Source organism: Massilia sp. KIM, from assembly GCF_002007115.1.
Lineage (GTDB): Bacteria > Pseudomonadota > Gammaproteobacteria > Burkholderiales > Burkholderiaceae_D > Telluria.
The window spans coordinates 1,019,126-1,131,874 of sequence record NZ_MVAD01000002.1 but is presented as its reverse complement, the minus strand read 5'-3'; the positions used below and the strand labels follow the sequence as shown (position 1 = coordinate 1,131,874).

Genomic DNA, 112,749 nt, shown 5'->3' with positions numbered 1-112,749 from the left:
GGCCAGTTCCGGCAGGGCCGGGGCGCGCGATACCGCCAACAGGGCGGCCGCGACCAGCTCGCCCTCGCCGTCCTCGAAGGCATCGGCCAGATGATCGGCGATCGCGTCCAGCGTGTCGAGCTGCGCGGGGTCGAAGGAAGGTGAAGTCATAGGAAGATGCGCGAAGCTCAGTGCTTCGCCTTGTCCTTCGGCGGCGGCGGAGGCGGCGGCTCGGTCATCGAGACCGCGGGCTGCTCGTCCTTGCGCAGCACCTGCACGAAGATTTCGTTCTGCTTGATCATGCCCAGCTCGTAGCGCGCGCGCTCCTCCACCGCGCCCGTCCCGTCGCGCAGGTCGCGCACCTCGGATTCGAGCTTAGCGTTGCGCGCCTTGAGCTGTTCGGTCTTCAGGCGCACGGCCTCGACCTGCCCCTTCATGTCGGCCACGGACAGCCAGCCGCCCTTGCCGAGCCAGAGCGGGTACTGGATCAGCAGGAGCAGAGCGGCAAGGGCAATCGTAATCAGGCGCATGAAGAAGAAGCGGTATCACCGCCGGCCGCGCGAACGCGGCCGGCGCGGGTCTTACTTGAGGTTGTAGAAGGCGTCGCGGCCCGGGTAGGTGGCGACGTCGCCCAGGTCTTCCTCGATGCGCAGCAGCTGGTTGTACTTGGCCATGCGGTCCGAACGCGACATCGAGCCGGTCTTGATCTGCAGGGCGTTCAGGCCCACGGCGATGTCGGCGATGGTCGAGTCCTCGGTCTCGCCCGAACGGTGCGAGATCACGGCGGTGTAGCCGGCGCGCTTGGCCATCTCGATGGCGGCGAAGGTCTCGGTCAGGGTGCCGATCTGGTTGATCTTGATGAGGATCGAGTTGGCCACGCCCTTCTGGATGCCCTCTTTCAGGATCTTGGTGTTGGTGACGAACAGGTCGTCGCCCACCAGCTGCACGCGCTTGCCCAGGGCCTGGGTCAGGGTCGCCCAGCCGTCCCAGTCGCCTTCGGCCATCGCGTCCTCGATCGAGATGATCGGGTACTTGTCGCACCAGGTGGCCAGCATGTTGGTGAAGTCGGCCGCGCTCAGCGACAGGCCCTCGCCTTCCAGCACGTACTTGCCGTCCTTGTAGAACTCGCTCGCGGCGCAGTCCAGGCCGATCGCGATCTGGCTGCCGGCCTGGTAGCCCGCCTGCTCGATCGCCTGCATGATCAGCTTGATCGCTTCCTCATGGTTGGCCACCGACGGGGCGAAGCCGCCTTCGTCGCCGACGGCGGTGTTCAGGCCCTTGCTGTGCAGGATCTTCTTCAGGGTGTGGAACACCTCGGCGCCGTAGCGCAGCGCTTCCTTGAAGGACGGCGCGCCGACCGGGATGATCATGAATTCCTGGATGTCCAGGTTGTTGTCGGCGTGGGCGCCGCCGTTGATGACGTTCATCATCGGCACCGGCATCTGCATCGCGCCCGAACCGCCGAAGTAGCGGTACAGCGGCAGGCCGGCTTCCTCGGCGGCTGCCTTGGCCACGGCCATCGACACCGCCAGCATGGCGTTGGCGCCCAGGCGGCTCTTGTTCTCGGTGCCGTCGAGATCGATCAGGGTGCGGTCCAGGAAGGCCTGCTCGTTGGCGTCCAGGCCCATGATCGCTTCGGAGATCTCGGTGTTGATATTCTCGCAGGCGCGCAGCACGCCCTTGCCGAAGTAACGGCGCGGATCGCCGTCACGCAGTTCGATCGCCTCGCGCGAACCGGTCGAGGCGCCCGACGGCACCGCGGCGCGGCCCATCACGCCCGATTCCAGCAGCACATCGCATTCCACGGTCGGGTTGCCGCGCGAGTCGATGATTTCGCGGCCGATGATATCAACAATAGCACTCATGTATTCAGTCTCCGATAGGGTAGATAAAACGTGAAAAGGGCGCCCAGCCGCGGGGCGCCCTTGATCATGCTGTTACTTGAAGTCCGCTTCGAGGAAACCGGACTTCTTGACGATGCGGTCGAGTTCGACGAGCGTGGTGAGCAGGTCTTTCATGCGTCCGAGCGGCACCGCGTTGGGGCCGTCCGACAGCGCATTGGCCGGATCAGGGTGGGTCTCCATGAACAGGCCCGACACGCCCGCCGCAACGGCGGCGCGCGCCAGCACCGGCACGTGCTCGCGCTGGCCGCCGGAGGAGGTGCCCTGGCCGCCCGGCAGCTGCACCGAGTGGGTGGCGTCGAACACCACGGGGCAGTTCGATTCGCGCATGATGGCCAGGGAGCGCATGTCCGAGACCAGGTTGTTGTAGCCGAACGAGACGCCGCGCTCGCAGGCCATGAAGTTGTCTTCCGGCAGACCGGCTTCGCGCGCCGCATTGCGCGCCTTGTCGATCACGTTCTTCATGTCGCCAGGCGCCAGGAACTGGCCCTTCTTGATGTTGACCGGCTTGCCCGAACGCGCGCAGGCGTTGATGAAGTCGGTCTGGCGGCACAGGAAGGCCGGGGTCTGCAGCACGTCGACCACGCTGGCCACGACCGGGATCATCTCTTCGTCATGCACGTCGGTGAGGACCGGCACGCCGATCTCCTTGCGCACGTCGGCCAGGATCTCCAGGCCCTTCTCCATGCCCGGGCCGCGGAAGGACTTGCCCGAGGAGCGGTTGGCCTTGTCGAAGGACGACTTGTAGATGAAGGGGATGCCCAGCGCGCTGGTGATTTCCTTCAGGGTGCCGGCGGTGTCGAGCGCCATCTGGCGCGATTCGATCACGCAGGTGCCCGCGATCAGGAAGATCGGGTGCTCGAGGCCGACGTCGAAACCGGCGAGTTTCATGCTGCATCTCCTTGCAGGGCGGGCGCTTGCGCGTTCGCCGCCACATTGGTGTTGGCCGCCTGGTGCTTGAGGGCGGCCTGGATGAACGAGGTGAACAGCGGATGGCCGCTGCGCGGGGTCGACTTGAACTCGGGGTGGAACTGCACGCCCACGTACCACGGGTGCACCTCGCGGGGCAGCTCCATGATCTCGAGCAGGTCTTCGTTCGGGGTGCGCGCCGCGACCACCAGGCCGGCCGCTTCGATCTTCGGCAGGTAGTAGTTGTTGCCTTCGTAGCGGTGACGGTGGCGCTCGGTCACGACGTTGCCGTAGATGTCGGCGGCCAGGGTGCCCGGGTTCACCGCGCAGGTCTGGGCGCCCAGGCGCATGGTGCCGCCCAGGTCGGAGTTGACGTCGCGCTTCTCGACCTTGCCGTCGTGGTTCTGCCACTCCGTGATCAGGGCCACCACCGGCTGATCGGTCTCGGGATCGAACTCGGTCGAGTTGGCGTTCGGCAGGCCGGCCACGTGGCGCGCGAATTCGATCAGCGCGACCTGCATGCCCAGGCAGATGCCGAGGTAGGGAATCCGGTTCTCGCGGGCGTAGCGCGCCGCCATGATCTTGCCTTCCACGCCGCGCTTGCCGAAGCCGCCCGGCACCAGGATGGCGTCGTACTTGGCCAGGTGGTCGCAGCCGCGGCTCTCGATCTCTTCCGAGTCGAGGTATTCGATGTTGACCCGGCTTTCGGTGTGGATGCCGGCGTGGCGCAGCGCCTCGGTCAGGGACTTGTAGGATTCGATCAGGTCGACGTACTTGCCCACCATGCCGATGGTCACTTCGTGCTTCGGGTTTTCCAGGGTGTGGATCAGCTTGGTCCACACCGACAGGTCGGCCTTCGGCGCCTCGATGCCGAGCGCCTCGCAGATGATGTCGTCCAGGCCCTGGTCGTGCAGCACCTGGGGCACCTTGTAGATGGTGTCCACGTCCCACACCGAGATCACGGCCTGCTCTTCCACGTTGGCGAACAGCGAGATCTTGGCGCGCTCGTCGTCCGGGATGCGGCGGTCGGCGCGGCACAGCAGGGCGTTCGGCGAAATGCCGATCTCGCGCAGCTTCTGCACGCTGTGCTGGGTCGGCTTGGTCTTGAGTTCGCCGGCCGAGGCGATGTAGGGCACCAGGGTCAGGTGCACGAAAGCGGCCGACTTGCGGCCCACGCGCAGCGACAGCTGGCGCGCGGCTTCCAGGAACGGCAGCGATTCGATGTCGCCCACGGTGCCGCCGATCTCGACCAGCGCCACGTCCACGCCTTCGGCGCCGCGGCGGATGTAGTCCTGGATCTCGTTGGTGATGTGCGGAATCACCTGCACGGTCTTGCCCAGGTACTCGCCGCGGCGTTCCTTGCGGATCACCGATTCGTAGATCTGGCCGGTGGTGAAGTTGTTCACCTTCTTCATCCGGGTGCTGATGAAGCGCTCGTAGTGGCCGAGGTCGAGGTCGGTCTCGGCGCCGTCATCGGTGACGAACACTTCGCCGTGCTGGGTCGGGCTCATGGTGCCCGGGTCGACGTTGATGTACGGGTCCAGCTTCAGGAGGGTAACCTTGAGGCCGCGGGACTCGAGAATCGCGGCGAGGGAGGCGGCCGCGATCCCCTTGCCGAGGGAAGACACGACGCCGCCAGTGACGAATACAAATTTGGTCATTGTGCAGAAAGTGCCGAACGGCACGTGCGGGAAATAGAAATTATACCTTAAACGCGCAAAGTCTTCGACGAAGTCTTCTTGTCAACCACGCCAGGCTCCGCCCGGGGTCCGGCGCGCGAGCAAGGCCGGGGCCTGTCAAACCGAGTAGTAGTAATGACAATGTTGTATCCGAAATGCGACGCGCGAGACAAAATAATACGTGACTCTATGGTTGCCGTTCGGCAATAATTGTGACTTTCCGACTCGGCTCGACCGCAACCACGGCTCCGCGAGGCCTGCTGGCCCGCATCCCTCCGCCGCTCCGGTCAGTCTCTCCCACCATGATCACATTTAACAAATTGAACATCGGCACGCGCCTCGCCGCGGGCTTCGCCCTGACCCTCCTGATGACCGTCCTGATCGCGGCCGCCGGCGTCTGGCGCCTGAATCAGGTGGCCGCCGAAACCCGCGAGATCATGGCCGAGCCGATCGCCAAGGAGCGCATGATCGCCGAGTGGTACACCCAGATCTTCGCCGCCGTGCGCCGCACCGCCGCCATCGTCAAGAGCAGCGACCCCTCGCTGACCACCTACTTCAAGGAAGACTCGGCCGCGACCTCCAAGCTGTCGACCGAACTGGTCAAGCGTATCGAGCCGATGATCAAGGGCGAGGACGAGACCGCCCTGTTCAAGGCCGTGATCGAGCACCGCAAGACCTACAGCACGGCGCGCGACAACGCCGTCAAGGCCAAGGCCGAGGGCAACGTCGAGCTGGCCGACCAGATCCTGGAGCAGTCCTTCACTCCCGCCGCCAAGGCCTACCAGGAACAGGTGCGCAAGCTGCTCGAGCTGCAGCACCAGCGCATTGCCGCCAGCGCCGCCACGATCGACGCCAATGCGCGCAGCGGCGAGACCATGATCATCGCCCTGGCCGCCGCCGCCCTGGCCCTGGGCGCCGTCTTCTCCTGGCTGCTGACCCGCAGCATCACCGGTCCGCTGCGCGAAGCGGTGAAAGCGGCCGAGACCGTCGCCGCAGGCGACCTGACCGTGAGCCTCGACACCTCGCGCCAGGACGAGACCGGCGCCCTGCTGCGCGCCCTGCGCCACATGAACGACAGCCTGGCGCGCATCGTCAGCGAAGTGCGCACCGGCACCGAGCAGATCAGCACCGCCTCGGGCGAGATCGCTTCCGGCAGCTTCGACCTGTCGGCCCGCACAGAGCAGCAGGCCGCCTCGCTGGAGGAGACCGCCGCCTCGATGGAAGAACTGACCGGCACCGTGCGCCAGAACGCCGACAACGCCCGCCAGGCCAACCAGCTGGCCATCGCCGCCTCGACCGTGGCGACCGACGCCGGCAGCGCCGCCGAGCAGCTGATCGCCACCATGGGTTCGATCAATGAATCCTCGCGCAAGATCGTGGACATCATCGGCGTCATCGACAGCATCGCCTTCCAGACCAATATCCTGGCGCTGAACGCGGCCGTCGAAGCGGCGCGCGCGGGCGAACAGGGCCGCGGTTTCGCCGTGGTCGCGTCCGAAGTGCGCAACCTGGCCCAGCGTTCGGCCTCGGCCGCCAAGGAAATCAAGCAGCTGATCGGCGACTCGGTCGAGAAGGTCGACGCCGGCGCCAAGCTGGTCGACCGCACCGGCGCCACCATGCAGGAAGTGGTGACCTCGATCCGCCGCGTGACCGACATCATGGGCGAGATCAGCTCGGCCAGCCAGGAGCAGATCCAGGGCATCGACCAGGTCAACCGCGCGATGTCCGAGATGGACCAGGCGACCCAGCAGAACGCCGCCCTGGTCGAGGAAGCGACCGCCGCCACCAGCGCGCTTCAGGAACAGGCGGTGCGCCTGGCCAAGGTGGTGGACGTGTTCAAGCTCGATCCCTCGCAGCGCGCGGCGGCCCCGGCGGCGACGCGTCCCGCCGCCACCCTGCCGGCGCTGCGCGCCAGCGCGCCCCTGAAGCGCCCGGCGCCGCTCAAGGCCGCGCCGAAGGCCGCCGCCAAGGCGACGGCCACGGTGGATGGGGACTGGGAACAGTTCTGATCCTGACGGGGCTGTCGGTTGTAGCGGTCCCGCGAGCGTTTTAACTTGGGTCCCGGCCTTCGCCGGGACGACCTTGTTTGACCATAGCTAATCGCTCAATCCACGACTTCGGCCACGTCCCTCAGCCCGTCGTCCCGGCGAAGGCCGGGACCCAAGTTCGCAGCACCGCCGCTACCCCCGGGCTTCCCCCGCAGCAGTCCCCCACCGCAGCACCCCACCTCCCCTCTGTTTCAATTTCATGTTTGACACGCCGCCCCCTCCAACGGCATACTGTCGGGGCATGTTAGCGCTATCAACATAACAATAGAACGAGCGCGACACTGGCCTGCCCGACAGCGCCGGACAACGATAAACGGAGACGACAATGCTTACACGTGGGGACGCAGTTCCAACCAGCCCGCCGGCGCCTGCCGCCGCCGCCCCCGATACCTCTGCGAAGGACGCCAACGCCCGCCTCGGCTGGCGCGAAAAGCTCAGCTACGGCATCGCCGACATGGGCTTCAACTTCTTCTGGACCAACGTCGCCACCTTCCTGCTGATCTTCTACACCGACACCTTCGGCATCTCGGCCGCCGCCGCCGCGACCCTGATGTCGGTGATCAAGATCGTCAACGCCTTCACCGACCCCATGATCGGCGCCGCAGCCGACCGCACCTCGACCCGTTTCGGCAAGTTCCGTCCCTACCTGGTCTGGATGTCGATCCCGCTCGGCGCCGCCGCCGTGCTGACCTACACCACCCCCGACCTCGAGGGCGACGCCAAGCTGGCCTGGGCCTACGGCACCTACCTGATGATGATGGTCTGCTACACCTGCGTGAACATCCCCTACAACGCACTGTCGGGCGTGATGTCGGCCGACCCGCAGGAGCGCTCCACCATCAATGGCCTGCGCTTCATCTTCGCCTTCGCCGGCAGCACCCTGGTCACCGCCGCCACCCCGTCGATGGTCAGCTATTTCGGCGGCGGCGACGACCAGCGCGGCTGGCAGCTGACCATGGCCGCCTGGAGCGTGGCCGCGGCCCTGCTGTTCGTGGTCACTTTTGTCAACACCCGCGAGCGCATCGCCCCGCCGCCCGGCCAGAAGTCGGACGTCGGCCGCGACATCCGCGATTTGCTCGGCAACCGCCCCTGGATGGTGCTGTTCGTGCTGGCCCTGGTCATCATGGTCACCATCACCCTGCGCACCACCACCGCCGCCTACTACTTCAAGTACGTGGTGAACCGCCCGGAACTGATGGCCAGCTTCGTGCCGACCTATATGGTGGCCGCCGCCATCGGCGCCGCCTGCACCCCGCTCATGACCCGCTTCGTCGACAAGAAGACCCTGATGATCATCCTGATGAGCATCACCGCCGTGCTGTCCTCGGCCTTCTTCTTCATCCCGCCCGAGCGCATCGACCTGATGTTCGTGCTGCAGGCCGGCCTGGGCCTGGCCCTCGGCCCCAAGTCGCCGCTGGCCTTCTCGATGTACGCCGACACCGCCGACTACAACGAGTGGCGCAACGGCCGCCGCGCCACCGCCATGACCTTCGCCGCCGCCACCTTCTCGCAGAAGCTCGGCACTGCGGTGGCCGTGGCAGTGATCGGCTCGGTGTTCACCTCGCTCGGCTACGTGCCCAACGCCACCCAGAGCCTGGGCTCGCAGGCCGGCATCGTGTGGCTGATGTCCTTCGTGCCGGCCGCTTTCGCCCTGCTGGCCGTGCTCACCATGTGCTTCTATAACCTTGACCGCAAGCAGCTGGCCCGCATCCAGGAAGACCTGGCGGCGCGCAAGGCCGGCGCATGAACTTCCTGGAGACCCGCATGCTTTACCCCACCGACGACGGTGCCCGTTACGAACTGACCAGCCCCACCGCCATGCCCAAGGCCGGCGGCTTCCTGTGGAACCGCCGGATGATGATCCAGGTCACCTGCCGCGGTTATGCGACCGCCCAGTTCATGCAGCCCGAGCCGGCCAAGTATTCCTATGCGCCGAACCTGGAAGCCAAGACCTTCATGCAGCCGGAGCAGGCCTATTACGCCCACCATCCGGGCCGCTTCTTCTACGTCAAGGACGAGGAGACCGGCGAGGTGTTCTCGGCCCCCTACGAACCGGTGCGCGCCGGCGTCGACCGATTCGCCTTCTCGGCCGGCCGCAGCGACCTGCGCTGGACCGTGGAAAAGCTCGGCATCCGCGTCGAGCTCACCCTCGGCCTGCCGGTCGAGGACGTGGCCGAGCTGTGGACCCTGAAGGTGAGCAACCTGTCGGGCCGCCCGCGCCGCCTCAGCGTCTACCCCTACTTCACGATCGGCTACATGTCGTGGATGAACCAGTCGGGCGAGTACCGCCCCGACCTGGGAGGCATCGTCGCCTCCTGCGTCACGCCCTACCAGAAGCTGCAGGACTACTTCAAGAACCGCCTGTTCAAGGACAAGACCTATTTCCTGTGCGAGAACGCGCCCGACGCCTGGGAAGCCAACCAGCTGGCCTTCGAAGGCGAAGGCGGCCTGCACGCGCCGGCCGGCCTGGAAGGCGAGCGCCTGGCGGGCGGCGACGCCCGCTACGAGACCCCGGTGGCCGCCGTCCAGTACCGCCTGGCGCTCGACGCCGACGGCAGCAGCCAGCAGCGCTTCCTGTTCGGCCCCGCCTACGACGACGCCGAGATCGCCGCCATGCGCGCACGCTACCTGAGCGCCGAGGGCTTCGAGCGCGCCGCGCGCGACTACGACGCCTACATCGCCAAGGGCAGCGGCTGCGTGCGCATCGAGACCCCCGACAAGGAACTCGACAACTTCGTCAACAACTGGCTGGCGCGCCAGGTGTACTACCACGGCGACGTCAACCGCCTGTCGACCGATCCGCAGACCCGCAACTACCTGCAGGACAACATGGGCATGGCCTTCGTCAAGCCCGAGGTGGCGCGCGCCGCCTTCCTGCACGCGCTGTCGCAGCAGGAGGCCAGCGGCGCCATGCCCGACGGGATCCTGCTGTTCGAAGGCGCGGAGCTCAAGTACATCAACCAGATCCCGCACACCGACCACTGCGTCTGGCTGCCGGTCTGCCTGCTGGCCTACCTCGACGAGACCGCCGACTACGCAGTCCTCGACGAGCCGGTCAAGGGCCACGATGGCGCGGTCAAGAGCGCCTTCGAGCGCATCTCGATGGCCATGGACTGGCTGCTGCACAAGCGCGACCACCGCGGCCTGAGCTACATCGAGCAGGGCGACTGGTGCGATCCGATGAACATGGTGGGCTACAAGGGCCGCGGCGTGTCCGGCTGGCTGACCGTGGCCGCCGCCTACGCCCTGAACATCTGGGCCGATATCTGCGCCCAGCGCGGCGCCACTACCCTGACCGAGCACTTCCGCGCCGGCGCGGCCCACATGAACGCCTCGGCCAACACCCACCTGTGGGATGGCGCCTGGTTCGCGCGCGGCATCACCGACGACGACGTGAAGTTCGGCGTGGCGGCGGATAGCGAGGGCCGCATCTACCTGAACCCGCAGAGCTGGGCGATCCTGAGCGGCGCGGCCAGCGAGGAGCAGCGCAAGCTGATGCTGGCCCAGGTCGACACCCAGCTCGACACGCCCTACGGCGTGCAGATGTTCGCCCCGCCCTACAGCAAGATGCGCGAGGACGTCGGCCGCGTGACCCAGAAGCATCCGGGGTCGGCCGAGAACGGCGCGGTCTACAACCACGCCTCGGTGTTCTACATCTACAGCCTGTACACGGTGGGCGAAACCGAGCGCGCCTTCGACGCCCTGCGCAAGATGATCCCGGGTCCGGACCTGGAGGACTACCTGCAGCGCGGCCAGATGCCGGTCTATATCCCGAACTACTACCGCGGCGCCTACAAGGAATACCCGCGCACGGCGGGCCGTTCGAGCCAGCTGTTCAACACCGGCACCATCTCCTGGGTCTATCGCTGCGTGATCGAAGGCCTGTGCGGCCTGAAGGGCGACGCCAAGGGCCTGGGCATCGCGCCGCAGCTGCCGCGCGCCTGGCCGGGCATGAAGATCACCCGCCAGTTCCGCGGCGCGACCTTCCAGGTCGAGGTGACGCGCGGCGCGGTGGACAAGGTGCAGGTGCGCTGCGACGGCGTCGAGCTGCCGCAGGCGCGCATCGAGAACATAGAGGCCGGCCGCAGCTACAGCGTGCAGGTGACGGTGCCCTGAGCCCGCGGGGCTTGCGTTGCGGCGCTAGCGCGACATGGCGGAAGGCGATTGCCGTCGGCGCCTCGACCGCGCCCGCGCGCCGGCGCCACGGGTCGCCGCAAGCACGGCGTATACTTGTTTCCGGGCTGCCTGCTGACATATCCATGACGGCGGGGCGATTGTTCGCCCCGGCTGTAACCGGACCGCGCGCCTGAGCGAACTAGCATGCGTAGGCGGCGGCGCCGCCCTCTCTTGAAGAGGCAGGAACAATGAAAACTCATGATCTGGCTGCGATGCTGGCGCATGGCGTCGAAGCCTCCGATCCGCGCACCGTTGAAAAGCGATTCGCACTGGCCATGGCGCTCGGCCTGGCCGGCGCCGCCGCCCTCATGCTGCCCCTGCTGGGCGTCCGGAGCGACCTGGCGCAAGCGCTCGGCAGCGGCGGATTCTGGCTCAAACTGGTCTTTCCCGCGGCGCTCCTGTGCGCCGCCCTCTCGGTCGGCGCCCGGCTCGCGCGGCCCGGCCGCAATGGAGGGCGGGGCTGGTGGTTGGCGGTGGCGGCCCTGGCTGCGCTCTGGGCCGGCGGCGCCCTCGTCCTGGCCCATGCCGCGCCCGCAGCGCGCGTCCAACTCCTGCTCGGCAATTCGTGGCAGACGTGCACCTTGCTGGTGGCCCTGCTCTCGCTGCCCGCCTTCTGCGCGGCCTCTTGGGCGCTGCGCGGACTGGCGCCGACCCGGCCGCGCGAAGCCGGCGCGGCGGCCGGCCTGTTCGCCGGCGCCCAGGGCCTGCTGGTCTATTGCCTGCATTGCCCGGAGACGGCCGTGTCCTTCTGGGCCGTCTGGTACGTGCTCGGGCTGGCGGTGCCCACGGGACTGGGTGCGGCGCTCGGCAAGGCTATCCTGCGCTGGTGACGGCCCGGCAGCGATGCGCACCCGCGAACCTTGGTTGTTGATCGAGCAACAGATGCAGGCCTGGCTGCTCGCCGGCCTCGACGGCGACGCACGCGCCTACCGCCTGTTCCTGGACGAATTGGCCAAGCGCCTGCGCGCATTCCTGCGCAAGCGCCTCTACGACGGCCAGGACCACGTCGAAGACCTGGTTCAGGAAACCATGTTGGCGGTCCACAACGCGCGCGCCACCTATCGCCGCGACCAGCCGGTGACGGCCTGGGTCCATGCGATCGCGCGCTACAAGCTGATGGACTACCTGCGTGCCCGCATGCGTCAGGACGTGTTCAACGATCCGCTTGACGATGCGGCAAGCTTGTTCCAGGACTCGTGCGAGCAGGCCGTCGATGCGCGCCGCGACATCGCGGTCCTGCTCGGCCGGCTTCCCGAACGGCAGCGCGTGCCGATCGAACTGGTCAAGCTGCAGGAATTGTCGGTGGCGGAGGCGGCCCTCCACAGCGGCATGTCCGAATCGGCGATCAAGGTCGGGATTCACCGCGGCCTGAAGGCGCTGGCGGCCTATCTACGTTCTTGTCCCTGAGCGCGCCGGCCGGCGCCGGGATGAACGACCTGTTCGTCAAATTCCCGGCCCGCTCCGGCAATGCCGAGATCGGCGCGAGAGCATCGAGCCTGCCGACGATGATTCCGACGCATGGCCTAGGTAGCGGACCCGGCAGCGCCCCTGTTCTTTCCGAGGCCGCCGCCGGGTCGAATGGCAGGACCGGCAGGCCCTGCCCGGACCATTATTGCTTCATGGCCTCCTTGCCCATGCCATTCTTGGCCATGCCGTCCTTGGCCATGCCGTCCTTGGCCATGCCTTCCTTGGCCATGCCGTCCCTGGCCATGCCTCCCTTGGCCATGCCGTCCTTGGACATGGCGTCCTTCTTCATGGCGTCCTTTTTCATGTGGTCCTTACTCATGGCGTCCTTGCTCATCGCATCCTTTTTCATGGCGTCGTGTTTCATGCCATCCTGCGCGTGAGCGGCGCCGGCGAATGCGAGTGCGAGAATCAGGGCAGTGATTGTTTTCATGGTGATTTCCTTGGTGGGTTGATGGAACTGCGTGGTACTGCGGGCGCCTGGCGCCTAACTACCGCCAAACCAGTTATAGCCTTGGTTTTCCCAATAGCCGCCTGGATAGGTGTTGGTCACGAAGATGGCCTGGATATGCTTCGGATTCTTGTATCCGAGCTTGGTCGGAATGCGCAGCTTCATCGGATAACCGTAGCGCGGCGGCAAGACCTCGCCGTCGTAGCTCAGGGCCATCAGGGTCTGCGGGTGCAGGGCGGTCGCCATGTCGATGCTGGTGAAATAGTCGTCGGCACAGTGGAAGCCCACGTACCTGGCGCCCAGGTCGGCCCCGACCAGGCGCAGGAAATGCGAGAAAGGCACGCCGCCCCACTTGCCGATCGCGCTCCAGCCCTCGACGCAGATGTGACGCGTAACCTGATCCTGTTGCGGCAGGGCGCGCAGCTGCGCCAGCGTCCAGGGACGGCGGTCGCCCACCAGCCCGGCCAGCTCGAGGCGCCAGGACCCGCCGTCGACCACGCGCACCTCGTCCTCGCCGTAGTAGGCGTTGAATGGAAATGGCCGGGTGATCATGCTCTCCGGGTAGATCGGCGCCAGCCTGGCAGGGTCGAACAGCGCCGCCTGGACGCGGTCGTTAAAGCGCGAGACCAGTTGCAACGCGCGCTCGATGCTCTCCTCGGTGTCCGGTGTGCACCCGGTGAGCAAGGCCAGGCCGCCCAGGCTCAAACTGCGTTGCAGGAAGACGCGGCGGCCGGCATCGGGTACGCGGCGTATCGCGTCGGACAGCATCGTTCCGGCCTGGGCGGGCACGACGATCTTACGGGGTTTGATCGGGTTCATGGCATCCTCGTCGACGAATATCAGCGGCCCCTGAGCATGGACAGCAGGGTGCGCGGCACCAGCGCAACCATCAGCAGGTGCAGCACGATGAAGCCGCACAGCGCCGCCATGGCGACGAAGTGCACGCGGCGCGCGCCCTCGTAGCCGCCAAGCAGTTCGCGCAGCAGGGGAAACTGGACCGACTTCCACAGCACCAGCCCGGACAGCACGAGGACGATGCAGTCCGCCATCACAAACAGGTAGGCGAGGCGCTGCACGCTGTTGTAGCGCGCAGGGTCGGCATGGGAAAGGCGGCCGCGCAAGGCGGCGCCGAGATCGCGCAGCAGCTCGCGCGGCCGCACCGGCAGGAAGCGACGCGCCAGGCGGCCCGTCACCAGGTTCAGCACGAGGTAAATGGCGCCGTTGACAAGCAGCAGCCACATGGCGGCGAAGTGCCAGGCGATGGCGCCGCCCAGCCAGCCTCCGAGCGTGATCGAGGGCGGGATCGCGAAGCCGAAGAACTGGGTGGCGTTGTAGATCCGCCAGCCGCTGGCGATCAGGAGCACGACGGCCAGCGCATTGAGCCAGTGCGTGACCCGAAGCCAGAGAGGGTGGATGGTGCCGGGGCGGCTCATTGGCGCCTCCCGGCCTGCGCGCCGGCGCAGGAACTGGTGTCGAGCGCCTGCAAGATGCGGGCGTCGGCGTCCTGGACGAAGGCGAGCGCGCGCAGGCGGTCGGGACGCCATTGCGCGGGCAGCGCGAGCTCGTGCGTCAAGCGCGCGGTCGCGCTGTGCAGCGCGATCGGCCCCAGCCACAGGCGCGCGGTGTCGTCATGCCGCAGGGTGACCCCGGCGTTCTCGCCGCGCGCCACCCGGGATGCGAGACCGCTCTCGGTCAGCGCGACGAACAGGGCTTCGCCGCCGCGCGGGGCCGCCACCCGCGCGCTGACTTCGAGGCGCAGATGCGGGAGGCCGGCCCGCGTCGGAGCGCTGACATGCAGATCGATCGCCGCCAGCGCCGGCCGGGCGTTCACGCGCTGGATCGTTTGCACCAGGCCGGCGCGCCAGTCGCGGAGCTCGCGGCCATCGACGAAGAACTGCGGCGTGTACGCCACCTTCCAGCGGCCCTGGGCGAGCAGCGCTCGCTGCCGCTCGTCGAAACGCGCCTGTGCGAATGGGTCGCGCCAACCGATCGCGTCCCAGTAGGTAACGTGCAGGCCGACCGGGACCACCCGCGCATCGGCGGGAAGCTGCTGGCGCAAGTCGCGCAGCTGCCGGTCCGCCGGCGGACAGCTGGAGCAGCCTTCGCTGGTGTAGAGCTCGACCAGGGCGGCGGTCGCGGGGCCGCTGGCGACCTCACAGTCCAGTTCGGAGGCGGCGGCCGCACCGCCAGCGGCAGCCAGCAGCGCAGGGATCAGGCGCGCGGAAAATGGAAGTCGAAGTGTCATCGGAAGCTGTGCATGCGTGGATCACAGCTTCCTATTCGTTCCCGGGGCCGCTCCGGTTACAGCGGCCGGCTGTCAGTCGCCTGGGCCCTCGCCCGGCATGGTATCGGCCATCAGGCGCAGCTCGTCGGGCGTGAGTTCCTCGGGCTTCTTGTCGGCAAGGCCATCGACCTCGCCAGGCTTGCGCGCGGGCGCTTGCTGCTGGCTGCGGGCCTGCTCGCCCTGTTGCTGCTGCCCCTGCTGCGGTGCTTGCTGCTGAGCTTGCTGCTGGCTCTGCTGCTGGTTCTGCTGCTGGTTCTGCTGCTGATTCTGCTGCTGGTTTTGCTGCTCGTTTTGCTGATCGGTTGCCATGCTATGCTCCTTTGCCGCCATGCGAATTGGAGCATCCAGTGTGGCACAGGGGCTGGAGCGGCGGCGCTGCGCTTGCCTTACACGACCTCGTTCCAGGTCGCTTTGCTGGAATACGGCCGGGTGTATTCGCAGAACATCCCGATGTACTCGGCCACCTGTTTTCCGCCATCCTTGAGCTGATAGCGGAACTGCTTGCAGGGTGTCTCGCCGATGGGCTGTGCGCCCAGTGCGGTGATCGACACGTGGTATTTGTTGCCCTTCCATCCGACGCTCTCGCCCTGCTTGAGGCTGACCAGCAGCTTGGGGAATTCGGTCGCGTAATCGCCCTTCTTGATCAGCGAACGGCCGCCCCAGGCATCCGGGTAATAGCCGCCTTCGCAGTCATTGCAGCGCACCTCGCTGGCCTTGCGGAAGGCATGCTTGGCTTCCTGCGCCGCCTTGAACTCGAAATGGGTGAAGCCACCAACCGGGCAATGGGCATTTTCCGGCCACAGGATGGCGTGCTCGAAGGAATCAGGCTTGGGGCCCAGCACCAGGCTGGCGCCGCGCATGCGCAGGCAACCCGGCGGCACCGCAAGCTTGGCGGCCGCCGCTGGCGCCGATACGGCAGCCGGCGCCGCGGCAGTATCGGCGCCAGCCGGCTGGGCCGCGTCGGAAGCCGTGGCCTCGGCGCCGCCCTTGAAAGCCTTGTCGACCGTCGCCGTCACCGCGCGGTTCACGTTGCCGGCCACGGCGCTTCGCGCCGCCTCCACCGCCGAGTTCTTGAGGAAGTCGCCGAAGGACTGGGCCTGGCTGTCGAGCGACAGGCAGCCGCCGGTCAGCATGAGAAGAAGGAGCTTGATAAATTTCATGGGTCGGTCCTGAGGCAGCGGCGCGATGGCGGCTGCCGGCAACAAAGAGATGGAGAAGGCGCACAGTCTAGTGCCTGCATCGCGCGCCGTCCCCCATCCTCGATGGGGGGAATTGACCGCCCGCTTTGTGAGTTTGTGCGAGTATTCGCCGCTGGCGATATGCTAGGCTCGGCACAACATTGAACTGGAAGAGACCGATGAAATCCAAGCTGGAACGGAAGTGGTGGTTCGCCATGCCGGTGTTTGTGCTGAGCATCGTCTGCACGATCTGGCTCCTGCGCGGGGCCGGCATCGGAGAACCCGAGGGCGCACCCCAATGGCTGGTCTATTTCCTGTGCCTGTTCGGCTTCCAGCAGGTCTTTACCTTCGTCGGCTGGTTCGGCCTGGTCTTGCTGGCGCCCCGTTCGCGGGCGCTGGACTGAGGCCGATCCGGGCATCCTCGCAAGCGGAGCAGGCACGATGAAGCAGCTCGCCGCCATGCTGTCCACCCTGCTCCTCGCCGGCGCTGCGTCGGCCTGCCCGCTGACCGAGGCGCTCAGCAAGCGCTACGGCATCAGCGCGCTCGGTTTCACCACCGCGATCCCCGCCGCCGAGGAACCGGTTCCCGCAGATGGTCGGCACTTTGTCCGGATACGGCTCAAACCTGCCCCCTGGATCAGCGACGCCTTCCAGCACACGGTGCTTGCCGATCCGGTCTCGAGAAAAGCTTGGATCCTGCGCACCGGCGGCCTGGCCGGCGTGCGCGAATGGTATGGCCCGGTCGAGGTGGACAATCCGTCCCTCGAGAACTGCCGCGCCGATGCCGACGCAGCCCCAGCCCCGCGCGAGGCATAAGGCGCATATCGACGCCCGGGGAGCCGAATGGAAAAAATTGCCTTCGCACTCGACATCGACGGGGACTGGCCGCCTGTCGCGACCGAACACGTCTGGTGCGAAAAAACGGGATCCGTGTACGAGCTGCACAACGCGCCCTTTTTCATCCAGTGCCTGGCGCTCGGCGATAAATTTACTGCGGAACCCGATCCGGTCAACGGATGCATCTTCGACTTCGTCGTCGTCGAGCCTTCGGGCCATTCGCTGGCCTGGATCATCGAGCGAGCCGGCCTGAAATTCGATGACCATGCCCATGAGCTGTCCAGCCTGGGACTGCGTGTGGAGGGTTTCCCCAGGTTCGACCTGTTTGCCGTCGACGTTCCGGCCTCAGTGGACAGCGACGCGGTGAACGCCCTGATGGACCGGCTCGAATCCCTGGGCTTTGCGTTGGCATTCCCTGTCTGGCGTCATTAGTCCCGGTCGAACCGTCCCCGTCATGCCCGAACCGGCAAGCGGGACGAATGAGGACGCCATCACGACGTCCAGTCGAGACAAGGGCCCGTCCAGTCCAGCGACGGGCCCCACGGCATGCGCCGGGCGGCGCATGCCTCCTGCGATCACGCGATCAGTTGTTGCAACCCATCTGCGCGATGCGGTCGTAGGCCGCGCGTGCGCGCACCAGGCCGTAGCCGAACTTGACGTCGCGACCCGGGTCACCCAGGTCTTCCGCCGACTTGGCCAGCGTGCTGCGGATCTGCGCCGCGCTGCACTTCGGGAAGTAGCTCCACACCAGGGCTGCCACCGCCGACACGTGCGGGGTGGCCATCGAGGTGCCGTCGAAGTAGGCGTAGTTGCCGACCTTGACCGACACCGTGGCCGACTGGCCCAGCTGGGCCAGCATGGCCTGGCCTTCGGCCTGCGAGGCCGCCACCGACGGGATGTTGGTGACGGTGGTGCCCAGGGTCGGGTTCAGGCTGCCCGGAACGTTGTTGTACAGGACCGCGCCCACGCCGCCCGAGGCTTCGCAGTTGGCGACCTTGGTGCCGAAGGGCAGCCCGGCGCCGCGCTGGATCAGGCAGACCTTGCCGGCCATGGCCGGGTTCACCGCGCCGCCGAAACCGAAGTCGGCCAGCGGCGCCGTCACGGTCCCGTGCGGCGAGCCGGTCACCGAACCCACCTCGTAGTTCGAAGCGCCCACGCTCAGCGAGGACACCAGCGCCGTGCCCATCGGCACGGTCGAGAGCACCCGCACGCCCGGTCCGGACAGCTCGACCTTCGGGTTGTAGTTGGAGAAGCTCGCCCAGTTCTTGCTGCTGTCGAGCGCGCCCACCGAGACCACGCTGTCGTAGCCCGCCGGCCAGCGCGGCGCGGTGGTGCCGGCGTTGCTGGAGGCGGCAAAGGACAGGATGCCCTTGGCGGCCAGCGCGTCGAACACCGCCTGCTCGGTGGCGCTCGGCTCCGGACCGCTCAGCGACATGCTGATGATGTTGGCGCCGGCGTCGGCGCAGCGGTTGGCGGCGTCGGCCAGTTCGGACGAGTAGGCCCAGCCGTCGGCGCCGAAGACCTTGACGATGTGCAGCTTGAGCTGGCGCACCGGGATCACGCCGACCACGCCCACGCCGTTGTTGTTGAGCGCGGCGATGGTGCCGGCCACGTGGGTGCCGTGGCCGTTCTCGTCGGTATGCCACCAGCCGGTGCCCGGGTCGTATTCGCCGGTGACCACGCCGTTGTCGTTCAGGTCCTCGTGATTGCGGTCGTAGCCCGAGTCGATGATGCAGATCTTGCGGTTGCCGGCCTTGGAGCCGCCGTTGGGCAGCTGGTCGGCCTGGGTCATGGTGATGCCGTAGGGGATGGTCTGGCCCAGGTAATAGCTCTTGCCCGAGGCCGGATTGGCGGCGGCGCTCAGTTCGGTCGACGCCGAATAATCGGCTTTCATTTCCATCGACGGCAGGTAGCGCGGCGGATCGATCTCGACGTAGGCCACGTTCTTGTCGGCGCGCAGCGCCGCGACCTGGTCGGACGGCAGCTCCACCGACATCGCGTTCATGCCGCGGAGCTTGCGCTTGACGTGGCCGCGCGCACGCAGCACCGCCGCGTTGGCGTCGTTGTCGGCGCCGGCCTTGAAGCCGACGACGTAACGGGCGGGCGGCGCTGCGCTGGCGGCGCTGGACGCCAGGCCCAGGACGGCGGCCGAGCAGACGGCGGCAATTGCGGAAAGCGGAAGAGCGGTGCTGTGACGTTTCATGTATGTCCCCGAATCTGGTGGTGTGATATCCAACGCGGTGTGCGCTGGCTTGCCCCGCCGGATAGGCGAAGCGGGCTCAGCGTCGGGTGATGCTAGGCGCGGCCTGTAGCATCGTCAACAACAATGTCGGGGAAAATACGATAGTTGTTTTGAAACATCCACACCGCGCCGATTTCGTTGACAGGGGCGTCGAAACACGGCAATGTGTCCAGCCGACGCTGTCACGCCTCGGCGCGGGCCAGCACCTGCGCGAGCAGTTCGTCGAGGGGCGCTCGGATGTCGAGGGTCATCCCGGCCTCGTCCGGCTGCAGGCGTTCGAGCGTCTGGAGCTGGCTGTCGAGCAGCGAGGCCGGCATATAGTGTCCGGGCCGCGCGCGCACGCGCGCATCGAGCAGTGCGCGCTCGCCGTCCAGGTGCACGAAGCGCACTTGCGGACCGTGACCGCCCTCCCCGCGCAGCACGTCGCGGTAGGCCCGCTTGAGCGCCGAACAGGACAGCACGATGCCCTTCTCCCCCGCCGCCGCCAGCTCGGCGCGCAGCGCGCGCAGCCAGCCTGCGCGGTCGGTATCGGTGAGCGGGATGCCGGCGCGCATCTTGTCCACGTTCTCCTCCGAGTGGAAATCGTCGCCCTCGATGAAGGGAAGGCCCAGCCGGGCCGCCAGCTGCGAGCCCAGCGCACTCTTGCCGCAACCGCACACGCCCATCACGACCCAGGCGACACCCATGTTCTTCGTTTCCATCTCACTCATGATAGCGCTAACAATGCCGTGCAGCATACGTGGCTACGCGGCGCTTGTAAAGCCTCGGATAGCACAAGCCAGGTTTCGTTCCCGCATCGGCGCGCCGCCGCCGGGGCCGCGGGCCTGCCGATTCCGGGCCGGACATCGCCTAGGTATGGTCGAGTTGGTATCTCCACAAGACTGGCACGGGAAATACCTTGTCACAACTGGAACCCCTGCGCCCCCCTCGAGCGAGGGGCGCGCGCGGGGCGGGAGACGGGACGCTCAGGCGCTCTCGCGCTGGCGCAGCGTGAAGCCGAGGTCGATGCGGCGCTGCTCGGGCTCCTTGCCGGCGATGAGCTGCAGCAGCAGGTTGGCGGCCTCGTAGCCGATCCGGTAGCGCGGGGTGTCGATCGTGGTCAGCGAAGGCATCATCCAGGCCGAGGCCGGCAAGTCGTTGAAGCCGCACACGGCCACGTCCTGGGGAATGCGGATGCCCTTGCGCTGGCAGTGGTAGATGGCGCCGTGGGCGAGGTCGTCGTTACAGCAGAACACGGCGTCGCAATCGGGCGCGGTGGCCATCATCTGGGCCATCAGCTCGGCGCCGAGCGCGATGTTGGAGGGATTGGGCACCATGATCTCGAGGCGCGGGTCGGCCAGCCCGGCCTCGCGCATCGCCTGGCGGTAGCCATCGGCGCGGCGCAGGGTACGCTCGTCGAGCTGGGCGCCGATGAAGCCGATGCGCTTGTAGCCGCGGCGGATCAGGTGGCGCGTCATCTCGACGCCGGCGTCGAGCTGGGAAAAACCGACCGAGAGCTGCTGCGGGTCGTCCGCCAGGTCCATCATCGAGACCACCGGCACGCGCGAGGCGGCCAGCATCTGCGCCACCGGCGCGCTGTGCGAGAGGCTGCTGAGCAGGATGCCGTCCGGGTTCGACTGCAGGTAGATGCGCAGCAGCTTTTCTTCCTCGGCGTCGGAGTAATGGGTGTTACCGATCAGGAGCTGGTAGCGGCTGGGACCGACCGCGTCGTGGATGCCTTCCAGCACCGCCGGAAACACCGCGTTGGTGAGCGAGGGCACCAGCACCACGATCACGTGCGACTGGGCCGAGGCCAGGGCGCGCGCGGCGCGGTTGGGCACGTAGCCGAGCTCGTCGACCGCCTTCTCCACCTTGGCCCGGGTCGCTTCCGACACGAGCTGCGGCTGGCTTAGGGCGCGCGAGGCCGTCATGATCGACACGCCGGCCAGGGCCGCCACCTGTTCGAGGGTGGTCCGCCCCGTTCCCCTCACCTTGCCACCGCTGGATCTGCTCATCTCGCTCCTGTTCCTGTCAACGTCCGGCCACGCGTCCGGCAGGACGGGATTGCGCCACGCTTTGGCAAACTTGTCAATATGGACATCATGTCGCAGGCCTTTCGCGACCGTCTTTCACGCGGGATAGGCAGGCTGTCAAGTCTCTGGACAGGATAGCATTCGTTTGAGGGTTCCGCGCGACACCTTGCTATGCAGGGAGCGTGTTTTCTTGACGCTAAGAATGCCCTCGGGCAGAGTGCGGCGTATTGCCATGCAGCATGGCCCACCTCCGCTCTTTTCATGTTCGTCGACTACCAACAGCCACCCGCCCAAGTCCAGCCTCCCGCCGCCAGTCCCTCTTTCGACGAGCAGTACGAGAAAGCGCGCAATCTCGCCAACAATGGCCAGCCGGCCCTGGCCGTGGCCGCCTACGACGCGTTGCTGGCGCGCTCGCCCGGCAACGTCGACGTGCTGCTGGGGCGCGGCATCGCCCTCACCCGGCTGGAGCGCTACGACGAGGCAGAGGCCGACCTGAGCGCCGCCGCCAAGGCCTCGCCCACCTACGCCGACGTGTGGTCGGCGCTGGGCAACCTGTACCAGTGGAGCGACCGCCCGCAGCAGGCCCTGGACGCCTACGCGCGCCTGGCCGCGCTGCAGCCCAACGATCCGGCCCCCATCCTCGCGCGGGCGCGGGCCGCGCGCGCCCTCGGGCGCACCGCCGATGCGCGCGCCGAGCTTGCGCGCGCACGCAGCCTGGGCGGCGACGGCGCCGAGATCGACGCCATGCTGGCCGCCATGCAGCCCCGCCCCGGCGCGCCGGACGCCGCCATCGCCGACGGCTACACCTGGGCCGCCGGCATCTCCTCGACCTGGACCGAGGTCGGCGAGCGGCCGCGCTGGAACGAGCAGACCGTGAGCGTGCGCCGCTACTTCGCGCGCGGTTCGCTCGGCTTCGAGACCCTGCGCGCGCACCGCTTCGAGCAGACCGGCCACGCCTGGGCCCTGGACGCCTACGTCACGCTGTGGCCGGGCGCCTACGCCAACCTGCGCTACCAGCGCGCCCCGGCGGCGCGCCTGTTCCCGGCCAATTCCGGACGCATCGAGCTGTACCAGTCGCTGGGCAGCGGCTGGGAAGTCTCGCTCAGCGACGACGTGCTGGGCTTCGACGGCCGCGTCAACATCTACGGCGTCGGGCTGGCCAAGTACACCGGCAACTGGTACTTCCAGCTGCGCCACCAGAACATCGTGTCCGAAGGCTCGCACAGCACCGGCGACCGCCTGCTCGGCCGCTACTACTACAAGGGCGACGCCGACAGCTACATCGAGCTCGCGGCCAACCGCGGCCGCAGCGACGACCCGCTCTCGCTGGCCGGCGGGCGGGTGCGCTCGGGCGGCGGCAGCGCCAGCCTGGTGCATTACTTCACGCGCGACTGGGGTGGCCGCATCGGCGCCGGCTTCTCGCGCGACGGCAGCGAGGCACGCGAACGCAGCGTCACGTTCGCGTTGTACCGCCGATGGTAAGCCCGGTCGCCGCGCCGAAGGAAACGCGCGCCCCGGCCTGGCTGCAGCGGCTGGGCGGCGCGCTGGCCTGCGCCTTCGAATCGCTCCCGGCCCTGATGCTGGCCTGGCTGGTGCTGCGCGCCGCCGAAGGCATCCACGCCGGCGCCGCCGGCGTGCCGCAGTCGACCCTGTTCGGCGCCGGCGTCGGCAACGACAGCCTGGCGCTGCTGCGCTACGGCTTCGTGTTCCTGCTCGGCGCCCTGCCCCTGGCCCTGGTCCCCTCGCGCCGCCTGCGCGCGGTGCTGCTGGGTGTGGTCTGGAGCCTGCTGCTCTGCCTGCAGGCCGGCCTGGTGCAATACCACTGGATCGCCGGCGTCCTGCTCGGCGCCGACCTGTTCGCCTATTCCGGCAGCGAGATCGGCACCACGCTGGGCGGCGCCTGGTCCCCGGACCCGCTGCTCGGCGGCGCGCTGCCGCTGGCGCTGGCCCTGCTGTGGATCACGCTGTTCTCCACCACCCGCCCCTGGTGGCCGCGCGTGCAGCTGCGCACGCCCGTGGTCGCGCTGGCCCTCAGCCTGCTCGCCTTCTTCCTGCTGCCGGACCGTTTCGCGCCGCGCGTGGTGCGCACCGACGCCGACCTGAATTTCGTCACCAACAAGACCGCCTATTTCACCGGCCACAGCTTGGCGCTGCTGCAGGGCGGCCACGCCGCGGCCCCGGCCCCGCAGCAGGGCCAGGCGCAGCAGGCGGTCCAGGCGCCCTGGGACGGCAGGGATGCGCGCTATCCCTTCCTGCGTCCGGAACGCACGCCCGACACGCTCGGACCGCTGTTCAAGGCCGCCAACGGCGCCCCGCCCAACCTGGTGTTCATCATCGTCGAGGGTCTCGGTCGCAGTTTCTCCGGTCCCGGCGCGCGCCTGGGCAGCTTCACGCCCTTCCTGGACGAGCTGGCCGGGCAAGGCCTGTACTTCGAAAACTTCCTGGCGGGCCAGGGCCGCACCTTCGGCGTGCTGCCAACCGTGTTCGGCTCCCTGCCCTTCGGCGAGAACGGCCTGGCGGCGCTGGGCGAGCGCATGCCGCGCCACGACTCCCTGCTCAGCATCCTCAAGGCCCAGGGCTACCGCCTCAAGTTCTACACCGGTTCGGACGTGGAGTTCGACAACGAAGGCGCCTTCCTGCGCCGCCAGGGCGTGGACAGCATCGTCAGCCAGAAGGACTTCGGCGCGCCGCACAAGCGCAGCAACGACTGGGGCTACGCCGACCGCGACCTGATGGAACTGGCCGCCGAGCGCGAAGCGAAGGACGCCGGCGGGCCCTTCGTCAGCATCATCCAGACCACCAGCATGCACAGCCCCTTCACCTTCCCCGGCCAGGACGCCTGGCTGCGGCGCGTGGACGAGCGCCTGGCCGCCCTGAAGCTGCCGGCGCAGCCGGTGCACGAGCGCCAGCGCGACATCTTCGCCAGCATCCTGTACGCCGACGACGCGCTGCGCCTGTTCTTCGACAAGGCCAGGTCGCTGCCGGGCTACGACAACACCATCTTCGTGATCACCGGCGACCACCGCCTGCCGGAGCTGCCGATGGACACCCGCATCGAGCGCTACCACGTGCCGCTGATCGTGGTCTCGCCGCTGCTGGCCAAGGCGCAGTCGATCAAGTCGGTGTCCTCGCAGTTCGACATCGCGCCCTCGCTGCTGGCCTACCTGAGCAACCACCACGGCCTGAAGTCGCCGGCCCAGGTGAGCTGGGTGGGCAGCGGCCTGGACCTGGAACCTTCTTTCCGCAACCTGCACGCGATCCCGCTCAAGCAGACCAAGACCGAGATGAGCGATTTCGTCTCGGGCTCGGTCTATCTGGCGCAGGGCCATCTGTATTCGCTCTCGGACGGCCTGAATACGGACCGTGCGGACGACGCCGGCGCGCTGGCGCGGGCCCAGGCGCAGTTCGGCGCCTTCGTGCGCGCCAACGCCATCGCCGGCAAGGCGCGCGAACTGTCGCCGGCCGGCGGCGCGCTGGCGGCCTACGGCGGTGAGCGCAGCCTGCGCAGCGTGCCGCTGGTGTCGGAGGCCGGCGAGGTCGGCGTCTCGGGCGTGCGCCCGCGTCCCGGCACCGGCCGGCTGACCATCGAAGCGACTTTCACCAACCATGCCAGCATGCGCTCGCGCGAGTTCGCGCCGCTGCTGGTGATCAGCAACGAGCATGGCGTCGAGCTGGGCGAGGTGACCGGCGAGGCGCTGTCGCTGGCGCCGGGCAAGTCGGCCAGGGTGACGCTGCGGCCCGACCTGTCGAAAGTCCCGAAAGGCACCTATTACCTGTCGGTCCTGCCCTCGCACCCCGAGACCGGGCGTTCGATCGGCGTCGGCCAGTACCATGTGGAGCTGAAACTGTGAAAGCGCTTGCCTGCGCCCTGCTGCTGGCCCTGGCCTGCGCGACCGCGCCCGCCACCGCGTTCGAGGCGATCGTCGCTGTCGCCCCCGACGCCCCTGTCGTCCCTGCAGCCCCTGCCGCCGCATCCGCCTCATCCGCCGCCACCGAGCGCGCCGGCCCGCGCGCGATCTGGACCTGGGAAGAGGAGTCCTACGCCATGCTGCTCGGCGAGGCCGCCGCGCGCCAGGGCATCGCCTTCCTCCAGTCCAAGCGCATCGACACCGTCTACCTGTACGCCGACGCCTTCGAGGGACGCAACCTGATCACCGCCGAGCCGCAGCGCTACCGCGCCCTGATCCGGCGCATGCATGCGGCCGGCATCCAGGTCTACGCCCTGCTCGGCTCGGCCTACCTGCGCACCGAGCGCTACGTGCTGCCGCGCCACCGCGCCCAGGCCGAAGCCATGCTCCAGCGCGTGCTCGACTACAACAAGGGCGCGGCGCCGGAAGAACGCTTCGACGGCATCAACCTCGACATCGAGCCCCACATCCTCGACGAATGGGCCAGCCGCAAGATGGGCCTGCTGGCCGAGTTCATCGAGATGTCGGACGCGCTGGTGCGCCTCAAGCGCAAGTCGGGCCAGAGCCTGCCGATGGGGCCGGCCATTCCCTTCTGGTTCGACGGTATCGAGATCGACTGGCAAGGCAAGCGCAAGCCGGTCAGCCAGCACGTGCAGGACCTGTACGACTACGTGGCCCTGATGGACTACCGCGACCGCGCCGAAGGCGGCGACGGCATCATCAGCCATGCGATGGACGAACTGGAGTATGCCAACCGCATCGGCCGCAAAGTCATGATCGGGGTCGAGACCCTGCCCAACGCGCTCAAGAAGGTCTCCTTCCACCACCTGCGCGAAGCCGACATGGAGCGCGAGCTGGGGATCACGGCGCGCAAGGTAGGCGCGATGCCGGCCTACGGCGGCTTCGTGATCCATCACTACCAGTCCTACCGGAAGTGGCTCGGCCTCGACTGAGCGAAAGTCGTGGTTTTTTTGCATAGGCGCGCGCCGCGACACTTTACGCGGCGCAACAAATCGTTATACTGAACACGAACCCCCATCCCCGGTTCCCGCGTCCGTCCGGGCGCCCTGGCCGCTTCTTGCCGGCCACCTCCCCGTGGTCCCTTCCCCCGCCCATGCTGCTCAATCCTCTTCTTCAAACAGGAGCGCGCCATGCGCATGAACACCCCCGTCACCGGGAACGAATACCCGCTTGCCGAAGGCAAGACCATCGTCAGCACCACTGACCTCAAGGGCAACATCAAGTACGCCAATCCGTATTTCATCGAGGTCAGCGGCTTCACCGAAGAAGAACTGATCGGCGCGCCGCAGAACATCGTGCGCCATCCGGACATGCCGGTCGAGGCCTTCGCCGACATGTGGCAATCGATCCGCGCCGGGCGTCCCTGGAACGGCATGGTCAAGAACCGTTGCAAGAACGGCGACTTCTACTGGGTGCATGCGAACGTGACGCCGGTGATCGAGAACGGCGAGGCGGTGGGCTACATGTCGGTGCGCACCAGGCCGAGCCGCGAGCAGGTGGCTGCCGCGTCCAGCCTGTACGCCGAATTCAAGGCCGGCAATCCGCGCAAGCTCCTGCTGCGCAACGGCCGTGTCGAGCGGCGCGGCCTGGCGGGAGTCGGCGGCATGCTGGGCCGGATTCCGCTGCGCGCCCAGGTCAACGGCGCCGCCGGCACCATGGCGATCCTGCTCACGGCGATGCTGTGCGAAGCCGTGCGCAGCGAACTGCCGGCGTGGACCGTGCTGTCGCTGGGCGTCAGTTTGACCGTGCTGGCCGCGCTGTGGGCCAGCCTGCATCGCAACGTGCTGGCGCCGCTGGCCGTCGCCACCCGTTTCGCGCGCCGCTTCGCCGGCGGCGACCTGACCGCGCGCATCGACACCAAGCGCGACGACGAGATGGGCCAGCTGGTGGGCGCCCTGCGCCAGTCGGCGGTCAACTTGTACAGCGTGATCGGCGACGTGCGCGCCAACTTCGGCGAGATCCGCCACGCCACCGGCGAGATCGCCGCCGGCAACATGGACTTGTCGAGCCGCACCGAATCCCAGGCCTCGAGCCTGGAAGAGACCGCGGCCAGCATGGAGCAGCTGAACCACAACGTGGCGCAGAGCGCCGAGAACGCGATCTCGGCCAGCACCTTGGCGGCGCTGGCGGCCGAGAAGGCGGTGCAGGGCCGCGCCACCGTGGGCGAGATGGTGAGCACCATGAGCGCGATCAGCCAGTCGGCGCACAAGGTGCTGGACATCGTCGGCATGATCGACGGCATCGCCTTCCAGACCAACCTGCTGGCCCTGAACGCCGCGGTCGAAGCGGCGCGCGCCGGCGAGCAGGGGCGCGGTTTCGCGGTGGTGGCGGGCGAGGTGCGCGGCCTGGCGCAGCGCAGCGCCACCGCGGCGCGCGAGATCAAGGCCCTGATCGACGCCTCGATCGCGAACGTGGACAGCGGCACCCGCCTGACCGGCGCTGCCGGCGTCGCGATCGCCGAGGTGGCGGAGGCGGTGGACCAGGTCAAGCAGGTGATGATGGAGATCTCGACCTCGACCCGCGAGCAGTCGGGCGGGATCGCCCAGGTCAACGGGGCGGTGGGGCAACTGGATGCGATCACGCAGCAGAATGCGGCGCTGGTCGAGGAGGCCGCGGCCGCGGCGGCGACCCTGGCGCAGCAGGCGGAGAGCGTGGCGCAGGCCTTGTCGGTGTTCCAGCTGGCGAGCGGGATGCAGGGCAGGCAGCCGGCCGGCGCGCAGCGCGCGGGCTCTTCGCGCCTGCAGTTGGCGTCCGCATAAGGACTACACGCGGTCTTGCCAGACCATCAGCCTCACAACTTCCGTTATCCGCAAAACCGTCATTCCGGCGAAGGCCGGAATCCAAGTTTTACGCAGGCCGTGGACGTCAAACGCCAGTGGCTGCACAACGAACTTGGATTCCGGCCTTCGCCGGAATGACGGTCTTTGGGCTAACGATCGGTTCGGGGTCAACGATGGTCCGATGACCGAGCGGGCGTCCGACGACGTCACTCAACGCCTCACTCAACACCTCACTCGACGCCTCACCCAACACCGCACCCAACACCTCACTCAACAAAAATCCCTGCTCGGCGCCTGCAGCCTCCCCAGCATGTGCGACATGTCCACCAGCCGCTTGGCCACCAGGTGCCGCACCTCCCCTTCCTTCTGCCACACCCCGTACACCCCCAGCAGCGGCGCATTGAGCACCTCGCGCCGCTGCTGTTCCACCAGGGACGGCCACACGATCACGTTGACGTTCCCGGTCTCGTCCTCCAGCGTCATGAACAGCACGCCCTTGGCGGTCCCCGGCCGCTGGCGCACGGTGACGATGCCGCAGGCGCGCGCCAGCTGGCCGTTCTGGTAGTCCATCAGGCTCGATGCCGGCACGAAGCGCTTGGCCAGCAGCTGGGCGCGCAGCAGCGCTAGCGGATGCCGCCCCAGGGTCAGGCCCTGGGACCGGTAATCGCCCACGATCTCCTCCCCTTCCGAGGGCGCCGCCAGCCGCGGCGTCTCTTCCTGCACCGTGGTCGGACGCAGCAGGTCGCGGTCCGGCGCCGCCCCCACCGCCGCCCACAAGGCCTCGCGCCGGTGCCCGGCCAGCGAGCGCAGCGCATTGGACGCCGCCAGCACTTGCAGGTCGCTCCGGTCCAGGCGCGCGCGCCGCGCCAGGTCGGCCACGCTCTCGAAGGGACGGATCGCGCGCGCGTCCTCGATGCGCTCGGCCACCTCGCGGCTCAAGCCGCGCTGCAGCGACAGCCCCAGGCGCACCGCCGGCTGGCGCGCGCGGTCGACCGGGTCGTACTCCTCCAGGCTCGAATCCCAGCCGCTGATCGCCACGTCCACCGGCCGCACCTCGATGCCGTGGCGGCGCGCGTCCTGCACCAGTTGCGAGGGGCTGTAGAAGCCCATCGGCTGGCTGTTGAGCAGCGCGCACAGGAAGGCCGCCGGCTCGTGGCACTTGAGCCAGGAGCTGGCATAGGCCAGCAGCGCGAAGCTGGCCGCGTGCGACTCGGGAAAGCCGTATTCGCCGAAGCCCTGGATCTGGCTGAAGATCGATTCGGCGAAGGCTAGGTCATACCCGCGCTCCAGCATGCCGTTGACGATGCGGTCGTAGTACTTGTCCAGGCCGCCCTTGCGCTTCCAGGCCGCCATCGCGCGCCGCAGCTGGTCCGCCTCGCCCGGCGTGAAGCCGGCGCCCAGGATCGCCACCTGCATCACCTGCTCCTGGAAGATCGGCACGCCCAGGGTGCGCTCCAGCGCCACCTTCATCTCGGGGCTCGGGTAGTGCACCGGGTCGATGCCCTGGCGGCGGCGCAGGTAGGGATGGACCATGCCGCCCTGGATCGGGCCGGGCCGCACCACCGCCACCTCGATCACCAGGTCGTAGAACTCGCGCGGCTGCATGCGCGGCAGCATGCTCATCTGGGCGCGCGACTCGATCTGGAACACGCCCACCGTGTCGGCGGCGCAGATCATGTCGTAGGTGGCCACGTCGTCGGCCGGGATGTCCTGCATCTCGAACACATTGCCGTGGCGCTGGCCCACCAGTTCCAGGCCGCGCCGCAGCATCGACAGCATGCCCAGGGCGAGCACGTCGACCTTCATCAGGCCCAGTTCCTCGAGGTCGTTCTTGTCCCACTGGATCACGCTGCGCTCGGCCATGGCGGCGTTCTCGATCGGCACCAGGCGCGACAGCTTGCCCTGGGCGATCACGAAGCCGCCCGGGTGCTGGGACAGGTGGCGCGGGAAGTTCAGCAGCTGCTCGGCCAGGGTGGCCCATTGCTGCGACAGCGGCGCTTCCGGGTCCAGCCCGCACTCGGCCAGGCGCCCGACCAGGTCGGCCCGGCTGTCGAACCAGTGATGGGTCTTGGCCACCTTCTCGACGATGGCCAGGTCGATGCCGAGCGCGCGCCCGCTGTCGCGCAGCGCGCTCTTGGGCCGGTAGCTGATCACCACCGCCGCGAGGGCCGCGCGCCGGCGCCCGTACTTGCCGTAGATGTACTGGATCACCTCTTCGCGCCGCTGGTGCTCGAAGTCGACGTCGATGTCGGGCGGCTCGTTGCGCTCCTTCGAGATGAAGCGCTCGAACAGCAGGCTGGCGCGCGCCGGGTCGACCTCGGTGATGCCGAGGCAGTAGCACACCGCCGAGTTGGCGGCCGAGCCCCGCCCCTGGCACAGGATGTGCTGCGAGCGCGCGAAACGCACGATGTCGTACACCGTGAGGAAGTAGTGCTCGTACTTCATCTCGGCGATCAGGCCCAGTTCGTGCTCGATCTTTGCCTGCACCTTGGCCGGGATGCCGTCGCGGAAGCGCCGGTGCGCGCCGATATAGGTTTCCTGGCGCAGGTAGCTGCTGGCGTCGTGCCCGGCCGGCACCACCTCGTCCGGGTATTCGTAGCGCAGCTCGTCCAGCGAGAAGGTGCACAGGCGCGCGATGCGCACCGTCTCTTCGAGCGCCTCGCGGCTGTAGATGTTGGCCAGGCGCAGGCGCGCGCGCAGGTGCTGCTCGGCGTTCTGGGCCAGGCCGTAGCCGCAGTCGGCCACCGGCTTGCCGAGGCGGGTGGCGGTGAGCGTGTCCTGCAACGGCTTGCGCGAGCGCACGTGCATCACCACGTGGCCGAGGGCCGTGATCGGCAAGCCGTGCTGCCAGCCCACCTCCTCCACCGTGGCGCGGTGGGCTTCGTCGAAGGCGCGGTGCAGCAGCACCAGGCCGAGCCAGGCGCGCCCCGGGAAGGTGGTCGCCATCCAGGCGGCCTGGCGGTGCAGGCGGTCGAGGTCCCGGGCCTCGTGACCTGGATAGGCGGGCAGCAGGATCGCCAGGCAGTCCGGCATGTGCTTGAGGTGGGCGTAGTCGCCGCCCGGTTCGGCCAGGTCTTCCGGGGTGAGGAAGTACTCGCCCTTGTCGGCGCGCATGCGTCCGAGGGTGATCAGCTCGGACAGGTTGCCGTAGCCGTTGCGGTTCTGGGCCAGCAGGATCAGGGACAGGGCCGGGCTGCCGTCGCGCTCCTTCAGGTGGAAGTGGGCGCCGATCACCAGCGGCAGGCCGGCCTTCTTCGCCTCGCCATGGGCGCGCACCACGCCCGACAGCGAGCATTCGTCGGTCAGGGCCAGGGCCGAGTAGCCGAGCTGCACCGCGCGCATCACCAGTTCCTCCGCGTGCGAGGCGCCCTGCAGGAAGGAGAAGTTCGAGAGGCAGAACAGCTCCGCGTACTGCGGCAGGACTTGGGGCAGATTCGGGGGCAGACTCGGCGGCAGACCCGGGGGAAGGTTGGAGGAAGCGGTGGACATCGGCTCGGGCACGGCTGGGCTACAATCCTTGAGTAATCGACAAACTACTGTATAAAAACACAGTATAACCGACACTCCGCACGACAAGGAAAACGCGATGAAGATCCACGCCCTGCACTGCTTCGGCCGGCCCGAAGGCTTAGGCAATCCGGCCCTGGTGATCGAGGACGACGCCTCGCCGATCGAGGCGCGCCAGGCGCTGGCCCGCGAGCGCGACACCACCTGCGTGTGGATCGATCCTTCGCCGCAAGACGGCGTGGCCGGCGTGGTCGACTTCTACTATCCGCACACACGCAGCCCCCTGTGCCTGCATGCGACGCTGGCGGCGGCGCGGGTGCTGTTCGCGCGCGATGCCGGAGCCGCCACCCTTCTCGTCAGCACCGCGCAGCGCGGCCAGGCGCTCGGCCTGTCGCGCATCGAGGACGAGGTCTTCGTGCAACTGGAGCCGCAAGAGCTCGTGCAACCGGACCTGCCCCAAGGCCTGCTCGCGCGCCTGCTGGACGCACCCGGCTTCACGCCGGTGGCCCCGCCGCGGGTCGCCTCGGTCGGCAGCCCCAAGCTGCTGGTGCAGGTCGACGACGCCGCCACCCTGCATGGCCTGGCGCCCGATCTCGCCGCGATCACCGCCTGGGGCAAGGAGGCGGGCGTGAACGGCCTGTACGTCTACTGCGCGCGCCCGGACGGCAGCTACGAAGGCCGCAACTTCAACCACCTCGACCCGCGCCTCGAGGACAGCGCCACCGGGGTCGCCGCCGGCGCCCTGAGCGTGCTGCTGGGCCGGGGCATCACCCTGCTGCAGGGCCGGGCCACCGGGCGCGACTGCCTGATCCGCACCCGCGTGGAGGGCGGCAAGGTCTTCGTCGGCGGCCGCGCCGATCTCGCCCGGGACCGCTGAAAAATTGTCGCCGTTTGTCGCGGTGTGTCGCTCCTTGGTCGAATACAAATGGTTATAGCAATACAACGTTGTGTTAATGCTACATAGCCATGGTGACTGGTGAGTCATTTGATTAATATCCAATCTTTCCACCGGAGAAAATCTGTGCTCAAACTCAAATCGATTCCCCAGTCGCTGATGCTGGCCCTCTACGGCGCCACCGCCCTCGCCGCGCTTCTTCCCGCCAGCGTCCATGCGCAAAGCGCCGCGCCGGCCGCCAGCGACATCAATACCGTCAACGTGGTCGGCTCGCGCCGCGTCGGCAACGCGTCCTCGACCGACACCCCGGTGCCGGTCGACTTCATCCCCATGACCAAGGCAGCTGAACAGGGCGGTCAATTCGACCTCGCACAGGCCCTGACCAATATTTCGCCTTCGTTCAACTCGACCCGCCAGACCGGCGCCGACGGCGCCGACCTGATCGACTCGGCCGCCCTGCGCGGGCTGGGCTCGGACCAGACCCTGGTGCTGGTCAACGGCAAGCGCCGCCACACCGTGGCGCTGGTGAACCTGTTCGGCGCGCGCAACCGCGGCAACACGGGCACCGACATGAACGCGATCCCGCTGCTGGCAATCCGCAACGTGCAGGTGCTGCGCGACGGCGCCGCCGCGCAATACGGCTCGGACGCGATCGCGGGCGTGATCAACATCGAACTGAAGAAGAACCTGGGCTGTGAGTCGGTGCTCGGCTACGGCCAGTACACCGCAGGCGACGGCGAGAACTGGCTGGCCTCGGCCTACTGCGGCGTGGCCGTGGCGGGCGGCGTGCTGGGCATCACCGGCGAATACTACGACCGCGGCCGCTCCAACCGCTCGGAGCCGGGCAACCCGCGCATCATCGGCGACACCAAGGCCGAGAACCAGACCATCTACCTGAACGGCGAATTCCCGACCGGTCCGGGCAAGTTCTACTTCACCGCCGGCGCGCAGAAGCGCGACGCCTCGTCGGCGGCCTTCGCACGCGGCGGCGTGGGTTCGGACGACATCCCCTCGCGCAACTCGGAAGCCATGTACCCGAACGGCTTCGTGCCCTTCATCGACGGCGAGGTGGACGACCGCTGGGGCACCGTGGGCTACCGCTGGCAGGTGGGCGAATGGAACGCCGACCTGTCGCAGACCTACGGCTACAACCGCCTGATGTACAACATCAACAACACCCTGAACGCCTCGATCGCCAACCTGGACCTGATCAACGGCGGCAAGGGCGTCAGCGCCAGCGCCTTCGACGCGGGCGGCTTCTCGTTCCGCCAGGCGACCACCAACCTGGACTTCAGCCGCTTCTACAGCGGCGTGGCCCAGGGCATGAACGTGGCCTTCGGCCTCGAGCACCGCCGCGAGAACTACAAGATCTTCGCCGGCGAACCGGGCTCCTACATCGACGCCGACGGCGTGGGCTTCGGCGGCAACGCCGGCAGCCAGGGCTTCCCGGGCTTCCAGCCGGGCGACGCCACCGACAGCGACCGTCACAGCAGCGCGGCCTACATCGACATCGAGACCGACCTGACCGACCGCTTTAAGGTGCAGACCGCGCTGCGCCACGAGCGCTACTCGGACTTCGGCTCGACCACCACCGGCAAGATCGCCGGCGCCTACCGCGTCAACCCGAGCGTGCTGCTGCGCGCCTCGGCCAGCACCGGCTTCCGCGCCCCGTCGCTGCAGCAGGTCTACTTCTCGTCCACCTTCACCGACTTCGTCAGCGGCCAGCCGCTGGACGTGGTGCTGGCGCCGAACGGCGGCCGCGTGGCCAACGCCGCCGGCATCCCGCAGCTGAAGGACGAGGAATCGAAGAGCTTCACCGCCGGCGTGACCTGGTCGCCGACCCAGTCGACCTCGGTGACGGCCGACCTGTACCGCATCGACATCGACGACCGCATCGTGCTGTCGGGCCGCTTCGACGCCGACAACTACCCGGCGCTGGGCGCCACCCTGCAACAGCTGGGCGTGGGCCAGGCGCAGTTCTTCGTGAACTCGGTGGACACCAAGACCCAGGGCCTGGACCTGACCGTGTCGAACCGCGCCAACCTGGGCGCCGGACGCCTGAACACCTTCCTGGCGGTGAACTTCAGCAAGACCGAAGTGCAGCGCGTGAAGGCGCCTGCGGCGCTGGCCGGTTTCGAGGACGTGCTGCTGTCCGAGCGCGAGCGCCTGTTCATCGAAGAAGGCGCGCCGCGCCGCAAGGCCACCCTGGGCTTCGACTACAGCCTGGCCAAGTTCGAGACCTCGCTGCGCATCATCCACTTCGGTCCGCAGACCCTGGGCACCTTCTCGGGCCCGCCGGTGCCGAACCAGCGCTACGAAGCGAAGACCTCGGCCGACCTGTCCTTCACCTGGGCCTTCACCGAGAAGACCAAGCTGACCGTGGGCGGCACCAACATCTTCGACGTCAAGCCGACGACGCAGGATCCGAACGAAACCGACAACGGCTTCAAGTACGAGAGCGTGCAGTTCGGCCTGAACGGCGCGGCGGTGTTCGCACGCCTGTCGCACAAGTTCTGATGGCCTGATCCCGGGAGCCGCTGCCGGCTCCCGGGCGATGCTTCCCACCCGATCCAGACACGGGGCGGCGCCGTCCGCTCCGTCTTTTCCTCCCCCACATCGAACACGCCGCCACGCCGACCAGGTGTCGAAGAGGGCGGTGCAGGAGCGTTTCGCCCCTGCCCTGGCGCCGGCTTCAGGCGCGGCGCAAACGCAAGGCCGACACGGCCGATTGCAGCAGGACCAGCGAAGCGGCCAGGAGCACCAGATCCTTCAGCAGGAACTGGCCGATCGGCGCCGAGATCGCCGGGAAGCCGCCCGCAGTGGGTTCGGCAACGCCAGGCGTGGTCGCGAAGAAGGTCAGCGTGATCGCGTAGGTGGCGCTCGACATCAGCGCGCCCAGGACCGCCGCCCCGCGGTGCCAGGCGCCCAGCGCCAGCGCGGCCGCCGTCGACAGTTCGAGCACGCCGATGAAGGCGCTGGCGCCGTCCACGCCGAAACCGGCGTGCAGCCAGCTCATGAAGGGACTGTTGGCGATGAAGGGCGCGATCCCCGCTGCCTCGTACTGGGTGAACTTCATGCCGCCGAACCAGAGGAAAACAATGACCAGCGCCCAGCGCAGCAGGCTGGCGGAATCCTGGAGCCCGAGCTTGGGCGTGGCGGGAGCGGTGAGATGGAGATGCTGTTGCATAGGTATTCCTATAGAGACAAGTGTGGCCATGACGGCCGAATGGATGGAACCGGAAGCTTTGCCCGGCATCGATGCTTCATGGCTTGTTATATGCATGACGCACACATATAATAGCAGTTTTCCGGGGAGGCTGTATGGACGATGAAAATGCACGTTTGGGTAACCTGATCACGGCCTTCGCCACCGGCGTGTCGGATCGGGTGCGCACGGCCATGGGTGAGCGCAGCGCGCTGGGCGGCGAGGCGCTGGGGGCGATCATTGTGATCGGCAGCGCGGCAGGGCTGAGCATCGACCGGCTGGGCAAGGTCCTGAGGCTCAGCCATCCTGGCACGGTGCGCCTGGTCGACCGCCTGATCGAGGCGGGCTACGCGGAGCGGCGCGCGGCGCTTACCGACCGGCGCGCCGTGGCCATCCACCTCACCGAGGCAGGTCAGGCCGAACGCACCGCCCTGCTGGCGATTCGCGCCGAAGCGCTCGAACCGCTGCTGGGGCGCCTGGACGCCTCCGAACGCACACTCCTCGACGGCTTGCTGGAAAAGATGCTGCTGGCCCTGCCGAGCGATGCCACCTCGGCGATGACGGTGTGCCGCTTCTGCAGGCACGAGCGCTGCGCCGCCTGCCCCATGGACAGCTTCGGCGCGCTGGACGGCACGGTGCGCCGCCAGGACGCCTGAGACAGGCGCGCGCTCAGGCCAGCGCGTCCCGATAGGCTTTCTGCAGTTCGCGGAACACCGAGCGCGCCGGCCGCGGCGCGCCCAGGTGCAGGTGGCGCAGTTCTTCCATGAAGGCTTCCCACAGGGCCGGCCCGCCCGCTTCCAGCAGCTCGGCGCGCACCGACAGCTCGCGGCTCGGCTGCGTATGCCGCCGTCCCCAGGCGCCCATGTGCGCCAGCAGCGGCAGCAGCTGGATCGCCGGCTCAGTGAGGCTGTAGATGCCCTTCTGCTTGTGCGCCGGATCCGGCGCGCGGCTCAAGAGCCCGGCGTTCACCAGCCGCTTCAGGCGGTCGGACAGGATGTTCGACGCGATCCCCTCCTCGCTCTGCGCCAGCAGCTCGCCATAGCTGCGGCGGTTGCCAAACATGAGGTCGCGGATCACGATCAGGCTCCAGCGGTCCCCCAGCTGTTCGAGCGTAAGATTGATGGGACAGCCGGAACGCATGCATTGGGACACGGGTTACTCCTTCATAAACTACTTGCAATATACAAGTAGTCAAGCTATCGTACAACCGCTTGCAAATTACAACTAGTTCAAGGAGACCCTGGCAATGCCCCTGATCCTGTACGGCCACCCCTTCTCGTCCTATACCCAGAAGGCGCTGGTCGCCCTCTACGAGAACGCCATCCCCTTCGAGTTCCGCTGCGTCGCGCCGGACCGTCCGCAGCACGTGCAGGAGTGGCTGGCCCACTGGCCGATGCGTAAATTCCCGGTGCTGGTGGACGAGGGCCGCGCCCTGCCCGAGACCAGCATCTTCATCGAGCACCTGCAACTGAGCCGGCCGGGCCCGGTGCGCCTTATCCCCGAGGATCCGACCACGGCCCTCGAGGTGCGTTTCCTCGACCGCTACTTCGACCTGCACGTGATGACGCCGGTGCAGCGCGCGGTCGACGGCGCGCTGACCGGGGACCCGGCCAGGCGCGAGGAATGGATGGCACACGGCGTCAAGAAGCTGGAACTCGCCTACGCCTGGCTCGACCGCCACCTGGCCGGCCGCGACTGGGCCGCCGGCGCGGACTTCACGCTGGCCGACTGCGCCGCCGCGCCTTCGCTGTTCTACGCCGACTGGGTGCACCCCATTGCGGCCAGCTATCCGGTGCTGCGCGCCTACCGCGCGCGCCTGCTGGCGCGCCCCTCGTTCGCCCGCGCGGTCGAGGAAGCCCGCCCCTTCCGCCACCTGTTCCCGCTGGGCGCCCCCGAGCGCGACTGAAGGCGCGCCGGGCTGCCTCCCGGCGGCGCGGCCCGGGCCCGCAAAAAATATTTTGCGCAGCGCGAATCCTTTTGCACTGCCCGCCCCTCTTAGCTGGCGAGGATGGTCCTCACCCGTTAACGAAAAGGAGTGCAGAATGTTCTATGTGAAGAATGTCCCGAATGGAGAGCGCGTGCTGCGCGTGGTGGCTGGCCTGGTGGCGATCGCCATTGGCCTGTTGGGCATCGGCGGCCTGGCCGGGGTCGCGCTCGCCCTCGGCGCGGCCGGCATCGTGGCCTCGGGCCTGTTCGGCTTCTGCCCGGCCTGCGCCATGGTCGGCCGGCGCCTGGACAAGGCAAAAAAACATGGCGCTTCCTGAACGCTACCTGCCGCTGCTGGATGCCGCGCACCGGGGCGACCCGGCTGCGCTCGACCGGCTGTTGCAGGTCTGCCAGCCCGACATCCGGCGCTATGCGCAGCGCTCCTGCCTGATCAGCGACGTCGACGACGCGGTGCAGGAAGCCCTGCTGGTGCTGTCGCGCCGCCTCAGCTCGGTGCGCGCGCTGGCGGCCTTCTCGGGCTGGCTGTTCAAGGTGGTGCAGCGCGAATGCCGGCGCCTGGGCCGGCGCATGCTGGATTACGACCCCTATGACGACGAGCGCGCCGAACGCTGGCTCGCCGCCCACGACGACGCGGCGCTGAAGCTGGAGCTGGTGAATACGCTCGAGAGCCTGCCGCGCGACTACCTCGAGATCATCCTGCTGCGCGACTTCGAGGAATACAGCATCGCCGAGATCGCCGAGGCGCTCGGCCTGAGCACGGCGGCCGCGAAAAGCCGCCTGCACCGGGCGCGCGCGATGGCGCGCGAATACCTGGTCGGCTGACTCACTTGGTCACGGTGAGCACAGTGCGCTTGCCGCCCTTGAAGCCGTACAGGGTGATGGTGCCGTCGCGGATGTCGCCCTTGGCGTCGAAGGCGATCGGGCCGGTCACGCCCTTGTACTGGATCTTTGCCAGCACCGGCAGATACTTGGCCGGCGCCGGGGAACCCGCCTTGACCATCGCTTCGGCCAGGATCATCACGGCGTCGTAGGCATAGGGCGCGTTGATCTGGACGTCGATGCCGAAGCGCTTTTTGTAGTCGGCGCGGAACTTGTCCATGCCGGCCTTGGCCTCGCCCTGCACGCCGCCCGCTTCGGCGCACACCACCTGGCCGTCGGCCATGGTGCCGCCCGAGAGCTTGTGGATCTCGTCCGAGCAGATGCCGTCGCCGCCCATCATGCGCACGTTCATGCCGAGCTGCTTCATCTGGCGCAGCATGGGGCCGGCGGTGGCGCTCATGCCGCCGAAGAAGACCAGGTCCGGCTTGCTGCTGCGGATGCGGGTGATGATGGCGGAGAAATCGGTCGCCTTGTCGTGGGTGAACTCGCGCGCCACCACCTGGCCGCCCTGCTGCTGCAGGCTCCTGGAGAATTCGCTCACCAGGCCCTGGCCGTAGGCGGTGCGGTCGTCCACCACGGCGACGCGTTTGGCCTGCATGCCGGCGAGCGCATAGCGGCCCAGCGCCTGGCCGAGCTGCACGTCGTTGGCCACCACGCGGAAGGTGGTGTTGAAACCCTGCTGGGTGTACTTCGGGCTGGTGCTCGAGGGCGAGACCTGCGGGATGCCGGCCGCGTGGTAGATCTTCGAGGCCGGAATCGTGGTGCCCGAGGTCTCGTGGCCGACCATCCCGTGGATCTTCGCGTCGACCAGCTTCTGGGCCACGGTGGTGGCCTGCTTGGGGTCGCCGCCGTCGTCCTCGGCCAGCAGCTCGAACTTCACCTTCTTGCCGCCGATGCTCACGCCACGCGCGTTCAGGGCCTCGATCGCCATGCGCGCGCCGTTCTCGGTGTCCTTGCCGAAGTAGGCCACCGGACCGGTGACCGCGGCCGCATGGCCGATCTTGACGACGTCCTGCGCCGCGACCTGTCCCGCCGCCGCCAGCGCGCCCATTACCACTGCCAGTTTCTTCATCGTTTCCTCGTTGTTCCCGCAGGCGTTCGCACGCCAAAACCTGCGATTCTACCGCGACTGCCGCCGCGCCGCCGGTCGTGACAATTGATGACAACACGGCGCATTGAACTGGAGTATTCTGCTGCGCTTCGATCGGCGCGCAGACGCCGCCGGAGCCGATACGCGATAAGCAGTCAATAACAGCGGAGACCACCATCACTACCCCAGCCACATACAAGGCTGCCGGCCTGCTCGCCGGCGGCCTGCTGCTTTTTTGCGCCGCCGTCGGGACGCGCGCCGCACACACCGAGACCAGGCGCGAATGCGGCCTGCAGGCCTGCCCGGCGGCCAGTGCGCCGGGTCCGAACGCGCTGGCGCGCAAGAAGCGTCCTGAGGCGGGAGCGCGGCGCGCGTGCCGCGGCCTGAAGGAAGCGATCCAGGACAGCGAGCGGGTCGAGCGCCGCGCCGGCGGCGCCATGGTCGAATCGATCCAGCAAGACCTGCTGGCGCTGCGCAAGCGCTACCGCCAGCTCGGTTGCCGGACTCCTAAGCCTTGAAGGCCACGCTGGCCGCCAGGCCGCCCAGCCGCTCCGACTGGCCGAGCGTGAGCGTGGCCCCGTGCCGCTCGGCGATGGCCTTGATGATGGCCAGCCCCAGGCCGCTGCCGGCGGCCTCGCTGCCGGCCACGCGGTAGAAGCGGTCGAACACGCGCTCACGTTCCTCGACCGGGATGCCGGGGCCGCTGTCCTCCACCCGCACCACTACCGTGTCGCCCTCGGCCAGCACCGAGATGTCGACGGTGCCCCCGGCGGGCGTGTACTTGATCGCGTTGTCCACCAGGTTGCGCAGCAGGATCTGCAGGGCGTCCGGCTGGCCGTCCACGCTGGCCGCGTCTGCCTGCTGCACGCCCACGTCCACGCCCTTGGCGGCGGCCACGCCGGCCAGGTCGGCCACGGTGCGGCGCGCCAGGTCGGACAGGTCGACCGGACGGGTGGCGGCGCCGCCGGCGGCGCTGGCTTCCTGGCGCGCCAGCACCAGCAGCTGCTCGACCAGGCGGGTGGCGCGGTCGATGCCGGCGGTCAGGCGCGCCACCGCCAGCTTGCGCGCGTCGGGGTTGTCGGCGCGGTCCAGGCTCTGGGCCTGGAGCTTGAGCGCGGCCAGCGGCGTGCGCAGCTCGTGCGCGGCGTCGGCCACGAAATTCTGCTGGGCGTCGAAGGCGGTGCGCACGCGCCCGAACAGCAGGTTCAGTTCCTGCACCAGCGGCCTCACCTCGTCGGGCAAGCCGGCTTCGGACACCGGCGACAGGTCGTCCGCCTGGCGCGAAGCGACCTGGGAACGGACCCGCGCCACCGGTTCGAGCGAGCCGCTCACCACCCACCACACCACCAGCATCAGGATCGGCATCATGACCGCGATCGGGCCGAGGGTGCGCAGGGCCAGGTTGCCCGCCATGTTGCGGCGCACGGCGAGGTCCTGGGCCACCTGCACGGTCTGGTTCGCGGTCTGGATCGAGAACACGCGGTAGACGGTGCCGTTGGCCTTGACGTTGGAAAAGCCCAGCACCGCGCGCTGCGGCAGGCGCGCGCGCGAGACGCTGTGGAACATCTGGACCCCGTCCGGGGACCACATCTGCACCACCATGTCGTCGTTGCCGCCGCCTTCGGCATTGGCTTCCATGCGCTCGCGCACCTCGGTGTTCGAGAGCGGCGTGCCGGAACGCAGCGAGAGCGCCATCTGCTGCATGTGGTAGTCGAAGATCTGGTCGGCGTCGTGCAGCGCGGTGCGGTAGGCGATCGAGGCCTGGGCCAGGGCCGCGATGGTGATCGCCGCCAGCAGGAACCACAGCAGGCGTCCGCGCAGCGAGTGGGTGACTTTCATGCCTTGGGCACCATGTAGCCGACCCCGCGCACGTTCTGGATCAGGTCACTGCCCAGTTTCTTGCGCAGGCCGTGGATATAGACTTCGACCGCGTTGCTGGAGACTTCGTCGCGCCAGCTGTACAGCTTTTCCTCGAGCTGGGCGCGCGACAGCACCGCGCCGGGGCGGGCCACTAGGGCTTCCAGCACCGCCCATTCGCGCGCCGAGAGCGAGACCGGATTGCCGTCCACCAGCACTTCGCGGGTGGCCGGGTTGACCGAGATGTTCTTGTACTCGAACACCGGCTCGGCGCGGCCGGCGGCGCGCCGCAGCAGCGCGCGGATGCGCGCCAGCAGCTCGTCGAGGTCGTAGGGTTTGAGGACGTAGTCGTCGGCGCCGGCGTCCAGTCCGGCGATGCGCTGGGCCACCGAGTCGCGCGCGGTGGCGACCAGCACCGGGGTGCGGTCCTTGCGGGCGCGCATGGCGCGCAACACGTCCAGCCCGTCCTTGCGCGGGAGCCCAAGGTCGAGCAGGACCAGGTCATAGTTCTGGTTTTGCATGAGGGCCGTGTCGGCCATCTCGCCATCCTTGACCCAATCGACGGCGTAGTGCTCGGCCCTTAACAGGTCGAGCACTACTTCGCCGATCATCGTATCGTCTTCCACCAGCAATAGCCGCATGAATTCCCCGTTCTTGAAACCAGCGGGTCGAGGACGCTACGCTTCCTTAACCGATCCGCACTGGAATGAAGATTCTGTCACTCCCGCGCTGAACCAGCAAGGCCACAGACTTGGTGGACCTTCCCACCATGTCGCGGACCTGGTCGACCGAGCTGACCGGCCGGCCGTTAATCGCAATCAGCACATCGCCCGGCAGGATGCCCGCGTTCTCGGCGGCGCCCGAGGCGTCCTCGATCACGAGACCCGAGGCGATGCCGACCTGGCGGCGCTCGACCGGCTCGAGCGGACGCAGGACCAGGCCCAGCTTCCCGCCGGCGTCGACCGGCGCCTCGGCCAGTTCTTCCTCGGCGCCGCGGCGCGCGCCCTTGGCGGCGTCGCCCAGGGTGGCCTCGACCCGCACCAGCTTGCCGTCGCGCCAGACGTCCAGGCTGACGCGCTCGCCCGGCTTGGCCAGGGCGATGATGCTCGGCAGGTCGCCCGAGGACACGATGGCCTGGCCGTTCACGCGGCGGATCACGTCGCCCGACTTCAGGCCGGCGCGCTCGGCCGGACCGCCGCGCTCGACGCTGGAGATCAGGGCGCCTTCCGGCGACTCCAGGCGGAAGGAGTCGGCGAAGGCCTGGCCGACTTCCTGCACGCTCACGCCGAGCTTGGCGTGCTGCACCTTGCCGGTGGCCACGATCTGGTCCTTGATCTTGACTGCGAGGTCGATCGGGATCGCGAACGAGAGGCCCTGGTAGCCACCGGTCTGGCTGTAGATCTGCGAATTGATGCCCACCACTTCGCCACGGGTGTTGAAAAGCGGACCGCCCGAGTTGCCCGGGTTGACCGCCACGTCGGTCTGGATGAAGGGCACCACGCCGTCCTGCAGCGAGCGGCCGGTGGCGCTCACCACGCCGGCGGTGACGGTGCTTTCCAGGCCATAGGGCGAACCGATGGCCAGCACCCACTCGCCCACCAGCAGCGAGCGCGACTTGCCGACCGGCGCCACCGGCAGGCCCTTGGCGTCGATCTTCAGCACGGCCACGTCGGTGCGGGGGTCGGTGCCCAGGACCTTGGCGCGGAATTCGCGGCGGTCCTGCAGCTTGACGGTCACTTCGTCGGCGCCTTGCACCACGTGGGCGTTGGTCAGGATGACGCCGTCCGGGCTTACGATGAAGCCCGATCCGGCGCCGAAAACGGGAGTCTCACGACCGCCGCCATAGCGCGGGTCCTGAAACTGTCGGAAGAATTCATAGAACGGATGACGCGGATCCAGTCCCGGCGGCATGCCGCGCTGGGAGGTCTTGGTGCTGCCGACGACGCGGATGTTGACCACCGCCTTGCCGTTCTGGGCGGCGATGCGCGTGAAATCAGGAAGGGTGACCGTCGACGCGGGCGCAGCGGCGGGGGCTGCGGGCGCGGCGGCCGGCGCAGGTGCGGCGGCGACGGCGGGCGCGGCTTCGGCTGCGACGTTATTGTGGTTGACGGCGATTGCACCGACCGCTCCGCCAATGACGCCTGCGGCACACAGGGCCAGCGTCAGACGTTTGGCAGTGATGGCAGTGACACCTTCGTTGGACATGGATGGGCTCCTGATTGAAATATTGTTGTCGATGATGTTGGCTTATCGATGGAGGTAGTTTCCCGCACGCGCCTTAGACCATGCTTAAGTTGGCAAGCGTCCGTCTTAAAGCCGGCTTAAGCTCGGGTTGCCTCATCCATCGTCATCTTGCAGGTTTTGCAAGCCTCCAGGCGTAAAAAAGGGCGCCCCCTACCGCGAGCGCCCTGCTTTTAATTGACTTCCGTTGCGATCACCTCAGGTTCAGGCGGCGTCGCGTTGCTCCAGCGCCTGGACATTGCCGGTGTTGCCGAACGCATCCGCAATCGCGATCTTGCGCGGCTTGAGGGCTTCCGGCACTTCACGCACCAGTTCAATGGTGAGCATGCCGTTGTCGAAGGCGGCGCTGGTGACCTTCACGTGGTTGGCCAGCTGGAAGCGCTGTTCGAAATCGCGCGCTGCGATGCCGCGGTGCAGGTAGGTGCGCTGCACCTCGTCCTTCTGCTTGCGGCCGGTGACGTGCAGGCTGTCACGCTCGGTCACGATCTCGATTTCGTCGCGGCTGAAGCCGGCGACGGCCATCACGATGCGGTACTTGTCTTCGCTCACCAGTTCGATGTTGTACGGAGGGTAGCTCGGCTCGGCGCGCTGCTCGAGCAGGCTGGCCAGACGATCGAAACCAATGGCGGAACGGTACAGCGGGGTGAGATCAAAAGTACGCATGATGACTATCCTTTTCAAAGTAAGCGATAAGTTGACGGACCTCCTGGGAGCATCCGTTGAGTCCAATCTAAAGCCATGTATTTCGATTTTCAAGGTATGCAAAATATGGTTTTAAAGCCTCTTTTGCAAATTTTATTTGCATCCTAGCCTGGTGGAATTTTCACTTTCCCAGCGTGCTACACTCGGCCGTTTGCCCTTCCCCACTCGTCGAACCATGACCGCAACCCGCCGTTTCCTCGCGCGCGCCGCCCGTCCGGCAGGCGCCCTTGCCCTCGCCCTCGCGCTCACCCTGCCGGCCCAGGCCGCCGTCCCCGCCGTGGGCACGGCCGCCTATCCCGGCACCATCATGGTGAACGTCGACGCGAGCAATCTCTCGCAGCAGATCTTCCGCATGCGCATGTCGCTGCCGGTGCGGCCCGGTCCGCTCACCCTGCTCTATCCGCAGTGGGCGCCGGGCAACCACGGGCCGAACATCCCGCTGACCCAGCTCGCGGGCCTGAAGTTCAGCGCGGGCGGCAAGCCGGTCGCTTGGACTCGCGATCCGGTCAACGTCTACGCCTTCCACCTCACGGTGCCGGAAGGCGCGACGATGCTGGAAGCGGAATACCAGTTCCTGTCGCCGCTGGACGCCAGCCAGGGCCGCATCACCATGACCGACGACATCCTCGGCGTGCAGTGGCAATCGGTGCTGCTCTACCCGGCCGGCTACCACGCGCGCCGCATCACGGTGCAGCCCAGCGTGACCTTCCCGGCCGGCTGGCAGTACGCCACCGCGCTCGCGACCGAGGAGCGGCGCGGCGACGAGGTGCGCTTCAAGCCGCACGACCTCGAGACCCTGGTCGACTCGCCGATCTTCGCCGGCCGCCACTTCAAGCGCATCGACCTGGCGCCGGGCGCCAAGGCTCCGGTGGCCCTGAACATCGTGGCCGACAATCCCGAGAACCTGGATGCCAAGCCCGAGCAGATCGCCCTGCACCGCACGATGGTCGAGCAGGCGCTGAAGCTGTTCGGTTCGCACCACTACAAGCACTACGATTTCCTGTTCGCGATCTCGGACGAATTCGGCGGCATCGGCCGCGAGCACCACCAGTCGAGCGAGAACGGCGTCAAGCTGGGCTACTTCACCGAATGGAGCAAGAACGAAGGCGGGCGCGAGCTGCTGCCGCACGAGTTCGTGCACTCCTGGAACGGCAAGTTCCGCCGCCCGGCCGGCCAGGACGTCCCCAACTTCAACACCCCGCTGCAGAACAGCCTGTTGTGGGTCTACGAAGGCCAGACCCAGTTCTGGGGTGCGGTGCTGGCGGCGCGCTCCGGCCTGGTGTCGCAGACCTATGCGCGCGACGCCCTGGCGGCGAACGCGGCGCGCTACGACAACACGCAAGGCCGCGCCTGGCGCGCGGTGCAGGACACGGTGAACGACCCGATCATCAATGGCCGCCGTCCGATCGGCTGGGGCAACTGGCAGCGCAGCGAGGACTACTACGTCGAGGGCATGCTGATCTGGCTCGACGTCGACACCAAGATCCGCGAACTCTCGGGCGACAAGCGCTCGCTGGACGACTTCGCGCGCGCCTTCTTCGGCGTCGAGAACGGCCGCGTCGATCCGCTGTACTACGGCTTCGAGGACGTGGTGGCGACGCTGAACAAGGTCCAGAAGTTCGACTGGGCGCCCTTCCTGCGCAGCCGCCTGGAGGGCCACGGCCCCGGCGCGCCGCTGGACGGCCTGGCGCGCGCCGGCTGGAAGCTGGTCTACACCGACACCCCGACCGAACTGCTCAAGGGCGCGGACGAGCGCAACCGCGTCACGGACCTGAGCTATTCGCTGGGCTTCTCGGTGCGCCAGGACGGCACCGTGACCGGCGTGATCTGGGACGGCGTGGGCTTCCGCGCGGGCCTCGCGGCCAACACCACCATCGTGGCGGTCAACAACAAGGTCTACAAGGGCGAGGTGCTGAAGGCGGCGATCAAGGCGGCCAGGGACGGCCAGGCGCCGATCGAACTGCTGGTGCGCAAGGGGAACAACCTGCGCACCATCACGCTCGACTACCGCGAGGGGCTGCGCTATCCGAAGCTGGAGCGCATTCCGGGCACCAGGGACAGGCTGGAAGAGCTGTTCAGGGCGCTGAAGTAAACCCCGCACCGCGCCGGCGGCGCGCGCACCAGCCGGCGCGGTAAGGACGCGGCGCCGGCCGCTCGGGGCGTGGGATCAGCCAGGATGGCAAGGGCGGCCGTCCGCCGGCCACCCTGGGCGGCGCGTCCCGGTGGTCGCCCGCCGCCGCGCGTTGCCATGGCTGGCCGGCGGCGCAGGGACAGGCGGGCCGCGCCAGCAGGCGCGGCGCGGGCCTCGGGATGCGCTTCATCCTCTGCGCTTGGACAGCGCACCGGACGGTGCGGGCGTCGTGGATGTCATGGCGGGCCTCGTCGAAGGGGGATGCCGTATTGTCCAGGTTTATGCATCGCCCGGTGCGCCATTTGTCCCGCGTTTTCTGCCATCATGCAGCCGTCATGAATCGGGACCGCGCCGGTCCCGCGGCGCGCCGATGCGCTATGCTGTCGGCCATGAGCCTGTCCGCCGCCAAGCCCTACCTGCAGCGCATCCGCGCCGATTTCGGCGACGATGTGGACTTCGACGCCTACCCCTTCAGCATCCCCGCCGTGCGCGACCTGCACGGCATCGACTTCCACCCGGACGTCACCTTCTTCGTGGGCGAGAACGGCAGCGGCAAGTCGACCATCCTCGAGGCGATCGCCCTGGCCCTGGGTTTCGGGATCGAAGGTGGCACCATCAACAACCGCCTGCTGAACACGGCGGGGGCCGGCTCCGCGCTGGCCGACCGCATCCGCATGTCGCGTAGTCCGCGCCGCCCGCGCGACGGCTACTTCCTGCGCGCGGAATCCTTCCACAACGTGGCGACCTACCTGGACGAGATGGACATGACGACTGGCTATGGCGAGCGCAAGCTGCACGAGCGCTCGCATGGCGAGATCTTCCTCACGGTGCTGGTCGAGAAGCTGCGCGGCCAGGGCCTGTACCTGTTCGACGAACCGGAAGCGGCGCTCTCGCCCAACCGCCAGCTGGCCGCGCTGAGCGCCATCCACCAGCTGGTGCAGCAGCAGTCGCAGTTCATCATCGTGACCCACTCGCCGATCCTGCTGGCCTACCCGAACGCGAAGATCCTGTCCTTCGACGCCACCGGCATCACCGAGGTGGCCTACGAGGACACCGAGCACTACGCGGTAACGCGCGACTTCCTCAACCACTACCCGCGCCGCCTGGAGCAGCTGCTGGCGCCCGATTGAGGCGCCGGCCCTATTTCCACTCGCCGCGCTCGTTCACCAGGGTCTTGCTGCCCTGCTGGACGGTGAGGCTGCCGTCGACGCCGACGATATAGCGCACTTTGCCGGAGCGGAACTGGTAGCCCTGGAAGCGGCAGGGCGTAACGCCGTCGGCGCAGGTCGCATGCAGGGTCTTTCCGCGCAGGGTGATGGCCTTGCCGGAGCGCTTGCTCTTGCCGGTGTAGACCACGTCGTCGCAGGTGACGTTGCCCTCGGCGCAGCGCTGTTCGATCGTGACCAGGTAGTTGGGCGTCTCCAGCGTTTCCACGGCGCCGGCGCGCGCGGATGCGGCGGCCAGCAGGCCCAGTATCAGTGCAAAGCGTTTCATGTATTTCCTCCCGGGGCGCAAGCTTACCGCAAGCCGTCGTTTTCGGCGCTCGTCAGCAGGCGCACCGCGATCCTGGCGGGCGCCGACAGCAGCAGCACCGCCGGAAAGGCGACCAGCCAGGCCGTCAGCCAGGCGCCCAGCCACAGGCTGGGAAAATCGCTCACCCAGCCCAGCGCCCGCCAGGTCGACAGTCCCGAGATCACCAACGACATCTGGCCAGACAGGAGGAAGGCGAACAACTGGGGGGCGTACTTTTTCGGAATCATGTTTTCTCCTTGGGTGGGTAGTCAAGGCGCCAGCGCGCCGAGGACGTGGGCTGCGAGGTAGAGGCCAAGGCCGAACACGCAGTGGTTGGCCAGGCTGCGCAGGCAGTTGCGCAGCGGGGTTGGCGTCTTCGAGGCCGCGAAGCCGGCGCCCATGGCGGGCTGCATCAGGAACAGGGGCGCGGCCACGGTGGCGGCGCCGAGCGCCAGCGCGGGGAGCAGGCCGGGATCGGCGAGCCAGCCCGGCCCCCGCCATGCCACCAGCAGGGCCGCGAAGGCCAGGCCGGTGGCGTAGTGGACGACCCAGCCGAGTGCGCGCTCGCCGCGCACCGGCGCCGCGCGGGCGATGGCGGGGTGGGCCAGGCGGCCGCGCGCCAGGTGGCCGGCCCAGCGCCCGACCAGCGCGAAGTCGAGCGTCTTCACGCCCAGGCGCCGGAGCAGCAGCAGCCAGGCATCCATCACCAGCGTGGCGCCCAGGCCGACCAGGACCACTCTGGCGAAGAGCTCGAAGAGGTTCATGTGCATTCCTTTCGCGGTTGACGACGAGACCGATGGAATGCACTATAAGAGTTGAAGTCAACTTCAAGTCAAGGGGTGGATGATGGATATCGCGGAAGTCGCGAAACGCAGCGGCATGGCGGCGTCGGCGCTGCGCTATTACGAGAAGAAGGGTCTGATCGCCTCCACCGGACGGCAGGGCCTGCGCCGTACCTTCGGCAAGGAGGTGCTGGACCAGCTGGCGCTGATCTCGCTGGGCCAGGCGGCCGGGCTGTCGCTGGACGACATCGGGGCCATGTTCACACCCGGCGGGCCGCGCATCGACCGCGCCCTGCTGGCCGCGCGCGCCGACGAGATCGACGCCCTGGTGCGGCGCCTGAAGGCGATGAGCAAGGGCCTGCGCCACGCCGCCGCCTGCCCGGAGGAGAACCACATGGACTGCCCGACCTTCCGCAAGCTGCTCGACGCGGCCGCCTCGGGCGCGATCCAGCGGCGCTGGAAGCAGGCGCTCAGCTAGCCCGCGAGGGCCAGGCTTTCTGGTGGCGCCAGGCCGGCAGGATGTAGCTGACTTCCCGCCCTTGCGGCTGCGCTTCGCGCTCCCAGCCGCAGTCGGCGTAGAAGCGGTCGGCGCGGGTGCCGACGCCGGTGCTCAAGGACACCGCCGGGTGCCCGCAGGCGAACAGCCAGTCGCAGGCCAGCTGCAGCAGGGCGCGGCCGATGCCCTGCCCTTCGCGGCCGGGGCGCACGAACAGCGCCCAGATCGAGCCGTCGCGCGCGTCGGCCACCGAGAAGCCGAGCAGCTCGCCTTCCGCCGTCTCGCACAGCCAGCCCTTGCCCTGCACCGTCAGGTAGTCGTGGTACATGGCGGGCGTGACCCGGCCCGGCGAGGACAGCACGTTCTCGCGCACCGCCAGGCGCACTTCGTGCATGGCCGGGATGTCGGCGGTTCCGGCCTCGCGGATCCGCCAGCCGCGCTCGACTTCCGGCCTCATAGGGTTTCGGGATGGGGACCGTCGAGATAGCGCCCGCTCCAGGCGGCGATCACGCCGGCCACGTAGAGCGCGTCCTCGCGCCGCGTGAGCAGGTGGTCGGCGGTGTCGAGCGAGACGAAGCTCTTCGGGTGGCGGGCGGCCTCGAAGATCTGCAGCGCGTTCGACAGCTCCACCGTGTCGTCGAGCGGCGAATGCATCACCAGGAGCGGCTTGCGCAGCGCGTGGATTTTCTGCGCCAGGCGCTGCTCGGCCACGTCCTCGATGAACTGGCGCTTGATGGTGAACTGGCGCCCGGCCAGCCAGACCCGGGCCTCGCCGTCGGCGGCGATCGTGTCGAGCTGGTCGCGGAACAGGCCCGTCACGTGGTGCGGGTCGCTGGGCGCGGCGATGGTGGCGACCGCGCGCACCTCGGGGATGCCGGAGGCGGCGGCCAGCACCGCCGCGCCGCCCAGGCTGTGGCCGATCAGGAGCTGGGGCGCGGCGTACTCGGCGCGCAGGAAGGCGGCGGCCGCGATCAGGTCGGCGATGTTGGACGAGAAGTTGGTGTTGGCGAACTCGCCCTCGCTCGCGCCCAGGCCGGTGAAGTCGAAACGCAGCACGGCGATGCCGTGACGCGTCAGGCCCTGGGCGGTGCGGGTGGCCGCGAACACGTCCTTGCTGCAGCTGAAGCAGTGGGCGAACAGGGCGTAGGCGCGCACGGGCCCGTCGGGCGCGTCGAGGCGGGCGGCCAGCAACTGGCCATCCGCGCCGTGGAATTGGACTGTGGCGCCTGCCATGGCAACCTCCTTCGCGGGCTGGACGGGCGCGCGCAGCGGCGCGCCGTGGAATTCCCACGATAGCACAGGACGATAGCGGCGGCATGGGGCGGGCCGGGCCTCGCTGGGCCTGGCCGGGCCGGACCTTGCCGGACCAGGCCGGACCGGACCTCGCCGGGCCTGGCCAAGCCTGCCTTTGCCCGGCCAGGCTTGGCCGGGCCGGCGACTCAGTAGGGACTGCCTCCGGGCTGCTTCGAGACCAGCACGCCGTTGACTGCCGAGATCGCGTACCTGGCGGTGGAGCCGTCGTAGGCGGCCCAGTTGTTCAGGTCGAAGCTGCCGGCGCCGGACAGGCGCTGCACGCCGACGTTCTCGTAGGTCAGCGGCTTCTTCGGTTCGCAGACCTGTGGCAGGCCGACCGTCTGCAGGAAGTAGACGTCGCCCAGGCCGACCCGCTGCCCCTGTCCGTTCTCGACCAATAGCGCGGTCTCGACGTCGACGCCGATGCCGCGCGCGCTGCTGGTCCAGCCGTCCTTCACGATCCGCCCCAGGAAGGCGACCAGGCGGCCCATGCGGTCGCGGGTGTCGAGGTGGGAGTCGGTGATGACGCGGTTCATCGGGGGGAAGGCGAGGAAGTCGCGGTCCAGGGTGACGTTCCTGTTGTAGGGATTGGCCAGCGCCTCGGCCGAGGTCACCGACTGGTTCATGCCGGTGTAGATGAACTGCCCGAGCACGGCCAGGCCGGCGCTGGTGCCGCCGATCGGCACGTTGCGGGCGGCCAGTTCCTGCAGGGCGGTGTCGAGCGGGGTGTCCTTCCAGAAGCGGATGTAGTCGCTCTGGTCGCCGCCGGCGATGAACACGGCGTCGGCGCCGCGGATGCGCTGCAGGACGAAGGGATCGCTGGCGGCCGCGCGGCTGGGCAACACGAAGGTTTCGACCGAGCGCAGGCCGCCCATGGCGTAGATGTAGGGGTTGTAGGCGTCGGTGCCGGTGGCGCGGATGACCACGAAGTTGCCGCCGCCGCTCTTCTGGATCATCCACTGGAAGGCGGCGTCGACGTCCGGGCCGCCGCCCATCAGGACCAGGGTGGGATGGGCCGGACGCGGCAGCACCGCGTCGGTGGTGTCGCCGACGGCGAAGTGCTGGTAGGACTTGGCCGCCATGGCCAGTGGCGCGGTACAGAGCGCGATGGCGAAGGTGGCGAGACGGAGGATCCGGGAAGCGCGCTGCGGTGAGGTCATGGGCTGCCTTTCAGTGGGGCCGGTGCGGGGCCGGCGTGGAGAAGCGAAGGTGGAACCGGATACGAAACACGATACAGCAAGCCCGGCGCTGCATCGAGAGCGCACGCACAACAGTGCGGCCTTGTGCGCGACTTCATGCGCGCCGAATAGGGTGCCGGGCGGGCGGTCTGCCGGCGCCTGGCGAACGGGGTATGATGGAAGGCATCGAAGGCCAGAACACGACAACATGCTTTCTTTCAGCCTCACCCCTGCCCGCCAGGCGGCGCTCGATCATCCCGTGTGGTCCAGTCTCACGGGCGGCCACCGCCATTTCGCCCAGGGCGGCTCGCTCGCCCTGCGCTATCCGCGCGAGGTCGGTCCTTTCGCCGCCCTGGCCGAGCCAGGCGCCCGGGCCTGGGACGAACTGGCGGCGCTGCTGGCGCCGGGCGAATCGGTCATGCTGGTGACGCCTGACCCGGTGGTGTGCGCCTCCCGGCTGGAGGTGACGCGCCTGGGGCCGGTGCTGCAGATGGTCGCCACGCGCGACGCCGGCCACTGCGAGGCGGCCACTGTGCTGCTGGGCGAGGACGACGCGCCCGAGATGCGCAGCCTCACGGGGCTGACCAATCCGGGGCCGTTCGGGACCCGCACCCACGAGCTCGGGGAGTTCCTCGGTATCCGCGATGGCGGCATGCTGGCCGCGATGACGGGCGAGCGCATGCGGCCGCAAGGGATGGTGGAGGTGAGCGCGGTATGCGTGCATCCTGAGCGCCGCGGCAAGGCGTATGCGCGCAGCCTGATGATCGAGAAGATGCGGCGCATCGTGGACCGGGGCGACCTGCCCTTCCTGCACGTGTATCCGGATAACCGGGGGGCGATCGCCTTGTATGAGTCGCTGGGGTATGCGCCGCGCAGGGTGCTGCAGTTGAGTAAGGTGACGTTGTAGGGCTCGTTTGCCGATGTCGTCGTTCCTGGCTGCTCGTCGTCGTTCCTGGCTGCTCGTCGTCGTTTCTGCCTGCTCCTCGTCGTTCCCGCCTGCTCCTCGTCGTTCGGCCTGCTCCTCGTCGTTCCGCCTGCTCCTCGTCGTTCCGCCTGATCCTCGTCGTTCCGCCTGCTCCTCGTCGTTCCGCCTGCTCCTCGTCGTTCCCGCCTGCTTCCTCGTCGTTCCGCCTGCTCCTCGTCGTTCCCGCGAAGGCGGGAACGACGTGCTGATGATGCGAAATGAGCTTGGGTCCGCGTCTACGCGGGAAGTCGTAGGCACCATTGGCGTGTACGACGGGCTGATCTCCCGGCCTGGCGTTTGAATCAGCGCCATTTCTGCAATCGATCCCTCACGATCCCAAGCACACCCGCATTCACCCGAACAAACCATGCAGATACCAGCGCGGCGCCGCATCCTCGCCAGACCCGACGATGCGCTCGCGGTAGATCCAGTACAGCGTGTGATCCTGCCCTTCCGCGATGAAGTAATCGCGCGTCTGGGTCTCGCTCCACCAGCCGGCCTCGATGCGTTCCGGCGTCGAGGCCACCTTCAGGGGCGAGCCGTAGAAGGGCCGGTGGTTGCGGATCAGGAGCGCGATCGGCTTGGCCAGCAGCCAGGCCGGACGCGGCAGGCTCTGCACGTCGGGCGGCATCCGGGCCGCGCGCACCGACGGGCTCACCTTCTGCTCCACCGGCACCCACATGTTCGCCACCTCAGGCCGGTAGTCGGCCAGCGGCACCGCCTGCAGCACGTTGTCGGCGCCTAGGCGCGCCACCAGCAGCTCGATCATGCGCAGCCGGTCTTCCTCGCTGCCGCCCGGATCGGGAAACAGCGACTCGGTGGGCGGCGCCATGGCGCGCATCTGCTGCGCTTCCAGCCCGAGGCCGATCACCGGCGCTTCCAGTTCCAGCTTGCCCAGGCGCTCCCTGAGCAGGCGCACCAGGTGCTCGTCGCGCCAGGTGGGTTCGGCCAGCGCCACCTCGAGCGCCGTGGGCGGGCGCGCCACCTTGCCGCGCTCGTGCTCGAGCAGCAGGCGGATGCGTTCGACCGCCAGCTGGCGCGCGCACAGCCAGCCGGTGAGCTGGAGCACCAGGTGGTGGGCGCCGGCCAGCAGCAGATCGGCCTGCTCGATGCGGTCGAACAGCTCCAGCCGCGCCTGGAAACGCTCGGGCGGCGCGATCCATTCGAACAGCTCGGGGTTCATGCCATAGGCGGCGTCGAGCATGTCGAGCAGCGCCCGCCCGCAGCGGCGCTGCAGGCCGGGGCGCGGCAGGCGGCGCAGCTCGTCCAGGCGCTGGCAGCCGATGCCCTCGAACCAGGCCGCGAAGGGCCGCGCCGGCGGCAGCAGGGCCACCGGCAGGCGGTCGAGGCGGCGGGTCATGCTTTCCATGCGCAGCGCGCGCCCGGCATTGCGGCGCGCCAGCAGCCAGGCCCCGCGCGCCGTGGGCGCGCAGCTGACGCAGGCGGAAAAACCCATCGCCGCCAGGTTCTCGCGCACCCGCCGGCACAGGCGGCGGATGCCGCCGAAGAGGCGCAGGCTGGCGCCGATGTCCAGCAGCAGCGTGGCTTCCTCGGCCTGGGCCACCTGCGGCGTGTACTGCAGCATGGCCATGGCCACCGCCTGCAGGGCCTCGGCCTCGCGCGCCGGCTCGCGCTCGTGCAGGCGCGCCTCGGGCATCAGCATCAGCACGCCGCCGCGGCGCATGCCGGGCCGCACACCGGCCGCGCGCGCGGCCGGCGAGATCGCCATCACGCGCTCGTGCTCGAGCACCACGCTGCCGGGGTCACTGGACCAGTTCGGGCTGAAGACCTCGAGCGGCAGCTGGGGCAAATACAGGCCGATCCACAAACGCATGGCGTTGCAACAGAGAAGGAGTGAGAGGCAGGAACAGCGGCTCGTCGCGCTGCGGTCCCCGGCGTTTGACGAAGTCGACGTTCATGCCACCCGCCGCCGGCCGCAGCGCCAGGCGCAGTGGCGCGGGCGATGCGTCTTGCGCCGCGGCCAGCGGACGGAGCATGAAAAACAGGGTTTCGCCGGCCTGCGCCGCCAGGTGCAGGCGGCGCAGGCTGTCGCCGCGCACATGGTTGGCCCAAAACAACAGTGCGCCGCAACTGCCGCTGCGCAACACCTGCTCGGCCGCCCACAGCGCGTCGGCGCTGCGGGTGGTGCGCAGCCACAACAGCAGCCCCGGATCGAGACCGAGCGCGGCCAGCGCCAGGGCCTGGGGCGGATGGGGCGGCTGCAGCAGCACGATGCGGCGTTCGGCGCATTCGGCCAGCGCCGGCTGCAGCAGGCGCATTTCGCCGATGCCGGGCTGTTGCAGGAGCAGGTCGATCAGGGTGCCGGTGGGCCAGCCTCCCCCGGGCAGCTGGGACGACAGGGCCGCGTGGCCGGTGTCGACGCAGCGCGCGCCGGAGCGCGCCAACTGGGAAGCCAGCCACAACGAAGGATGCAAAGCCTCCGGCGCGGCCATGGATGAGAGTCTTGACATGGTCGGGTCAGCGAAAAGTACTGTATAAACATACAGTAATCGCTAGGCCCGAGTTTGGCAAGGTCTATTCATTTTGAGCATACCAGTTTGGTTTTTGGTATTGATAAAACTTAAAGCCGCACAGGGTTCTGTACTTACCAAGCGCAAACGGAAAGATGGAATAATGCGGGCTCGTCTATTTACCTTCCTGCAATGACCGAGAACCCCGTCAACCTGATCGGCGCCATCCTGTTCGCCCTGGCCCTCGTCCACACCTTCTCCACCAAGGCCTTCGAGCACCTGGCCAGGCGCTATCCGCGCCACGCCGGCCTGTTCCACCTGCTGGGCGAGGTCGAGGTGGTGTTCGGCTTCTGGGCCTTCGTGCTGATCGTGGTGCTGGCCCTGATGGGCGGCGGCGCCTCGGCCATCGAGTACGTCGAGTCGCGCCAGTACACCGAACCGCTGTTCGTGTTCGTGGTCATGGTGATCGCCGCCTCGCGCCCGGTGCTGGACGCCGTGCGCAACCTGCTGCGCCTGCTGGCCCGGGTGGCGCCGGTGCGCACCGAGCTGGCCCTGTGCTGGCTGGGCCTGGCGCTGGTGCCGCTGTCCGGCTCCCTGATCACCGAACCGGCCGCCATGACCCTGGCGGCCCTGATGCTGGCGCCCGTCGTGTTCCGTCCCGATATGCCGGAATGGGCCAAGTACGCGGCCCTGGGCGCGCTCTTCGTCAACGTCTCGATCGGCGGCACCCTCACCTCCTATGCCGCGCCGCCGGTGCTGATGGTGGCCGGGGCCTGGGGCTGGGACAGCGCCTTCATGCTCGCCAACTTCGGCTGGCGCTCGGCGCTGGCGGTCGTCATCAACGCCAGCGCGGTCAGCTTCCTGCTGCGCCGCCATCTCGCGCCCCAGCCCGAGAGCCAGGCGGCGAGCGCCCCGCTGGCGGTGTCGCTGATCCACATCGCCTTCCTGGCCCTGGTGGTGGTGCTGGCCCACCACCCGGTGCTGTTCATCGGCCTGTTCCTGCTCTTCCTCGGCTATACCCAGGCCTACTCCCAGCACCAGGCGCCCCTGATCCTGAAGGAAGGCCTGCTGGTCGGCTTCTTCCTGGCCGGGCTGGTGGTGCTGGGCGGCATGCAGCAATGGTGGCTGCAGCCCCTGGTCTCCAGCCTGGGGCCGACCGCGATCTTCTTCGGTGCGCTCGGCCTGACCGCAATCACGGACAATGCAGCCTTGACCTACCTGGGTTCCCTGATCACCGGGCTGTCCGACCACGCCAAGTACATGCTGGTGGCCGGCGCGGTCTGCGGCGGCGGCCTGACCGTGATCGCCAACGCGCCCAACCCGGCCGGCGCGGCCCTGGTGCGCCAGGGCTTCGCCCACGGCTCGATCGGGGCCGTGGGCCTGTTTCTCGGCGCGCTGGCGCCCACCTGCGTGGCGGCGCTGCTGTTCCTGATCTAGAGGAGAGAACATGGACGACGACATCCTGATCGGCAAGGCCGGCGTCATCGAACGCTGCTGCCGCCGCGCCAGCGAGGAATACGACAAGGATCCCGCCACCTTCACCGACGACCTCACGCGCCAGGACGCGGCCACGCTCAACGTGATCCGCGCCTGGGAGGCGGCGATCGAGATGGGCGACTACGTAATCGGCACCGCCCGCCTCGGCCTGCCCCAGGACGAGCGCGAAGTCATCACCCTGCTGGCCGAGCATGGCTGGATCGGGGCGACGCTGGCCGAGGACCTCAAGCGCACCGGGGAATTCTGCCGCGCCGAATGGGATTACCAGGCCGCGCCCCTGCCCGCCCTGGTCACCATCATCAAGCGTGGGCTGGACGATTTCCGCGCCTATGCGCAAGCCCTGGTGGCGGGCAGCGCCCAGGCCGGGAGCGCCTGAGGGCAAGGCCGAGGCTACGCAGCGGACGCGCGGAAACAGCGCTTTCCAAAAGACAAGTCTACTGCGCGACATATTCTCGGGCGCCCACTACAATGGGATGCCCCTCAACGAACGTGCCGACCCAACGTTGCGCTCCGCTCAGTCCCTCTCCTCCACGTGTGCGCTGGCATGCGTGCTCATCGCGGCCCTGGGCATCCTGGGTTCGGCGACCGGCCTCGAGCACCTGACGGCCGTCATTCCAGGCTTGCCGAGGATGGTGCCCGCGACGGCGCTCCTGATCATGCTGCTCAGCCTGTCAACCCTCCTCCAGGCGCGGGGCCAGAGGGGCATCCTGCCGGCGATCGTCGTCGCCTTCTGCGCCACGCTGGTGCTGCTCGCCCACGCGGCCATGCACCTGCCCGCGGCGGCGCCCTGGGCGGCGGCCGACAGCGCCCCGCCACTGCCGGCGCCGTGGACCGCGTTCATGTTCCTGTCCCTCGGCGTGGCCCTGATCTGCAGCGCCACACGCCACCTGCTCCGCCAGGCCCAGTGGATCGCGCTCGCCGTCCTGCTGCTGGCCGTGCTGATTCTCATCGGCTACATCTTGCACGACACCTTCCTGTACAACCTGCTGCCGGCCCAAGGCACCTCGGTGCCCACCGCCTTCGCCTGCCTGCTCGCCGCGATCGGCGTGCTGGCGATCCACCCCGGCCAGGGCATCATGGCGGCCGTTTCCGGCCCCACGCCGGGCGCGCGGGCGGCGCGCCGCCTGCTGCTCGCCGCACTCTGCATGCCGGTGCTGCTCGGGGCGGCCAGCGGCATCGCCCTGAGCGCGGCCTGGGTCGACGTCGGGACGGTGGTCGCCCTCCTCGTCTGGGGGCTGTGCATCCTGATCGCCTACGCCGTCTGGTACTTCGCGCTGCAGCTGCACCGCATCGACCTGGCGCGCGCGATCGCCGAGAAGGAGCGCGAAGCCGCGCTGGCGCGCCTGCGCGAGGCCGACGCCCACAAGGACAACTTCCTCGCCCTGATCGCCCATGAACTGCGCAATCCGCTGGCGCCGATCCGCGCCGCGGCCGAGCTCCTGCATCGTGCGGCCAGCCCCGATCCGGTCCAGTTGCGCCGCATCAGCGAGATCATCGGCCGCCAGGTCGGCCACATGACCCACCTGGTGGACGACCTGCTCGACCTGTCGCGCGTGTCGCGCGGCGAACTGGCGGTGGCAAAGCGGCCGGTCGACCTGCGCGCCGTGATCGAGGACGCGCTCGACCAGACCCGGCCCCAGGTCGCGCGACGCCGCCACCGGCTCGATACCGACCTGCCCGCCCTGCGTCCGCTGGTGTGCGGCGACCACCAGCGGCTGGTGCAAGTGCTGGCCAACCTGTTGAGCAATGCCGCCAGGTACACGCCGGAAAACGGCCACATCCGCCTGGCCCTGCGCGAACGCGGCAGCGCCATCGAAGTGAGCGTGCAGGACGATGGCATCGGCATCGACGCCGACATGCTGCCGCGCGTGTTCGACGCCTTCACCCAGGGAGAGCGCAAGGCCGGCCAGGCCGAGGGGGGATTGGGACTTGGCCTGGCGCTGGTCAAGCAGCTGGTGAAGCTGCACGATGGCGAGATCCGGGTGGAGAGCGCCGGGCCGGGCAAGGGCAGCACCTTCGTGCTGGTCTTGCCGCGCCTGGACGATCCGGCCGCCGGCGCGCCATCGGTCCAGGACCAGCACGAGGACCCGGCCTGACATCCCCCCACGGCAGGACGCTTCCGGGCGTTCGCGTCCCAGTTTCAGCAACACAGAACACCGCATCCAGGGGCTACATCAGCCAATTCCGGAACGCTAAGATGGCTTCCATGCGCGGGCTAGATGCCCGCAGCCCGCAACCCGACAATCGCACATGGAAGGACAAGCAATGATTCACCTGAACGGGAAACGCGCCCTGGTGACCGGCGGCTCGCGCGGCATCGGCGCCGCCATCGCCCTGGCGCTGGCCGAGAACGGCGCCGACGTCGCCTTTACCTACCGACACGCGGCCGCCAAGGCGCACGCCCTCGCCGCATCGATCGAGGCGCTGGGACGGCGCGCCATCGCCATCGAGGCCGACAGCGCCGACCCGGACGCGATCACGCGCGCAGTCGGCGAGGCCGTGGGCGCGCTCGGCGGGCTGGACATCCTGGTCAACAGCGCGGCCGTCGGCCTCAACGGGCCGATCGCCGAACTCGATCTCCAGCAGTATCAAGCCATGATGGACGTGAACACGCGCGCGCCGGTCCTGTTCGCGAAGGCCGCCATCCCGCACCTGGCCGCGGGCGGGCGCATCGTCTCCATCGGTTCGGGCCTGGGCGAGCGGGTGCCCTTCCCTGGCGTGACGGCCTATGCGATGTCCAAGGCGGCGCTGGTCGCCTTCACCCGCGGCCTGTCGCGCGAACTGGGACCGCAAGGCATCACCGTGAACCTCGTGCAGCCCGGTTCCACCGATACGGATGCGAATCCGGCCGATGGTCCGGCGGCGGACTTCCAGCGCGGCATGAGCTCCCTGGGGCGCTTCGGCGAACCGAGGGAAGTGGCGAACGCCGTGGTCTTCCTGGCCAGTCCCGCCGCCAGCGTGATCACCGGCGCCGTCCTGACTGCCGATGGCGGCGCCCTGGCATGAGCGGCGCTGCTCCCGGTCGTGCCGGGGCGACCGGCGGATTGCTTGTGATGCCCGCCCGCCGCCGCTAGACTGGACTCCCGCCCCCGCCCCCGTCGCAGCCCGAGGAAGCCGATATTGAATATTGAAGAACTCCAGACCTTCATCGGCGTCGCCGACGCCGGCGGCATTTCGCCCGCAGCGCAGCGCCTGGGCCTCGCCAAGTCCATCGTCAGCCGCCGGCTGCTGAAACTGGAAGCGGAACTCGGCGTCCAGCTGCTGGCGCGGACCACGCGCGGCGCCGCCCTGACCGAAGCGGGAACCGCGTTCCGCGAGCACGCCGCGCGCATCCTGGCCGAACTCGACGCGGCCATGGAGACGGTGCGCCCGAGCGGCGAGCTGCGCGGGCGCTTCCGGATCGCCGCGCCGGTCTCCTTCGGCCCCGCGCACCTCGGCCCGGTGCTGGCCGAGATGGCGCGCCGCCATCCCCTGCTGCAGATCCACACCTCGTACAGCGACCGCATCGTCGACCTGGTCGCGGAAGGCTACGATTGCGCGATCCGGGTCGGCCACCTCCAGAGCTCGAACCTGGTCGCGCGCCGGGTCGGCAGCATCCACGGCAAGCTGGTGGCAAGTCCCGATTACATCGACGCCCACGGCGCGCCCGACAGGCCGGAGCAGCTGCTCGATCACCAGTCGCTGATGCAGGGCACGGAAACCTGGCGCTTCCTGGACGGCGACAAGACCATCAGCGTCAACCCGCAAGGGAACTTCAAGGCCGACAACCCCACCGCGCTGGTGGCGGCGGCCCTGGCCGGGCTGGGACTGGGCTACCTCGACGACAGCGTCATCGACGAGCATCTCGCGTCCGGGGCGCTGGTGCCGGTGATGCTGCGCTACCCGCCCAAGCCCTCGGGCATCTACGTCGTCCGCCCACCCGGCCAGCATCCGACGCGCCGGATCCGGCTGCTGACCGAAATGCTGATCGCGCGCTTCGAGGGCCCGTCCGCGCGCCAGGCTCACTCCGGCAACTGACCGACCAGGATCAGCGACACCGGCTTGCCGCTCTCCGGATGGAGCGGCTCGCGCATCTCGAGCAGGGCCAGGCCATGGGCCGCGAACAGCGCCACCCAGCTCGACACGGTGCGGAAGTACCAGGGCGGCGCGTCCGCGAAGCCGCTGTTGAAGCCGGCCCAGCTGCCCTCGCGCCAGCCATCGGCATAGGGCGCGTCGCCGCAGGCCATGAGCGGATGCACGGTCTGCACCACCATCAGGCCGCCGGGCCGCAAATAGCCCGGCGCCGCCCCCAGCAGGCCGTCGACCGCTTCCTTGCCGATCAAGGAGAAATTGCAGACCGCGAGATCGGCCGCCATGCCCAGCGCGCCGGCCGCCACCTCCTCGTAGGACAGGCAGCGGAAGTCGCCGCCGCCCGCCGCGCGCGCCGCCTCGACCAATTCCGGGATCGCATCGACCCCGGTCATCGCCACCTCCGGCAGCGCCCGCGCCAGCCAGCCTTCGCCGCAGCCCAGGTCGAGCGCGCTGCGCGGCCGCCAGGCGCGGATCGTCTCGACGATGGCCGCATTCGTGACCAGCACCCGGCTGGCGATCTCGCCCTTCCTCACCGCATCCACCCAGGGCGCGGCGTTGCGCGACCAGGCCTCGACCACGGCCGCATCGGTATGTCCCTGCATACATTTCCTCCTTGATTCATTATGCCCGCAAAGCTAGCTGCAAACGGCGCCTCCGGCGCCCCGCGCGTGGTCGAACTGGTATCATGCACGTTTTCCCGGACCGGGATCCCGATGCTGTCCGACAGCCCTCCCGTCCCTTACCCTACAGAACACCAAGAATGAATACTCCAAGCAACCTGCCCGGCTTCTGGAGCCGGCTGTCGATCGCCTTTGGCGCTTTCTTCAAGTCGCTCGGCGATGCCGAGTTCGCCGCCCGGGTGCGTGACGACGGCGTCGGTCCCGTGTCCGCGCCGGCCCCTGCGCCTGCCGTGGCGCCCGCCCCGGCGCCGGCCCCGGCCCCGCTGCGCGTTCCGACGCCCGATTCCGCACTGCAACTGCTGAGCCTGTTCCAGCGCGAAGCGCGCCTGATCGACTTCGCCCAGGAAAACCTGAGCGCCTATTCCGACGCCGACATCGGCGCCGCCGCGCGCGTGGTGCACGAAGGCTGCGCCCGCGTGCTGCGCGAGCACTTCACCATCGAAGCGGTGCGTCCCGAAGCCGAAGGCAGCCGCGTGACCCTGGAAGAAGGCTTCGACGCAGCCAGCGTGCGCCTGACCGGCAACGTGGTCGGCCATGCGCCGTTCAAGGGCACCCTGAGCCACCGCGGCTGGCGCGCGACCAAGGTCACGCTGCCGCAACTGGCAGAGAAGCACGACGCCCGCGTGCTGGCCCCGGCGGAGGTGGAACTGTGAGCGACCCGCGCTTTGCCATCGGCATCGACCTGGGCACCACCCACAGCGCCCTGTCCTATGTCGACCTGCAGGCCAGCGACGGCGAGAAGACCGCCGACGGCGTGCTGCCCATCCCGCAGCTGACGGCTCCCGGCACGGTCGAAGCCCTGCCCCTGCTGCCCTCCTTCCTCTACCTGCCGCACCCGGACGAACTGGCGCCGGGCGAGCTGGCCCTGCCCTGGAGCACGGCCGACGAGACCGCGGTGGCGGGCGCGTTTGCCGGCGAACTGGCGCGCAGCCGCGGCGCCACCACCCCGATCCGCCTGGTGTCCTCGGCCAAGAGCTGGCTGTGCCACCCCGGCGTGGACCGCCGCGCCGCGATCCTGCCGCACGACGCGCCGGAAGAAGTGACGCGCGTCTCGCCGCTCGAAGCCTCGGCGCGCTACCTCCAGCACCTGCGCCAGGCCTGGAACGCGGCCCATCCGGACGCCCCCTTCGACCAGCAATCGGTCACCGTCACCATTCCGGCTTCCTTCGACCCGGCCGCGCGCGAACTGACCGCCGAGGCGGCGCGCCAGGCCGGCTTCGCGCCCACCCTGCTGGAAGAGCCGCAGGCGGCCCTGTACAGCTGGATCCAGGGCAGCGGCGGGCGCTGGCGCAAGCAGGTGCAGCCGGGCGACATCATCCTGGTGGTCGACGTCGGCGGCGGCACCAGCGACTTCTCGCTGATCGCCATCCTCGAACGTGAGGGCAAGCTGGAACCGCACCGCGTGGCCGTGGGCGACCACATCCTGCTGGGCGGCGACAACATGGACCTGGCCCTGGCCCACCTGGTGGCGCGCAAGCTGGCCGCCAACGGCACCCAGCTCGACGCCTGGCAGATGCGCGCCCTCACCTACGGCTGCCGCGCCGCCAAGGAAGCCCTGCTGGCCGACGCCAATGCGAGCACCTGGCCGATCGTGGTGCCGAGCCGCGGCTCGAAGCTGATCGGCGGCTCGATCCGCACCGAACTCACGCGCGAGGAAGTCACCGCCTTCATTACCGACGGCTTCTTCCCGCGCGTGGACGCCTCGGCCCGTCCGGCCACCCGCGCCCGCGCCGGCCTGACCCAGCTCGGCCTGCCTTATGCGCAGGATGCGGCGATCACCCGCCACCTGGCCGCCTTCCTGGCGCGCCAGGCCGGCGCCACCGCCGAACTGGAAGGCTTCGCCGGCCGCGTCAAGCCGGAGCATTCCTTCCTGCATCCGAGCGCGGTGCTGTTCAACGGCGGCGTGTTCAAGTCCGGCATCCTGTCCCAGCGCGTGATGGACACCATCAACGACTGGCTCTACATGGAAGGCGCTGAGCCTGCGCGCATGCTGGAAGGCGCCGACCTCGACCTGGCGGTCGCGCGCGGCGCGGCCTACTACAGCTACGCCCGGCGCGGCGGCGGCGTGCGCATCCGCGGCGGCACGGCGCGCTCCTACTACGTCGGCGTGGAGTCCTCGATGCCGGCCATTCCCGGCATGGAGCCGCCGATCGAAGCCCTGTGCGTGGCGCCCTTCGGCATGGAGGAAGGCAGCGAGCTCGAACTGCCGGGCCAGGAATTCGGCCTGGTGGTGGGCGAGCCGGTGCACTTCCGCTTCTTCGGCTCCACCACCCGCCGCCAGGACCGCATCGGCGAGGTGCTGGAGTCCTGGGGCCCGGACGAGCTGCAGGAGCTGAACGAGATCCAGGCAACCCTGCCGGCCGAAGGCCGCGCGCCGGGCGAGGCGGTGCAGGTGCGCCTGCATGCCCTGGCCACCGACGCGGGCACCCTGGAACTGGCCGCCGTGTCGCGCGACGGCCAGCGCTGGAAGGTCGAGTTCGACGTGCGCGCCTCGGCCACCACCTCGCCCGAAGGAACGTGACCTACCTCGTCGGCATCGACCTCGGCACCACCAACACGGTGCTGGCCTATGGCCCCGGGGCCAAGGCCGAGGCCAAGCCCAAGGCCGGGGCCACCGAGCTGTTCTCCATCGAGCAGCTGGTGGCGCCCGGCGAAGTGGCCGGCGCGCCCCTGCTGCCCTCGATGCGCTACCACCCGCTCGAGAACGAGCTCGCCCCCGGCGAGTTGCAGCTACCCTGGGCCGCCCCCGATCCGGGCGGCCTCGCGCTGGTGGCGGTCGGCCGCCTGGCGCGCGTCCTGGGCGCGGCCACACCCGGACGCCTGGTGGCCAGCGCCAAGAGCTGGCTCTCGCATCCCGGCGTGGACCGCATGGCCCCCATCCTGCCCTGGGGCGCCGACCCCGAGGTGCCGAGGGTGTCGCCGGTGGCGGCCAGCGCCAGCTACCTGGCCCACCTGCGCGCGGCCTGGAACGCGCGCTTCCCCAGGCATCCGCTGGAACGCCAGCAGATCGTCCTCACCGTTCCCGCCTCCTTCGACGAAGGCGCGCGCCAGCTCACCCTGGAGGCCGCGCGCCAGGCCGGCCTGCCGACCGTGCGCCTGCTGGAAGAACCCCAGGCCGCGCTCTACGACTGGCTGCACCGCCACCGCGCCAGCCTGTCCCAGGACCTCGGCGACGCGCGCCTGGTGCTGGTGGCCGACGTCGGCGGCGGCACCACCGACTTCAGCCTGGTCAAGGTGGAACTGCACGAGGGCGAGCCGCGCTTGAGCCGCATCGGCGTCGGCAACCACCTGATCCTGGGCGGCGACAACATGGACCTGGCGCTGGCCCACCTGGCCGAATCGCGCATGGCAGAACCGGGGGCCGAGGGCGCACAGCGCACGCGCCTGTCGGCCGCGCGCCTGGCCCAGCTCACCGAGCGCTGCCGCGCCGCCAAGGAACAGCTGCTCGCGCCCGACGCCCCGGAATCGGTGGCCGTCACCCTGCTCGGCGCCGGCGCGCGCCTGATCGGCGCCAGCCGCAAGGCCGAGCTGAGGCGCGAGGACATCGAACGCATCGTGCTGGACGGCTTCTTCCCGCTCAACGAGGCCCAGGAAGAACCGAAACGCGCGCGCGCCGGCATCGTCGAATTCGGCCTGCCCTACGCCAGCGACCCGGCCATCACGCGCCACCTGGCCGGCTTCCTGCGCCAGCACGCGCAGGCGGCGCGCGAGGCGCTCGGCCTGCCGGACGACGGCCGCCTGCCGGTGCCCGACACCCTGCTGCTCAATGGCGGCGTGTTCCGCGGCGCGGCGCTGGCCGCGCGCCTGCACGACACCCTTGCGCGCTGGCGCGGCGCGCCCCTGCGCGTGCTGCACAACGAGGATCCGGACGTGGCGGTGGCGCGCGGCGCGGTCGCCTATTCGCTGGCGCGCCAGGGCCTGGCCCCCTCCATCGAAAGCGGCGCGGCGCGCAGCTACTACCTGCTGCTGGACGAGGGCGGCGAGCGCCTGCAGGCCGTGTGCCTGCTTCCGCGCGGCGCCCCGGCCGCGCTCGAAGTGCCGCTGGCCGGCCGCAGCTTCGGCCTGCGCGTGGGGCGGCCGGTGCGCTTCCACCTGGTCTCGACCGTGGCCGACGCCGCGCCGCCCCAGGCCGGCGACCTGGTCGAACTCGCGCCCCAGGACGTGGTGCGCCTGCCCGCGATTTCGACCGTGCTGCGCGCCGCGCCCGGCGCCGCGCCCAAGGCCGAGATCCCGGTGCGGCTGGTGACCCAGCTGAGCGAAGTCGGCTCGCTCGAAGTGCATTGCGTGGCCGAGGATGGCAGCGGCCAGCGCTGGCAGCTCGCCTTCCAGTTGCGCGACACCGGCGCGGAAGCGCCGCCGCCCGAGGCCGCATCGCTGCCGCCCGGGTTCGAGGCGGCGCTCGAGAAGATCGAACGCGTGTTCGGCGCCCGCGCCAGGGATGTCGACCCGAAGGAAACCCGCCAGCTGCGCGCCAGCCTGGAACACCTGCTGGGCGCGCGCGAGCGCTGGGACACGCCCCTGCTGCGCGCCTTGTTCGACGCCCTGATGGCGCGCGCCAAGGGCCGCCGCCGCTCGGCCGAGCACGAGCGCGCCTGGCTCAACCTGGCCGGCTACTGCCTGCGTCCCGGCTTCGGCCATCCGCTCGACGAGTGGCGCATCGAACAGTTGTGGGCGATGTTCGAGACCGGGGTCCAGTACCACAAGGATAGCCAGGCGCGCGCCGAGTGGTGGACCCTGTGGCGGCGCGTGGCCGGCGGCCTGTCGGTCGAGGCCCAGCTGCGCCTGCTCGACGATTTCGCCTTCAACCTCCAGGCCGACGCGGCGGAGCGCGGGCGCCGCCCGGTGAGCCTGGTCGACGGCAGCGAGGACGACATGCTGCGCATGGGCGCCTCGCTGGAGCGCATCCCTGCGGCCTACAAGACCGAGATCGGCGAGTGGATGCTGGAACAGATCATGGCGATCCCTCCGGCCGCAAAACCGGACGCCAGGGCGGGCGCGCGCTATGCGCGCTACCTGTGGGCGCTGGGCCGCGTGGGAGCGCGCCAGTCCTTCCAGTCAAGCGCCCACGAGGTCGCGCCGGGTGAGGTCGCCGAAGCCTGGCTGGGCCGGCTGATGCAGCTCGACTGGCGCAGGATCGAGCCGGCCGGCTTCGCCGCCGCCCACATCGCGCGCATGACCGGCGACCGCTCGCGCGACATCGGCCCGGCCGTGCGCGAGGAAGTGCTGCGCAAGCTGGCCGCCAGCGGCGCGCCGCCCTCGTGGTCGGCCATGGTGCGCGAGGTGGTGGAACTCGACCAGGCCGTCGAAACCCGCATGCTGGGCGACGCCCTCCCCCCGGGACTCAAACTGCTGCGCTGATACGGCGCAGCCCCAAAATTCAAGGGAATCGGCGCCCTCCCCCAAAAGTAGCTTGCAATTAAATAGTTTGCGATATATATTGTCGACATGGCCGCAGCGACAAGCCCGCAGCCGGAAGATTAAGTAGCACACTATGCGATAGCCAACTATACATCCCTCGAAAGGAAGACCATGAAAGCCATCAAACACATCGCCCTCGCCCTGTCGCTCGCCGGCGCCGCCGTCACCGCCTCGGCCGCCGACCTCAAGCCGACCGTCATCCTGGTGCACGGCGCCTTCGCCGACTCGGGCAGCTGGAACGGCGTGGCCGCCAAGCTGCGCACCGATGGCTACCAGGTAATCGGCGCCGCCAATCCGCTGCGCAGCGTGAAGACCGACGCCGACTTCGTTTCCAGCATCGTCAAGAGCGTCAAGGGCCCGGTCGTGCTGGTCGGCCATTCGTATGGCGGCGCCGTGATCTCGGCCGCAGCCAACGGCAACCCGAACGTGAAGAGCCTGGTCTACGTCGCCGCCTTCGCGCCGGAAGCGGGTGAAACCGTCCTCGAACTGAGCGGCAAGTTCCCAGGCGGGACCCTCGGTTCGGCCCTGGCAGCGCCGGTCACCCTCAGCAACGGCGGCAAGGACCTGTACATCGACCAGGCCAAGTTCCACCAGCAGTTCGCCGCCGACGTGCCGCAGGCCGAAGCCGCACTGATGGCCGTGGGCCAGCGTCCGATCACCGAAGCCGCGCTGACCGAGAAGGCGGGCGCCCCGGCCTGGAAGAAGCTGCCCTCCTACTTCATCTACGGCAGCGCCGACAAGAACATCCCGGCCGCCGCCCTGGGCTTCATGGCCGAACGCGCCAAGTCGCGCAAGACCGTGGTGGTGCCGAACGCCTCGCACGTGGTGATGACCTCGAATCCGGCCGCCGTCGCCGAGCTGATCGAGACCGCCGCTCGCTGAGGAGCGCGGCGAGTAGTGACAGGAGACATGCACATGCCCTAAGCTTGGGGTCCGCACGTCAACCAAGGACCCGCGATGTATGCCCTGTACTACTCGCCCGGCACGGCCAGCATGGTGATCCACGCCCTGCTGCGCGAGACCGGGGCGCCGTTCACGCTGCAGCCCGTCGACTTCGAGCGCAAGGCGCAGCACGGCGCCGACTACCTCCGGCTCAACCCGGCCGGCATGGTGCCGACCCTGATCGTGGACGGCGCGCCGGTGCAGGAATCGGCGGCCCTGATCCTGCTGCTGGCCGAACGCCACCCCGAGGCGCAGCTGGCCCCGCCGCCCGGCGACCCCAGTCGCGCCGACTGGCTGAAGTGGACCGTGCACCTGTCCAGCCACCTGGGCGCGCTGTACCGGACCTGGTTCTATCCGGGCGACCTGGGCCTGGACGACTACCCGGACGCCATGCGCGACGCGCTGCGCGCGCGCATCGAAGCGGTGTTCGAGTACATCGAGCAGCACCTCGCCGCGCACGGCCCCTACCTGCTGGGCGAACGCTTTTCCTCCGCCGACCTGCAGCTGACGATGTACATGCGCTGGTCGCGCAAGATGCCGCGTCCCGCCACCACCTGGCCGCGCCTGAATGCGCTGGCGCATCGGGTGACCGCGCGCGCCAGCTGGACCGCCATGTGCGAGGCCGAAGGCCTGGCCGACTGGGCGCCCGCGCCCCTGTGAGACGGCGATGGACGACGACAGCATCGCCGGCCGGCTGGCCTTCCTGCGCGCCGCCGAGGCGCTCAAGCACACCCTGAGGAGCGGCCACACGTCAAACGGCCGCCCCGAGAGCACGGCGGAGCACAGCTGGCGCCTGTGCCTGCTGGCCCTGGCCTTCGAGGATGGCCTGGCAGGACTCGACCTGCTGCGGGTCCTCAAGCTGTGCATCGTGCATGACCTGGCCGAAGCCATCCACGGCGACATCCCCGCCCCCATGCAGCAGGACCCGGCCGCCAAGAGCGCGCAGGAGCGGCAGGACCTGGCCGTCCTGACCGCGCCGCTGGACGCTCCACTGCGCGCCCACTTCCTGGCGCTATGGGAAGAATACGAGGCCGGCGCGACCCCGGAGGCCCGGGCGGTCAAGGCCATGGACAAGCTCGAGACCATCCTGCAGCACAACCAGGGCGCCAATCCGCCCGATTTCGACTACGGCTTCAATCTCGACTACGGCCAGCGCCACACGGCCGCGCATCCGCTGTTCGCCCGGGTGCGGGCGCTGCTGGACGAGGAAACCCGGGCGCGCATGCGGTCTTGAGCCGTCCTGGCGGCGGATTTGCTTGTTTTCCGCCATCGAGTGTTGTTTTATGGAAATTGACCGTATTCCAGCAGGGCCTGCCGTGGCATGATGAGCGGGCTTCCCTGCCCTGTCGCTGCGCATGGTGAGCGCATCGAACGACGTCCCCCGGCCAGCCATGAGCACAGCACACAACGCATTCCCTTCCCAGAGCGCGACCGGCGCAGAACGTGGCGCACTACGTGGCGCACTACGTGGAGCCCGCGCCTACTGGGAGATGCAGAAGCGCTGCGCCATCATCGCCGGCTCGGTCAACGTCCTGATGCTGGTCGTGTTCCACATCGCCGGCCTCGATGCGCTGGCCCTGTTCAGCGTCGGCAGCATTGCCGCCTATGCCCTGGCCTGGCTGTGCCTGCAGCGCCGGCACAACCGCCTGGCGATCGGCCTGATGTGCGCGGAAACCGTGACCCATGCCGGCTTCGGCTTCCTGCTGGCCGGCCCGGAGAGCGGTTCGCATTATTACCTGCTGCTGTTCTTTCCCGCCCTCTTCCTCGGCTCCTCGCCGCGCAGGGCGATGCTGCCCGCCGCCGCCGTGCTGGCGGCCTACGTGGCGCTGGACGCCTGGGTCTATGCCTTCGGGCCGATGGCGCTGATCTCGCCTTTCGACCAGGCGCTGATGCGCCACTTCAACAGCGCGATCATCATCGGCATGCTGAGCTACCTGGCGATCTACTACCGCAAGCGCGTGGTGAGCTCGGAACGCCAGCTGCGCGCCTGGGCCGGCAGCGATCCGCTGACCGGCCTGGCCAACCGGCGCCACATGGACGCCACCATCCGCGCGCTGGACGCGGACCGGCGCGGCGGCGAGCTGGCGGTCCTGATGGCCGACATCGACCACTTCAAGTCGATCAACGACCGCTTCGGCCACGAAGGCGGCGACATGGTGCTGCGCCGCGTCGCCGAGGTGATCCAGGGCTGCGTCCGCGACACCGACCACGTCGCCCGCTGGGGCGGCGAGGAATTCCTGATCATCCTGTCGGCCACCCCGCTCCACCAGGCGGCGGAAACGGCGGAGCGCATCCGCCGCGCGGTCGAGCGCATCGCCTTCGACGAGCTCTCCTGCGAGGGCGCGCCGCTGCGCGTCACCCTGACCCTGGGCGTGGCCGAGCGGGCCGGCCAGGAAGCACTGCAGGCTACCATCCGCAAGGCCGACGAATACCTTTATGCCGGCAAACACGGTGGTCGCAACCGCGTCTGCCGGCATGCCGACGATCCCGGCCGGCGCGCGCTCCGGCAGGGCTGAAGGGCGCGCGCGCCGGGCGCTGCCCTCGCGCCGGCGCGCCATGAGCCTGCAGGCATGAGCGGCAATCGCCATCGTTTCCTTCGCCACCTGGGACGCGGCGCGCGGCGGCCCCGGGCGCGCTATTCTCCCTGGCGGCTGCCCTTGCGGTAGGCCGAGGGACTGCTGCCGGTCCAGTGCTTGAAGGCGCGGCAAAAGCCGGTGGCGTCGGCGAAGCCGAGGTCGAAGGCCAGGGCCGCCACGCCGGTGTTCGAGTTGGTCAGTCGGTGGACCGCGATGTCGCGCCGCAGTCCGTCCTTCACCGCCTGGAAATGGGTTCCCTCCTCCGCGAAGCGGCGGTTCAGGGTGCGCACCGAGATGTGCAGGGCCTGGGCCAGTTCCTCGATCGCCACCGGGCGCGCCAGGTGCTGCTCCAGATACTCGCGCGTGCGCGCCGCGATGGATGCGCGGTGCAGGACGCTGAAAGTCCAGTCTTCGGGAGCCCGTTTCAGGAAGGCCCACAGCTCGTGCTTCCCGCGCCGGAACTGCTCCGCGCAATCCTGGTAGGCGAAATGGATGGCGGTGGCCTCGGCGTCGAAACCCAGCTCGCCGGGAAACAGGAAGGCGTAGTCCTCCGCATGCCTGGGCCTGGAAAAGCAGAACTCCACCCGGTGCAGGCCGATCTCCCTGCCGAGCAGCCAGGATGCGATGCCGTGGACCAGCTTCATCATCAGTTCATGCCCCAGCGGCGCGACCGCGGCGCCGGGCTCGCGCGCCAGCAGCGCCAGCCGCACCAGTTCGTGCCTGGCCGAGATCTGCAGGCGGTAGTCGTCCAGCAGCAGGTTCCAGAAACGCACGAAACGATGCAGGGCCACCAGCACGGTCGGCGCGTCCAGCAGGCTGAGCATGAGGTATTTCAGGGTGCCGGTACGGATCGGACGCGACCACAGCCCCAGCATCTCGTCGTCCAGGGTGGCGGCGACCGTCTTGTACAGCGCCACGTACTGCTGGCGCGTCAGGCGCGCGTCCGGCTGGCGCAGCAGCGAGGCGGGAATGCCGGCGCTGGCGAGCACCTGGGCGCTCACCGCTTCGCCGCGCCGGGCGCGCACGTGGGCCAGCATCCCGTGCAGGAAGTGGGCGGAAACGGTGAGCGTGCTGTGCCAGGCGGGAATCATGGCGACATTATGGGCACAAAATGGCGCGTTCTGCACATTCGTTGGCGTGATCTGACAAGCTCGCCGCGCCCAGCCGCCTATACTAACGAGTTCATTTGCGCGCGACGCGACAGGTGCACGGGCCGCGCACTGGCGTCTTTTGCCAATGGTAATCACTTGATGCGGAGGAGCAGGTTTTGAGTACGCGACGAATTGTTGTTACCGGTATGGGAATCGTTTCGCCCCTGGGCTGTGGCGTCGACACGGTGTGGCGCCGCCTGCTGGACGGCCACTCCGGCCTGGTCACCCTGCCCGAAGAGCTCACCGAAGGGATCGCGGCCAAGGTCGCGGGCGTGGTGCCGGCATTGACGCCGGACCAGCCCTGGGGCTTCGACCCGGCGCTGGCGGTGGAGCCCAAGGACCACAAGAAGATGGACCGCTTCGTCATGTTCGCCATGGCCGCGGCCCAGGAAGCCCTGCAGCAGGCGGGCTGGCAGCCCCAAACCGACGAGGAGCGCGAACGCACCGCCACCATCGTGGCCTCGGGCGTGGGCGGCTTCGGCGCGATCGTCGACGCCGTGCGCACCACCGATGCGCGCGGGCCGAAGCGCCTGTCGCCCTTCACCGTGCCGAACTTCCTGGCCAACATGGCGTCCGGCCACATCTCGATCCGCTACGGCCTGCGCGGCCCGCTCGGCGCGCCGGTCACCGCCTGCGCCGCCAGCGTCCAGGCCATCGGCGACGCCGCGCGCCTGATCCGCGCAGGCGAAGCCGACGTCGCCGTGTGCGGCGGGGCCGAGGCCTGCATCGACCGCGTCAGCTTCGGCGGCTTCGCCGCCGCGCGCGCGATGTCGACCGCCTTCGGCGAGCGCCCGACCGAGGCCTCGCGCCCCTTCGACGTGGCGCGCGACGGCTTCGTGATGGGCGAAGGCGCCGGCATGCTGGTGATCGAGGAGCTCGAACACGCCCTGCGCCGCGGCGCCACCCCGATCATGGAACTGCTGGGCTATGGCACCAGCGCCGACGCCTACCACATGACCTCGCCGCCCGAGGACGGCAGCGGCGGACGGCGCGCGATGGAACAGGCGCTGCGCCAGGCCGGGCTCGCGCCCGCCCAGATCGGTCACCTGAACGCCCACGCGACCTCCACGCCAGTGGGCGACGCCAGCGAACTGGCCGCGATCAGGGCGATCTTCGGCAGCGGCCAAGGTCCTGCGGTTTCCGCCACCAAGTCCTCCACCGGCCACCTGCTGGGCGCGGCCGGCGGGGTCGAAGCGATCTTCACGGTGCTGGCCCTGCGCGACCAGATCGCCCCGCCGACGCGCAACCTGGCGCAGCCCGACCCGGCCGCCGAAGGCCTCGACCTGGTCGGCGCGACGCCGCGCGCTATCGCCACCGACTACGCGATCTCGAACGGCTTCGGCTTCGGCGGCGTGAACGCCAGCGTGGTGTTCGGGCGGCTGTAAGCCCGGCGCCGGCGTCGTCAGGATGCCAGCGCGGCCACGAAGTCGGCCAGCGCCGCGTCGACGAAGTCCTGCACCGGCTGGCGTGGGTCGAAGGCCCACCACAGCAGCGCGCCCTGCCATTGGGCGGCCATGAGGGCGCCCAGGCCAGGTCGCGGGAAGCAGGCGTCGAGCTCCGCGCTCAAGCGAGCCCCCCATGCCGCGCCGCGCGCACGCAAGGCGGGGTCGCGCATGTCTTCACGCAGCAGCAGCAGGCCCTGCGCGTAGGCGTCGATGTCGCCGTAGCCCTGCGACAGCGCGACCAGCAGCCTGCGCGCGCCATCCGGACTGCGTGTCATTTCCCCGATGAGCGCAGCCGTGCGCGCTTCGAGCTGGTCCCAGGCGTGCAACAGCGCGCGCTGGCGCAGTTGCAGCTTGGTGCCGAAACGCTGCACCAGCGTCGCGCCTGACAGGCCGCAGGCGCCGGCGAGGCTGGCGAAACTCAGGCCCTCCGGTCCGTTGCGGTGCATGAGCTCGACCGCCTGGTCGAGGACAAGTTCATCTGATAGCAGTTTGGTGCGCGACATACACGCATTATCCCATATGTGAATCCTCGTTTATAATCGAATTATAAACGAATGTTCGTTTATGAATAATGCGAGGAGAGCACGATGGATTTACAGGGAAAAATCGCACTGGTAGCCGGCGGCACGCGAGGAGCCGGGCGCGGCATCGCCGTGGAACTGGGCGCGGCCGGGGCCACCGTCTACGTCACGGGGCGCAGCACCCGCTGTCAGCAATCGGAGTACGGCCGCCCCGAAACCATCGAAGAGACCGCGGAGTTCATCAATGCGGCCGGCGGGGCCGGCATCGCGCTCCAAGTCGACCATCTGGACCCGTCGCAAGTGCAGACACTGGTGGCGCGCATCCGGCGCGAAGCAGGCAGGCTCGACATCCTGGTCAACGACATCTGGGGCGGCGAACACCTCAAGGAATGGGACAAGCCGGTCTGGGAACACGACCTCGCCAAGGGCCTGCGCCTGCTGCACCTTGCCATCGATACCCACCTGATCACGGCCCACTACGCCCTGCCCCTGATGCTGGAGCACTCGGGCGGGCTGCTGGTCGAGGTGACCGACGGTACCGCCGCTTACAACGCCGACCACTACCGCATCAATCCCTTCTACGACCTGGCCAAGGTGGCGGTCAACCGTATGGCCTGGGCCCACGCGCACGACCTCGGTCCGCGTGGCGCCACCGCGCTCGCCATCACGCCGGGCTGGATGCGCTCCGAGATGATGCTCGAACTCTTCGGCGTGAGCGAGGCGAACTGGCGCGAAGCCACCGTGCCCCACTTCGGGATCTCGGAAACCCCGCGCTACGTCGGGCGCGCCGTTGCCGCGCTCGCAAAGGACCCGCAGCGCGCACGCTGGAACGGCCAGTCGCTCTCCAGCGGCGAACTGGCGAAGATCTATGGCTTCACCGACCTGGACGGATCCCAGCCCGACGCCTTCCGCTACCTGCTCGAGGTGGTCGAGCAAGGCAAGGCGCCGGACGCCACCGGCTATCGCTGATCTTCCGCAGGGCTAGCAACGCTCAGGCCGGCAGCGGTTCCGCGACCGGCCCCTCGGCCGTGTCGCGCACCGCGAAGCCGGCCTGCGCGATGGCGGCGCGCAGCGCGTCGGCGTCCTTCCAGCGCTCGTCGGCCCGCGCCTGCTGGCGCGCCGCGATCAGTTCCCGCACAGCCTCCGGCACCTCGACCTCGGCCGGACGCCAGTTTTCCAGCCCCAGTCCCAGCGCCCCGTCCAGCCAGTCGAGGGTGGCGCGCTTCGCGCTCCCCTCGAGCGGCGACTTGATCAGCTCCCAGGCCAGCGCCAGCGCGCGCGGCGTGTTCAGGTCCTCGTTCAGCTCCCCCAGCATCCCCGCGCGCCAGGCCGGATCGGCCGCGCCGCCCGCTGGCAGCGCATGATAGGCCTGGCGCAGGCGGTTCAGGGCGGTCTGCGCCGCCTGCAGCGCCGGCCAGGAGAAGGCCAGCGGCGAGCGGTAGTGGGCGGTCAGCGCCAGGTAGCGGTAGGCCAGCGGATCGACGCCGCGCTCCTCCAGCGTCGCCAGGCGCAGGAAGTCGCCGCTCGACTTCGACATCTTGTCGCCGCCGTCGAGCTGCAGGAAGGCGCCGTGCAGCCAGTAGCGCGCCGGGCCATGCCCATGGCAAGCCTGGTGCTGGGCGATCTCGTTGGTGTGGTGCACCGGGATGTGGTCTTCGCCGCCGATGTGGATGTCGAACAGCGCGCCCAGGTACTTGCGCGACATGGCCGAGCACTCGATGTGCCAGCCCGGGAAGCCGCGGCCCCATGGGCTGTCCCATTCCATCTGGCGCCGCTCGCCAGTGCGGCTGAACTTCCACAGCGCGAAGTCGGTCGGCGCGCGCTTTTCGCCCAGTTCGACGCGGTGGCCGGCGCGCTGGCCCGCGCTGTTCAGGCGGGCCAGGTGGCCGTAGTCCTCCAGCTTGCCGGTGTCGAAGTACACGCCGTCCGCGGTCGTGTAGGCATAGCCGCGGCGCGCGATCTCGTCGATGAAGGCGATCTGCTCGGGAATGTGGTCGGTGGCGCGCGCCCACAGCGCGGGCTCGCGGATGCCGAGCCGGGCCAGGTCCGCGCGGAAGGCGGCGGTGTAGTAGGCCGCGATCTCCCAGGCCGAGCGGCCGGTGCGGCGCGCGCCCTTTTCCATCTTGTCCTCGCCGGTGTCGCCGTCCGAGGTGAGGTGGCCGACGTCGGTGATGTTGACCACGTGGTGGACCGCCAGGCCGTTCAGCTCCAGCACCCGGCGCAAGGTGTCGCCGAACAGGTAGGTGCGCAGGTTGCCGATGTGGGCGTAGTCGTAGACCGTCGGGCCGCAGGCGTACAGGCCCACCTTGCCCGGCTCCAGGGGCTGGAAAGGGCGCAGGGTTCTGGCGTGGGTGTCGTACAGCTTGAGGTCCATGGCGGCTCCAAAAAGACAAAGGCCACAGGGAAGCTCGTTCACTGTGGCCATCAGAAGAAAAACCGGGAATGCGGGTGTGCGTCGGCGGCAGGCTTCTATGGCCCGCTGCGACATGCGGCGAATCGGGTGTCGTGGTGGTAGACGTCGGCGATCATGGATCCAGTCTAGCACGCCCGCCCCGTCCAGCCAACGGGGCCGCGCGCGCTTCAGAAGAAGGTGAAGTCCTCGTTCGACTTCGGCACCAGGCGCAGCACGCCGCGCACGAACAGGGCGGACAGGCCGGCGAAGGGCAGGAACAGCAACCAGATGTTGGACATGATGGACTCCTCGCATATGCATCTTTCGCACACCTGTGCGAAATTGTTTCAAAAAAATGACAGGCCATCGGCCCGCCTCCGTATGCCGCCCTGCTACTCCAGGTCGTTGAAGCTCTTGTAAGTCGAAATCAGGCGGTTGAACGCGCGCTGGGCGCGGCGCGCGGTGGCGTCGCCGCGCAGGAAGCGCACGTCGTGCATCACGCCGATCACCAGGCTGTAGATCTCGAACACCAGCTGTTCGGGATCGGTGTCCGGCCGCAGGTGCCCCGCTTCCATGGCCTGCAGCGCGGTCTTGCGCAGCGAGGCGCGCCAGCGCACCACGCCGGCCTCGAGCCGGTCGCGCAGCGGCCCCGGCACGTCGTCGAACTCGAAGGCGCCCGCCGTGTACAGGCAGGAGCCGCGGGTGGTCTCGACGCCGATGCGTTTGAGCCAGAGGTCGACCTGCATCACCAGGCGCGGCAAGCCCTTGGGCGCCTGCAGCGCGGGCAGGAAGACCTCCTCGCTGAAGCGGCGGTCGTATTCGTCCAGCACCGCGCTCTGCAGCGCCTCGAGCGAGCCGACGCGCGAGAAGATCCCGCTCTTGCTGATGCCGGTGCGCTTGGACAGCTCGCCCAGCGACAGCTTGCCGATGCCCTCGGCGGCGGCCATGTCCATGGCGGCGCCGACGATGGTGGCGTAGGTCGCTTCGGCTTTGGCGGTGGCGGCGGCGGTAGTCATGCGCTCACTTTAGCACAGATGTGCGAAACTTCAAGCACTATTTGGCCGCGCGCCGGGCGGGGCGGCGCTGCCGCTCCAGTTCTTCGATGATCACGGCCTGTCCGTGCTCGACGATGAATTCGTGGAAGGAGGCGGCCACGGTCGGGATCGCGTGGTCGGCCTTGTGCATCACGTGCCAGTCGCCCGAGACCGGCGTGCCGGCCACCGCGAGCGGCGCCAGCAGGCGGTTGCGCACCTCCAGGGTGCAGGCGTGGACCGAGAGGAAGCCCACGCCCAGTCCGGCCGCCGTCATCTGCTTGATCGCCTCGTTGCTCGACAGCTCGGAGCCGAAGGACAGCGGCGCGCCGGCGTCCAGGTAGAGCTTCTCGACCGCGGCCCGCGTGCCCGAGCCGCGCTCGCGCACCAGCAGGTTGTGGTCGGCCAGTTCCGCCAGGCCGACGCTGCGGCCCGCCAGAGGATGGCCGGGCGCGGCGAAGAAGGCCATCGGATGGCGCGCGAAGCGGCTGGCGCTGGTGGGGAACTCGCGCGGCGGCGTGCCCATGATGGCGAGGTCGATCTCGTCGCGGCTCAGCATGCCGATCACCTCGGGGCGCGAGCCGACCTGCAGGCGGATGCGCACGTGCGGGCGGCCGGTGGTGAAGCGCACCAGCATCGGCGGCAGCAGGTGCTCGGCCGTCATCACGGCGCCGATGCGCAGGCTGCCGCTGGTGACGCCCTTGAAGGCCGCGATCTCGTCGCCCGCCTCTTCCCACAGGCGCAGGATGCGCTCGGCGTAGCCGACCAGCAGCTCGCCCGCGGCCGTCATCTGGATGTTGCGGCCCTGCTTGCGGGTCAGGGGCGTGCCGGCCGCCTCCTCCAGCAGCTTGAGGTGCAGGGACACGGCGGGCTGGGTCACGTGCATGGCCTCGGCCGCGCGCGACACGCTGGCGTGGCGCGCCACCTGCACCAGGGCTTGCAGCTGCTTGAAGCTGGCCGGATACATAAGCTATTCCTTATTGAATTTCGCAGAAAACTGATTTTTATTTTATCCGGCTTGGCCGTATAGTAAAACTGTCATCAAACCAGCGAGGGAGGAAATCATGGCGGCCCAGGCGATCATCTTCGATTTGTCGGCATTTCCAGACAAGGACCCGGCCACCAGCGATGCTTCCCGTCTTCTCGACCAGGCCCTGCACGATGGCCGCCACTGCGCGCTGGTGACCGAGCTGCCGCACCGCGAGGCCGGCATCCGCCTGCGCGAGCGCTTCGGCGACACCGCCCACCACATCTTCTCGGTCGTGCTGACCGGCGCCGACTACGCGGCCAGCGGCCACAAGGCGCCCTATTCCATCGTATTGCGCACGCTCGAGCTGCCGCCCGAGGCGGCGGTGGTGGTCGCCTCCTCGCGGCCGGCGTTGCAGGCGGCGCGCCAGGCGCGCTTGCGCATCCGCGCCCAGTCGCTGCTGGCGCGTCCGCGCTAGCAGCGCTATCCGCGCGCGCCGCCAGCGGCGCCCGCCTAGGCGCAAGTCAAGGCGGAAACCATCCCGCAGCACACGAGGCAGCGTCCGCGCGTCGGACCTGTCGCGCCCCCGATCGACCATCACAAGGAGAACGAACATGGAAACCATCGTGATCGCAGGCGGCGGCGTCGCCGGACTGGACCTGGCCACGCGCCTGGGCCGTACGCGCGGCGCGGCCGGGACGGCCCGGGTGATCCTGGTCGACAGCGCGCCGGCCCACTTCTGGAAGCCGCTCCTGCATTCGGTGGCGGCGGGGCTGATCGATCCCAGCCACTACCACATCGACTACGCGCGCCAGGCGGTCGACAACGGCTTCGAATTCCTGTGCGGCGAGATCGTCGCGATCGACCGCGCCACCTGCAGCCTGATGGTCAAGCCGCGCCGTCCGCAGGCCGGCGGGACGACGGTCGCTTTGGACTACGACAGGCTAGTGCTGTCCTTCGGCTCGGTCACCAACTTCTACGGCGTGCCCGGCGCGCGCGCGCACTGCCTCTCGCTCGACAGCGTGGCCCAGGCAGAGGCCTTCCGCCAGCGCTTCCTGAACGCCTGCGCCCAGGCCGGGGCGCGCGAGGGACTGGCCTGCGCCAGCCCGCACGCCGACCTGCCGCTGGTGGACATCGTCATCGTCGGCGCCGGTCCCACCGGCATCGAGCTGGCGGCCGACCTGCGCCACACGGTCGACACCCTGGTGCGCTACCGCCTGAGCGGGCTGGGCGCCTCGCGCCAGGTGCGCATCCGCATTCTCGAGCGCGGCGCGCGCCTGCTGGGCGGACTCGATCCCGAGCTCTCGGCCCTGGCAGTGCGCAAGCTGGCCGAGCTGGGCGTCGAGGTCTGCACCGGCGCCGCCGTGGCCGAAGTGGGCGCCCGTGAAGTGCGCACCGAGGACGGCCGGGTCTTCCCCGCCGCGCTCACCGTGTGGGCGGCCGGGGTGCGCGGTCCGGCGCTGGCGATCACGCCGGCGCTTGCACTCAACCGCAACGACCAGGTGCTGGTGAACGAGCAGCTGCGGACGGTGGACGACCGCCACATCTACGCCATGGGCGACTGCTGCTCGCTGCAGCAGGCCGAGCCCGGCCAGATGGTTCCGCCCAGCGCCCAGGCGGCGCGCCAGCAGGCCGAGTTCCTGGCGCGCCTCCTGAGCAGCGCGCCGGGACGCACGCCGCCCTGCTTCCGCTACCGCGACTACGGCACCCTGGTCACGCTGGGCCGCTCAGGGACGGTAGGCATCCTGCTGCGCGCCGTCGGCCGCCATCACCTGCGGGTGCGCGGCGCGCTCGCCAGCCTGCTCTACCGCTGGACCTACGAGCGCTACGTGCTGACCCACGTGGGCCTGCCGCGCATGCTCGGCCACCTGCTCGCGCGCTGGTGCCGGGCGCGCATGCTGATGCCGGTGAACTGGCACTGAAGCCGGGAGGAGCGATGCACGGGCGCTGTTCGGCTGGATTGCCCTTGGTGTAGAATCGTTTCAGCCGGTTATCGGATGAATCAACCACACAAAGGGTATGAATATGCGTCTCTTCTCCCACCAAGGCAAACAGCTCGCGTTTGCTTTCGCAGCCTCGGTCATCTCGGTCAGCGCCCTGGCCCAGAACTGGCCGACGGGTAACGTCACGGTCGTGGTGCCGTGGCCCCCGGGCGGTCCGTCGGACATCGCTGCCCGCCCCCTGTCCAAGGGCCTGACCCAGAACCTTGGCCAGTCCTTCGTCATCGATAACCGCGCCGGCGGCGGCGGCAACATCGGCACCGCGGCCGTGACCCGCGCCGCGGGCGACGGCCAGACCCTGCTGGTGACCTCGAGCGCGCCGATCGTCATCAACCCCAGCCTGTACAAGAAGCTGCCCTTCGACCCGCTGAAGGACCTGGCGCCGGTGACCAACCTGCTGCGCGCCCCGCTGGTGCTGGTGGCCCACCCCTCGGTGCCGGCCAAGAACCTGAAGGAACTGATGGCTCACATCCAGTCGAAGGGCGGCCAGTTCTCCTACGCCTCCTCGGGCAACGGCACACCGCAGCACCTGACCGGCGAACTGTTCGCCAGCGCGGCCAAGCTGCAGATGACCCACGTGCCCTACAAGGGTTCGGCGCCGGCCATCTCCGACCTGCTGGGCGGCCACATCCCGATGATGTTCGACTCGACCATCGCCATCATGCCGCACATCAAGAGCGGCAAGGTGAAGCCGATCGCCGTGTCGGGCTCGAAGCGTTCGCCGCTGCTGCCTGACGTGCCGACCTTCGCCGAAGCGGGCCTGCCGGCGATCGAATCCTACGCCTGGTACGGCCTGTTCGCACCGGCCAAGACCCCGAAGAACGTGATCGCCAAGATCAACGCCGAAGCCCAGAAGGTCATGAAGAGCCCCGAGTTCCAGAAGGTGCTGACCGACACCGGCACCGAGTACGTCGGCGACACCCCGGAAAACTTCGGCAAGTTCGTCCAGGCCGAATCGCTCAAGTGGTCGAAGGTTGTCAAGGACAGCGGCGCGACCGTCGACTGACCCAGTCCTTTCCCCCTCGAAAAGGATGGCTCCGGCCATCCTTTTTTTTCGCCTTCAAAATTAGGGTCGGAGTCGACTTTTTTGACAACTTTGAGGAATTGCCCAAAAAGTCGACTCCGACCCTATTTATTCTTCGCTGGCCGAGTTCGCCGATGCACAGATGCGGGAAGAAGCAAGCAAAAGCGGTTTGATCGAACTCAAGAAGAAGCGATGCGTTTTTACGCTTAAGAAAGAAAAAAACTAGGGTCGGAGTCGACTTTTTGGGCAATTCCTCAAAGTTGTCAAACAATTCGACTCCGACCCCAGTTTTGTTGTTTCTGCCAAGCTAGCGCGTGCCTTGTCTTTTTGATCGCGATTACCATCGCTTGCGACCGATGTGACCGCTAAATTGCGGCCCCTTCCCACCCTTACAGGAGCAGGCATGGACAAGGAAAAACCCAAGGAGCAAGCGCTTCCCGGCGATGCGGCGGAGCCCGCGCGCCGCCGTTTCGTCAGTACCGTCGCCACCGGCATCGCAGCCTCGGCCGCCGCGATTCCCGCCCTTGCGCAGTCGGGCGCGGGCAACCAGCCGCCGCCGGGACGCGCGCGCGAGGCGGCGGCGCGCTATCCGCGGCCGCCCTTCCCCAACCAGTCCCAACCCTGGCCTGGCCTCGCCGGCAAGATGACGCCGCGGCCAGATCATGGAGAAACCACCTACCGCGGCAGCGGGCGGCTTGCCGGACGCAAGGCGCTGGTCACCGGAGGCGACTCGGGCATCGGGCGCGCCGCCGCGATCGCCTTCGCACGCGAAGGCGCCGACGTGGCCATCAATTACCTGCCGGCTGAGGAGGCCGACGCGCGCGAAGTCGTGCAGCTGATCCGCGAGGCGGGACGCAAGGCGGTCGCCATTCCGGGCGACATCCGCGAGGAAGCCTTCTGCAAGAAGCTGGTGGAAACGGCCACTCGCGAGCTGGGCGGCCTGGACATCCTGGTCAATAACGCCGCGCGCCAGAAGTCGGCCAACTCCATCCTCGACATCTCGAGCGCCGATTTCGACTGGACCATCAAGACCAATGTGTATGCCGTGTTCTGGATCACCAAGGCGGCCGTGCCCTACATGAGCGCGGGCGCCTGCATCATCAATACCGCCTCGCAGCAGGCCTACGACCCCTCCGCCAACCTGCTCGACTATGCCTCCACCAAGGCCTTCGAGGTGGCGTTCACGAAATCGCTGGCCAAGCAGCTAGCGGAAAAGGGAATCCGGGTGAATGCGGTGGCGCCGGGACCGGTCTGGACCCCGCTCCAGGTCTCGGGCGGGCAGACCCAGGAAAACCTCAAGAGTTTCGGCGAGAGCGCGCCGATGAAACGCCCCGGCCAGCCGGCCGAGCTGGCGGCGGCCTTCGTCACCCTCGCCTCGGACGAGTCGAGCTTCACCACCGGCCACGTCTACGGCGTCGCGGGCGGCGGCGGCCAGCCCTGACGCGGGAGCCCGGGACTGCCGGGTTCCGGGTTCAGCGGCTGCGCGCCCAGCGCAGGCGGGCGAACAGGGAGCCCAGCGAACGGGTACGGATCAGTTTGCCCAGCGAACCGCCATAGTTGCAACGCGCAGTGATCGTCATTTGTTATGTCCTCCGAAACATGTCTTATCAGAATAACCACCCGCCCGGGGTGCTTCTGTGCGCCAGCTCGCATAGCGTGCAAGCTCATCCTTAACTAACGCGCGCAGCCTGTCCCGATTGAGCCATATCATTGTTACAGCAGTACTTCAACTTACCCCGTCCAGGGTGGTCTAATGGTGCTGCGGTCATCTCACCGAACGGGAGGAGAACATGGGCTACGCAGATCGTGACAAATATGGGATGTACAAAGGCGCCCGGCATGCCGGTCCGGGCCCGGCGCTGATGGGCGCCGATACCCTGATCGGCGACAACGTCGTCAATGCCGAGGAAGAAAATCTCGGCGACATCAAGGAAATCATGCTCGACATGCAGACCGGCCAGGTCGCGTATGCCGTGCTGGCCTTCGGCGGCTTCCTCGGCATGGGCGAAAAGCTGTTCGCCGTGCCCTGGCAGGCGCTGCACCTCGACACCGCCAACCACCGCTTCGTACTCAACGTCAATAAAGAGCGGCTCAAGAACGCGCCGGGCTTCGACAAGGACGCTTGGCCCAACATGAGCGACGTCAACTGGGCCACCAGCGTGCACAGCTTCTACGGCACCGATCCCAACCGTCCCGGCGCGCCGACCATGGGTCCGGGCGTCGAGATGGGCCTGGGCGGCGGCATGGGCCGTCCAGCCAGCGGCGGCGCGGTCGGCTCGTCCATGGGCGCGGGGCATGCCGGCGGGGGCGACCTCGGCAGCGGCTCCGGCATGGGCGGCGTCGGCGCCGGCGGCGGCGCTTTCGACGACGGCAAGAGCATCGATCCACGCCCCGGCAACCTGGGCGACGATAAGGACCTGAGCAAGATTCGTGGCAGCAACCTGGGCTGAGGCCCTATACTAGCGGCACGCGGGCGCGGGGCGACGCCCGCGTCGCCGCTCATCGGCTTCGCCCGGGAGAAACCCATGCGCCTGGCCGACTTCATCCTCGATCAGCTGGAAGCGATCCTGCAGGAATGGGAGAACTTCGCGCGTACGCTCGAGCCGCCGGGCGCATCCATGAGCACCAAGGAGCTGCGCAACCACGCCGCGGTCATGCTGAAAGGGATCGCCGAGGACTTGCGCAATCCGCAGTCACGCGACCAGGAGATCGCCAAGTCGCACGGCCTGGAACCGGCGTCGCCGCAGAGCCAGGCGGGCGAGCACCACGGGGTCGCCCGGCTCGAATCCAACTTCAGCATCGAGCAGCTGGTGTCCGAATACCGCGCGCTGCGCTCCAGCGTGCTGCGCCTGTGGGCAGAATCGACCAAGTCCGCCGAACAGACCGACATCGTCGACATCACCCGCTTCAACGAGGCCATCGACCAGCTGCTGGCGGCCTCGGTGTTCAGTTTCGCCAAGGCCGCGCGCAAGGCCCAGGAGGCGGAAAAACAGCGCCGCAACCAGTTCCTGGCCATGCTCGGGCACGAGCTGCGCAATCCCCTCTCGCCGATCAGCGCCGCCGCCACCATCCTCAGGATGGCCAACAGCGGCGACCACACCATCATCAACGCCAGCAACATCATCGCGCGCCAGGTGACCCATATGGCGACCCTGGTCGACGACCTGCTCGACGTCTCGCGCGTCACACGCGGCATCATCGAGGTGCGCTGCGAGCCGCTCGACCTGCGCAGCGTGATCGACGACGCCGTGGAACAGGTACTGCCCCAGATGCAGGCGCGCGCCCAGGCCTTCAGCGTCGCCGAACTCCGCGAGCCGGTGCCCGTGAACGGCGACCGCAAGCGCCTGGTGCAGGTGGTCAGCAACCTGCTGACCAACGCCGCCAAGTACACGCCGCAAGGCGGCGCCATCGCGCTGCGCGTCGATCTCGACGACGAACGGGTGGCGCTGGTGGTGGAAGACAACGGCATCGGCATGGCCCCCGATCTCATCCCCCACGTGTTCGAGCTGTTCGCCCAGGCCGAGCGCACGCCCGACCGCGCATCCGGCGGGCTGGGACTGGGCCTGGCGCTGGTCAAGAGCCTGGTCGAGCACCACGGCGGCAAGGTGAGCTGCCACAGCGACGGTCCGGGCCGCGGCAGCCGTTTCACCGTGTGGCTGCCGCGCCGCCAGGCCGCCGCGGCGCAAGGCGCGTGAATCCCCGCCGCTTCAGCGCAGCATCGACTCCCACACCTTCTGCAGGCGCTTGCTCGACACCGGCATCGGGGTCCTGAGCTCCTGCGCGAACAGCGAGACCCGCAGCTCTTCCAGCATCCAGCGGAACTCCGTCATGCGCGGGTCCATGTTCTTGACCGGCTGGTTCTTGAGCGTGCGCTGGAACTGGACGGCGGCGCCCTGCCACTCGGCCATCAGCTGGGCGTCGCGCGAGGGATTTCCGCGCAGCTTCTCGATACGCACGTTGATCGCCTTCAGGTAGCGCGGGAAGTGGGCCAGCTGGCTGTACTCGTTCTCCAGGATGAAGCGTTTGTGCACCAGGCCGCGCAACTGTTCCTGGATGTCCGCCGCCACCGGCTGCGGCAGGCTTTGCAGGCGCTTGGGCATGCCGTGGAACTCGCCCAGCACCTGCCCTGCCAGGCGCGCGACCTCGTTGATGAGCAGGCCGATGCGGCCCTTGCCCTCGTCGCGCCGCTTGTTGAAGGAAGCGGCATCGTGCGGCAGCGGGTCCTGCAGGCAGGCGATGTCGATCGCCTTGGCCACGATCTGGTCGCGCAGGTCTTCCTGCGTGCCCACGCTCATGAACTGCATCCCCATCTGCTGCAGGCCGGGGATGTTCTTCTCGGCGAACTTGAGCTGCTCCTTGAACTGCAGCGCGAACAGGCGGCGCAGGCCGACGCGGTGGGTGCGCGCCGCCACGTTGGGGTCGTCGAAGACCTCGAGGTCGCAATGCGTGCCCTTGTCGACCAGGGCCGGGAAGCCGATCAGGTTCAGCTTGCCCTGCTTGATCTCCAGTAGTTCCGGCAGTTCGCCGAAGGTCCAGGCGGTGATGCCGGTGTGCTGTCCGGCGGCCGGCGGGTTGGCGGGCGCCGCCGCCGCGGGCTGGGCGCCGCCCTTGGCCTTGGCGGCCGGCGCGGCCTGCGGGCTCGCCGCCTGCGGGCTCGCCGCCTGCGCACGCTCGACCGGCTTGGCCTCGGCCATCTTCTGGAAGCTCTGCCGCGCCTGCCCGCCCAGCTCGGCCTGCAGGCTGGCCAGGTTGCGGCCCATGTCGAGCTGGCGCCCGTGCTCGTCGATCACCTTGAAATTCATGAACAGGTGGGCCGGCAGGGTCTCGAGCTTGAAGTCGGTGCTCATCACGCGCACGCCGGTCTGGGCGTGGATGTCGCCGATCAGGACGTCGACCAGGTCGCCGCGCCCGAAGCTGCCGGCGGCGTCGATGCGGTCGACGAACTTCGCCGCGTACTCGGGCAGCGGCACGCAGTGGCGGCGCAGCTTCTGCGGCAGGGACTTCAGCAGCAGGTGCACCTTCTCCTTCAGCATGCCCGGCACCAGCCAGGCCGCGCGCTCCTGCGGTATCTGGTTCAGCGCGAACAGCGGCACCGCCAGGGTCACGCCGTCGCGCGGGCTGCCCGGCTCGAAATGGTAGCTCAGCCCCATCTCGATGCCGGTGACGTTCATGGTCTTCGGGAACAGCTCGGTGGTCACGCCGGCCGCCTCGTGGCGCATCAGCTCTTCGCGGTTCAAATAGAGCAGCTTGGGGTCGTCGCGCGCCGCGTCCTTGTACCACTTCTCGAAGCCGGCCCCGTTCACCACGCTGGTCGGGATCTCCTTGTCGTAGAAGGCGTAGATCAGCTGGTCGTCCACCAGCACGTCCTGGCGGCGCGACTTGTGCTCGAGGTTCTCGATGTCCTTCACCAGCTTGTGGTTGTGGATGTAGAACGGCAGGCGGGTCTCGTAGTCGCCGGCGACCAGGGCGTCGCGGATGAAGATCTCGCGCGCCTCGATCGGATTGTGCTGGCCATAGTTGATGCGGCGGTTGCTGTAGACGACGATGCCGTACAGGGTGGCGCGCTCCAGCGCCGTCACCTGGGCCTGGCGCTTTTCCCAGCGCGGCTCGCCCCAGGATTTCTTGAGCAGGTGGGCGCCGATCTTCTCCACCCACTCCGGCTGGATCTGGGCGATGGTGCGGGCGTACAGGCGCGTGGTCTCGACCAGCTCGGCCGCCATCACCCAGCGTCCCGCCTTCTTGGCCAGGTAGGAGCCGGGCCAGACGTGGAACTTGATGCCGCGCGCGCCCACGTAGACGCCCTGCTCGTCCTCGGACTTGAAGCCGATGTTGCCCAAGAGGCCAGTGAGCAGCGCCATGTGGAGCTGCTCGTAGGTCGCGGGCGCGTCGTTCAGGCGCCAGCCCTGCTCGCGCACGATGGTGAGCAGCTGCGAGTGCACGTCGCGCCACTCGCGCAGGCGCAACTGCGACAGGAAGTTGGCGCGGCAGTTCTCCTGCAGCTGGCGGTTGGATTTCTTGTGCTCGATCGCTTCCTCGAACCACTGCCACATCTTGAGGTAGCTGAGGAACTCGGACTTGTCGTCGGCGAACTTCTTGTGCTTCTCGTCGGCCTGCTGCTGGTATTCGATCGGGCGGTCGCGCGGGTCCTGGGTCGACAGGGCCGAGGCCACGATCAGCATCTCGGTGAGGCAGACGTTGTCCACCGCGGCCAGGATCATGCGGCCCACGCGCGGGTCGAGCGGCAGCTTGGCCAGCTTGCGGCCGAGCGGGGTCAGTTCGTTGGTGTCGTCGACCGCGCCGATCTCGTGCAGCAGCTGGTAGCCGTCGGCGATCGCGCGGCCTTGCGGCGCCTCGATGAAGGGAAAGGTCTCGACGTCGGCCAGGCGCAGGGATTTCATGCGCAGGATGACCGAGGCCAGCGAGGAACGCAGGATCTCGGGATCGCTGAACTTCGGACGCTTGACGAAATCCTCTTCCTCGTACAGGCGGATGCAGACGCCGTCGGCCACGCGGCCGCAGCGGCCGGCGCGCTGGTTGGCGGCCGACTGCGCCACCGGCTCGATCTGCAGCTGCTCGACCTTGTTGCGGAAGCTGTAGCGCTTGACGCGCGCCAGGCCGGTGTCGACCACGTAGCGGATGCCTGGCACGGTCAGCGAGGTCTCGGCCACGTTGGTGGCCAGCACGATGCGGCGCGCGTTGGTGGTGCGGAACACGCGGTCCTGCTCCTCCACCGACAGGCGCGCGAACAGCGGCAGGATCTCGACGTGCGGCGGATGGTGCTTGCGCAGGGCTTCGGCGGCGTCGCGGATCTCGCGCTCGCCGGGCAGGAAGACCAGCACGTCGCCCGAGCCGATGCGGCACAACTCGTCGACCGCGTCGACCACGGCGTCCATCAGGTCGCGCTTGTCGCGCGCGGCCTGGGCCTTCGGCGGCGGCTCGCCCGGTTTGGTGACGCCGGCCACGTTCACCTGGTCGCGCTCCACCGGACGGTAGCGCACCTCCACCTTGTACAGGCGGCCCGAGACCTCGATCACCGGCGCCGGCTTGTCGTTGGAGCCGAAGTGGCGCGCGAAGCGCTCGGCGTCGATGGTCGCCGAGGTGATGATCACCTTCAGGTCAGGGCGGCGCGGCAGCAGCTGCTTCAGGTAACCAAGCAGGAAGTCGATGTTCAGGCTGCGCTCGTGGGCCTCGTCGATGATGATCGTGTCGTAGGCCCTGAGCAGCGGGTCGGTCTGGGTTTCGGCCAGCAGGATACCGTCGGTCATCAGCTTGACCGAGGCGCCTTTCTGCAGGGTGTCGTTGAAGCGCACCTTGTAGCCCACGTGCTCGCCCAGGGGCGTGCCGAGTTCCACGGCGATGCGCTTGGCGGTCGACGAGGCCGCGATGCGGCGCGGCTGGGTGTGGCCGATCAGGCCCTTGGAACCGCGCCCGAGTTCCAGGCAGATCTTGGGCAGCTGGGTGGTCTTGCCCGATCCGGTTTCGCCGGACACGATGACGACCTGGTTCTCGCTGATCGCCCTGGCGATTTCGGCGCGGCGGCCGGAGACCGGCAGGTCCTCGGGGAAGGTGATCGGCGGGAGCGGATTGCGCGCGACCGGCTGCGCGTCCTCGCGCGGCGCACGGGGTGGGCGCTCGCTGCCTTCACGGCGCGGCCCTTCGCCTTCGCGGCGCTGCCCCTCGCCTTCGCGGCGTGGCCTTTCGCGGCCCGGCCTATCGTGGCCCGGCCTATCGTGGCCCTGCCCTTCGCGTCCCGGCCCTTCGCCCTCGCGGCGCGGCGCGGGTGCGCGCTGGGCGCGCGGGCCGTCGTGGCGGCGCTCGCCGCCCTGCTCCTGCGGATGGCGCGCTTCCGGCGTGGTCTGCAGTTCGCCGTCGCGGGTCTGCGTCATCGGCGCGCGCGGCTGTCCCTGCCCGCGGCGCTCGCGCGGCGCAGCGGAAGGAGTGGTGGAGGCGGCGCGCGCCGGCTGCGGCGAAGGCTTGTTACTCTGTTCAGACATTGATTTTTACAAGGTTTTGGTGCGCAAAACGCGCAGCGAATTATAATGCGGCAAATGGAAAACCCTACCCAATTCGTCCAGTGGCTGCGCTCCGTCGCGCCGTACATTCACGCCTTCGGCGGCAAGACCTTCGTGGTGGCCTTCCCCGGTGAACTGGTCGCTTCCGGCGCCCTGCCGATCCTGGCCCAGGACCTGTCGCTGCTGGTCGGCCTCGGGATCCGCATCGTGCTGGTGCACGGCTCGCGTCCGCAGGTGGCCGAACAGCTCGCGCTGCGTAACGTCGAAGGCCGTTTCCACAACGGTATCCGGATCACCGATTCCGCCGCGCTCGAATGCGCGAAGGAAGCCGCGGGCGAATTGCGTCTCGACATCGAAGCCGCCTTCAGCCAGGGCCTGCCGAACACCCCGATGTCGCACGCCCAGATCAGCATCGTCTCGGGCAACTTCGTGCTCGCCCGTCCGCTCGGCGTGATCGACGGCGTCGACTTCGAGCTCACCGGCGTGACCCGCAAGATCGCGGCCGAAAAGATCCATCCGATCTTGCAGACCGAGGACAGCCTGGTGCTGCTGTCACCGCTGGGCTTCTCGCCGACCGGCGAGATCTTCAACCTGACCATGGAAGACGTGGCCGCGTCGGCCGCCATCGCCCTGCATGCGGACAAGCTGATCTTCATCACCGAGACGCCGATGATGAAGGATGCCGCCGGGGTCGAGCTGCGCGAACTCTCGTCGCACCAGGCCGAGGCGGTGCTGCAGGCCGGCTTCCTGCCTGCCGATGCGTCCTTCTACATGCAGCACGCGATCAAGGCCTGCAACAGCGGCGTGGACCGCACCCACATCATCCCGTTCTCGATGGACGGCTCGGCCCTGCTCGAGGTCTTCACCCACGACGGCGTGGGCACCATGATCAGCCACGAGAACCTGGAGAGCCTGCGCCAGGCCACAATTGAGGACGTCGGCGGAATTATCAAGCTGATCGAGCCGCTGGAAGCCGACGGCACCCTGGTGTATCGCGGGCGCGAGCTGATCGAGCGCGAGATCGACCAGTTCTCGGTGATCGAGCACGACGGCGTGATCTTCGGCTGCGCCGCGCTCTACCCCTTCCCGGAATCGAAGATGGCAGAGATGGCCTGCCTGACGGTGAGCCCGGACGCCCAGGCCCAGGGCGACGGCGAACGCATCCTGAAGCACATGGAGAACCGGGCGCGCGCCGCGGGCCTGAACAAGCTGTTCGTGCTGACCACCCGCACCTCGCACTGGTTCAAGAAGCGCGGCTTCGTGCCGGCCACCGTGGACGACCTGCCCAAGGACCGCCAGCATATGTATAACTGGCAGCGCCGGTCGCAGGTTTTGATCAAGTCTTTATAATAGCGGTTTCATACCGTCACGGATTAACAGGAGTACAGAATGGCCCGCAACGTCCACTGCATCAAACTCAACAAGGAAGCCGAAGGGCTGGATTTCCCGCCGGTTCCAGGCGAGCTGGGCAAGAAAATCTATCAATCGGTGTCGAAGGAAGCGTGGCAGGCATGGCTGAAGCACCAGACCATGCTGATCAACGAGAACCGCCTCAACCTTGCGGACGACCGCGCGCGCAAGTACCTGGCGACCCAGATGGAGCGTCACTTCTTCGGTGAAGGCGCGGATCAGGCTGTCGGGTACGTGCCGCCGACTGCGTAAGTTCGCACACCTGCTGCCGCTTGCGCCCGAGTGCCCGCTCGCGGCTCGTAAGGGGCGACCGGCACCCTGACGCAGGCACCGAGCCTGCCTCAAACAACGTCATCCCGGCGAAGGCCGGGATCCAAGTTCCTCAGCATGCCACCAGCGTCAAACGACGGTGGAATGCGAACAAACTTGGATCCCGGCCTTCGCCGGGATGACGTTAATGGGCGATGGGTTACAACCATCACCGCGATTCCTGATACGCCGCTAGCACGCATCGGGAAACAAGTAGTCGAAGACTACATCTTTTTGCACTGGCGCAATTCGCACCGCGCCATGAACACCTTGCCGTTATCGCACTGCATCCGGTAAACCTCCACCGGCCCCGGCTCCGTAATCAAGCCCGCCCCCTGCCCGCCTTCGCAGGCATGCCCGCGCGCCAGCTTCTCGACCGTGGCCGAGGACACGCCGGTCCTGAACGGCACCCGCTCGATCGGCGCGCCGTTGGCGTCGACCAGCCCGGCCGCAGCCGGCTTGGCCGCGACCGCCGCCGGCGCCGCTTCCATCTTGCTCTTGAACATGGAGCAACCGCCCAGCAGGACGGCCGCCAGCACCAGCGCGCGCTTCATGCGAGCCTCCCGCTCAGAACGTCAGCTTCTTGACGCCTTCCGCCGTGCCCAGCAGGCAGACATTGGCGCCGCGCTGCGCGAACAGGCCGACGGCGATCACGCCGACGATCTGGTTGATCTTGCTTTCCAGCGCCACCGGATCGGCGATCGACAGGCCGGCCACGTCGATGATCTCGCCGCCGTTGTCGGTGATGAAGGCCTCGTCGCTGCCCGGCTTGGTGCGCAGGCGCGGCTGGCCGCCCAGGGCCGCCAGCTGGCGCATCACGGCCGCGCGCGCCATCGGAATCACTTCGACCGGCAGTGGGAACTTGCCCAGCGTTTCCACCAGCTTGGAACCGTCGGCGATGCAGACGAACTGCTTCGACACCGAGGCCACGATCTTCTCGCGGGTCAGGGCCGCGCCGCCGCCCTTGATCATCGCGCCCTGGGCCGTGATCTCGTCCGCGCCGTCGATGTAGACCGCGATCGACTCGATCTCGTTCAGGTCGAACACCGGGATGCCGTGGCCGCGCAGGCGGGCCGCCGTGCCTTCCGACGAGGCCACGGTGCCCTTGATGTGGTCCTTGATCTTGGCCAGTTCGTCGATGAAGAAATTGGCGGTCGAGCCGGTGCCCACGCCGATGATTTCGCCGTCGACCACGTATTCGATGGCGGCGCGCGCCACTGCCTGCTTGAGTTCGTCTTGAGTCATGATGCTCTGTTGGTAGAAGAAAAAGAATGCGCCATTTTAAAGGATAGTCCGGCCCGGGGCGCGAAAACCGGGCTCCCGGGGCCGGCGGATGCCTGCGAAACCATGCTGTGCGCATTGCCAAAAATGCAGCGACACATCAGACTGGACTTTTCCTTGACCGAGGACCGGCGATGAAGCGCTTCCCTTTCCCCGCACTGGTGTGCGCACTGCTGGCTGCAAGCAGCGGCCATGCCCAGGACGCAGGCTTCTGCCAATCCATGTGCGACTCCGAACGCAAGGAGTGCCGCGCCCAGGCGGCCGAGGCGGCCAGCTACGACAGCGCCCCTCTGATCAAGATCGAGGACAGCAATCCGCACGCGCAGGCAGCCGCACGACGCGAGGGCCAGCCGGCCGAGGTGCGCGCCGCCGAGAAGTCGAGCTTCCAGCGCGCGCTGGCGGAACGCGGCGCACGCTGCGACACCCGCTTCCGGCAGTGCACCCGCGGCTGCGGCCCGGCGCCGGCGCCTTCGCGCGCCAAGGGCTGAGCAGGCACGCCGGCTGAGGTTCCTGCATCCGGCCAGGCATGGCGCACGTAGCTAGGCCTGGTCCCCTTGCACGGGGTGTGCCGGTCCACGACCGGCTGAACGGACAGCACAGAACATCAGCACATGAAAACCTGGATCAAACGCGCGGCCATCGGCATGGGCGCGCTCTTCGGCCTCGCCGGCCTGGCGGTGGCCACCGCCCTTCACGTCGGAGAACAAACCCGCACCCGCGTCATTCGCGTCGAAGTCGCGGCGCTCGACCTCGACAACAGCCCGGCCACGCTGGACCGCGGGCGCTATCTGTTCAACTCGCGCGGCTGCGCCGACTGCCACGGCGCGCGCGGCGCGGGACGCACCATCATCGACGGCGACGGCATGCTGGTGGTGGCGCCCAACATCACGGGCGGCGCCAACGGCGTGGTCAAGGACTACGACGCCGGCGACTGGCTGCGCGTCCTGCGCCACGGCGTCAAGCCGGATGGCCGGCCGGTGCAGATCATGCCGAGCGAAGACTGGAACCGCATGAGCGACGAGGACGCTGTCGCGCTGATCAGCTACGCGCGCCAGCTTCCGCCGGTAGCCGGTGTGGCCGCGCGCATCGAGACGCCGCTGCCCTTCAAGCTGATGTACGGGCTGGGCGTGATCCAGGACGCCGCCGCGAAGATCGACCACACGCTGCCGCCGGAACCCGCGGTGACGCCGGCCGTCTCGGTGCAGCACGGGATGTACGTGGCCAATATGTGCATGGGCTGCCACGGCGCGAACCTCAGCGGCGGCAAGATCGCGGGCGGCCCGCCCTCCTGGCCGGCGGCGGCCAACCTGACCCCGGGCCCCGGCTCGGTGCTGCCGCGCTATCCGGATGCCGCCTCCTTCCGCGACATGATGCGCAGCGGCCTGCGTCCGGACGGTTCCCGCGTCGACCCGGCCATGCCCTTCGCCGCGCTGCGCAACCTGAACGACACCGACCTCGACGCCATGTACCACTACTTCCAGTCGCTGCCGCCGCGCGCGACCGGGCTCAGGCCCTGACCAGCAGCCTGCGCGCCAGGCCGCGCGGCAGGCTGGCGCGATCGCCGGGCGCCGCCAGGAACCGGGCCAGCACGCGCTCGTAGAGCGCCAGGCTGGCGCGATAGCGCTGCTGGCGCATCGCGTCCGGCTTGCGCAGGTGCTTCAGCACGAAGTAGTCGGCCAGCAGGTCGCCCTGGGCCTCCATGTTGTAGTCGGCCAGGGTCCTGTCCTCGCGCAGCGTGTAGCCATAGCGCAGGCCGATGCGGACCGCCCCGCGCAGGCGCACCGGATAGCCCAGCTGGTGCTGCCACACGTGCACCATCTCGTGCATGAACCAGTGGATCGCGCCAGCCGCGCCGCGCGTGTAATCGGGCAGGAAGCAGGAATGGTGGAAGTACATGCTGCCGTTCGGCGTCATGCAGCAGTTGCGGGGCTGGAAAGGCAGGTAGCGCCGGTTGTGCACGCGCACAAGGGCGTAGTCGATGGCGTCGCCAAACAGCAGCGACGCCATCCGGATCTCGCCGTCGCTCAGCGGGCGCGCGAGCGTCGGCATGGGGCGAGGCTTACTGCGGGCGCAGGGCCGCCGCGGCGCGCGCCAGCTCGGTGATCTGGTCCCACTGGCCGGCCACCATCAGGTCCTTCGGGGTCAGCCAGGAGCCGCCCACGCAGGCCACGTTCTTGCAGGCCAGGAACTTGGGCGCGGTCTCGATCGAGATCCCGCCGGTCGGGCAGAAGGTCACGTCCGGCAGCGGGCCGCCGATCGCGTTGAGCATGCCCACGCCGCCCGCCGGCACCGCCGGGAACAGCTTGAGCTGGCGGAAGCCCGCCTCGCGCGCAGCCATCACCTCGGACGGGGTCATCACGCCCGGCAGCAGCGGCAGGCCGCTGGTCCTGGCCGCCTCGATCAGCGACGGGGTCAGGCCCGGCGAGACGCCGAACACCGCGCCGGCGTCGCGAGCCTGGGCGAATTCGTGCGGCTGGGTCAGGGTGCCGACGCCGACGATAGCGCCTTCCACCTGGCTCATGGCGCGGATCGCGTTCAGTCCGTGCTCGGTGCGCAGGGTTACTTCGAGCACGCGGATGCCGCCTGCAACCAGGGCTTTCGCGAGCGGCACGGCGTGCTCGGGGTCGTCGATGGCGATCACCGGAATCACGCTCGCCGAGCGCATGATGTCAAGTAGGGTCATTTCTGCGTCCTAAAGAGAAAGTCTTCGTCGGAACCGGGCACGACTTCGTTGGCGTCCACGCCTTCATGCAGCGGCACGGTGGTGGGGATCGGCGACGGCAAAGGGAAGGTGGCTGCGCCCTCCTCCGCCGCGCTGATGGTGGCGCGGAACACGGCGAACAGCTCGCGTCCCATGCCGATGTGGCTCTTGGACAGGTCGGCGGTGGCCATGCTGCGCGCCGCCCACACGTCGTCCGCGACCAGCGCGTTCAGCTCGCCCTTGGCGGCGCAGACGCGGATGATGTCGCCGTCGCGCACGAGGCCGAGCGGACCGCCGGCCAGGATCTCGGGCGAGACGTGGATCGCCGCCGGCACCTTGCCGGACGCGCCCGACATGCGGCCGTCGGTGACCATCGCCACGCGGTAGCCGGCGTCCTGCAGGTTCGACAGGGCCGGAGTCAGCGCGTGCAGTTCCGGCATGCCGTTGGCGCGCGGGCCCTGGAAGCGGATCACGGCCACGAAGTCGCGATTCAGCTTGCCGTCCTTGTAGGCCTGCATGAAGGCTTCCTGCGAATCGAAGGTGATGGCCGGCGCCTCGATGGTGTGGTACTCCGCCTTCACCGCCGAGATCTTCATCACGGCGCGGCCCAGGTTGCCCTGCACCAGCACCATGCCGCCGTTGCTGCTGAACGGGTTCGAGGCCGGACGCAGCACCGCTTCGTCGCCGCTCTGCGCGGTGACGTCGCGCCACACGACCTTGCCATCCTCGCCCAGGAAGGGCTCCCTGCAGTGGGCGCGCAGGCCGCGGCCGAGGATGGTGTTGACGTCCTCGTGGGCCAGGCCGGCGTCGAGCAGTTCGCGGATGATGAAGCCCGGGCCGCCGGCGGCCTGGAAGTGGTTCACGTCGGCTTCGCCGTTCGGATAGATGCGGGTCAGCGAAGGCACGACCTTGGACAGCTGGTCGAAGTCGTTCCAGTCGATCACGATGCCGGCCGCGCGCGCGATGGCGATCAGGTGCAGGGTGTGGTTGGTCGAGCCGCCGGTCGCGTGCAGCGCGACGATGGCGTTGACGATGCTCTTCTCGTCCACGATGCGGCCGATCGGCATGTAGCTGGAACCCTGTTCCGAGATCTCGACCGCGCGCTGGGCCGCCGCTTTCGTGAGCGCGTCGCGCAGCGGGGTGCCCGGGGTGATGAAGGCGGAACCCGGCAGGTGCAGGCCCATCATCTCCATCAGCATCTGGTTGCTGTTGGCGGTGCCGTAGAAGGTGCAAGTGCCGGCGCCGTGGTAGGACTTCGATTCGCCTTCCAGCAGTTCCTCGCGGGTCGCTTCGCCCTTGGCGTAACGCTGGCGGATCGCGGCCTTTTCCTTGTTCGAGATGCCGGTGGTCATGGGGCCGCCCGGCACGAAGATGCCCGGGATGTGGCCGAAGTGCAGCGCGCCGATGAGCAGGCCCGGCACGATCTTGTCGCAGATGCCCAGGTAGAGCGCGGCGTCGAACATGTTGTGCGACATGCCGACGGCGGTGGCCATGGCGATGGCGTCGCGCGAGAACAGCGACAGCTCCATGCCCGGCTGGCCCTGGGTCACGCCGTCGCACATGGCCGGCACGCCACTGGCGAACTGCGCCACGGCGCCGACTTCGCGCGCGGCTTCCTTGATGATCTGCGGGAAGTATTCGAAAGGCTGGTGCGCCGACAGCATGTCGTTGTAGGACGAGATGATGGCCACCGACGGGGCCTTGTATTCGCGCAGCTTGAGCTTGTCGTTGGCCGGGAAGGCGGCGAAGCCGTGGGCCAGGTTGGTGCACGAGAGGCTGCCGCGCTGCACGCCCTGCACGCGCGCGGCCTCGAGATGCGCCAGGTAGGCAGCGCGCGAGGGGCGGCTGCGCTGGATGATGCGTTGGGTAACCTGTTCAACTACAGGGTGGAGCGCCATGTTCGTTCCTTCCTTCATTTGGGTATCTGAAATTTTACTACAGATTTGTCCGGTGCGCGCATCACCCCGCTTTTCCCTCTTTCGATGGGGATGTCGGGCGGATCGGGGCGAGGCGCCCGAAGGACGGGAGGGAGTGGCGCACGGCGTTTTATGTAGTGAATTTACGCGCGGTTCCCTGTATTATTCGATCATCTGCTAATGACAACATTGTGCCACGCACATCCATCCCATGCGCCAGCCACCTCTGACCAGCACCGCCACTTTCCAGTCCCTCGACCAGCATGCCGAAGACGCCGAGCTTTGGCACATGCGCGACCTGTTCGCCGCCGATCCCCAGCGCTTCGAGCGCATGTCGGTCGAGGCCGCAGGTCTGTTCCTAGACTATTCAAAAAATCGCGTCGACGGGCGCACGCTTGAACTGCTGGTCCAGCTGGCGAAAGAACGCGGCGTCGAGCAGCGCCGCGAGGCCATGTTCGCCGGCGAACGCATCAACAACACCGAGAACCGCGCGGTTCTGCACACCGCCCTGCGCGCCCCGCGCGACGCCAAGCTGGTGGTCGACGGCCAGGACGTGCCTGCCGACGTGCACGCGGTGCTCGACCGTATCCGTGTCTTCAGCGACGCGGTGCGCGGCGGCGAATGGCTGGGCCATACCGGCAAGCCGATCACCGACGTGGTCAACATCGGCATCGGCGGCTCCGACCTCGGCCCGAAGATGGTGGTGCTGGCCCTGCGCCACTACGCCCATCCGCGCCTGCGCATGCACTTCGTCTCGAACGTCGACGGCCACGACATGGACGCCGCCCTGGCGCAGGTGAACCCGGAGACCACCCTGTTCATCGTCGCCTCCAAGACCTTCACCACGGCCGAGACCATGATGAACGCCCAGACCGCGCGCGCCTGGTTCCTGCAGCACGCGCCGGAAGAGGCGCTGGCCAAGCACTTCGTGGCGGTGTCGACCAATACGGAAGCGATCAAGAAGTTCGGCATCGATCCGGCCAACATGTTCCCCTTCTGGGACTGGGTCGGCGGCCGCTACTCGGTGTGGTCGGCGATCGGCCTGCCGGTCGCGCTGGCGGTCGGCTACGGCTACTTCGCCGACTTCCTGGCCGGCGCCCACGCCATGGACCAGCACTTCCGCGAGGCGCCGCTGGAACAGAACATGCCGGCCCTGCTGGCCCTGATCGGTTTCTGGAACCGCCAGTTCCTGGGCTGCACCTCGGTCTCGATCGCGCCCTACCACCAGGACCTGAACCGCTTCCCGGCCTACCTGCAGCAGCTCGACATGGAAAGCAACGGCAAGCGCGTCACCCGCGAGGGCGAGCCGGTCGACACCGCGACCTGCCCGGCGATCTGGGGCGAGTGCGGCACCAATGGCCAGCACGCCTACTTCCAGCTGCTGCACCAGGGCACCGACGTGACCCCGATCGACTTCATCGCCGCCCTGCGTCCGGCCCACGAGTTCGACAACCACCACACCGCCCTGCTGGCCAACTGCTTCGCCCAGTCGGAAGCCTTCATGAAGGGCAAGACGGCGGACGAGGTGCGCGCGGATCTGAAGCAGCAGGGCCTGGCGGCGGACGAGGCCGAGCGCCTGGTGCCGCACAAGACCTTCCCGGGCAACCGCCCGAGCAACACCATCCTGATGGAACGCCTGACGCCCTCGACCCTGGGCGCCCTGATCGCGCTCTACGAGCACAAGACCTTCGTGCAGGGCGTGATCTGGGATGTCAACAGTTTCGACCAGTGGGGCGTTGAACTCGGCAAGGTGCTCGCCAAGAAGATCGAAGCCGAACTGGCGGGCGCCGCGCAGCCGGAGCAGCACGACAGCTCCACCAATGGACTGATCGCGCGCGCCAAGGCCGCGGTCTGAGAGGAACCCTAGACCTGTACAACGATGGCAACGGAAAAATTTGAAGTGGTCCACGACGCGCCGATGCTGGTCGGCGAGTCCGCGCTCTGGCACGAAGTCGAATCGGCCCTCTACTGGGTCGACATCAACGGCCTGACGGTCAACCGCGTGCATCCCGCGAGCGGCAAGTTCAGCTACTGGAAGATGGGTTCGGAGCCCTCGGCCCTGGCGATCGACGACGTCAACAACCTGATGGTCGCCACCCGGCGCGGCATCGTCTACCTGAACACCACCGACGGCAGCGAAACGCCGGTCGCGGACGCGCCCTACGACGTGAGCAAGGTGCGCTTCAACGACGGCCGCGTGGACCCGGCCGGCCGCTTCTGGATCGGCACCATGTACGAGCCGCGCGACCAGCCCGCGGCCGAGATGTACGTGCTCGAGCGCGGCAAGCTGCGCCGCGCCTGGTCCGGCGGCATGACCAACTCCAACGGCCTGGCCTGGAGTCCGGACGGCCGCACCATGTACCACGCCGACACCACCACGCACCGGATCGACTGCTACGACTTCGACCCGGCCACAGGGGTGCAGAGCAATGGCCGCACCCTGCTCACCTTCCCGAGCGACAAGTCGGCGCCGGACTATGGCGGACGGCCGGACGGCGCCACGGTCGACAGCGAAGGCTGCTACTGGGTCGCCATGTTCGAGGGCGGCCGGGTGCTGCGCATTTCGCCCAAGGGCGAGATCCTGCGCGAACTGCGGGTGCCGGTGCGCTGCCCAACCTCGCTGGCCTTCGGCGGCACCGACCTGCGCACGCTCTACATCACCAGCGCCAGCCACGGCCGCTCGGCTCAGGAACTGGCCGAGTATCCGCTCAGCGGCAAGGTGCTGTGCACGCGCGTGGACGTCGCGGGGCGCGAGGAGCCGGAGTATCGGGACTGACCGGCGGAGGAGCGGGACTGATCAACGGAGTATCGGGACTGATCAGCGGAGTATCGGGACTGATCAGCGGAGTATCGGGACTCATCAGCGAGTATCGGGACTGATCAAGCCAGCAGATCCTTGAGGCTGGCACACCGCCCAGTTTCCGTTCCCGACCTGCTTTAGCACGTCATCCCGGCGAAGGCCGGGATCCAAGTTTGCCCGCGCTGCCGGCACCTTCGAGCGCAAGTGGTAGCGCAAGGAACTTGGATCCCGGCCTACGCCGGGATGACGTGCGAGAGCCAGGTGACGTGGAGAATCCAGCGCTGTTCGCAGTGAGCGCCATCAGGGAGCGCCATGACTCTTCCGTAGTAAATTTTCTTGCAAACCCCTCGGTTTATGTAGTAAATTTACATCGCACTCTCCACCCGCATTCCTCACATTTGCAGCCCCGATTCCGATTATGGCCCTTTCCGATTTCGACCTCGTTTTCTTTGGCGGCAGCGGCGACCTTGCGATGCGCAAGCTCCTCCCTGCGATGTACGCGCGCGACGTCGCCAACGACCTGCCGCCCAGCGCCCGCATCATCTGCGTGGGCCGCGACGCCTCGACCCAGGAAGACTTTCTGCAGTTCGTCGAGAAGAACTCGAAGCCGCACATCAAGGAAACCCCATCGGACGAGAACTGGGCGCGCTTCCTCGACCGCATCACCTACGTCGAGCTGAACGCGACCGACGTCGGCACCTACGCCCCGCTGGTCGAGGCCCTGCGCAAGGACGAGTCGCTCACGCGCGTCTACTACCTGGCCACCCCGCCCCACCTGTTCGCCACCATCTGCGACAACCTGGCCGCCACCGGCCTGGCCACGCCGAACTCGCGCGTGGTGCTGGAAAAGCCGCTCGGGCGCGACCTGGCCTCGGCCAAGCAGATCAACCTCGACGTCGGCAAGGTGTTCGCCGAATCGCAGATCTACCGCATCGACCACTACCTGGGCAAGGAGACCGTGCAGAACCTGCTGGCCCTGCGCTTCGGGAACATCCTGTTCGAGCCGCTCTGGCGCCGCGAATGGATCTCGGACGTCCAGATCACCATCGCCGAGAAGATCGGCGTGGGCAACCGCCTGGGCTACTACGACACCTCGGGCGCGCTGCGCGACATGCTCCAGAACCACCTGCTGCAACTGCTGTGCATCGTGGCCATGGAGCCACCCGCGTCGATCGCGCCGGACGCCGTGCGCGACGCCAAGCTGCAGGTGCTGCGCTCGCTGAAGCGCTTCACCCCGACCACCCTGGCCCAGAACATCGTGCGCGGCCAGTACCGCGCCGGCCACATCGACGGCCAGGCGGTGCCGGGCTACCGCGACGAGCCGGGCGCGCCCAAGCATTCGCGCACCGAGACCTTCGTCGCCATGAAGGCCGAGATCGACACCTGGCGCTGGGCCGGCGTGCCCTTCTACCTGCGCACCGGCAAGCGCATGGCCGACCGCCTGGCCGAGATCGTGGTGCGCTTCAAGCAGATCCCGCATTCGATCTTCAACCAGCCGACCTCCAGCTTCCAGCCCAACAGCCTGGTGATCCGCTTGCAGCCGGACGAAGGCCTGTCGATGAACCTGATGGCCAAGACTCCGGGCGACTCGATGCGCCTGAAGCAGGCCGAGCTCGAACTCGACTTCCGCGAGCAGTTCACCAGCCCGCGCATGGAAGCCTACGAGCGCCTGCTGCTCGACGTGCTGCGCGGCCAGCTGACCCTGTTCATGCGCGGCGACGAGCTGGAAGCGGCCTGGGAATGGGTCGAGCCCATCCTCGAGCACTGGGAGCAGGACGACAACGCGCCCGTGCCCTACACCTCCGGCACCTGGGGCCCCGCCGCCTCGAGCGCCCTGATCGGCCGCGACGGCCTGCAGTGGCGCGAAGAAGTGCTGCCGGAAGACTGATCCTTCACCGACCATCATGCTGCTCGACTCCATCCGCACCCAGCTCGATTCGCTCTCCAAATCGGAGCGCAAGGTGGCGCTCGCGGTGCTGGCCGCCCCGTCCGCGACGGTCAGCCAGAACATCACGGCGCTGGCCAAGAGCGCCCAGGTGTCCGAGCCGACCGTGGTGCGCTTCTGCCGCACCCTCGGCTACGAGGGCTGGCACGAGTTCAAGCTCAAGCTGGCCCAGGGCCTGGCCCTGGCCCTGCCAGGCGCCAACGAGCAGCCGGCCCAGGACGACCTGGCCTCGGACCTGATCAACAAGATCTGCAGCCGCTCGATCAACACCCTGCTCGACCTGCGCAACAACCTCAAGCCGGAACTGATCCAGAAGGCCCTCGAGATCCTCTCGCGCGCCAACAAGATCGAGTTCTACGGCCAGGGCACCTCGGGCTTCGTGGCCGCCGACGCCCAGCACAAGTTCTTCCGCTCGGGCGTGCCGACCGTGGCCTATACCGACCCGGCGATCCATTCGATCGCGGCGGCCCTGCTGCGCGAAGGCGATGCGGTGGTGGCGATCTCGCAGCGCGGCAACAACCCGGCGCTGACCCGCTCGGCCAAGCTGGCGCGCGCCGGCGGGGCCGAGGTGATCGTGCTGGCGCCCTCGGGGACGCCGCTGGCGGAGATGGCGACGCTGTTCATTCCGATCGACCTGGTGTTCGCGATCGATCCGTACACGCCGATTTCGGCGCGCCTGGCTTACCTGGTGGTGATCGACGTGCTGGCCGTGGGGCTGGCGCTGCGGCGCGGGCCGGAGTTCCGCAAGAAGATGCAAAATGCGCAGAAGGCTTTGCAGGAGTTCGATATGCAGTTCGATTCTTTCATTGGCTGACACTGGGCTGGGTGAACTTGGATCCCGGCCTTCGCCGGGATGACGTTCTCAGGCAGCTGGCAAAAAGTTGACGCCAGCCAGACAGTTTGCCGTAAAACCGTCATCCCGGCGAAGGCCGGGATCCAAGTTTGCCAGCAGACCACCACCGCCCTCCCCGCCCCAGACCCGAGAGCCCCTCCCCCCGCCAAACGCGGCCGCACCGCCTCAGGTGTAAAATACCGGGTTTCGACAGCAACCCCGGTCCGCCATGCACATCAATCCAGAACGCAGCACCCGTCCCGATTACGACCTGCTGGTGCGCCAGGTCACGAGCGTCCTCGAAGGCGAGCGCGATCTGACGGCGAACGCCGCGCAGTTCTCCGCCCTGGTCTACGACACCCTGGCCGACCTGAACTGGGCCGGCTTCTACCTGACCGTGCCCGCCAAGAAGGGCGAGGGCCAGGACCTGCTGGTCGGCCCCTTCCAGGGCAAGCCGGCCTGCGCCCGCATCCCCTTCGGGCGCGGCGTCTGCGGCACCACCGCCGTCGAGCGCAAGACCATCGTGGTGCCGGACGTGCACGCCTTCCCCGGCCACATCGCCTGCGACTCGGCCTCGAACTCGGAAATCGTCCTGCCCCTGATCAAGAACGACAAGCTGATCGGCGTGTTCGACATCGACAGCCCCAAGCTCGACCGCTTCTCGGAAGAAGACCGCATCGGCCTCGAACGCATGCTCGCCGCCTTCCTCGACGGCACCGACTGCTGATCCACCAGAATCCAGACTCACCCTAGCGAGACCCGCCATGAACCAACTCGAACAACTCAAGCAGTACACCACCGTGGTCGCCGACACCGGCGACTTCCAGTCGATCAAGGCCTATGCGCCCCAGGACGCGACCACCAACCCCTCGCTGATCCTGAAGGCCGTGCAGAAGCCGGAATACCGTCCGCTGCTGGAAAAAGCCATCGCCGACGCGCCCCACGCCGAGATCGACGAGATCGTCGACAACCTCCTGATCGCCTTCGGCGTGGAAATCCTGAAGTACGTGCCGGGCCGCGTCTCGACCGAGATCGACGCCGCGCTGTCCTTCGACACCGAAGCCACCGTGGCCAAGGGCCGCGAACTGATCGCCCTGTACGAGAAGGCCGGCGTGTCGCGCGAGCGCGTGCTGATCAAGATCGCCTCGACCTGGGAAGGCATCCGCGCGGCCGAGATCCTGGAGAAGGAAGGCATCCGCTGCAACCTGACCCTGCTGTTCTCGCTGTGCCAGGCCGTGGCCTGCGCCGAAGCCGGCGTGCAGCTGATCTCGCCCTTCGTGGGCCGCATCTACGACTGGTACAAGAAGTCGACCGGCACCGACTACACCGGCGCCGACGACCCGGGCGTGCAGTCGGTCAAGCGCATCTACCAGTACTACCGCAAGTTCGGCTACAAGACCGAAGTCATGGGCGCGAGCTTCCGCAACACCTCGCAGATCCTGGAACTGGCGGGCTGCGACCTGCTGACCATCTCGCCGGACCTGCTACAGAAGCTGGCCGACGCCGACGCGCCGGTCGAGCGCAAGCTGATGGCCGACGCCAAGGCCGACATCGCCAAGATCGACATCGACGAAAAGAGCTTCCGCTTCATGCTGAACGAAGACGCGATGGCGACCGAGAAGCTGGCCGAAGGCATCCGCGCCTTCGTCGCCGACTCGATCAAGCTCAAGAAGATGATCGCCGAGATGCGCTGATCGCCAGCCGCATCCATGCACAACGGCGCCCGCGGGCGCCGTTGTCGTTTGTGCCGCGGCAGCCCGCTCAGCTGCGGCGCAGGCCTTGCAGGAAGATGTCGATCACCTGCCCGCCCGTGTCCAGCAGGTCGAAGGCGCTGGGCTCGAAGATCCAGTTGCGGATCAGGCCATCGACGATGATCCAGCCACCCGTGGCCGCGGTGCGCGGCAGCACGTCCTCGCGCAGCATGCCCTTGTCCCGGGCCGCCTGCAGATGCTCTTCCATGCGGTCGCGCCACAGGGCGATGGATTCGCTGCGGCGCGCGCGCACCGAATCCACATCGTCCAGGAATTCGGTCTTGAGGGTGGCGATCTCGAACACGCGGCGCGCCTTCTCGTCCTCGGCTGTGATGCGCAGCACGGTCACCAGTTCATCGCGCAGGCATTGCAGCGGGTCCTGGACCTCGCGCTGCTGCAGCAACTGCATCGCCTCTTCGATCGGCGACTTGGCGCGGTCCATCATCGCGTTGAACAGCGCTCCCTTGTCGAGGAAATGCCAATAGATCGCCCCGCGCGTCACACCCGCGGCGCTTGCGATATGCTGCAACGTTGTTCGCGACACGCCTTGTTTTGCGAACAATATTTCCGCAGCGTCTAGAATACTGTCACGTGTCGCGGCAGCTTCTTCTTTCGTGCGACGAGCCATTTTTGAGAGCCTACTCCCGATGAGGGGCATTGAAACAATTTACATACAGTCGTGATAGTATATAAAACTATTTGCAAAAGCCAGTGCTGATATCGGATCCGGGTAAAGCCTGTCGCCCCGGGACGACGGCATCGGCGCTATTTCTAATCAGAAGGAAGCATGTAATGCGCTCTGCCCACTCCTCTACCCTGTCCATGACCCGGATCGCCGCCGGCACCCTGGCGGCCCTGGTGCTGCTCTCGGCCTGCGGCAAGAAGGACGCCGCGCCCGGTCCCGGCGGCCCCGGCGGCAAGATGCCGGCCCCGGAGGTCGGGGTCATCGTCGCCAAGGCCGAACCGGTCGCGCTGCAGACCGAACTGCCGGCGCGCGCCGAACCGGTGCGCACCGCCCAGGTCCGCGCCCGCGTCAACGGTGTCGTGCTCAAGCGCCTGTTCACCGAAGGTAGCGAAGTCAAGCAGGGCCAGTCCCTGTTCCAGATCGATCCCGAACCGTATCAGGCCCAGCTTAACAGCAGCCAGGCCGCACTGGCGCGCGCCCAGGCCAACCTGACCCAGGCCGCTGCCCAGGCCAAGCGCTATGCGCCGCTGGCGCAGGCCCAGGCGATCAGCGAGCAGGAATACACCAACGCCGTCGCCGCCCAGAAGCAGGCGGAAGCCGAAGTGGCCTCGGCCAGGGCCCAGCTGCGCGTCGCCCAGATCAACCTGAGCTACTCGAACGTCTACGCCCCGATCTCGGGCCGCATCGGCCGCGCCCTGGTCACCGAAGGCGCGCTGGTCTCGGCCGCCGAGGCGACCGAGCTGGCCCTGATCCAGCAGACCAACCCGATGTACCTGAACATCACCCAATCCGCCGCCGAACTGCAGCGCCTGCGCAAGGGCGCCGGCGCCGGCCGCGTCGCCGCCGGCCTGCCGGTCACCGTGATGCTGGAGGACGGCACCGAACTGCCGGTGCGCGGCAAGCTGCTGTTCTCGGACGTCACCGTGGACCCGAGCACCGGCCAGGTGACCTTGCGCGCCACCGTGCCGAACCCGGACAACGCCCTGCTGCCGGGCCAGTACGTGCGCGTGCGCCTGGCCCAGTCAGAGATCCCGAATGGCATCCTGGTGCCCCAGCAGGCCGTGACCCGCGGCGGCGCCCAGGGCGACACCCTGACCGTGATCGGCGCCGACAACAAGCCCGCGCCGCGCACCGTCAAGATCGCCTCGCAGCAGGGCCAGAACTGGGTGGTCACCGAAGGCCTGAAGGATGGCGACCAGGTGATGGTCGACGGCTTCCAGAAAATCCAGATGATGCCGCCGGGTACACCGGTCAAGCCGGTGCCGTGGTCGCCGCGCCAGCCGGCCGGCGCGCCGAATGCCACGGCGGCCAGCGCCCAGGCTGCCGGCGCAGCGAACGCCGCCGGCGGTCCGCCGACCTCGGCGCCGTCCGGCTCCACGGCGAGCGCCACGCCGGCCGCCGGCACGCCCCGCCGCTAAGGGCGCAGTTTAAGAACAGGAACCCCTCATGGCACGTTTTTTCATTGACCGCCCCATCTTTGCGTGGGTGATCGCGCTGTTCATCATGGTGATCGGCGGTGTGTCGATCACCCAGCTGCCGATCGCCCAGTATCCGAACGTGGCGCCGCCATCGATCGTGATCAATGCCGCCTACCCGGGCGCATCGGCCCAGGTGCTGGAAGACTCGGTCATCTCCGTCATCGAACGCGAGATGAACGGCTCTCCCGGCCTGATCTACATGGAATCGAGCAGCACGGCCAACGGCAGCGGCTCGATCACCCTCACGTTTGAAACCGGCACCAATCCCGACCTGGCCCAGGTGGACGTGCAGAACCGCCTGTCGCGCGCCACCCCGCGCCTGCCGCAGGCGGTGAACCAGCAGGGCGTACGCGTCGACAAGGTGCGCGCCAACTTCCTGCTGTTCACCATCCTGTCCTCGGACGATCCGAAGTGGGACCCGATCGCGCTCGGCGACTATGCCTCGCGCACCGTGCTGCCCGAACTGCAGCGCGTGAAAGGCGTCGGCACCGCCCAGCTGTTCGGCACCGAGCGCGCGATGCGCATCTGGATCGACCCGGCCAAGCTGGTGGGTTACCGCCTGTCGCCGGGCGACGTCAACGCCGCCATCCGCAGCCAGAACGCCCAGGTGGCCTCGGGCACGATCGGCGAACTGCCACTGGCCGCCGGCCAGGAGATCAACGCGACCGTGGTCGTCACCGGCCAGCTCAGCACCGTCGAACAGTTCGGCAACATCGTGCTGCGCGCGAATCCGGACGGCTCCACCGTGCGCCTGCGCGACGTGGCCCGCATCGAGATCGGCGGCCAGGCCTACGCCACCTCGGCGCGCCTGAACGGCAAGCCGTCCACCGGCATCGGCATCCAGCTGGCCCCTGCCGGCAACGCGCTGGAAACCGCGAAGCTCATCAAGGCCCGCATGCAGGAACTGTCCAAGTACTTCCCGCCCGGGATGAAGTATGCGATCCCGTTCGACAGCTCGAAGTTCATCGACATCTCGATCGAGCAGGTGCTGCACACCCTGGTCGAGGCGATCGTGCTGGTGTTCCTGGTGATGTACCTGTTCCTGCAGAACATCCGCTACACCCTGATTCCGACCATCGTCGTGCCGGTCGCCCTGCTCGGCTCCCTGGCCACCCTGCTGGCGCTGGGCTTCTCGATCAACGTGCTCACCATGTTCGGCATGGTGCTGGTGATCGGCATCGTGGTCGACGACGCCATCGTGGTGGTCGAGAACGTCGAGCGCATCATGAGCGAGGAAGGCCTGCCGCCGCTGCAGGCGACCCGCAAGGCGATGGGCCAGATCTCGGGCGCGATCATCGGCGTGACCGTGGTGCTGATGTCGGTGTTCGTGCCGCTGGCCTTCTTCGGCGGCGCGGTCGGCAACATCTACCGCCAGTTCGCGGCCGTGATGGTGTCGGCGATCGGTTTCTCGGCCTTCCTGGCCCTGACCCTGACCCCGGCCCTGTGCGCCCACCTGCTCAAGCCGGTGCAGGCCGGCCACCACCACGACAAGCGCGGCTTCTTCGGCTGGTTCAACCGCAAGTTCACGGCCACCGCCAAGAACTACGAGAGCTTCGTCGCGCGCCTGCTGCGCCGCTCGGCGCGCGCGATGGTGGTGTTCGCGGTGGTGATCGGCGTGGTGGTGCTGCTGTTCACCCGCATGCCGAGCTCCTTCCTGCCCAACGAAGACCAGGGCTATGTGATCGCCAACGTCCAGCTGCCGCCGGGCGCGACCCGCGAGCGCACCAGCGAAGTGATGCGCCAGGCGGAGGAATTCATCATGAAGCAGCCGGAAGTGGCCAACATGGTCAGCGTGCTGGGCTTCTCGTTCTCGGGCTCGGGCCAGAACATGGCGCTGGCCTTCATCCCGCTCAAGGACTGGGACGAGCGCAAGGGCGACGGTTCCAGCGCCCAGGCCCTGGCCGGCCGCATCATGGGTGGCCTGTCGGGAGTGCGCGATGCCTTCATCTTCGCGCTGTCGCCGCCGCCGATCCCTGAACTGGGCCGCGGCACCGGCTTCACCTTCCGCCTGCAGGACCGTGGCGGCAACGGCCGCGCGGCCCTGCTGGCGGCGCGCAACCAGCTGCTGGGCATGGCCTCGCAGAGCCCGATCCTGACCGGCGTGCGTCCGGAAGGCCTGGAGGACGCGCCCCAGGTGATGCTCGACATCGACCGCGACAAGGCCCAGGCCCTGGGCGTGACCTTCGATGCGATCAACACCGCGATCTCGACCTCGCTCGGTTCGTCCTATGTGAACGACTTCCCGAACGCCGGCCGCCTGCAGCGCGTGATCGTGCAGGCCGAGGCCGAGTCGCGCATGCAGCCGGACGACCTGCTGCGCCTGAACGCGCTGAACCTGCAGGGCCAGCCGGTGCCGCTGTCCTCCTTCGCCACCACGCGCTGGATCACCGGGCCGATGCAGACCATCCGCTACAACGGCTATCCGGCGATGAGCATCTCGGGCGACGCCAAGCCGGGCTATTCGACCGGCGATGCGCTGGCCGAGATGGAGCGCCTGGCGGCCCAGTTGCCGCCGGGCTTCGCCTTCGAGTGGACCGGCCAGTCGCGTGAAGAAGTGCTGTCGGGTTCGACCATGGGCATCCTGATGGCCTTCTCGATCCTGGCGATCTTCCTGGCCCTGGCGGCGCTGTACGAGAGCTGGTCGATTCCGGTCTCGGTGCTGCTGATCGTCCCGCTGGGCGTGCTCGGCGCGGTGCTGGCGGCGCTGATGCGCGGCTATCCGAACGACGTGTACTTCAAGATCGGCCTGGTGACCATCATCGGCCTGGCGGCCAAGAACGCGGTGCTGATCGTCGAATTCGCGAAGGACCTCCAGGCCCAGGGCAAGTCGCCGATGGAAGCCGCGATCGAGGCGGCGCACCTGCGCTTCCGCCCCATCATCATGACCTCGCTGGCCTTCATTCTCGGCGTGCTGCCGCTGGTGGTGGCGGGCGGCGCCGGCTCGGCCTCGCAGCGCGCGATCGGCACCGGCGTAATGGGCGGGATGATCACCGCGACCGTGCTGGGCGTGCTGTTCACGCCGGTGTTCTTCGTCGTGATCCGTAAAATCTTCAAGGGCAGCGAACGCCAGCGCAAGAAATATGCGCACGAAGAGGAAGTCGCTGCAGCCGAAGGAAAGAAATGATGATCAAACACGCTAAACTCCTGACCCCGCTCGCGCTGGCGATGGCGCTCTCGGGCTGCCTGTCGCTGGCGCCCAAGTACGAGCGCCCGGCGGCCCCGGTCGCGGCCAGCTTCCCCGAACTGCCGCGACCGGCCAGCGCGCCGGCCAATCCGGTGGCGAACGAGCCTGCCGCCCAGATCGAATGGCAGCGCTTCTTCCTCGATGCGCGCCTGCGCCAGCTGATCGACCTGGCCCTGGCCAACAACCGCGACCTGCGGGTGGCGATCGCCAACATCGAGCAGGCGAGCGCGCAATACCGCATCCAGCGCGCCGACCGCCTGCCGACCGTGGGCGCAGCCGTCACCGGCCAGCGCCAGACCACCGGCGAAGACCAGCCGATCAACAGCATCTACCAGGCCGGCCTGTCGGTCTCGCAGTTCGAGCTCGACCTGTTCGGACGCGTGCGCAACCTGTCGGACGCGGCGCTGGCCCAGTACCTGGCCACCGAAGAGGCGCGCAAGACCACCCAGATCAGCCTGATCGCCTCGGTCGCCAACGCCTACCTGCAATTGCTGGCGGACGAAGAGCTGCTGGCCCTGGCCCAGCGCACCGTGCAGACGCGCGAAGAGTCGGACAAGCTGACGCAACTGCGCTTCGAGAACGGCGTGGCCTCGCGCCTGGAGCTGCAGCAATCGCGTTCGCTGGTCGAGACCGCGCGCACCACACTGGCACAGGCCCAGCGCCAGCGCGCCCAGGACATCAACCTGCTCACCCTGCTGGTGGGCCAGACCCTGCCCGAGGCGCCGGCCGGCGCCACCCTGGCCTCGACCGTGCTGCCCGATCTTCCGGCCGGGCTGCCTTCGGACCTGCTGGCGGCGCGTCCGGACATCCGCTCGGCCGAGCAGCAGCTGATCGCGGCCAACGCCAACATCGGCGCGGCGCGCGCCAACTTCTTCCCGCGCATCACCCTCACCGGCAGCGCGGGCAGCGCCAGCACCGAGCTCTCGGGCCTGTTCAAGAGCGGCAGCTTCGGCTGGACCTTCGCGCCGCAGGCGATCCTGCCGATCTTCGACTACGGCCGTAACCGCGCCGTGCTCGGCTCGGCGCGCGCCCAGCGCGACATCGCGGTGGCCCAGTACGAGCGCTCGATCCAGACCGCGTTCCGCGAAGTGGCGGACGCGCTGGCCGGCCAGGCCACCTTCAGCGAGCAACTGCGCGCCCAGCGCGCGGTGGCCGAGGCGGAAGCCGACCGCTTCAACCTGTCGGACCTGCGCTACCGGAATGGCGCGGCCAGCTATCTCGATTTGCTGGATGCGCAGCGCTCGCTGTTCCAGGCGCAGCAGCAGGCGATCCAGGCGAACCTGCTGCGCTTGCAGAACCAGGTGACTTTGTATCGCGTGTTGGGTGGGGGGTGGACCGAGCCGGCGACGCCCGTCGCAGCGCGTTAATCACCCGCTGCCTCAAAACGTCGTCCCCGCGAAGGCGGGGACCCAAGTTCTGTTTGCGTTATCGAGACGCTCGCAAACTTGGGTCCCCGCCTTCGCGGGGACGACGTTGTTTTATGTAGCGGGCCATACTGCCGTGCTTGGGTTCCATCTCGGTAAGGCCGCCACTGGGTGAGGTGCCGAGCAATACGACGCCAGCTGGTGTCTAATAAGGTGTTTCCCCCCTCAGGAGCACGCCATGTTCGAACGCACCCTGGTCGCCGGTTGGGGCGACATGGATTTCAACGCCCACATGCGCAACACCGCCTACCTCGACAAGTCGGCCGACGTGCGCATGATGTACTTCGCCGAACACGGCTTCCCGATGTCCGAATTCGCCCGCCTGCAGCTCGGCCCCGTGGTGATGCGCGACCAGATCGACTATTTCCGCGAATGCCGCCTGCTCGACGAGATCCGCGTGACCCTGGCCCTGGCCGGCCTGTCCGAGGACGGCAGCCGCATGACCCTGCGTAACGAATTCCACCGCGACGGCCAGCTATGCGCCCGCGTGACCTCGACCGTCGGCTGGTTCGACCTGCGCCAGCGCAAATTGATCGTCCCGCCGCCCGAACTGGCGGCGCTGCTGCGCGCCCTCGATCGCAGCGAAGACTTCGCCGTCCTGCCGGGCAGCGCGCGCTGAAACGCTTGTTGTAGCGCGGAATTGCAGCCCCGCGCGCAGACCGTGGACGATTTGGCTACACTGGACGCATCGACGCTCGACGAGGCGCCAGCGGCGCTCACGGCCATGCGACATTTCTTTCAATCCCACTGGAAGGCCATTCTTGCGATCATTCTCGCCATCCTGCTGGCGGTGCTGACCGTGGAAACCGCGCCCGCCTTCGACGCCCCGCCCCTCTCGGCGCGCCTGCGCGCCCACGTGGAGGCGATCGCCTCCACAGAGCACAACGTCGCCAACCCGGGCGCGCTGGAGCGCTCGGCGCGCCACATCGAAAGCGCCCTCGCCGGCTACGGCTACCAGCCGCGCCGCCAGGAATACGAGGCCGGCGGCCAGAAAGTGCGGAATATCGAGGTCTCGGTGGCCAACGTCGAACCGGGGGCCAAGCCCGAGCGCATCTTCATCATCGGCGCCCACTACGACTCGGCCATCGGCGCTCCCGGCGCCAACGACAACGGCAGCGGCACCGCGGCCGTGCTGGAACTGGCGCGCCTGCTGAAGACCATGCAGCCCAGCCGCGGCACCGAACTGAAATTCGTCTTCTTCGTGAACGAGGAACCGCCCTGGTTCATGGGCGAGGAAATGGGCAGCCTGCGGCATGCGCGCGAACTCAAGCGCCTCGGCCACCAGGTGGCCGGCGCCCTGATCCTGGAAACCGTGGGCTGGTACTCGGACGCGCCGAACAGCCAGAAACTGCCGCCCGGGCTGGAAGACAAATATCCGAGCACCGGCAACTTCATCGCCTTCGTCGGCACCCTCGAATCCTCGGCACTGGTGCGCCAGTCGCTGGCGGCCTTCCGCGCCCATTCCGACTTCCCCGCCCAGGGGCTGGCCGCGCCGGCCCACGTGATGGGCGTGACCCTGTCCGACCACACGTCCTACAACCGCCAGGGCTATCCGGCCCTGATGATCACGGACACGGCCTTCCTGCGCTACCCCTACTACCACACGGCCGAGGACACGCCGGACAAGCTCGACTACGAAAGCATGGCGCGCGTGGTCACCGGGCTGGCGCGCACCATCAATGCGCTCGCCGGCGCGGTGCGCACCTAGCAGGCTGCGCGACAGGATTTTTCTGCCGCGCAGACCCCAAAAGCGCTAGGCCGCCAGGAACATCTCCTGCAAATCGTTCAGGAAGCGCTGACCCAGTTCGGTCGGTCGGATCAGCTTGTGATCGCGGTACAGCAGGCCCTTGGCTTCCGCCTCGTTGAGGGCTTTGGTGATCGTGCTGATGCTCATGCCGGTGCGCTCGCCGAACAGGTTCGGATCGAAGCCCTCGGTCAGGCGCAGAGCGTTGAGCATGAACTCGAAACCCAGGTCGGCGCGGCCGATCTCGTGCTCTTCCTGCACCGCGTTGCCGCGCCTGGCGGCGTCCATGAAGGAGGCCGGCTGCTTGTAGCGCGCCTGGCGCAGGATGCGGTGCGGGAAGGACAGCTTGGAGTGGGCGCCGGCGCCGATGCCGAGGTAGTCGCCGAACTGCCAGTAGTTCAGGTTGTGGCGCGCGCGCCGTCCCGGCTGGGCATAGGCCGACACTTCATAGTGCCCGTAGCCGGCGTCTGCCGTCAGTTCGGCGATCATGTCCTGCATGTCGGCGCTGGTATCGTCGTCCGGCAGCGGCGGCGGATACTTGGC

At 68.3% G+C, this 112,749-nt stretch carries 101 protein-coding genes (2 of these 101 only partly in view); 57 read left to right on the top strand and 44 right to left on the bottom strand.

The window, feature by feature from the left end:
* From B0920_RS19800 to B0920_RS19780, 5 genes are all read right to left on the bottom strand, one after another.
* Positions 1-150 carry the 5' portion of a hypothetical protein gene (locus B0920_RS19800; RefSeq protein ID WP_078034347.1) on the bottom strand. Its footprint begins 120 nt before the window's first position, so only the first 150 of its 270 coding nucleotides appear in the window; it begins with the start codon at positions 148-150; the stop codon falls past the left edge of the window.
* A gap of 17 nt (positions 151-167) precedes the next feature.
* A complete protein-coding gene (ftsB, locus tag B0920_RS19795) occupies positions 168-509 on the bottom strand; it encodes a cell division protein FtsB (protein WP_078034346.1) in 342 nt (113 codons plus the stop codon).
* 51 nt (positions 510-560) lie between these two features.
* A complete protein-coding gene (gene eno, locus B0920_RS19790; protein ID WP_078034345.1) occupies positions 561-1,844 on the bottom strand; it encodes a phosphopyruvate hydratase in 1,284 nt (427 codons plus the stop codon).
* 72 nt (positions 1,845-1,916) lie between these two features.
* Positions 1,917-2,771, bottom strand: coding sequence for a 3-deoxy-8-phosphooctulonate synthase (gene kdsA / locus B0920_RS19785; protein ID WP_078034344.1), 855 nt, complete (start codon positions 2,769-2,771; stop codon positions 1,917-1,919).
* The gene (locus B0920_RS19780; RefSeq protein ID WP_078034343.1) at positions 2,768-4,450 is read right to left on the bottom strand and encodes a CTP synthase; all 1,683 of its coding nucleotides are present in this window, start codon (positions 4,448-4,450) and stop codon (positions 2,768-2,770) included. Before B0920_RS19780 ends, kdsA begins: the two co-directional genes overlap by 4 nt.
* A 320-nt stretch (positions 4,451-4,770) precedes the next feature.
* Between B0920_RS19780 and B0920_RS19775 the strand changes: the two genes are divergently transcribed.
* From B0920_RS19775 to B0920_RS19755, 5 genes are all read left to right on the top strand, one after another.
* Complete coding sequence (locus B0920_RS19775) at positions 4,771-6,477, top strand: methyl-accepting chemotaxis protein (RefSeq protein ID WP_078034342.1); 1,707 nt, start codon at positions 4,771-4,773, stop codon at positions 6,475-6,477.
* 364 nt (positions 6,478-6,841) lie between these two features.
* On the top strand, positions 6,842-8,263 hold the full coding sequence (locus tag B0920_RS19770; protein WP_078034341.1) for an MFS transporter: 1,422 nt from the start codon (positions 6,842-6,844) through the stop codon (positions 8,261-8,263).
* Between the two features lie 17 nt (positions 8,264-8,280).
* Positions 8,281-10,632 carry a GH36-type glycosyl hydrolase domain-containing protein gene (locus B0920_RS19765; protein ID WP_078034496.1) on the top strand — a complete coding sequence of 784 codons (2,352 nt, stop codon included), beginning with the start codon at positions 8,281-8,283 and terminating at the stop codon, positions 10,630-10,632.
* A 248-nt stretch (positions 10,633-10,880) separates the two neighbouring features.
* A complete protein-coding gene (locus tag B0920_RS19760) occupies positions 10,881-11,522 on the top strand; it encodes a DUF1109 domain-containing protein (protein ID WP_078034340.1) in 642 nt (213 codons plus the stop codon).
* Between the two features lie 13 nt (positions 11,523-11,535).
* Positions 11,536-12,099 (top strand): sigma-70 family RNA polymerase sigma factor, encoded by a 564-nt coding sequence (locus B0920_RS19755; RefSeq protein WP_078034339.1) that lies wholly within the window; start codon positions 11,536-11,538, stop codon positions 12,097-12,099.
* 202 nt (positions 12,100-12,301) lie between these two features.
* Here the strand turns inward: B0920_RS19755 and B0920_RS19750 are convergent, their stop codons facing one another.
* The 6 genes from B0920_RS19750 to B0920_RS19725 form a co-directional block, all read right to left on the bottom strand.
* The gene (locus tag B0920_RS19750) at positions 12,302-12,589 is read right to left on the bottom strand and encodes a pentapeptide MXKDX repeat protein (RefSeq protein ID WP_143745841.1); all 288 of its coding nucleotides are present in this window, start codon (positions 12,587-12,589) and stop codon (positions 12,302-12,304) included.
* 54 nt (positions 12,590-12,643) lie between these two features.
* Entirely contained in the window at positions 12,644-13,375 is a 732-nt protein-coding gene (locus tag B0920_RS19745) for a molybdopterin-dependent oxidoreductase (protein WP_229455826.1), read from the bottom strand.
* A 71-nt stretch (positions 13,376-13,446) separates the two neighbouring features.
* Complete coding sequence (locus B0920_RS19740) at positions 13,447-14,040, bottom strand: cytochrome b/b6 domain-containing protein (protein ID WP_078034336.1); 594 nt, start codon at positions 14,038-14,040, stop codon at positions 13,447-13,449.
* Entirely contained in the window at positions 14,037-14,852 is an 816-nt protein-coding gene (locus B0920_RS19735; RefSeq protein ID WP_078034335.1) for a DUF1223 domain-containing protein, read from the bottom strand. Before B0920_RS19735 ends, B0920_RS19740 begins: the two co-directional genes overlap by 4 nt.
* Positions 14,853-14,924: 72 nt before the next feature.
* The gene (locus B0920_RS19730; protein ID WP_078034334.1) at positions 14,925-15,200 is read right to left on the bottom strand and encodes a hypothetical protein; all 276 of its coding nucleotides are present in this window, start codon (positions 15,198-15,200) and stop codon (positions 14,925-14,927) included.
* Between the two features lie 77 nt (positions 15,201-15,277).
* Positions 15,278-16,051 (bottom strand): hypothetical protein, encoded by a 774-nt coding sequence (locus B0920_RS19725; RefSeq protein ID WP_143745839.1) that lies wholly within the window; start codon positions 16,049-16,051, stop codon positions 15,278-15,280.
* 197 nt (positions 16,052-16,248) lie between these two features.
* On the opposite strand from B0920_RS19725, the gene B0920_RS19720 reads away from it, so the two are divergent.
* Genes B0920_RS19720 through B0920_RS19710 form a run of 3 tightly spaced genes read left to right on the top strand, consistent with a single transcriptional unit; the run spans position 16,249 to position 17,338 of the window.
* Entirely contained in the window at positions 16,249-16,473 is a 225-nt protein-coding gene (locus B0920_RS19720; protein WP_078034332.1) for a hypothetical protein, read from the top strand.
* Positions 16,474-16,510: 37 nt separating this feature from the next.
* Positions 16,511-16,885 carry a hypothetical protein gene (locus B0920_RS19715; RefSeq protein ID WP_078034331.1) on the top strand — a complete coding sequence of 125 codons (375 nt, stop codon included), beginning with the start codon at positions 16,511-16,513 and terminating at the stop codon, positions 16,883-16,885.
* Positions 16,886-16,912: 27 nt separating this feature from the next.
* Complete coding sequence (locus B0920_RS19710; RefSeq protein ID WP_078034330.1) at positions 16,913-17,338, top strand: DUF4265 domain-containing protein; 426 nt, start codon at positions 16,913-16,915, stop codon at positions 17,336-17,338.
* A gap of 151 nt (positions 17,339-17,489) precedes the next feature.
* Here the strand turns inward: B0920_RS19710 and B0920_RS19705 are convergent, their stop codons facing one another.
* The 3 genes from B0920_RS19705 to B0920_RS19695 all read right to left on the bottom strand — a co-directional run bounded on the left by B0920_RS19705 (position 17,490) and on the right by B0920_RS19695 (position 21,142).
* The gene (locus B0920_RS19705; protein WP_078034329.1) at positions 17,490-19,109 is read right to left on the bottom strand and encodes a S8 family serine peptidase; all 1,620 of its coding nucleotides are present in this window, start codon (positions 19,107-19,109) and stop codon (positions 17,490-17,492) included.
* 221 nt (positions 19,110-19,330) lie between these two features.
* Positions 19,331-19,849, bottom strand: coding sequence for a gluconokinase (locus tag B0920_RS19700; protein ID WP_078034328.1), 519 nt, complete (start codon positions 19,847-19,849; stop codon positions 19,331-19,333).
* Between the two features lie 264 nt (positions 19,850-20,113).
* Positions 20,114-21,142: a LacI family DNA-binding transcriptional regulator gene (locus tag B0920_RS19695; protein WP_078034327.1), complete on the bottom strand. Its 1,029-nt coding sequence runs from the start codon at positions 21,140-21,142 to the stop codon at positions 20,114-20,116.
* 279 nt (positions 21,143-21,421) lie between these two features.
* Here B0920_RS19695 and B0920_RS19690 point away from each other — a divergent pair, with 279 nt between their 5' ends.
* The 4 genes from B0920_RS19690 to B0920_RS19675 all read left to right on the top strand — a co-directional run bounded on the left by B0920_RS19690 (position 21,422) and on the right by B0920_RS19675 (position 27,848).
* Positions 21,422-22,642, top strand: coding sequence for a YaiO family outer membrane beta-barrel protein (locus B0920_RS19690; RefSeq protein WP_179119233.1), 1,221 nt, complete (start codon positions 21,422-21,424; stop codon positions 22,640-22,642).
* The gene (locus B0920_RS19685; RefSeq protein WP_078034325.1) at positions 22,636-25,011 is read left to right on the top strand and encodes an LTA synthase family protein; all 2,376 of its coding nucleotides are present in this window, start codon (positions 22,636-22,638) and stop codon (positions 25,009-25,011) included. The genes B0920_RS19690 and B0920_RS19685 overlap by 7 nt, the downstream gene beginning before the upstream one ends.
* The gene (locus tag B0920_RS19680; protein WP_179119232.1) at positions 25,008-26,021 is read left to right on the top strand and encodes a hypothetical protein; all 1,014 of its coding nucleotides are present in this window, start codon (positions 25,008-25,010) and stop codon (positions 26,019-26,021) included. Before B0920_RS19685 ends, B0920_RS19680 begins: the two co-directional genes overlap by 4 nt.
* A gap of 198 nt (positions 26,022-26,219) precedes the next feature.
* Positions 26,220-27,848 carry a PAS domain-containing methyl-accepting chemotaxis protein gene (locus B0920_RS19675; RefSeq protein WP_078034324.1) on the top strand — a complete coding sequence of 543 codons (1,629 nt, stop codon included), beginning with the start codon at positions 26,220-26,222 and terminating at the stop codon, positions 27,846-27,848.
* A gap of 291 nt (positions 27,849-28,139) precedes the next feature.
* Here B0920_RS19675 and B0920_RS19670 read toward each other — a convergent pair whose 3' ends face one another.
* Positions 28,140-31,358 (bottom strand): error-prone DNA polymerase, encoded by a 3,219-nt coding sequence (locus B0920_RS19670; protein WP_229455785.1) that lies wholly within the window; start codon positions 31,356-31,358, stop codon positions 28,140-28,142.
* Between the two features lie 97 nt (positions 31,359-31,455).
* Here B0920_RS19670 and B0920_RS19665 point away from each other — a divergent pair, with 97 nt between their 5' ends.
* Complete coding sequence (locus B0920_RS19665; protein WP_078034323.1) at positions 31,456-32,253, top strand: PhzF family phenazine biosynthesis protein; 798 nt, start codon at positions 31,456-31,458, stop codon at positions 32,251-32,253.
* Between the two features lie 144 nt (positions 32,254-32,397).
* Positions 32,398-34,788 carry a TonB-dependent siderophore receptor gene (locus B0920_RS19660; protein ID WP_078034322.1) on the top strand — a complete coding sequence of 797 codons (2,391 nt, stop codon included), beginning with the start codon at positions 32,398-32,400 and terminating at the stop codon, positions 34,786-34,788.
* A 175-nt stretch (positions 34,789-34,963) separates the two neighbouring features.
* Here the strand turns inward: B0920_RS19660 and B0920_RS19655 are convergent, their stop codons facing one another.
* On the bottom strand, positions 34,964-35,458 hold the full coding sequence (locus B0920_RS19655; protein ID WP_078034321.1) for a YkgB family protein: 495 nt from the start codon (positions 35,456-35,458) through the stop codon (positions 34,964-34,966).
* A gap of 134 nt (positions 35,459-35,592) precedes the next feature.
* Here B0920_RS19655 and B0920_RS19650 point away from each other — a divergent pair, with 134 nt between their 5' ends.
* Positions 35,593-36,132 (top strand): MarR family winged helix-turn-helix transcriptional regulator, encoded by a 540-nt coding sequence (locus B0920_RS19650; protein ID WP_078034320.1) that lies wholly within the window; start codon positions 35,593-35,595, stop codon positions 36,130-36,132.
* 13 nt (positions 36,133-36,145) lie between these two features.
* Here the strand turns inward: B0920_RS19650 and B0920_RS19645 are convergent, their stop codons facing one another.
* Positions 36,146-36,628, bottom strand: a complete 483-nt coding sequence (locus B0920_RS19645) for a helix-turn-helix domain-containing protein (RefSeq protein ID WP_218669393.1) — start codon at positions 36,626-36,628, stop codon at positions 36,146-36,148.
* Positions 36,629-36,722: 94 nt separating this feature from the next.
* On the opposite strand from B0920_RS19645, the gene B0920_RS19640 reads away from it, so the two are divergent.
* The 3 genes from B0920_RS19640 to B0920_RS19630 all read left to right on the top strand — a co-directional run bounded on the left by B0920_RS19640 (position 36,723) and on the right by B0920_RS19630 (position 38,245).
* Entirely contained in the window at positions 36,723-37,382 is a 660-nt protein-coding gene (locus tag B0920_RS19640; RefSeq protein WP_078034318.1) for a glutathione S-transferase family protein, read from the top strand.
* Positions 37,383-37,518: 136 nt separating this feature from the next.
* Positions 37,519-37,740, top strand: a complete 222-nt coding sequence (locus tag B0920_RS19635) for a DUF2892 domain-containing protein (protein WP_078034317.1) — start codon at positions 37,519-37,521, stop codon at positions 37,738-37,740.
* The gene (locus B0920_RS19630; RefSeq protein WP_078034316.1) at positions 37,727-38,245 is read left to right on the top strand and encodes an RNA polymerase sigma factor; all 519 of its coding nucleotides are present in this window, start codon (positions 37,727-37,729) and stop codon (positions 38,243-38,245) included. The genes B0920_RS19635 and B0920_RS19630 overlap by 14 nt, the downstream gene beginning before the upstream one ends.
* A 1-nt stretch (position 38,246) precedes the next feature.
* Here B0920_RS19630 and B0920_RS19625 read toward each other — a convergent pair whose 3' ends face one another.
* From B0920_RS19625 to B0920_RS19605, 5 genes are all read right to left on the bottom strand, one after another.
* Complete coding sequence (locus B0920_RS19625) at positions 38,247-39,374, bottom strand: branched-chain amino acid ABC transporter substrate-binding protein (RefSeq protein ID WP_078034315.1); 1,128 nt, start codon at positions 39,372-39,374, stop codon at positions 38,247-38,249.
* A gap of 525 nt (positions 39,375-39,899) precedes the next feature.
* The gene (locus tag B0920_RS19620) at positions 39,900-41,231 is read right to left on the bottom strand and encodes an ATP-binding protein (protein WP_078034314.1); all 1,332 of its coding nucleotides are present in this window, start codon (positions 41,229-41,231) and stop codon (positions 39,900-39,902) included.
* A complete protein-coding gene (locus B0920_RS19615; protein WP_078034313.1) occupies positions 41,228-41,890 on the bottom strand; it encodes a response regulator transcription factor in 663 nt (220 codons plus the stop codon). The genes B0920_RS19620 and B0920_RS19615 overlap by 4 nt, the downstream gene beginning before the upstream one ends.
* A gap of 46 nt (positions 41,891-41,936) precedes the next feature.
* The gene (locus tag B0920_RS19610) at positions 41,937-43,454 is read right to left on the bottom strand and encodes a Do family serine endopeptidase (RefSeq protein WP_078034312.1); all 1,518 of its coding nucleotides are present in this window, start codon (positions 43,452-43,454) and stop codon (positions 41,937-41,939) included.
* 240 nt (positions 43,455-43,694) lie between these two features.
* Positions 43,695-44,153 (bottom strand): Hsp20 family protein, encoded by a 459-nt coding sequence (locus B0920_RS19605; RefSeq protein WP_078034311.1) that lies wholly within the window; start codon positions 44,151-44,153, stop codon positions 43,695-43,697.
* A gap of 214 nt (positions 44,154-44,367) precedes the next feature.
* Between B0920_RS19605 and B0920_RS19600 the strand changes: the two genes are divergently transcribed.
* Together B0920_RS19600 and B0920_RS19595 are read left to right on the top strand one after the other, a co-directional pair.
* Positions 44,368-46,284 carry a M61 family metallopeptidase gene (locus B0920_RS19600; protein WP_078034310.1) on the top strand — a complete coding sequence of 639 codons (1,917 nt, stop codon included), beginning with the start codon at positions 44,368-44,370 and terminating at the stop codon, positions 46,282-46,284.
* A gap of 428 nt (positions 46,285-46,712) precedes the next feature.
* Positions 46,713-47,453 carry an AAA family ATPase gene (locus B0920_RS19595; protein ID WP_078034493.1) on the top strand — a complete coding sequence of 247 codons (741 nt, stop codon included), beginning with the start codon at positions 46,713-46,715 and terminating at the stop codon, positions 47,451-47,453.
* A gap of 10 nt (positions 47,454-47,463) precedes the next feature.
* On the opposite strand, the gene B0920_RS19590 is transcribed toward B0920_RS19595, so the two are convergent.
* Genes B0920_RS19590 through B0920_RS19580 form a run of 3 tightly spaced genes read right to left on the bottom strand, consistent with a single transcriptional unit; the run spans position 47,464 to position 48,599 of the window.
* On the bottom strand, positions 47,464-47,817 hold the full coding sequence (locus B0920_RS19590) for a hypothetical protein (protein WP_078034309.1): 354 nt from the start codon (positions 47,815-47,817) through the stop codon (positions 47,464-47,466).
* Positions 47,818-47,840: 23 nt separating this feature from the next.
* Complete coding sequence (locus B0920_RS19585; protein WP_078034308.1) at positions 47,841-48,083, bottom strand: DUF2798 domain-containing protein; 243 nt, start codon at positions 48,081-48,083, stop codon at positions 47,841-47,843.
* 21 nt (positions 48,084-48,104) lie between these two features.
* On the bottom strand, positions 48,105-48,599 hold the full coding sequence (locus B0920_RS19580; protein ID WP_078034307.1) for a DUF2938 domain-containing protein: 495 nt from the start codon (positions 48,597-48,599) through the stop codon (positions 48,105-48,107).
* 82 nt (positions 48,600-48,681) lie between these two features.
* On the opposite strand from B0920_RS19580, the gene B0920_RS19575 reads away from it, so the two are divergent.
* Positions 48,682-49,095, top strand: a complete 414-nt coding sequence (locus tag B0920_RS19575) for a helix-turn-helix domain-containing protein (protein WP_078034492.1) — start codon at positions 48,682-48,684, stop codon at positions 49,093-49,095.
* Here the strand turns inward: B0920_RS19575 and B0920_RS19570 are convergent.
* The 3 genes from B0920_RS19570 to B0920_RS19560 form a co-directional block, all read right to left on the bottom strand.
* Positions 49,088-49,570 (bottom strand): GNAT family N-acetyltransferase, encoded by a 483-nt coding sequence (locus tag B0920_RS19570; RefSeq protein ID WP_078034306.1) that lies wholly within the window; start codon positions 49,568-49,570, stop codon positions 49,088-49,090. The two genes, B0920_RS19575 and B0920_RS19570, sit on opposite strands and share 8 nt — an antisense overlap.
* Positions 49,567-50,346: a S9 family peptidase gene (locus tag B0920_RS19565; RefSeq protein WP_078034305.1), complete on the bottom strand. Its 780-nt coding sequence runs from the start codon at positions 50,344-50,346 to the stop codon at positions 49,567-49,569. Before B0920_RS19565 ends, B0920_RS19570 begins: the two co-directional genes overlap by 4 nt.
* Before the next feature lie 206 nt (positions 50,347-50,552).
* Positions 50,553-51,566, bottom strand: a complete 1,014-nt coding sequence (locus tag B0920_RS19560; protein ID WP_179119231.1) for a cyanophycinase — start codon at positions 51,564-51,566, stop codon at positions 50,553-50,555.
* 226 nt (positions 51,567-51,792) lie between these two features.
* Here B0920_RS19560 and B0920_RS19555 point away from each other — a divergent pair, with 226 nt between their 5' ends.
* The gene (locus B0920_RS19555; RefSeq protein WP_078034303.1) at positions 51,793-52,491 is read left to right on the top strand and encodes a GNAT family N-acetyltransferase; all 699 of its coding nucleotides are present in this window, start codon (positions 51,793-51,795) and stop codon (positions 52,489-52,491) included.
* Between the two features lie 409 nt (positions 52,492-52,900).
* Here B0920_RS19555 and B0920_RS19550 read toward each other — a convergent pair whose 3' ends face one another.
* Both B0920_RS19550 and imuA read right to left on the bottom strand, forming a co-directional pair.
* Complete coding sequence (locus B0920_RS19550; protein WP_078034302.1) at positions 52,901-54,382, bottom strand: DNA polymerase Y family protein; 1,482 nt, start codon at positions 54,380-54,382, stop codon at positions 52,901-52,903.
* The gene (gene imuA, locus B0920_RS19545) at positions 54,312-55,019 is read right to left on the bottom strand and encodes a translesion DNA synthesis-associated protein ImuA (RefSeq protein ID WP_078034301.1); all 708 of its coding nucleotides are present in this window, start codon (positions 55,017-55,019) and stop codon (positions 54,312-54,314) included. The genes B0920_RS19550 and imuA overlap by 71 nt, the downstream gene beginning before the upstream one ends.
* 192 nt (positions 55,020-55,211) lie before the next feature.
* Here imuA and B0920_RS19540 point away from each other — a divergent pair, with 192 nt between their 5' ends.
* From B0920_RS19540 to B0920_RS19520, 5 genes are all read left to right on the top strand, one after another.
* Positions 55,212-56,456: a putative Na+/H+ antiporter gene (locus tag B0920_RS19540; protein WP_078034300.1), complete on the top strand. Its 1,245-nt coding sequence runs from the start codon at positions 55,212-55,214 to the stop codon at positions 56,454-56,456.
* Positions 56,457-56,466: 10 nt separating this feature from the next.
* Positions 56,467-56,892 (top strand): DUF86 domain-containing protein, encoded by a 426-nt coding sequence (locus B0920_RS19535; protein WP_078034299.1) that lies wholly within the window; start codon positions 56,467-56,469, stop codon positions 56,890-56,892.
* A gap of 172 nt (positions 56,893-57,064) precedes the next feature.
* Entirely contained in the window at positions 57,065-58,612 is a 1,548-nt protein-coding gene (locus B0920_RS19530; RefSeq protein WP_078034298.1) for a sensor histidine kinase KdpD, read from the top strand.
* Between the two features lie 169 nt (positions 58,613-58,781).
* Positions 58,782-59,522 carry an SDR family NAD(P)-dependent oxidoreductase gene (locus B0920_RS19525; RefSeq protein ID WP_078034297.1) on the top strand — a complete coding sequence of 247 codons (741 nt, stop codon included), beginning with the start codon at positions 58,782-58,784 and terminating at the stop codon, positions 59,520-59,522.
* Between the two features lie 114 nt (positions 59,523-59,636).
* Positions 59,637-60,533 carry a LysR family transcriptional regulator gene (locus B0920_RS19520; protein ID WP_078034296.1) on the top strand — a complete coding sequence of 299 codons (897 nt, stop codon included), beginning with the start codon at positions 59,637-59,639 and terminating at the stop codon, positions 60,531-60,533.
* Here the strand turns inward: B0920_RS19520 and B0920_RS19515 are convergent.
* A complete protein-coding gene (locus B0920_RS19515; RefSeq protein ID WP_078034295.1) occupies positions 60,518-61,189 on the bottom strand; it encodes a class I SAM-dependent methyltransferase in 672 nt (223 codons plus the stop codon). The genes B0920_RS19520 and B0920_RS19515 overlap by 16 nt on opposite strands.
* 158 nt (positions 61,190-61,347) lie before the next feature.
* Here B0920_RS19515 and B0920_RS19510 point away from each other — a divergent pair, with 158 nt between their 5' ends.
* The 7 genes from B0920_RS19510 to B0920_RS19480 all read left to right on the top strand — a co-directional run bounded on the left by B0920_RS19510 (position 61,348) and on the right by B0920_RS19480 (position 70,143).
* Positions 61,348-61,920, top strand: a complete 573-nt coding sequence (locus B0920_RS19510) for a DUF2760 domain-containing protein (RefSeq protein WP_078034294.1) — start codon at positions 61,348-61,350, stop codon at positions 61,918-61,920.
* Positions 61,917-63,788 (top strand): Hsp70 family protein, encoded by a 1,872-nt coding sequence (locus B0920_RS19505; protein ID WP_078034293.1) that lies wholly within the window; start codon positions 61,917-61,919, stop codon positions 63,786-63,788. The genes B0920_RS19510 and B0920_RS19505 overlap by 4 nt, the downstream gene beginning before the upstream one ends.
* Positions 63,785-66,625 carry an Hsp70 family protein gene (locus B0920_RS19500; protein WP_078034292.1) on the top strand — a complete coding sequence of 947 codons (2,841 nt, stop codon included), beginning with the start codon at positions 63,785-63,787 and terminating at the stop codon, positions 66,623-66,625. The genes B0920_RS19505 and B0920_RS19500 overlap by 4 nt, the downstream gene beginning before the upstream one ends.
* Before the next feature lie 171 nt (positions 66,626-66,796).
* A complete protein-coding gene (locus B0920_RS19495; RefSeq protein ID WP_078034291.1) occupies positions 66,797-67,567 on the top strand; it encodes an alpha/beta fold hydrolase in 771 nt (256 codons plus the stop codon).
* Between the two features lie 75 nt (positions 67,568-67,642).
* Positions 67,643-68,287, top strand: coding sequence for a glutathione S-transferase family protein (locus B0920_RS19490; protein ID WP_078034290.1), 645 nt, complete (start codon positions 67,643-67,645; stop codon positions 68,285-68,287).
* 7 nt (positions 68,288-68,294) lie between these two features.
* Positions 68,295-68,861: an HD family hydrolase gene (locus B0920_RS19485; protein ID WP_078034289.1), complete on the top strand. Its 567-nt coding sequence runs from the start codon at positions 68,295-68,297 to the stop codon at positions 68,859-68,861.
* 157 nt (positions 68,862-69,018) lie between these two features.
* Positions 69,019-70,143: a diguanylate cyclase gene (locus B0920_RS19480; RefSeq protein WP_143745838.1), complete on the top strand. Its 1,125-nt coding sequence runs from the start codon at positions 69,019-69,021 to the stop codon at positions 70,141-70,143.
* A gap of 119 nt (positions 70,144-70,262) precedes the next feature.
* Here the strand turns inward: B0920_RS19480 and B0920_RS19475 are convergent, their stop codons facing one another.
* Entirely contained in the window at positions 70,263-71,294 is a 1,032-nt protein-coding gene (locus tag B0920_RS19475; protein WP_229455783.1) for an AraC family transcriptional regulator, read from the bottom strand.
* Positions 71,295-71,470: 176 nt separating this feature from the next.
* Between B0920_RS19475 and fabF the strand changes: the two genes are divergently transcribed.
* Positions 71,471-72,739: a beta-ketoacyl-ACP synthase II gene (gene fabF, locus B0920_RS19470; RefSeq protein ID WP_078034287.1), complete on the top strand. Its 1,269-nt coding sequence runs from the start codon at positions 71,471-71,473 to the stop codon at positions 72,737-72,739.
* A 17-nt stretch (positions 72,740-72,756) separates the two neighbouring features.
* Here fabF and B0920_RS19465 read toward each other — a convergent pair whose 3' ends face one another.
* Positions 72,757-73,302, bottom strand: coding sequence for a TetR family transcriptional regulator (locus B0920_RS19465; protein WP_078034286.1), 546 nt, complete (start codon positions 73,300-73,302; stop codon positions 72,757-72,759).
* A gap of 84 nt (positions 73,303-73,386) precedes the next feature.
* On the opposite strand from B0920_RS19465, the gene B0920_RS19460 reads away from it, so the two are divergent.
* The gene (locus B0920_RS19460; protein WP_078034285.1) at positions 73,387-74,289 is read left to right on the top strand and encodes an SDR family oxidoreductase; all 903 of its coding nucleotides are present in this window, start codon (positions 73,387-73,389) and stop codon (positions 74,287-74,289) included.
* Between the two features lie 22 nt (positions 74,290-74,311).
* On the opposite strand, the gene cysS is transcribed toward B0920_RS19460, so the two are convergent.
* From cysS to B0920_RS19445, 3 genes are all read right to left on the bottom strand, one after another.
* Positions 74,312-75,694, bottom strand: a complete 1,383-nt coding sequence (gene cysS / locus B0920_RS19455; RefSeq protein ID WP_078034284.1) for a cysteine--tRNA ligase — start codon at positions 75,692-75,694, stop codon at positions 74,312-74,314.
* Between the two features lie 410 nt (positions 75,695-76,104).
* The gene (locus tag B0920_RS19450) at positions 76,105-76,728 is read right to left on the bottom strand and encodes a TetR/AcrR family transcriptional regulator (protein WP_078034283.1); all 624 of its coding nucleotides are present in this window, start codon (positions 76,726-76,728) and stop codon (positions 76,105-76,107) included.
* A gap of 37 nt (positions 76,729-76,765) precedes the next feature.
* Positions 76,766-77,710, bottom strand: a complete 945-nt coding sequence (locus B0920_RS19445; RefSeq protein ID WP_078034282.1) for a LysR family transcriptional regulator — start codon at positions 77,708-77,710, stop codon at positions 76,766-76,768.
* A gap of 97 nt (positions 77,711-77,807) precedes the next feature.
* Here B0920_RS19445 and B0920_RS19440 point away from each other — a divergent pair, with 97 nt between their 5' ends.
* From B0920_RS19440 to B0920_RS19415, 6 genes are all read left to right on the top strand, one after another.
* Positions 77,808-78,188: a hypothetical protein gene (locus B0920_RS19440; RefSeq protein ID WP_078034281.1), complete on the top strand. Its 381-nt coding sequence runs from the start codon at positions 77,808-77,810 to the stop codon at positions 78,186-78,188.
* A 136-nt stretch (positions 78,189-78,324) separates the two neighbouring features.
* Positions 78,325-79,632 (top strand): NAD(P)/FAD-dependent oxidoreductase, encoded by a 1,308-nt coding sequence (locus tag B0920_RS19435; protein WP_078034280.1) that lies wholly within the window; start codon positions 78,325-78,327, stop codon positions 79,630-79,632.
* Positions 79,633-79,735: 103 nt separating this feature from the next.
* On the top strand, positions 79,736-80,716 hold the full coding sequence (locus tag B0920_RS19430) for a tripartite tricarboxylate transporter substrate binding protein (protein WP_078034490.1): 981 nt from the start codon (positions 79,736-79,738) through the stop codon (positions 80,714-80,716).
* Between the two features lie 421 nt (positions 80,717-81,137).
* Positions 81,138-82,175 (top strand): SDR family oxidoreductase, encoded by a 1,038-nt coding sequence (locus B0920_RS19425; protein WP_078034279.1) that lies wholly within the window; start codon positions 81,138-81,140, stop codon positions 82,173-82,175.
* A 379-nt stretch (positions 82,176-82,554) separates the two neighbouring features.
* A complete protein-coding gene (locus B0920_RS19420) occupies positions 82,555-83,184 on the top strand; it encodes a PRC-barrel domain-containing protein (RefSeq protein ID WP_229455780.1) in 630 nt (209 codons plus the stop codon).
* Between the two features lie 75 nt (positions 83,185-83,259).
* Complete coding sequence (locus B0920_RS19415; RefSeq protein ID WP_078034277.1) at positions 83,260-84,429, top strand: sensor histidine kinase; 1,170 nt, start codon at positions 83,260-83,262, stop codon at positions 84,427-84,429.
* A gap of 12 nt (positions 84,430-84,441) precedes the next feature.
* Here B0920_RS19415 and hrpA read toward each other — a convergent pair whose 3' ends face one another.
* Positions 84,442-88,728 carry an ATP-dependent RNA helicase HrpA gene (gene hrpA / locus B0920_RS19410; protein ID WP_143745837.1) on the bottom strand — a complete coding sequence of 1,429 codons (4,287 nt, stop codon included), beginning with the start codon at positions 88,726-88,728 and terminating at the stop codon, positions 84,442-84,444.
* A gap of 54 nt (positions 88,729-88,782) precedes the next feature.
* Between hrpA and argA the strand changes: the two genes are divergently transcribed.
* Together argA and B0920_RS19400 are read left to right on the top strand one after the other, a co-directional pair.
* Positions 88,783-90,096: an amino-acid N-acetyltransferase gene (gene argA, locus B0920_RS19405; protein ID WP_078034276.1), complete on the top strand. Its 1,314-nt coding sequence runs from the start codon at positions 88,783-88,785 to the stop codon at positions 90,094-90,096.
* Positions 90,097-90,135: 39 nt separating this feature from the next.
* Positions 90,136-90,408, top strand: coding sequence for an oxidative damage protection protein (locus B0920_RS19400; RefSeq protein WP_078034275.1), 273 nt, complete (start codon positions 90,136-90,138; stop codon positions 90,406-90,408).
* Positions 90,409-90,689: 281 nt separating this feature from the next.
* Here the strand turns inward: B0920_RS19400 and B0920_RS19395 are convergent, their stop codons facing one another.
* Together B0920_RS19395 and rpiA are read right to left on the bottom strand one after the other, a co-directional pair.
* Positions 90,690-91,019 (bottom strand): hypothetical protein, encoded by a 330-nt coding sequence (locus B0920_RS19395; protein ID WP_078034274.1) that lies wholly within the window; start codon positions 91,017-91,019, stop codon positions 90,690-90,692.
* Positions 91,020-91,032: 13 nt separating this feature from the next.
* Positions 91,033-91,710 carry a ribose-5-phosphate isomerase RpiA gene (gene rpiA / locus B0920_RS19390; protein ID WP_078034273.1) on the bottom strand — a complete coding sequence of 226 codons (678 nt, stop codon included), beginning with the start codon at positions 91,708-91,710 and terminating at the stop codon, positions 91,033-91,035.
* A 170-nt stretch (positions 91,711-91,880) separates the two neighbouring features.
* Here rpiA and B0920_RS19385 point away from each other — a divergent pair, with 170 nt between their 5' ends.
* Both B0920_RS19385 and B0920_RS19380 read left to right on the top strand, forming a co-directional pair.
* Positions 91,881-92,234 carry a hypothetical protein gene (locus B0920_RS19385; RefSeq protein ID WP_078034272.1) on the top strand — a complete coding sequence of 118 codons (354 nt, stop codon included), beginning with the start codon at positions 91,881-91,883 and terminating at the stop codon, positions 92,232-92,234.
* 123 nt (positions 92,235-92,357) lie between these two features.
* Positions 92,358-93,263: a c-type cytochrome gene (locus B0920_RS19380; protein ID WP_078034271.1), complete on the top strand. Its 906-nt coding sequence runs from the start codon at positions 92,358-92,360 to the stop codon at positions 93,261-93,263.
* Here B0920_RS19380 and B0920_RS19375 read toward each other — a convergent pair.
* The 3 genes from B0920_RS19375 to edd are packed head-to-tail and all read right to left on the bottom strand — an operon-like array spanning position 93,253 to position 96,345.
* Positions 93,253-93,795, bottom strand: coding sequence for a Rhs element Vgr protein (locus tag B0920_RS19375; protein ID WP_078034270.1), 543 nt, complete (start codon positions 93,793-93,795; stop codon positions 93,253-93,255). The two genes, B0920_RS19380 and B0920_RS19375, sit on opposite strands and share 11 nt — an antisense overlap.
* A gap of 10 nt (positions 93,796-93,805) precedes the next feature.
* A complete protein-coding gene (gene eda / locus B0920_RS19370) occupies positions 93,806-94,429 on the bottom strand; it encodes a bifunctional 4-hydroxy-2-oxoglutarate aldolase/2-dehydro-3-deoxy-phosphogluconate aldolase (protein ID WP_078034269.1) in 624 nt (207 codons plus the stop codon).
* Entirely contained in the window at positions 94,426-96,345 is a 1,920-nt protein-coding gene (gene edd / locus B0920_RS19365) for a phosphogluconate dehydratase (RefSeq protein ID WP_078034268.1), read from the bottom strand. The genes eda and edd overlap by 4 nt, the downstream gene beginning before the upstream one ends.
* Before the next feature lie 229 nt (positions 96,346-96,574).
* Here edd and pgi point away from each other — a divergent pair, with 229 nt between their 5' ends.
* The 6 genes from pgi (at position 96,575) to tal (ending at position 103,634) form a co-directional block, all read left to right on the top strand.
* Entirely contained in the window at positions 96,575-98,218 is a 1,644-nt protein-coding gene (pgi, locus tag B0920_RS19360; protein ID WP_078034267.1) for a glucose-6-phosphate isomerase, read from the top strand.
* Positions 98,219-98,242: 24 nt separating this feature from the next.
* Positions 98,243-99,139 carry an SMP-30/gluconolactonase/LRE family protein gene (locus B0920_RS19355; protein ID WP_229455779.1) on the top strand — a complete coding sequence of 299 codons (897 nt, stop codon included), beginning with the start codon at positions 98,243-98,245 and terminating at the stop codon, positions 99,137-99,139.
* Positions 99,140-99,581: 442 nt separating this feature from the next.
* Complete coding sequence (gene zwf / locus B0920_RS19350; RefSeq protein ID WP_078034266.1) at positions 99,582-101,051, top strand: glucose-6-phosphate dehydrogenase; 1,470 nt, start codon at positions 99,582-99,584, stop codon at positions 101,049-101,051.
* Between the two features lie 16 nt (positions 101,052-101,067).
* Positions 101,068-101,922, top strand: a complete 855-nt coding sequence (locus B0920_RS19345) for an SIS domain-containing protein (RefSeq protein WP_078034265.1) — start codon at positions 101,068-101,070, stop codon at positions 101,920-101,922.
* Between the two features lie 247 nt (positions 101,923-102,169).
* On the top strand, positions 102,170-102,667 hold the full coding sequence (locus B0920_RS19340; RefSeq protein ID WP_078034264.1) for a GAF domain-containing protein: 498 nt from the start codon (positions 102,170-102,172) through the stop codon (positions 102,665-102,667).
* Between the two features lie 37 nt (positions 102,668-102,704).
* Positions 102,705-103,634 carry a transaldolase gene (tal, locus tag B0920_RS19335; protein ID WP_078034263.1) on the top strand — a complete coding sequence of 310 codons (930 nt, stop codon included), beginning with the start codon at positions 102,705-102,707 and terminating at the stop codon, positions 103,632-103,634.
* A gap of 67 nt (positions 103,635-103,701) precedes the next feature.
* On the opposite strand, the gene B0920_RS19330 is transcribed toward tal, so the two are convergent.
* Positions 103,702-104,319 carry a TetR family transcriptional regulator gene (locus tag B0920_RS19330; protein WP_078034262.1) on the bottom strand — a complete coding sequence of 206 codons (618 nt, stop codon included), beginning with the start codon at positions 104,317-104,319 and terminating at the stop codon, positions 103,702-103,704.
* Between the two features lie 164 nt (positions 104,320-104,483).
* On the opposite strand from B0920_RS19330, the gene B0920_RS19325 reads away from it, so the two are divergent.
* From B0920_RS19325 to B0920_RS19305, 5 genes are all read left to right on the top strand, one after another.
* A complete protein-coding gene (locus B0920_RS19325; RefSeq protein ID WP_078034261.1) occupies positions 104,484-105,794 on the top strand; it encodes an efflux RND transporter periplasmic adaptor subunit in 1,311 nt (436 codons plus the stop codon).
* 28 nt (positions 105,795-105,822) lie between these two features.
* Positions 105,823-108,978: an efflux RND transporter permease subunit gene (locus B0920_RS19320; RefSeq protein WP_078034260.1), complete on the top strand. Its 3,156-nt coding sequence runs from the start codon at positions 105,823-105,825 to the stop codon at positions 108,976-108,978.
* A complete protein-coding gene (locus B0920_RS19315; RefSeq protein WP_078034259.1) occupies positions 108,978-110,405 on the top strand; it encodes an efflux transporter outer membrane subunit in 1,428 nt (475 codons plus the stop codon). Before B0920_RS19320 ends, B0920_RS19315 begins: the two co-directional genes overlap by 1 nt.
* Before the next feature lie 235 nt (positions 110,406-110,640).
* Entirely contained in the window at positions 110,641-111,081 is a 441-nt protein-coding gene (locus B0920_RS19310) for a thioesterase family protein (RefSeq protein ID WP_078034258.1), read from the top strand.
* Positions 111,082-111,186: 105 nt separating this feature from the next.
* Positions 111,187-112,170: a M28 family peptidase gene (locus tag B0920_RS19305; protein WP_078034487.1), complete on the top strand. Its 984-nt coding sequence runs from the start codon at positions 111,187-111,189 to the stop codon at positions 112,168-112,170.
* Between the two features lie 45 nt (positions 112,171-112,215).
* On the opposite strand, the gene hemW is transcribed toward B0920_RS19305, so the two are convergent.
* Positions 112,216-112,749, bottom strand: the final stretch of a protein-coding gene (gene hemW, locus B0920_RS19300) for a radical SAM family heme chaperone HemW (protein WP_078034257.1). It continues 705 nt past the right edge of the window; the window shows 534 of its 1,239 coding nt (coding positions 706-1,239); the start codon falls outside the window, past its right edge; the stop codon is at positions 112,216-112,218.

Excerpts from the sequence above, each read along its gene's own strand:
- ftsB (WP_078034346.1), bottom strand. The coding sequence starts at position 509 with ATGCGCCTGATTACGATTGCCCTTGCCGCTCTGCTCCTGCTGATCCAG.
- eno (WP_078034345.1), bottom strand. The coding sequence starts at position 1,844 with ATGAGTGCTATTGTTGATATCATCGGCCGCGAAATCATCGACTCGCGC.
- kdsA (WP_078034344.1), bottom strand. The coding sequence starts at position 2,771 with ATGAAACTCGCCGGTTTCGACGTCGGCCTCGAGCACCCGATCTTCCTG.
- B0920_RS19780 (WP_078034343.1), bottom strand. The coding sequence starts at position 4,450 with ATGACCAAATTTGTATTCGTCACTGGCGGCGTCGTGTCTTCCCTCGGC.
- B0920_RS19775 (WP_078034342.1), top strand. The coding sequence starts at position 4,771 with ATGATCACATTTAACAAATTGAACATCGGCACGCGCCTCGCCGCGGGC.
- B0920_RS19770 (WP_078034341.1), top strand. The coding sequence starts at position 6,842 with ATGCTTACACGTGGGGACGCAGTTCCAACCAGCCCGCCGGCGCCTGCC.
- B0920_RS19765 (WP_078034496.1), top strand. The coding sequence starts at position 8,281 with ATGCTTTACCCCACCGACGACGGTGCCCGTTACGAACTGACCAGCCCC.
- B0920_RS19760 (WP_078034340.1), top strand. The coding sequence starts at position 10,881 with ATGAAAACTCATGATCTGGCTGCGATGCTGGCGCATGGCGTCGAAGCC.
- B0920_RS19755 (WP_078034339.1), top strand. The coding sequence starts at position 11,536 with ATGCGCACCCGCGAACCTTGGTTGTTGATCGAGCAACAGATGCAGGCC.
- B0920_RS19750 (WP_143745841.1), bottom strand. The coding sequence starts at position 12,589 with ATGAAAACAATCACTGCCCTGATTCTCGCACTCGCATTCGCCGGCGCC.
- B0920_RS19745 (WP_229455826.1), bottom strand. The coding sequence starts at position 13,375 with ATGCTGTCCGACGCGATACGCCGCGTACCCGATGCCGGCCGCCGCGTC.
- B0920_RS19740 (WP_078034336.1), bottom strand. The coding sequence starts at position 14,040 with ATGAGCCGCCCCGGCACCATCCACCCTCTCTGGCTTCGGGTCACGCAC.
- B0920_RS19735 (WP_078034335.1), bottom strand. The coding sequence starts at position 14,852 with ATGACACTTCGACTTCCATTTTCCGCGCGCCTGATCCCTGCGCTGCTG.
- B0920_RS19730 (WP_078034334.1), bottom strand. The coding sequence starts at position 15,200 with ATGGCAACCGATCAGCAAAACGAGCAGCAAAACCAGCAGCAGAATCAG.
- B0920_RS19725 (WP_143745839.1), bottom strand. The coding sequence starts at position 16,051 with ATGAAATTTATCAAGCTCCTTCTTCTCATGCTGACCGGCGGCTGCCTG.
- B0920_RS19720 (WP_078034332.1), top strand. The coding sequence starts at position 16,249 with ATGAAATCCAAGCTGGAACGGAAGTGGTGGTTCGCCATGCCGGTGTTT.
- B0920_RS19715 (WP_078034331.1), top strand. The coding sequence starts at position 16,511 with ATGAAGCAGCTCGCCGCCATGCTGTCCACCCTGCTCCTCGCCGGCGCT.
- B0920_RS19710 (WP_078034330.1), top strand. The coding sequence starts at position 16,913 with ATGGAAAAAATTGCCTTCGCACTCGACATCGACGGGGACTGGCCGCCT.
- B0920_RS19705 (WP_078034329.1), bottom strand. The coding sequence starts at position 19,109 with ATGAAACGTCACAGCACCGCTCTTCCGCTTTCCGCAATTGCCGCCGTC.
- B0920_RS19700 (WP_078034328.1), bottom strand. The coding sequence starts at position 19,849 with ATGGAAACGAAGAACATGGGTGTCGCCTGGGTCGTGATGGGCGTGTGC.
- B0920_RS19695 (WP_078034327.1), bottom strand. The coding sequence starts at position 21,142 with ATGAGCAGATCCAGCGGTGGCAAGGTGAGGGGAACGGGGCGGACCACC.
- B0920_RS19690 (WP_179119233.1), top strand. The coding sequence starts at position 21,422 with ATGTTCGTCGACTACCAACAGCCACCCGCCCAAGTCCAGCCTCCCGCC.
- B0920_RS19685 (WP_078034325.1), top strand. The coding sequence starts at position 22,636 with ATGGTAAGCCCGGTCGCCGCGCCGAAGGAAACGCGCGCCCCGGCCTGG.
- B0920_RS19675 (WP_078034324.1), top strand. The coding sequence starts at position 26,220 with ATGCGCATGAACACCCCCGTCACCGGGAACGAATACCCGCTTGCCGAA.
- B0920_RS19670 (WP_229455785.1), bottom strand. The coding sequence starts at position 31,358 with ATGTCCACCGCTTCCTCCAACCTTCCCCCGGGTCTGCCGCCGAGTCTG.
- B0920_RS19665 (WP_078034323.1), top strand. The coding sequence starts at position 31,456 with ATGAAGATCCACGCCCTGCACTGCTTCGGCCGGCCCGAAGGCTTAGGC.
- B0920_RS19655 (WP_078034321.1), bottom strand. The coding sequence starts at position 35,458 with ATGCAACAGCATCTCCATCTCACCGCTCCCGCCACGCCCAAGCTCGGG.
- B0920_RS19650 (WP_078034320.1), top strand. The coding sequence starts at position 35,593 with ATGGACGATGAAAATGCACGTTTGGGTAACCTGATCACGGCCTTCGCC.
- B0920_RS19640 (WP_078034318.1), top strand. The coding sequence starts at position 36,723 with ATGCCCCTGATCCTGTACGGCCACCCCTTCTCGTCCTATACCCAGAAG.
- B0920_RS19635 (WP_078034317.1), top strand. The coding sequence starts at position 37,519 with ATGTTCTATGTGAAGAATGTCCCGAATGGAGAGCGCGTGCTGCGCGTG.
- B0920_RS19630 (WP_078034316.1), top strand. The coding sequence starts at position 37,727 with ATGGCGCTTCCTGAACGCTACCTGCCGCTGCTGGATGCCGCGCACCGG.
- B0920_RS19625 (WP_078034315.1), bottom strand. The coding sequence starts at position 39,374 with ATGAAGAAACTGGCAGTGGTAATGGGCGCGCTGGCGGCGGCGGGACAG.
- B0920_RS19620 (WP_078034314.1), bottom strand. The coding sequence starts at position 41,231 with ATGAAAGTCACCCACTCGCTGCGCGGACGCCTGCTGTGGTTCCTGCTG.
- B0920_RS19615 (WP_078034313.1), bottom strand. The coding sequence starts at position 41,890 with ATGCGGCTATTGCTGGTGGAAGACGATACGATGATCGGCGAAGTAGTG.
- B0920_RS19610 (WP_078034312.1), bottom strand. The coding sequence starts at position 43,454 with ATGTCCAACGAAGGTGTCACTGCCATCACTGCCAAACGTCTGACGCTG.
- B0920_RS19605 (WP_078034311.1), bottom strand. The coding sequence starts at position 44,153 with ATGCGTACTTTTGATCTCACCCCGCTGTACCGTTCCGCCATTGGTTTC.
- B0920_RS19600 (WP_078034310.1), top strand. The coding sequence starts at position 44,368 with ATGACCGCAACCCGCCGTTTCCTCGCGCGCGCCGCCCGTCCGGCAGGC.
- B0920_RS19595 (WP_078034493.1), top strand. The coding sequence starts at position 46,713 with ATGAGCCTGTCCGCCGCCAAGCCCTACCTGCAGCGCATCCGCGCCGAT.
- B0920_RS19590 (WP_078034309.1), bottom strand. The coding sequence starts at position 47,817 with ATGAAACGCTTTGCACTGATACTGGGCCTGCTGGCCGCCGCATCCGCG.
- B0920_RS19585 (WP_078034308.1), bottom strand. The coding sequence starts at position 48,083 with ATGATTCCGAAAAAGTACGCCCCCCAGTTGTTCGCCTTCCTCCTGTCT.
- B0920_RS19580 (WP_078034307.1), bottom strand. The coding sequence starts at position 48,599 with ATGAACCTCTTCGAGCTCTTCGCCAGAGTGGTCCTGGTCGGCCTGGGC.
- B0920_RS19575 (WP_078034492.1), top strand. The coding sequence starts at position 48,682 with ATGGATATCGCGGAAGTCGCGAAACGCAGCGGCATGGCGGCGTCGGCG.
- B0920_RS19570 (WP_078034306.1), bottom strand. The coding sequence starts at position 49,570 with ATGAGGCCGGAAGTCGAGCGCGGCTGGCGGATCCGCGAGGCCGGAACC.
- B0920_RS19565 (WP_078034305.1), bottom strand. The coding sequence starts at position 50,346 with ATGGCAGGCGCCACAGTCCAATTCCACGGCGCGGATGGCCAGTTGCTG.
- B0920_RS19560 (WP_179119231.1), bottom strand. The coding sequence starts at position 51,566 with ATGACCTCACCGCAGCGCGCTTCCCGGATCCTCCGTCTCGCCACCTTC.
- B0920_RS19555 (WP_078034303.1), top strand. The coding sequence starts at position 51,793 with ATGCTTTCTTTCAGCCTCACCCCTGCCCGCCAGGCGGCGCTCGATCAT.
- B0920_RS19550 (WP_078034302.1), bottom strand. The coding sequence starts at position 54,382 with ATGCGTTTGTGGATCGGCCTGTATTTGCCCCAGCTGCCGCTCGAGGTC.
- imuA (WP_078034301.1), bottom strand. The coding sequence starts at position 55,019 with ATGTCAAGACTCTCATCCATGGCCGCGCCGGAGGCTTTGCATCCTTCG.
- B0920_RS19540 (WP_078034300.1), top strand. The coding sequence starts at position 55,212 with ATGACCGAGAACCCCGTCAACCTGATCGGCGCCATCCTGTTCGCCCTG.
- B0920_RS19535 (WP_078034299.1), top strand. The coding sequence starts at position 56,467 with ATGGACGACGACATCCTGATCGGCAAGGCCGGCGTCATCGAACGCTGC.
- B0920_RS19525 (WP_078034297.1), top strand. The coding sequence starts at position 58,782 with ATGATTCACCTGAACGGGAAACGCGCCCTGGTGACCGGCGGCTCGCGC.
- B0920_RS19515 (WP_078034295.1), bottom strand. The coding sequence starts at position 61,189 with ATGCAGGGACATACCGATGCGGCCGTGGTCGAGGCCTGGTCGCGCAAC.
- B0920_RS19510 (WP_078034294.1), top strand. The coding sequence starts at position 61,348 with ATGAATACTCCAAGCAACCTGCCCGGCTTCTGGAGCCGGCTGTCGATC.
- B0920_RS19495 (WP_078034291.1), top strand. The coding sequence starts at position 66,797 with ATGAAAGCCATCAAACACATCGCCCTCGCCCTGTCGCTCGCCGGCGCC.
- B0920_RS19490 (WP_078034290.1), top strand. The coding sequence starts at position 67,643 with ATGTATGCCCTGTACTACTCGCCCGGCACGGCCAGCATGGTGATCCAC.
- B0920_RS19485 (WP_078034289.1), top strand. The coding sequence starts at position 68,295 with ATGGACGACGACAGCATCGCCGGCCGGCTGGCCTTCCTGCGCGCCGCC.
- B0920_RS19480 (WP_143745838.1), top strand. The coding sequence starts at position 69,019 with ATGAGCACAGCACACAACGCATTCCCTTCCCAGAGCGCGACCGGCGCA.
- B0920_RS19475 (WP_229455783.1), bottom strand. The coding sequence starts at position 71,294 with ATGATTCCCGCCTGGCACAGCACGCTCACCGTTTCCGCCCACTTCCTG.
- B0920_RS19465 (WP_078034286.1), bottom strand. The coding sequence starts at position 73,302 with ATGTCGCGCACCAAACTGCTATCAGATGAACTTGTCCTCGACCAGGCG.
- B0920_RS19460 (WP_078034285.1), top strand. The coding sequence starts at position 73,387 with ATGGATTTACAGGGAAAAATCGCACTGGTAGCCGGCGGCACGCGAGGA.
- cysS (WP_078034284.1), bottom strand. The coding sequence starts at position 75,694 with ATGGACCTCAAGCTGTACGACACCCACGCCAGAACCCTGCGCCCTTTC.
- B0920_RS19450 (WP_078034283.1), bottom strand. The coding sequence starts at position 76,728 with ATGACTACCGCCGCCGCCACCGCCAAAGCCGAAGCGACCTACGCCACC.
- B0920_RS19445 (WP_078034282.1), bottom strand. The coding sequence starts at position 77,710 with ATGTATCCGGCCAGCTTCAAGCAGCTGCAAGCCCTGGTGCAGGTGGCG.
- B0920_RS19440 (WP_078034281.1), top strand. The coding sequence starts at position 77,808 with ATGGCGGCCCAGGCGATCATCTTCGATTTGTCGGCATTTCCAGACAAG.
- B0920_RS19435 (WP_078034280.1), top strand. The coding sequence starts at position 78,325 with ATGGAAACCATCGTGATCGCAGGCGGCGGCGTCGCCGGACTGGACCTG.
- B0920_RS19430 (WP_078034490.1), top strand. The coding sequence starts at position 79,736 with ATGCGTCTCTTCTCCCACCAAGGCAAACAGCTCGCGTTTGCTTTCGCA.
- B0920_RS19425 (WP_078034279.1), top strand. The coding sequence starts at position 81,138 with ATGGACAAGGAAAAACCCAAGGAGCAAGCGCTTCCCGGCGATGCGGCG.
- B0920_RS19420 (WP_229455780.1), top strand. The coding sequence starts at position 82,555 with ATGTACAAAGGCGCCCGGCATGCCGGTCCGGGCCCGGCGCTGATGGGC.
- B0920_RS19415 (WP_078034277.1), top strand. The coding sequence starts at position 83,260 with ATGCGCCTGGCCGACTTCATCCTCGATCAGCTGGAAGCGATCCTGCAG.
- hrpA (WP_143745837.1), bottom strand. The coding sequence starts at position 88,728 with ATGTCTGAACAGAGTAACAAGCCTTCGCCGCAGCCGGCGCGCGCCGCC.
- argA (WP_078034276.1), top strand. The coding sequence starts at position 88,783 with ATGGAAAACCCTACCCAATTCGTCCAGTGGCTGCGCTCCGTCGCGCCG.
- B0920_RS19400 (WP_078034275.1), top strand. The coding sequence starts at position 90,136 with ATGGCCCGCAACGTCCACTGCATCAAACTCAACAAGGAAGCCGAAGGG.
- B0920_RS19395 (WP_078034274.1), bottom strand. The coding sequence starts at position 91,019 with ATGAAGCGCGCGCTGGTGCTGGCGGCCGTCCTGCTGGGCGGTTGCTCC.
- rpiA (WP_078034273.1), bottom strand. The coding sequence starts at position 91,710 with ATGACTCAAGACGAACTCAAGCAGGCAGTGGCGCGCGCCGCCATCGAA.
- B0920_RS19385 (WP_078034272.1), top strand. The coding sequence starts at position 91,881 with ATGAAGCGCTTCCCTTTCCCCGCACTGGTGTGCGCACTGCTGGCTGCA.
- B0920_RS19380 (WP_078034271.1), top strand. The coding sequence starts at position 92,358 with ATGAAAACCTGGATCAAACGCGCGGCCATCGGCATGGGCGCGCTCTTC.
- B0920_RS19375 (WP_078034270.1), bottom strand. The coding sequence starts at position 93,795 with ATGCCGACGCTCGCGCGCCCGCTGAGCGACGGCGAGATCCGGATGGCG.
- eda (WP_078034269.1), bottom strand. The coding sequence starts at position 94,429 with ATGACCCTACTTGACATCATGCGCTCGGCGAGCGTGATTCCGGTGATC.
- edd (WP_078034268.1), bottom strand. The coding sequence starts at position 96,345 with ATGGCGCTCCACCCTGTAGTTGAACAGGTTACCCAACGCATCATCCAG.
- pgi (WP_078034267.1), top strand. The coding sequence starts at position 96,575 with ATGCGCCAGCCACCTCTGACCAGCACCGCCACTTTCCAGTCCCTCGAC.
- B0920_RS19355 (WP_229455779.1), top strand. The coding sequence starts at position 98,243 with ATGGCAACGGAAAAATTTGAAGTGGTCCACGACGCGCCGATGCTGGTC.
- zwf (WP_078034266.1), top strand. The coding sequence starts at position 99,582 with ATGGCCCTTTCCGATTTCGACCTCGTTTTCTTTGGCGGCAGCGGCGAC.
- B0920_RS19345 (WP_078034265.1), top strand. The coding sequence starts at position 101,068 with ATGCTGCTCGACTCCATCCGCACCCAGCTCGATTCGCTCTCCAAATCG.
- B0920_RS19340 (WP_078034264.1), top strand. The coding sequence starts at position 102,170 with ATGCACATCAATCCAGAACGCAGCACCCGTCCCGATTACGACCTGCTG.
- tal (WP_078034263.1), top strand. The coding sequence starts at position 102,705 with ATGAACCAACTCGAACAACTCAAGCAGTACACCACCGTGGTCGCCGAC.
- B0920_RS19330 (WP_078034262.1), bottom strand. The coding sequence starts at position 104,319 with ATGGCTCGTCGCACGAAAGAAGAAGCTGCCGCGACACGTGACAGTATT.
- B0920_RS19325 (WP_078034261.1), top strand. The coding sequence starts at position 104,484 with ATGCGCTCTGCCCACTCCTCTACCCTGTCCATGACCCGGATCGCCGCC.
- B0920_RS19320 (WP_078034260.1), top strand. The coding sequence starts at position 105,823 with ATGGCACGTTTTTTCATTGACCGCCCCATCTTTGCGTGGGTGATCGCG.
- B0920_RS19315 (WP_078034259.1), top strand. The coding sequence starts at position 108,978 with ATGATCAAACACGCTAAACTCCTGACCCCGCTCGCGCTGGCGATGGCG.
- B0920_RS19310 (WP_078034258.1), top strand. The coding sequence starts at position 110,641 with ATGTTCGAACGCACCCTGGTCGCCGGTTGGGGCGACATGGATTTCAAC.
- B0920_RS19305 (WP_078034487.1), top strand. The coding sequence starts at position 111,187 with ATGCGACATTTCTTTCAATCCCACTGGAAGGCCATTCTTGCGATCATT.